This window comes from Arsenophonus endosymbiont of Aphis craccivora (genome assembly GCF_013460135.1).
Taxonomy (GTDB): domain Bacteria; phylum Pseudomonadota; class Gammaproteobacteria; order Enterobacterales; family Enterobacteriaceae; genus Arsenophonus; species Arsenophonus nilaparvatae.
On sequence record NZ_CP038155.1, the window covers coordinates 2186899 to 2302241 of the forward strand.

Sequence of the window (115343 nt, forward strand, 5' to 3'; positions counted from 1 at the left end):
ATCGGCATCCCTACCGGCATTATTGCGGGTGTCTGGAGCAATAAACCAATTGATTACATTATTAAAATTTTTACCCTAATCGGTTTTTCTATGCCAATTTTTGTGTTGGCTTTATTATTTATCCTGCTTTTTTCATTGAAATTAGGCTGGTTACCGGTCTCTGGCCGAATTAATTTACTGTATGATCTTGAACCTGTGACCGGTTTTGCCCTAATCGATGTGTGGTTATCGAATTCAATCTATCGTAGCCAAATGTTTATTAATCTATTAGAGCATTTGATTTTACCCGTTATTACATTAGCTATTGCGCCAATTTCTGAAATGATACGGTTAATGAAAAATAGTACTGAAGCTGTTATGGGTGAAAATTATATTAAAGCAGCAGCAACCAGAGGACTCTCTCGCATTACCATTATCAAACGTCATGTATTACACAATGCGCTGCCTCCTATTATTCCAAAACTTGGTCTGCAGTTTTCTACTATGATAACACTAGCGATGATCACTGAACTTGTATTTAATTGGCCAGGCTTAGGGCGTTGGTTAGTCACAGCCATTCGACAAAATGATTACTCAGCAATTTCTGCCGGCGTAATGATTATTGGTACTTTAGTTATTTTCGTTAATGTCATATCGGATATTTTAGGCGCTATGATGAACCCTGCTAAATATAAGGATGGGTATGTCTTCAGATAATTTTTATCGTGAACAAAAGATGCCATCCCCTATCCGGGTTGTCTGGCGATTTTTCTCTAATGATATTCTAGCAATGACTGGATTTTATGGTATTGCTTTTCTCCTGGTTTTGACTTTATTTGGCAGCTACTTAGCCCCCTATACCATTAACCAACAATTTTTGGGCTACCAGCTACTACCTCCATCCTGGTCGCATTATGGTAATGTGGCATTTTTTTTTGGTACTGATTATCTTGGTCGTGATATTTTAAGTCGATTACTTATCGGTACAGCATCTACCTTTGGCTCTGCACTTATGATCACCATTAGCACAACGCTGGTCGGATTAATATTAGGTTGTTTAGCCGGCATTACCCATGGGTTAAAATCAGCTATTTTAAATCATGTGTTAGATACGCTGTTATCAATTCCCTCGCTACTCCTGGCGATTATTATTGTCGCTTTTGCCGGTTCAAGCCTTGAAAATGCGATGATAGCAATTTGGTTAGCCTTATTACCAAGAATTGTTAGAACAATTTACAGCGCCGTTCGCGATGAATTAGATACAGAATATGTTCTTGCCGCTCGACTTGACGGTGCTTCAAACTTTTATATCCTTTGGTATACAGTATTACCCAATATCACACCTATCCTGGTAACAGAAATTACTCGCACTCTCTCTATGGCCATTCTGGATATGGCTGCGTTAGGCTTTCTTGATTTAGGCGCCAGATTACCGACTGCTGAATGGGGCACTATGCTCGGTGATAGTTTAGAATTGATTTATGTAGCACCATGGACAGTTTTTCTTCCTGGTGCAGCCATTATGATCAGCGTTTTATTTGTTAACTTACTTAGTGATGGCTTACATCGCGCCATTAATGCTGGGGTGGAATAATGCCATTATTAGATATCCGTAACCTCACTATTGAATTTATGACCGCCAAAGGGCTAGTGAAAGCCGTCGATAATGTTTCTTTACAGCTAAATGAAGGAGAAATTCGTGGCTTAGCTGGCGAGTCCGGGTCAGGTAAAAGTTTGATTGCTAAGGCTATTTGTGGCGTTACTAAAGATAACTTAAAAGTGACTGCCGATCGTTTTTATTTTCTTGATATTGATCTGTTAAAGCTCACCGCACGCCAACGACGTAGAGTAATAGGGCATAATATTTCGATGATTTTTCAAGAACCCCAGTCTTGCTTAGATCCAGCTGAAAATATTGGTAAACAACTTATCCAATCAATACCGCAATGGACTTTTAAAGGTCGTTGGTGGCACCGATTTAGTTGGCGTAGGCGACGCGCAATTGAATTACTCCATCGAGTCGGAATTAAAGATCACGATGATATAATGTACAGCTATCCTTATGAACTTACTGAAGGTGAATGTCAGAAAGTGATGATAGCCATTGCGCTAGCAAATCAACCACGCTTACTTATTGCCGATGAACCCACCAATACAATGGAATCGACAACTCAAGCACAAATATTTCGCCTGCTTGATAGATTAAACCAAAACAATAACATGACAATTTTACTAATTAGTCATGATATGCAAATGATGAGCAAACTCGTTGATCGGATTAGCGTACTCTATTGTGGCCAAACCGTTGAAAGTACAACACCTGAAGAGTTATTGGTCCGCCCCCATCATCCTTATACACAAGCATTAATCCGTGCTGTACCGGATTTTAGCAGCCCACTTCCGCATAAAAGTCGGCTAAATACCCTAACTGGGGCGATCCCTTCTTTAAAGCATCTACCAATCGGTTGCCGTCTTGGCCCTCGTTGTCCCTATGCACAAAAAACGTGCATTATCACGCCGCCGCTACGCAGCATAAAAAATCGGGCTTTTGCATGTCATTTTCCTCTTAATATGGAGGAAACATCATGACAACACCGTTACTGGCAATCAAAAATCTAACTAAAACCTTTCGTTATCGCACCGGGTTATTTCAAACTCAATTATTAGAAGCAGTAAAACCGTTAAGTTTTACCTTAAGAGCTGGTGAAACCTTGGCTATTATTGGTGCTAACGGTTCAGGTAAATCAACTCTGGCACGCATGTTATCGGGTGTTATTGAACCTAGTAGTGGTGAAATCTTTATTAATGGTCATCAACTTAACTTTGGCGATTATAGTTATCGCAGTCAACGCATCCGCATGATATTTCAGGATCCAAGTACTTCGTTAACCCCCAGGCAGCGTATTGGGAAAATTCTTGAGATCCCTTTAATTCTAAATACTTCACTTTCCGTTCATGAACGGGAAGAACGTATAGAACAGACTCTTCGCCAAGTTGGGCTATTACCGGATCACGCAGGCTATTATCCGCATATGCTAGCAGCGGGCCAAAAACAGCGAGTAGCGCTGGCAAGAGCGTTGATCCTGCAACCAGAGATTATTATTGCCGATGAAGCACTGGCGTCATTAGATATGACTATGCGTTCTCACATCATCAATTTAATGCTTGAATTACAAGAAAAACAAGGTATTTCCTATATTTATGTTACTCAACATCTAGGTATAATGAAACATATCAGCGATAAAGTGTTGGTAATGGATAATGGTGTTGTCGTCGAAAGAGGTAATACCGCCGAAGTACTTGCTTCACCTTTACATGAAGTGACCAGACGCTTAATTGCCAGCCATTTTGGTGAACTTTTATCTGCCGATGCCTGGCGGCAAGATGTTAGCTAATATATAAAGGCAGCAAAAACTGCTCTGATCAGCGAGGTAATACAACATATTTTATTCTATCATGATAAACTCTCTGCCGGTTATCAAAAAAATAATGCATAAATACCATCTACAATAGATAATTTATGCTGTGTATATTATTGTTATTATTTAAAAATTTACAAGGATACGGCTTATGGGCTTTATGAGCGGCAAGCGCATTCTGATCACTGGTTTAGCTAGTAAACTATCTATTGCTCACGGTATTGCACAAGCAATGCACCAACAAGGGGCTGAACTGGCCTTCAGTTATCAAGGTGATAAACTGAAATCTCGCGTAGAAGAGATGGCAAACAGCTTTGGCTCTAGTATTGTTTTGCCATGTGATGTTGCTTCGGATGAAAGTATCACTACCTTATTTGCCGAGCTGGCGAAAGTATGGCGCAAATTTGATGGTTTTGTCCATTCAATTGCCTATGTACCATCCGATCAACTTGATGGTGATTATGTCGATGCAGTGACACGCGAGGGCTTCCGGATTGCCCACGATATTAGTTCCTATAGCTTTGTTGCGTTAGCAAAAGCTTGTCGAAGTATGTTAAATCCTCATTCTGCCCTGGTTACCCTAAGTTATTTGGGCGCTAAGCGTGCGATCCCTAACTATAATATTATGGGATTAGCAAAAGCTTCCCTTGAAGCAAATGTTCGTTATATGGCTAACGCAATGGGGCCTGAAGCTATTCGCGTTAATGGCATTTCAGCCGGTCCAATCCGCACATTAGCAGCATCGGGCATAAAAGATTTTCGTAAAATGTTATCACATTGTGAATCAGTAACCCCCATTCGCCGTACGGTAACAACGGAAGATGTTGGCAATTGTGCTGCTTTCCTTTGTTCTAATTTATCAGCCGGCGTGACAGGTGAAATTTTACCCGTTGACGGTGGTTTCAGTATTGCTGCTATGAACGAACTAGAGTTAAAAGCTTAGTACAATAATCAGCCCGCCAAATCTATTGATTAATAATGATACAATTTAACTGCGGGCTTACTGTTATAAGCAAGACAAATTAATGATACTGAATAAGATAATTTGCCATCAAATCGGTAATTATCCCTCTTTGATCGTTATAACTAATAAAATTTTCAAGCGTTATATCGATGATCCTAGGTAACATTGATGTCACAATACTCGATTTTGTTAAGCCTTGAATACCCTGATTACTGTCAACCAAACGCAACGCTTCTGCCATTGAAGCAAAACAAGCTTGCAGATTATTTTGTGTTTGTTCTGATCCGCTAGCATTAATTTTTTCCTTGATTAAACTATCAAAGTCCTCTTGCGCCAGGACCTTGTCTAATTGTTGCAATGCTTCTGGATTACTGTTATCGATTGACAAAATATTTTTTAATTCATTCATATCAACGTTGGGGAAAAATTCACCTAAAAAGGTTTTTAACATCCATGATAAAGAAATGGGTTCAGATTGAAGTGCTTCGTTGCTAAATGCCTTAATCAATTTGCTATTATCATCTTTATTGTATATTGCTTTATTCGGCTCTCCTCTAAAAATACCCTCAACATTTTTGTCCGCTATAAATTGATTTAACTTGTCACAAATTCCTTCGATATTAGCATGCATTGCTTGTTCTACTGCTATACGCTCTTTAGCAACTTGACCTGCTTCTATTTTGTTCTGCTCGACATTATCGCTGACTGAGGACATTTTTCTCTGCCAAAAACTGGGATTACTCAATTTGAGTAAACCATCGTACAACATATTAAAGCCAGTTTTCTGCGGTTTTTCATTTAAAATAGCACTTTCTGATTTTACTGTAGTTGATTGCGCGGACTCAGGCGATTTTTTGCCAGTTAACGTCATGCCTTATGATGATATTGAACTCACTCTACGCAATTCAACGGGAAATTTTTGCGGTTGAGATGAATAACTGAATGAATCATTTGATTTCCAGTAAAATTCGCTGGAACTATTTTTTACGCCAATCAAACTATTCACCAAACTAATTGTTAAATCTTTAAAATTATTAAAGCTGTTTTGAATGCTTGATAACAGCGAAGTGGTCGCTGCTTCAGCCTTATTGGTGTTGGAAAAACTATCTAAACGCATGTTAACTCCATTATTTATTTTATATATTTGCCCCAACAAGTGTAAATATACTTAAATAACACCAATACCAAATTTAGCTTTTCTATTATTTACAAAATAAACATCTGACTTTTTATAAACAGTAAATATATTATCTGCAGATAAATAACTATTTATACAATAAATTTATTTAATTATGTAAATACTCAATATAATTAAGATAACCTTATAAATTGTATTATATTAAATATGTTGTTTAATACAAATTATAATGTTAATGCTTGGTTAATGTTCTTGTGCTGTAGAGGAGCAAAGAAATTATACTTTGAAAGGAATAGCAATAATGTGATGATTAATAAGAAAACTGAATTTTAGTATAGATACTTATATTAAACCACTACTAAACATCGTTTGCTAAATAATAATTTTTATTAACAATATTATTTTTAGTAGCGGTCTACTAATTATAAATATCTTATCTATTAATTAAAAAATTTGCTACTAGATTAGAAATTTCTTCTTTATTTTCTTCAATATAACGTGCATAATCCAGTAGTTCATTGTTGTGATTTTCTTTAGCCGCATTTAGTTTATTAGCGGCTTTGTTGAATAAATCAGAATTAGCCGACAGGATGGCTCCCTCTGCTACAGCTGTTATCCGATCCTGACGCTGTGTGGCATACCCAACAACGTCATACGGTTCAGCGCTTTGACCATCGCCATTGCTTCACCTACCTGAGCCTCATAGTCACGCAGGCTCAGATGGCCACCCAACAAAGTTTTTATGCGGAACATCGCTGTTTCTGCCACTGAACGCCGGTGATAACCCACTTTCTTTTTCCACATATCATTACTCCTGCTCAGACGCTGATTCGCCACCGCATGGTTACGTTCATGGTACTTGTCCGGCCAGTATTTCGCTCCGCTTCGCGGCGGGATAAGGGGCCTGATTTTCTTTCTTAGCAACGCATCGTGGCAGTAACAGGCGTCATAAGCACCGTCTGCTGACACTTCCCTGATTTTCCGGTGGGTTTGGTTAATCAGGCCCGGCAGTGCCTGCGCATCTGTCGTTCCGCTGAGCGATAAGTCGGCACAGATAATCTCATGAGTCACACTGTCTGCTGCCAGATGAAGCTTGCGCCACACTCTTCGTCTGTCAGCCCCATGCTGCCTGACTTTCCATTCACCTTCGCCAAAGACCTTCAGACCGGTACTGTCGATGACCAGATGCGAGATTTCACCACGCGTTGGCGTTTTTATGCTGATGTTGACGCTCTTTGCTCGTCTGCTGACCAGCGAGTAGTCCGGACAGCACAGCGGCTAAGACATGAGTTTAAAAATCGAATCAACGAAGCCCTGTAATGCCCGGAGCGACAGGTTAAACACACGCTTCATCATCAGGACAGTGGTAACAGCCATATCGCTGTAGTAAAGCGGCCGGCCACGACCTTCAGGCGAAGAACTGTCAGTCCATCCAGCGATGGCCGACTCATCAAGCCAGACCGTCAGGGAACCGCGTTGTCTGAGTGCCTTGTTGTACGCGGGCCAGTTGGTAATTTTAAACTTTTGCTTTGCCATGGGGACCTGATGTTGAAACGAATTTAGCGATCAGCTCCGCCAATCACCTAAAAGTTCGATTTATTCAACAAAGCCACTAATGACGTGACATAAGATTACATTATCGTCACATATCAAGCAAATTTATAAAATAATTTGCTTCATTTAACAGAATTTTTCTTATAAAGTAGCTATATTATATTTTCATCTTCATTTTACTATTCAGAATTATAGATGGTTTACAGCGGGAAAGTTGCTAACCTAAAGAGATAAATATAATGCATAATGAATGGCAAGAAGTTTTAGATTTCTGGTTTAAGGAATATACCAATAAACAATGGTTCGAAAAAAAACCACAATTTGACGCTATCATCCGGGATAGATTTAAACTTACTACTGAAAAAGCGAGTCGTGGTGAACTTGCTCATTGGCGTTGCTCAATAAAAGGGATATTAGCTGAAATTATCGTGCTTGATTAGTTTTCTCGTAATATTTGGCGTGATACAGCAAAAGCTTTTTCACAAGATAATATGGCGCTTATGTTAGCTCAAGACGCAATTAAACAACCAGATTATACACACTTACCAATAAAAGAACGTAAATGCATTTTAATGCCATTTATGCATTCAGAATCACCTTTCATTCATCAACAATCTGTTCCTCTTTTTGGCTTTGTTGAATAAATCGAACTTTTAGGTGATTGGCGGAGCTGATCGCTAAATTCGTTTCAACATCAGGTCCCCATGGCAAAGCAAAAGTTTAAAATTACCAACTGGCCCGCGTACAACAAGGCACTCAGACAACGCGGTTCCCTGACGGTCTGGCTTGATGAGTCGGCCATCGCTGGATGGACTGACAGTTCTTCGCCTGAAGGTCGTGGCCGGCCGCTTTACTACAGCGATATGGCTGTTACCACTGTCCTGATGATGAAGCGTGTGTTTAACCTGTCGCTCCGGGCATTACAGGGCTTCGTTGATTCGATTTTTAAACTCATGTCTTTGCCGCTGTGCTGTCCGGACTACTCGCTGGTCAGCAGACGAGCAAAGAGCGTCAACATCAGCATAAAAACGCCAACGCGTGGTGAAATCTCGCATCTGGTCATCGACAGTACCGGTCTGAAGGTCTTTGGCGAAGGTGAATGGAAAGTCAGGCAGCATGGGGCTGACAGACGAAGAGTGTGGCGCAAGCTTCATCTGGCAGCAGACAGTGTGAATCATGAGATTATCTGTGCCGACTTATCGCTCAGCTGAACGACAGATGCGCAGGCACTGCCGGGCCTGATTAACCAAACCCACCGGAAAATCACGGAAGTGTCAGCAGACGGTGCTTATGACGCCTGTTACTGCCACGACGCGTTGCTAAGAAAGAAAATCAGGCCCCTTATCCCGCCGCGAAGCGGAGTGAAATACTGGCCGTACAAGTACCATGAACGTAACCATGCGGTGGCGAATCAGCATCTGAGCAGGAGTAATGATATGTGGAAAAAGAAAGTGGGTTATCACCGGCGTTCAGTGGCAGAAACAGCGATGTTCCGCATAAAAACTTTGCTGGGTGGCCATCTGAGGCTGCGTGACTATGAGGCTCAGGTAGGTGAAGCAATGGCGATGGTCAAAGCGCTGAACCGTATGACGTTGTTGGGTATGCCACACAGCGTCAGGATCGGATAACAGCTGTAGCAGAGGGAGCCATCCTGGCGGCTAATTCTGATTTATTCAACAAAGCCCCTCTTTTTACTACATTAAATGATAAAATAACACTTGAATTTGAAATGCGGCATAAAGAAATTATTGATCATTTTGGCCGCTATCCACACAGAAATGGAATTCTTAATAGAGTTTCTACTCCTGAAGAAATATTATTTTTAAAAAAATCTGGGTCAAGTTTTTAGCTTATAAGAATAGCAGTAGAGTATATATTTGCAATATGTACTCTATTTTGTGAATTAACAAAACAATGATCTTTTTGCAACTTTTAAATTAAGTTATTGTTCAATTATTTTTTAAATATTACACTGAAATAACCGCAATATTTCGATAAAAAACGCGTCATAACGACCATTAAAGCTATTTTATTAATGAAATAGTATTTCTTTAAAATAGATAAGATTGGCAGATATTATTTTAACCAAGAACTTGATGAGATTAGCAGACGATGCCAAACAAAATATTAATAACCAGCTACAACATTAGTGGTTTTGGTGGTATGGAAACCGTTTGTCGTGAATTTATTTTGTTATTAAAACAGCGGCGACCAGATATAACTGTCAGTTTTGTCTTTTTTAATACTAAACAAACGCAACCGAATGATGATTGGTTAGATAACATAAAATATAGTCGATTATATTCCAATATTAAAAACGGCAAGCTGCGACGTATTCATTATGCTTTGCAGCTACGAAAACTACTTAGCGAGCAAAAAATTAACGCAATTATCGCCTTAGATTCTATTGCCTGTCATAACTCAAACATCAGTAGAAAATTTATCTTAGGCAGACAAATACCACTAATTTCCTGGCCACACTTTGCCATTAATGGAAGTTATAAAAAAGAATATCTTTTAAAAGCAGATTACTATTACGCGATAAGCTCAGGTATAGCGAGGCAATTAGTTGCCCTTGGCGTCGATGAAAATAATATTTTTACTTTATTTAATCCAATAAAAAAACAAGACATTGTTATCCCGCGACCTAAGGACAAAACTGTTTTTCTCTATTTAGGGCGAATATTTTTTGCGGGACAAAAACAACTGGCTTTTCTATTTACTAGCTTGGCAAATATCAGCGGTGACTGGCAACTCAATATTGTCGGTAGTGGCGAAGAGCACGAAATCAATCAATTAAAACAGCTAGCTAAAAAACTAAATATTGAAAAAAAAATTAACTGGCATGGCTGGCAGCCAGATCCATGGTTTTATATACGCAATAATATAAAAACAGTTTCGGCCCTATTACTAACTTCAAGCATTGAAGGCCTTGGCATGGTTCTTCTTGAAGCCATATCCTATGGCATTTATGCAATAAGTTCAAATTGCCCAGCTGGGCCGGAAGATATCATTAAAAACGATATTAATGGAGAATTATTTCCTGTTAATGATCTACCCTGTTTCGTTAATATATTGCAGAGTATTGTTGATAATAAAACCTTACCCTCACAGGTTAGCATAAAAAATTCTATCTCAGATTTTTATGAAGATAGCTATTTTGACAAAGTCAATTCATCCCTTAAGAAAATTCTAGCGTGATAGCATTTAGCGGATTAATCATAATGATTAATCCGTGCAAAAACAATATTAGATGGCAAACTCTCACAACGACATAAACCCTATTTTTGCCAAAAAATTAAACTACGTAAAACACGCCTTATTTGTAGCAAAATATAAGCTAAAACAGACTCAAGATTGCCTCGCGTTCTTCTTTTTTCTTTAATAACATACTTTCTTCTATCAGCCTCCAAATTGCTATTTTCAACGGAAACAATCGGATGCTTAATAATTTCGGCTAAATAATATCCTTTAATTGCCTGTTTTTTATATAACAGGCCCCATGAATCAGCAACAAAAAATTGTCTTTCAAATTCAGTGATTATTCTTTTACAGGTGTTACGATGAATTAAGTAACAACAGGCACGAAAAATTTTATCCGGACTATAAGTTAATAGACGAAAGGTCACATTAGCGATGGTTATTTTATTAAAAAAACTTAACGAAATTCGCTTTCTTGAACTCAGCCCTTCTTGCCCACCTAGCAAATAAACATAATCTTTTTTTAATAAATTACTTTTACCCTGTTCCAGCGCTTTGATTAGATGGGATAATTTTTTATCAATGATAACATCGTCCTCTAGAATCAATGCCCATTCGATATCATTTTTTACAATATGTTGATAAATTGATTGATGGCTCAAGCTACAAGCAATTTCATTCATTCCGCTTCTTGCTTTCACATCAAACTTACCTGAATTAGCGGATTCAAACCAAGGCATGTCAACCTGAGTTAACTTAGCACCTTCGATGGCATCAACTATCGTGAAAGGTAAAGCTTGTGACGACAAAGCTTTACTAATTTGTCTTCTTCTATCTGTATCCTTTTTTAATGAAACAATAAAAATAGGGCAAGATTTACTCATTAACGCCACCAAAACTTTATATTTAATAATATGTTAACTAAATTATAACTAATCAATTTTATTTTACTACCTATTTTATCAGCAGAATAATATCATTTATTTTAGTATTTATTGTAATATAAGCATAATAATTGACAAAAAAACAAAAAATAATTTTTTATGTTGAAATTTAATATAAATTGTTATTTACTTTTTGTAAAAAATAATTAATTAATTTAAGCACTTAAATATATTACATAAACATAAAAATAATATTAATTTAATTACTATATTTATCCATTATGGGGCTTTGTTGAATAAATCGAACTTTTAGGTGATTGGCGGAGCTGATCGCTAAATTCGTTTCAACATCAGGTCCCCATGGCAAAGCAAAAGTTTAAAATTACCAACTGGCCCGCGTACAACAAGGCACTCAGACAACGCGGTTCCCTGACGGTCTGGCTTGATGAGTCGGCCATCGCTGGATGGACTGACAGTTCTTCGCCTGAAGGTCGTGGCCGGCCGCTTTACTACAGCGATATGGCTGTTACCACTGTCCTGATGATGAAGCGTGTGTTTAACCTGTCGCTCCGGGCATTACAGGGCTTCGTTGATTCGATTTTTAAACTCATGTCTTTGCCGCTGTGCTGTCCGGACTACTCGCTGGTCAGCAGACGAGCAAAGAGCGTAAACATCAGCATAAAAACGCCAACGCGTGGTGAAATCTCGCATCTGGTCATCGACAGTACCGGTCTGAAGGTCTTTGGCGAAGGTGAATGGAAAGTCAGGCAGCATGGGGCTGACAGACGAAGAGTGTGGCGCAAGCTTCATCTGGCAGCAGACAGTGTGACTCATGAGATTATCTGTGCCGACTTATCGCTCAGCGGAACGACAGATGCGCAGGCACTGCCGGGCCTGATTAACCAAACCCACCGGAAAATCAGGGAAGTGTTAGCAGACGGTGCTTATGACGCCTGTTACTGCCACGACGCGTTGCTAAGAAAGAAAATCAGGCCCCTTATCCCGCCGCGAAGCGGAGCGAAATACTGGCCGGACAAGTACCATGAACGTAACCATGCGGTGGCGAATCAGCGTCTGAGCAGGAGTAATGATATGTGGAAAAAGAAAGTGGGTTATCACCGGCGTTCAGTGGCAGAAACAGCGATGTTCCGCATAAAAACTTTGCTGGGTGGCCATCTGAGGCTGCGTGACTATGAGGCTCAGGTAGGTGAAGCAATGGCGATGGTCAAAGCGCTGAACCGTATGACGTTGTTGGGTATGCCACACAGCGTCAGGATCGGATAACAGCTGTAGCAGAGGGAGCCATCCTGGCGGCTAATTCTGATTTATTCAACAAAGCCTAAATATGATTAATCATTCAGTTAATAAGCGCAATTTTTGATAAAAATATTTTTATAATGTATATAAATAAACGGGCAATTTACTGATAATCTTTGCCGCTTTCACTTAGTTATAATCATTGATTGATTGATTGATTGATTGATTGATTGATTGATTGATTGATTGATTGATTGATTGATTGATTGATTGATTGATTGATTGATTGATTGATTGATTGATTGATTGATTGATTGATTGATTGATTGATTGATTTGATTGATTGATTAGTTGGTTATTGGCTGTTTCCATTTTAAACATCATATTATTGTTTTTTTACTTTTTTACGGCTTTGTTGAATAAATCGAACTTTTAGGTGATTGGCGGAGCTGATCGCTAAATTCGTTTCAACATCAGGTCCCCATGGCAAAGCAAAAGTTTAAAATTACCAACTGGCCCGCGTACAACAAGGCACTCAGACAACGCGGTTCCCTGACGGTCTGGCTTGATGAGTCGGCCATCGCTGGATGGACTGACAGTTCTTCGCCTGAAGGTCGTGGCCGGCCGCTTTACTACAGCGATATGGCTGTTACCACTGTCCTGATGATGAAGCGTGTGTTTAACCTGTCGCTCCGGGCATTACAGGGCTTCGTTGATTCGATTTTTAAACTCATGTCTTTGCCGCTGTGCTGTCCGGACTACTCGCTGGTCAGCAGACGAGCAAAGAGCGTCAACATCAGCATAAAAACGCCAACGCGTGGTGAAATCTCGCATCTGGTCATCGACAGTACCGGTCTGAAGGTCTTTGGCGAAGGTGAATGGAAAGTCAGGCAGCATGGGGCTGACAGACGAAGAGTGTGGCGCAAGCTTCATCTGGCAGCAGACAGTGTGACTCATGAGATTATCTGTGCCGACTTATCGCTCAGCGGAACGACAGATGCGCAGGCACTGCCGGGCCTGATTAACCAAACCCACCGGAAAATCAGGGAAGTGTCAGCAGACGGTGCTTATGACGCCTGTTACTGCCACGATGCGTTGCTAAGAAAGAAAATCAGGCCCCTTATCCCGCCGCGAAGCGGAGCGAAATACTGGCCGGACAAGTACCATGAACGTAACCATGCGGTGGCGAATCAGCGTCTGAGCAGGAGTAATGATATGTGGAAAAAGAAAGTGAGTTATCACCGGCGTTCAGTGGCAGAAACAGCGATGTTCCGCATAAAAACTTTGCTGGGTGGCCATCTGAGGCTGCGTGACTATGAGGCTCAGGTAGGTGAAGCAATGGCGATGGTCAAAGCGCTGAACCGTATGACGTTGTTGGGTATGCCACACAGCGTCAGGATCGGATAACAGCTGTAGCAGAGGGAGCCATCCTGGCGGCTAATTCTGATTTATTCAACAAAGCCCTTTTTTACGAAAAATAGTTTATTTTTATTAACTTGCCATTTAGATTTCATAGTGAAATGATTTCATTCTAAGATATAACCGTTATAAATTAATAGCCTAAATTTAAATGATAAATGGCATAAATATTAAATCTAGCAATGTTTAATTCTATTTTAGTAAAATCAGATAATGTTATTTTATTTAGGTAACGCTTATCATAAATAATTATCTGCTTATTTAACTTATTACAAATGTTGAGTGATAAAATAGCCTCGTTAAAATTGATAACTTATTGAATTAACAGAGGCTACTTATGTATAGATTTAAATTATCTCAGTATTCAACCGGCTTTGTTGAATAAATCAGAATTAGCCGCCAGGATGGCTCCCTCTGCTACAGCTGTTATCCGATCCTGACGCTGTGTGGCATACCCAACAACGTCATACGGTTCAGCGCTTTGACCATCGCCATTGCTTCACCTACCTGAGCCTCATAGTCACGCAGCCTCAGATGGCCACCCAGCAAAGTTTTTATGCGGAACATCGCTGTTTCTGCCACTGAACGCCGGTGATAACCCACTTTCTTTTTCCACATATCATTACTCCTGCTCAGACGCTGATTCGCCACCGCATGGTTACGTTCATGGTACTTGTCCGGCCAGTATTTCGCTCCGCTTCGCGGCGGGATAAGGGGCCTGATTTTCTTTCTTAGCAACGCATCGTGGCAGTAACAGGCGTCATAAGCACCGTCTGCTGACACTTCCCTGATTTTCCGGTGGGTTTGGTTAATCAGGCCCGGCAGTGCCTGCGCATCTGTCGTTCCGCTGAGCGATAAGTCGGTACAGATAATCTCATGATTCACACTGTCTGCTGCCAGATGAAGCTTGCGCCACACTCTTCGTCTGTCAGCCCCATGCTGCCTGACTTTCCATTCACCTTCGCCAAAGACCTTCAGACCGGTACTGTCGATGACCAGATGCGAGATTTCACCACGCGTTGGCGTTTTTATGCTGATGTTGACGCTCTTTGCTCGTCTGCTGACCAGCGAGTAGTCCGGACAGCACAGCGGCAAAGACATGAGTTTAAAAATCGAATCAACGAAGCCCTGTAATGCCCGTAGCGACAGGTTAAACACACGCTTCATCATAAGGACAGTGGTAACAGCCATATCGCTGTAGTAAAGCGGCCGGCCACGACCTTCAGGCGAAGAACAGTCAGTCCATCCAGCGATGGCCGACTCATCAAGCCAGACCGTCAGGGAACCGCGTTGTCTGAGTGCCTTGTTGTACGCGGGCCAGTTGGTAATTTTAAACTTTTGCTTTGACATGGGGACCTGATGTTGAAACGAATTTAGCGATCAGATCCGCTAATCACCTAAAAGTTCGATTTATTCAACAAAGCCCTCTTGAAGCAAAACAATGTTAAGTAGTGAATGGCGGTTAAATATACAATTATAGTTTTAGCTTTGCTAAAAAGGTGTCACAATAGATAATATTAATACTGACTAAATAAAACGCAGATGATAAAAGTAACTCCTTTTAAAATTTCATATTTACATCCTCAATATTGGCTAACATGGTTAGGAATTGGGCTCCTTTATTTACTGGTTTTACTGCCTTATCCTGTTATCTATTGGCTAGGAACTCGCCTTGGACGGTTAGCCAAATATTTTCTAAAAAAACGCCTACAGATTGCAGAGCGTAATTTAGAACTTTGCTTTCCGGCTATGAGTGCGCAGCAACGCCAACAAATGATCGATAAAAATTTTGAGTCGGTAGGTATGGGATTATTTGAGACAGGTATGGCCTGGTTCTGGTCTGATAAACGAATACAACACTGGTTTACGATTAAAGGGCAGAATAATATTGAAAAAATTCAGCAGACAGGGCAAGGGATCATCGTAGTGGGAATTCATTTTCTAACGCTCGAATTAGGCGCTCGTATCTTTGGTATCTTAAATCCTGGTATTGGTGTTTATCGTCCAAACGACAATCCAGTAATGGATTGGTTGCAAACCCGAGGACGGTTGCGCTCTAATAAATTTATGCTTGATCGCAAAGATATAAAGGGCATGATACGCAGCCTAAAGCACGGAGAAATTTTGTGGTATGCGCCAGATCACGATTATGGCCCAAGAAAAAGTGTTTTTGTGCCTTTTTTCGCTGTCAAACATACCGCTACCACTATTGGTACCCATATTCTGGCAAAACTTGCCGATCCAGCCATAATACCTTTTACCCCCAGGCGATTAGCTAACGCAAAAGGTTATGAATTGCTTATCCAACCGGCAATAACCCACTTGACACAGCAGGATGAAATTTCTACTGCAGCTTTTATGAATAAATTGATTGAGAAACAGATTATGCAAGCGCCCGAGCAATATATGTGGCTACATCGTCGATTTAAAACTAGACCCAAAGATATGCCATCGCTTTATGGTGAGCTTGATAACATACACGATTAATAAAGCTACCAGTGACTGTGTTATCTGACCAGTCACTAGGCTTATCCAGACAATTTTTTGCTAATCCACTATCATTAAATTAACTATTGATTAAATGCTAAAATATCACCCTAATATGGGCTTTGTTGAATAAATCGAACTTTTAGGTGATTGGCGGAGCTGATCGCTAAATTCGTTTCAACATCAGGTCCCCATGGCAAAGCAAAAGTTTAAAATTACCAACTGGCCCGCGTACAACAAGGCACTCAGACAACGCGGTTCCCTGACGGTCTGGCTTGATGAGTCGGCCATCGCTGGATGGACTGACAGTTCTTCGCCTGAAGGTCGTGGCCGGCCGCTTTACTACAGCGATATGGCTGTTACCACTGTCCTTATGATGAAGCTTGTGTTTAACCTGTCGCTCCGGGCATTACAGGGCTTCGTTGATTCGATTTTTAAACTCATGTCTTAGCCGCTGTGCTGTCCGGACTACTCGCTGGTCAGCAGACGAGCAAAGAGCGTCAACATCAGCATAAAAACGCCAACGCGTGGTGAAATCTCGCATCTGGTCATCGACAGTACCGGTCTGAAGGTCTTTGGCGAAGGTGAATGGAAAGTCAGGCAGCATGGGGCTGACAGACGAAGAGTGTGGCGCAAGCTTCATCTGGCAGCAGACAGTGTGACTCATGAGATTATCTGTGCCGACTTATCGCTCAGCGGAACGACAGATGCGCAGGCACTGCCGGGCCTGATTAACCAAACCCACCGGAAAATCAGGGAAGTGTCAGCAGACGGTGCTTATGACGCCTGTTACTGCCACGATGCGTTGCTAAGAAAGAAAATCAGGCCCCTTATCCCGCCGCGAAGCGGAGCGAAATACTGGCCGGACAAGTACCATGAACGTAACCATGCGGTGGCGAATCAGCGTCTGAGCAGGAGTAATGATATGTGGAAAAAGAAAGTGGGTTATCACCGGCGTTCAGTGGCAGAAACAGCGATGTTCCGCATAAAAACTTTGCTGGGTGGCCATCTGAGGCTGCGTGACTATGAGGTTCAGGTAGGTGAAGCAATGGCGATGGTCAAAGCGCTGAACCGTATGACGTTGTTGGGTATGCCACCCAGCGTCAGGATCGGATAACAGCTGTAGCAGAGGGAGCCATCCTGGCGGCTAATTCTGATTTATTCAACAAAGCCTAAATATGATTAATCATTCAGTTAATAAGCGCAATTTTTGATAAAAATATTTTTATAATGTATATAAATAAACGGGCAATTTACTGATAATCTTTGCCGCTTTCACTTAGTTATAATCATTGATTGATTGATTGATTGATTGATTGATTGATTGATTGATTGATTGATTGATTGATTGATTGATTGATTGATTGATTGATTGATTGATTGATTGATTGATTGATTGATTGTTGGTTATTGATTGATTGATTGATTGATTGATTGATTGATTATTTGGTTATTGGCTGTTTCCATTTTAAACATCATATTATTGTTTTTTTACTTTTTTACGAAAAATAGTTTATTTTTATTAACTTGCCATTTAGATTTCATAGTGAAATGATTTCATTCTAAGATATAACCGTTATAAATTAATAGCCTAAATTTAAATGATAAATGGCATAAATATTAAATCTAGCAATGTTTAATTCTATTTTAGTAAAATCAGATAATGTTATTTTATTTAGGTAACGCTTATCATAAATAATTATCTGCTTATTTAACTTATTACAAATGTTGAGTGATAAAATAGCCTCGTTAAAATTGATAACTTATTGAATTAACAGAGGCTACTTATGTATAGATTTAAATTATCTCAGTATTCAACCGGCTTTGTTGAATAAATCAGAATTAGCCGCCAGGATGGCTCCCTCTGCTACAGCTGTTATCCGATCCTGACGCTGTGTGGCATACCCAACAACGTCATACGGTTCAGCGCTTTGACCATCGCCATTGCTTCACCTACCTGAGCCTCATAGTCACGCAGCCTCAGATGGCCACCCAGCAAAGTTTTTATGCGGAACATCGCTGTTTCTGCCACTGAACGCCGGTGATAACCCACTTTCTTTTTCCACATATCATTACTCCTGCTCAGACGCTGATTCGCCACCGCATGGTTACGTTCATGGTACTTGTCCGGCCAGTATTTCGCTCCGCTTCGCGGCGGGATAAGGGGCCTGATTTTCTTTCTTAGCAACGCATCGTGGCAGTAACAGGCGTGATAAGCACCGTCTGCTGACACTTCCCTGATTTTCCGGTAGGTTTGGTTAATAAGGCCCGGCAGTGCCTGCGCATCTGTCGTTCCGCTGAGCGATAAGTCGGCACAGATAATCTCATGAGTCACACTGTCTGCTGCCAGATGAAGCTTGCGCCACACTCTTCGTCTGTCAGCCCCATGCTGCCTGACTTTCCATTCACCTTCGCCAAAGACCTTCAGACCGGTACTGTCGATGACCAGATGCGAGATTTCACCACGCGTTGGCGTTTTTATGCTGATGTTGACGCTCTTTGCTCGTCTGCTGACCAGCGAGTAGTCCGGACAGCACAGCGGCAAAGACATGAGTTTAAAAATCGAATAAACGAAGCCCTGTAATGCCCGGAGCGACAGGTTAAACACACGCTTCATCATCAGGACAGTGGTAACAGCCATATCGCTGTAGTAAAGCGGCCGGCCACGACCTTCAGGCGAAGAACTGTCAGTCCATCCAGCGATGGCCGACTCATCAAGCCAGACCGTCAGGGAACCGCGTTGTCTGAGTGCCTTGTTGTACGCGGGCCAGTTGGTAATTTTAAACTTTTGCTTTGCCATGGGGACCTGATGTTGAAACGAATTTAGCGATCAGCTCCGCCAATCACCTAAAAGTTCGATTTATTCAACAAAGCCTATATTTCAACTAATTAGCATACTAAAATAATCAAATAAAATTTAACCGAATACTAATTATTCTAAAATATAAAAGTAAATAATAAAAAATTTCTTAAAACCGACTAAATGTCATAAAAATTATTTAATACAATAAATAATTAATATTACTGGATTCAATATGGATTTTTATAAGCATTAATTAAAATTAATCATTTAAAACAATTAGTTATAGCGATGAATTTAAATATGTAATAGCATTACAATCATTAAAATCACTTTTAGTTTTAGCTAGATTTCCATTTAAATAATGGCTAAATCTGTGACTAATTCAGCCATTAATATAATATGACTCTCAGAGGCATTAAGCGCAGGTATATAATGATATTTTTCACCACCAGCAGCATAAAATAATTTCTTATTCTGCTCAGCAATCTCTTCTAGAGTTTCCAAACAGTCCACCGAGAAACCTGGGCACAACAGCTGAACATGTTTTATTCCATGCTTTGCCAACCTTTTTAAGGTAATGTCTGTATAAGGTGTAAGCCAAGGCTCAAGGCCAAAGCGTGACTGATAAGTCATGATGATTTTATCAGCAGGGAAATTAATTAATTCACTGAGTAAACGGGTTGTCAGTTCGCATTCCTGCGGATAAATATCACCTGTTTCTGCGTACCGTTTAGGAATACCATGATAAGAAAGCAATAATCTCTCTGGTGTACCATAGCGTTCAAAACTTAACTCCACCGACCTTTTTAATGCATCAATATAAGAAGGGTGAGCAGCATAACTACGAATAAAGTTAAGACCGGGTATCGTTCGATATTTTTTTAACGCTCGGCTAATCGCATCAAAAACTGCCGCTGTGGTTGAACAAGAATATTGTGGATAAAGCGGTAACACAATAATATTTTCAACCTGCTGAATTAATAGTTTATCAATTGCTTCGGCAATAGCAGGCGAACCATAACTCATACCTAATTCCACAGGAATATCGGGCAGTTGTTTTGCCAGCGCAGCCCGCTGTTGCAAACTATAATTTAGCAATGGGGAACCAGCTTCGGTCCAAATTGACCGATATAATTTAGCTACTCTTGGCGAGCGTATTGGTAAAATAAACAAATGTAATAGCGGCTTCCAAATTATCCTCGAAATATCAATAACTCTTACATCACTAAGAAATGCTGCCAAAAAACGTTTCACTGCTTTATGCGTTGGTGCATCAGGCGTCCCTAAATTAACTAATAAAACACCATACTTCTTAATGCTCATGCCACTTGGCTCCATTTTATTTATCTCTAATTATTTATAACTTTATCATAACTTATTAAATATGTTTATTTCCACTAATTAGCCATAAATAAAAAATAGGCACCCAAATTGGATGCCTATTTTATCAACTAACAACTAACCTAAAATGTTAGCCAGCTCTTCACTGACTTCAGTAACCTTACGGGTACCATCCAATTTAAAGTACTTAGTATGATCAGCAGCAGCTTCTTGACGATAATAAGCAATTAAAGGCTCAGTTAACTGATGATATTCCACTAATCGCTTGCGGACCGTTTCTTCTTGATCATCTTTGCGAATGCTTAATTCTTCACCGGTAATATCATCTCTGTTTGCTATTTTCGGTGGGTTAAATTTAATATGATAAACACGCCCCGAAGGCGTATGAACTCGACGACCAACAATGCGTTCAACAATAATTTCATCGGGTACATCAAACTCCAACACATAATCCACCGCAATACCAGCATTTTTCATTGCGTCTGCTTGTGGGATAGTGCGAGGAAATCCATCTAGTAAGAAACCGTTTCGGCAATCATCCAGGGCTATACGCTGTTTAACTAAAGCAATAACTAATTCATCAGTAACAAGCTTACCATTATCCATTAATTCTTTCGCTTGTAGACCCAACTCTGAACCAGCCTTTACGGCAGCACTTAGCATATCACCGGTAGAAATTTGTGGAATACCATACTTTTCCATGATGAATTGTGCCTGAGTCCCCTTACCTGCGCCTGGCGCGCCGAGCAAAATAATACGCATTGCGTAAACCCCTTGCTATTTCATTTTTATAATTTGAAAGAAAAGTTACCTTATCATTAGGCATACCTATAACTCAAGAAAACAGATAACCATTGAATAATCAAATTATTTTTGTTAAAAAAACAAACCACGTCTTAAAATAACTAAAACGTGGTTTTATGAACAACTTGGTTAATTAAATAAATTTTAGCCCAAAAGTAACTTATTCATACGGCGAATAAATTGATTAGGATCTTCTAGGCTACCTTGTTCAACAAACAACGCCTGATCTAATAATACCTCTATCCACTCAGAAAATAAGCCATCATCAGTTAGCTTTGTCGCTTTTTTAACTAATGGATGTTCAGGATTAAGTTCAAAATTATATTTTACTTCCGGCGCTGATTGACCCACCGCAGCAAAAAGTTTTGCCATCTGAGTACTCATATCATTCGCATCGGTCGTCACGATTGCCGGCGTGTCTGTTAAACGGTGTGTTAACTTCACTTCCTTCACCCGTTCTCCTAATAATTTTTTTACCCGCTCAACGAAAGGTTCCAGTTTTTTATCTGTCTCTTCTTGCTCTTTCTTATCTTCATCAGCCAGTTTTTCTAGTGACTCATCTGTCTTACTAACAGATTGAAAGGATTTGCCTTCAAACTCTGGCAAATAGTTCATCATCCACTCATCAATCCGATCAGATAATAATAAAACTTCAATCCCTTTTTTACGGAATAATTCTAAATGCGGGCTATTTTTCGCAGCGGCATAACTATCTGCAGTAATGTAATAGATCTTTTCCTGCCCTTCAATCATACGACTAACATAATCTTCTAAAGAAACATTCTGTAAATTACTCTCATTATGCGTTGATGCAAAGTGTAATAATTTAGTAATCGCTTCTTTATTAGTTGTATCTTCCGCAGGCCCCTCTTTCAGCACTAGTCCAAATTCCTGCCAGAATTGTTGATACTGTTCAGGTTCACTTTTGGCTAATTTTTCCAACATTTGCAATGCACGTTTGGTTAATGCACTGCGCAAACTACGGGTGATATCACTATCTTGTAAAATTTCGCGCGAAACATTTAATGGTAAGTCATTTGAGTCAACTAACCCACGGACAAAACGTAAGTAATTTGGCATAAATTGCTCTGCTTCATCCATAATAAAAACACGATGAGCATAAAGCTTTAAACCATGTTTATTATCACGATTCCATAAATCAAAAGGCGCTTTAGTCGGTATATAAAGTAGGCTGGTATATTCTTGTTTACCCTCTACCCGATTATGACTCCATATTAAAGGATCTGCATAATCATGGGAAACATGCTTATAAAACTCTTTATATTCTTCAGCCGTAATATCGTTTTTGTTACGTGTCCATAGCGCCTGGGCTTTATTAATTTTTTCCCAAATAACAGTATCATCTTCTTCGTTCTTAGCTTCAATTTCCACTGGCAGGGCAATATGATCTGAATATTGGCTGATCACTGAACGCAAACGCCAGTTATCTAAGAATTCCGTTTGGTCTTCACGTAAATGTAAGGTAATTTCAGTCCCACGCTCTGCTTTTTCAATATCAGCAACAGTATATTCACCCTCACCCTGAGATTGCCAGAAAACCCCTTTATCGGCGGCTACGCCCGCTGCCCGAGTACGCACTGTTACTTTATCTGCAACAATAAAAGCTGAATAGAAACCAACACCAAACTGACCGATTAATGGGCTATCTTTCGCTTGTTCGTTACCTAAAGACTGTAAAAAAGCCTTGGTGCCAGATTTAGCAATCGTCCCTAAATTATCAATAACCTCTTCGCGCGTCATGCCAATGCCGTTATCACTAATTGTTAAAGTTTTTTTGTCTTTATCAATAGCAATTCTAACTCTTAAATCACCGTCATTTTCATAAAGATCAGATTGTGATAGTGCTTTAAAACGTAATTTATCCGCTGCATCAGATGCGTTTGAAATCAGCTCGCGTAGAAAGATTTCTTTATTGGAATAAAGAGAATGGATCATCAATTGCAATAACTGTTTTACTTCTGATTGAAATCCAAGAGTTTCTTGTCCTTTCATACTCATTAAATAGCCTCAATTTTAGAATAATTTTATTAGGTTGAATGGTTATGAAACTCAGATGGGGATATAACTTGAAAATTTCAAGTTCACGGTCGTGAAAAGCGTGCTTTATAGCCGATATGATTAACTTTTTCACAAAAAAATAAGCAGAGTATTTAACCTCTGCATATGTTTATTTTATATTACGCTTATACTATCAATAATTAATTTTCTGACGGCAAATAATTGAATGTGATAGCGTGGTTCCGTCAACCATTTCAAGCTCACCGCCAACAGGAATGCCATGAGCAATACGACTGGCCATCAACCCATATTGAGCACATATGCCAGCAATATAATTAGCGGTTGCTTCCCCTTCAATTGTTGGATTGGTCGCCAGGATCACTTCTGATACCGTCTCAGTCGCGATTTTATCGGCTAAGCTTTCCAGGCCGATATACTTAGGTCCAACACCATCTAATGGCGACAAATGCCCCATTAAAACAAAATAACGCCCGGCAAAATGCCCTGTTTGTTCAATTGCATAAATATCAGCCGGACTTTCAACTACACATATTTGGCCAATTTGTTGACGCCTCGGATTAGTACAAATAGAACAGTGATCTTTTTCAGTAAATGTTCGACAACCCTGACAATGGCCAATTTCCGACATTGCACGTGTTAATGCCTGAGCCAATTACATGCCACCACTACGATTGCGTTGCAGAAGATGGAAAGCCATACGTTGCGCTGATTTTGGTCCTACACCAGGTAAACAGCGTAGCGCTTCCATTAAAGATTCAAGAAGAGGGCTAGTTTGCATCAAAATGGCATCTTAAAGCCTGGAGGTAATTGCATGCCATTAGATACATTGGCCATTTTTTCTTTTTGGGCTTCTTCTATACGACGCGCAGCATCATTAAATGCAGCAGCAATAAGATCCTCTAACATATCTTTATCATCTGCCATTAAACTAGGATCAATTTCAATCCGACGACAATTATGCGCGCCATTAATGGTTACTTTAACAAGACCAGCACCCGATTCGCCGGTAACCTCCATGTTAGCAATCTCTTCTTGAACTTTTTGCATCTTTTCTTGCATTTGCTGAGCCTGTTTCATCAGGTTACCCAGCCCACCTTTACCAAACATAATATTCTCTCTTTCTGATCTGTTACAAAAATAGATTTTAACATTGCAACATTATACTTAAAGGTATTCATTCGGCTACACCGGCCGAATACTTTCTTCATCTAACTGCGCATCAAACAGCGTGCGCAAAGTCTGAATCGTTTTATCCACTATAATAGATTGACGGGCCTGTGCTAGCTTCTCTTCATAAATTACCTGCCGCCATTCCAAAGGTGTCTTGACGGCTGAATTATCATCTTCAATGATAACCAGTTTTATCGGCTTACCATATAACTCACTCAAGGCTTTTGTTAATGTTTTATGCGCCGGTTCAGTATTCAAATACCGTTGCGTTGAGCGTAAATGTAAACAAATTTCCGTTTCACTTAACGCTTCCTTATAAGCATTTAACGCAAGTTGTTCTATCAATTTTGGCATTTTTAACTGATAAATTTCTGCCGACCAGTGGTCACGTTCTCGAGCTTCAAGCGCAATTTTATTGGCAAGTTCCGGCGTCCTTTCATATTCCAAAGCTTGTTTAATATTGCCAGGCGTGGTTACTCGCTCTACTTTTTGTTCAGAAACATTTTGCGGGCGCCATTGATAAGATTTACCCTTTTGATTTTTTTCATTTTTATTAGCTGTTTTAGTCTGATTTAAAACAGAGAGCTGATGCTGTGCCGAAACAGTAGCTAACCTTTCTAACGCCGACATCGCTAGTGGCGTTTTTGTCTTTGGTGATGCGGTTTCAGACTTTTTTAACGGCGTTTTCTCTTGCGCTTTATTTAGCGATGCTTTTGCTTGCAATAATTGCAATGTAGGTGTACTAATTAATTTTTCATCCGATGAGCTTGTGGCTTTATTGATGATTTTTTTTTTATCTTTTAAGTTAACAGAAATATCGACATGATTATCAATATCATTGGCTATAGTAGTTGTTTCAGAGAGACTTGGTGATGACACCAATGGAATTTCAATATCATTAACAGACTTAGGATGAAATGCTAATGCACGTAACAATGTCATCTCAACTCCCATCCGCCTTTCTGGCGCATAGGGAAGCTCTTTACGTCCGACTAACAAGGTTTGATAATAGAGCTGTAAATCCGTTGGCGTAATCAAGCGCGCAAGTAAACGTAGACGCTCGTCTATGGGTGATGCAGTATCTTGCATCTCCACAGGTAAAAGCTGGATCATCGCAATACGATGAATTAATGATAACATTTCAATCAATACGCTTTCCCAGTCACCGCCTCGCAAAGCAATATCTTCTACTAAAGTCATCATTTTTTGACCATCAGCATGCACAATCGCTTCAATGATCGCTAGCGGCTGTTCATCATCTAATATGCCTAGCATTTGGCTAACTGAATCTGCCGATACTTGCCCTTGCCCCATAGCAATAGCTTGATCGGTTAAACTTAATGCATCACGTAAACTACCTTCGGCAGCTCTAGCGATTAATTGGCGGGCACGTTTATCACTCGATATTTGCTCAGCCACTAAAATACGTTCAAGTTGACTGCTTATTTGGTCAATATCAAGTGATCTTAAATGAAATTGCAGGCAACGTGATAAAACCGTTATCGGTAATTTCTGTGGATCTGTCGTTGCTAATAGAAATTTCACATGTTCTGGAGGTTCTTCCAGCGTCTTGAGTAAAGCATTAAAGCTATGACGAGATAGCATATGAACTTCGTCGATTAAGTACACTTTAAATCGACCGCGTGCCGGTGCATACTGGACATTATCTAGTAGCTCGCGGGTATCCTCAACTTTTGTGCGCGAAGCGGCATCAATTTCAATCAAATCAACAAATCGCCCATCCGCTATCTCTAGGCAGTTAGCACATTTACCACAAGGGTTTTGGCTTATCCCTACCTCACAGTTAAACCCTTTCGCAAACAGCCGCGCAATGGTCGTTTTGCCAACTCCACGTGTACCAGAAAATAAGTAGGCATGATGGAGCCGCTGCTGATGCAAACCATTTGCTAACGCGGTCAAAACATGTTGTTGCCCAACAACATCGGTAAATGTTTGTGGGCGCCATTTACGGGCAAGTACCTGGTATCTCATGATTCCTATTAGACATGAAGTATATAGATTCGCCAACCTATCGCTGTTCGCTAGTCAGCACATTTTGCTAGAAAATTTTGCGCATTAACTGCCTTGGGAATTCAACCAAATTAAAACAATTGACCCCTTGCTTTTTTAAACGTTCGATACCACCCAAATCAGGCAAACAGATAATAAATGCCGCTTCATTAACTTTACCACCAAGCTGCCTGATCAAGCTTACTGTCGCTTCAATCGTTCCACCTGTAGCGAGTAAATCATCAACAACTAAAACATTGTCTTTGGATGAAATACTATCTTTATGGATCTCTAGTGCATCGGTACCATATTCTAGCTCATAATTTTGTCGTAATGTGGCGCGCGGTAATTTTCCTTCTTTACGTACTGGTACAAATCCTACACCTAAACGCAAAGCAAGCGGCGCCCCAAATAAAAATCCTCTCGCTTCAGTGCCAACAATTTTAGTAATACCTGTATTTTTATAATGCTCAACGAGTAGATCAATTGTGGCCTGATAAGCGTCCGGATTATCCAATAAGGTTGTAATATCACGAAACAATACACCTGGTATTGGATAATCAGGAATTGTTTCAATACTATCTTTTATAAATTGTATTTTTTTTTCATTAACCATCATAATTATCATCATAGATAAAATAATCAAACGGTACAATCTATGAAAACTATTATAAAAATGCAATAACTAGCTTACCAATATGCGCGTTTTTACTGTAATAAGTCAAATCGCAATTATATATTTTATTATTATGGCTTAATATATGAAAACACAAAAGTTGCTAAACACGCTTGAAGAGCAAATTGAAGCATTGGCAGAAAAAATAAAACCAATTGCACACTCTTCTTTTATAACATTACGTTTTGATCAAAAATTATTTCATCGAAAAAGCCATCAATTAAGCGAATGTTTATTTGAAATTAAGCAACATTTTAATCAATTAAAACATGCGGTTATTACGTCACGTTCAGAACAAGTTACTTTTTTGACAGAAAAAATCATTGCCCAAATTGGTGCTATAACACGAGAATCTGCAACCCAAACTTTAAGAGAACAAGAAAGTCAACATAGCCAAAAAGAAAAAACCATATATCTTTACGAACGTTTAGTTCAACATCAAGATTATGAACGCCGCCTAATCGCAATGATAAATGATCGAGAGCAAACATTAGATAAACAGCAGTCATACGTTGCTTGCCAGAAGCTGCAACAAGAAATAGCTGCATTAACTGGAAGATTAGTGAGATGCCGTCAGGCTCTTTCACGCATAGAAAGGGCAATTGAACGCTATGAAAATCAAAGTATTGAATAAAAAATAATATAGGTGATATTTAATGAATCTAGAGAATGCTTCAATAGAAATCCAAGTTGCCATTGATTTAATTTATATTCTAGAAATTAATCAAATAGAACCCACTACCGCACTCAAAGCACTTGATATTGTAAAAAAAGATTATGAGAATAAAGAAGCCATTTTATTACTTGCCAATGCAACTAAAAAGCGTTGATAAAAATAATTCAATGATTATTCCGCAACATTATCTCGATTATTTTTATCCTGCTGTTTCGATCGCTTTTCGCCACCTAGCGTACGCGCAACTTCTTGCACAGAATCACCTTTGCTATTATGAAGGTGAACTTCTAACTGGCTTTGTTGAATAAATCGAACTTTTAGGTGATTGGCGGAGCTGATCGCTAAATTCGTTTCAACATCAGGTCCCCATGGCAAAGCAAAAGTTTAAAATTACCAACTGGCCCGCGTACAACAAGGCACTCAGACAACGCGGTTCCCTGACGGTCTGGCTTGATGGAGTCGGCCATCGCTGGATGGACTGACAGTTCTTCGCCTGAAGGTCGTGGCCGGCCGCTTTACTACAGCGATATGGCTGTTACCACTGTCCTGATGATGAAGCGTGTGTTTAACCTGTCGCTCCGGGCATTACAGGGCTTCGTTTATTCGATTTTTAAACTCATGTCTTTGCCGCTGTGCTGTCCGGACTACTCGCTGGTCAGCAGACGAGCAAAGAGCGTCAACATCAGCATAAAAACGCCAACGCGTGGTGAAATCTCGCATCTGGTCATCGACAGTACCGGTCTGAAGGTCTTTGGCGAAGGTGAATGGAAAGTCAGGCAGCATGGGGCTGACAGACGAAGAGTGTGGCGCAAGCTTCATCTGGCAGCAGACAGTGTGAATCATGAGATTATCTGTGCCGACTTATCGCTCAGCGGAACGACAGATGCGCAGGCACTGCCGGGCCTGATTAACCAAACCCACCGGAAAATCAGGGAAGTGTCAGCAGACGGTGCTTATGACGCCTGTTACTGCCACGATGCGTTGCTAAGAAAGAAAATCAGGCCCCTTATCCCGCCGCGAAGCGGAGCGAAATACTGGCCGGACAAGTACCATGAACGTAACCATGCGGTGGCGAATCAGCGTCTGAGCAGGAGTAATGATATGTGGAAAAAGAAAGTGGGTTATCACCGGCGTTCAGTGGCAGAAACAGCGATGTTCCGCATAAAAACTTTGCTGGGTGGCCATCTGAGGCTGCATGACTATGAGGCTCAGGTAGGTGAAGCAATGGCGATGGTCAAAGCGCTGAACCGTATGACGTTGTTGGGTATGCCACACAGCGTCAGGATCGGATAACAGCTGTAGCAGAGGGAGCCATCCTGGCGGCTAATTCTGATTTATTCAACAAAGCCAATCTACTGTTTTATCTGCTTGAAAAAAAATAGTGGTTTCTTTATTTGTACCGGTTATTAGATCCAATGCTGATGCCAATTGTTCTTGAGAGACATTTTGCTCTCCAACATACATTTGACCATTCGCTTTCACTGTCAAAAATAACGGTTTTGCCGGTCTAGGTTGGGGTTTAGCTGCAGAAGCCGGTAAATCAACTTTAATATCTACTGTCGCTAAAGGTGCAGCAACCATGAAGATAATCAGTAAAACCAACATTACATCAATAAATGGTGTAACATTAATTTCATGCATTTCACCACTATCATTTAAATCATCGTTTAAACGGATCGCCATAAGCACTTACCTTTCTTTTTTACTATCAGCTAAATCCAAACCTCTACCTAATAATACCGTCGCTTGAGCAGCTACATCACCCAGTTGACCACGGTAAGTATTGATCATCCGTGCGAATAAATTATAAATAACCACCACCGGTATCGCAGCTACCAGCCCTATTGCTGTAGCTAACAAAGCTTCTGCTATACCAGGCGCAACAACTGCTAAATTTGTCGTCTGAGAATGGGCTATACCAATAAAGCTATTCATAATTCCCCAAACCGTACCGAATAAACCGATAAAGGGATAAATTGCCCCTATAGTTGCTAAATAACCATTATTACCTCGTCCCATGTAACGACTAATTGAAGCAACCACTCTTTCAAGGCGAAAACTGGCGCGATCTTGGGTTCCATTTAAATCATGAATGCCAGCTGATAATGTTTTTTCTGCCACGACTTCATCATATAATTTTCTAGTAACACTAGTTTTTTTAAATGTTGCAGCAATTTCTACCGCATCATCGAGTGATTTTACTTTAGATAGTTTTTACTGTTCTTTTCGTAGCTGTCGGTATGCTCCAATCAATTCGATGCCTTTTGAGAAAAACAGTGCCCAGGTAATGATTGAAGCAACAATTAATCCTAGCATTACTACCTTTACAACCATGTCAGCATGCTGATACATACTCCAAATCGAAAGATCTTGATCAAATCCTCCTTGTGCGGTTAATAAATTAGGCTCCTACTGTAGACTCACTAAATTTTTTTCCGCAGAAAGCTGTTTCTCGCTCGATTGCTCTTCATTAGCTGAAGTCGTTTGGATGTGATTTGTAGTGGATATATTTTGCTGGTTAGGTGTATTAACAGGCTGAAACGGCTCAGACAGACCTGCCGGATTTGTCTCGGCGAATGTTATATTTATCAAACTCATTGCCAATAAAATAGAAGCTATCAATTTACGCATCAGTTGGCTATCACTCTTCGGTTATTTAATGTGATCCTTTTAGCTGATCATAACTTATGCCAGCTAGTCTATTAGTAGTAAATTTTGATTTACCACGCTTACATTATGAAAAACTGAGTGATCATACCAGACATTAAATCATTTGATAGTAATTATCATTACTATTTGATGAATTTTTTATTTATTTAACTGCTATCAATAAGTTTTGCTGCAATTTGACTTGTTCTAATAACTGATAATCGCAACAGATATTTGCCATTTTTAATACTTCATTATCTCAAATAAACATTTTTTATCTAACTGGCTTTTATACTTAACGTTTGAATAAATCCAACATAATTCAGTTTTTTAAGGTAAACTGGCAACTATATCAATTTTTCATTTGGCTGTTCCTAACAGGGTAAGCTATGCAAGTTCTCAATGAGATCGTGATGGCAATTTGGCATCATGATTTTGCTAAACTAAATAATCCCGATATTTTATGGATTATTTATGCTGTACTTTTTACCATTATTATATTAGAAAACGGTATTCTTCCTGCCGCATTTCTGCCAGGAGATACGTTGCTTATTCTTTCAGGTGCTTTGATTGCAAAAGGTGTTCTTTCTTTTCTTCCCACAATTATTATTTTAACTATTGCTGCTAGCTTAGGTTGCTGGTTAGGTTTTTTACAAGGACGCTGGCTTAGTGATACCCATTTAGTAAAACAATGGTTAAAACAGATCCCACAAGAGTATCACGATCGTGCAAACCGATTATTTAACAACCAATGCTTGTATGCGCTTTTAATCGGTCGTTTTTTAGCTTTTGTGCGAACACTATTGCCAGTTTTAGCAGGACTTTCGACTTTAAGCCACCGGCGCTTTCAATTATTCAATTGGCTTAGCGGCCTATTATGGATTGGGATCATTGTTTCTCTGGGTTACGCAATAAATCAAATTCCTTTTATAAAATGCCATGAGAATATCGTTATGAATATTTTAATATTTTTACCGATACTGCTACTCATTAGCGGATTTATCGGCTCACTTGTCGTATATTGGAAACATAAAAAAAGCAGTTAAATATTATGGATTTTATTTGCCCAGAATAAGAAAATGGCCCGGTTAAACAGGCCATTTCAAATAGTCAGTAATAGTTAATGCTGGATCATTTTATGCATCTCTTGGACAGATATAACCTGCTCTGTAGGATCAGCATTGAGAGAGATCGCGGTCGCAAAACCGCCATTGATAGTGGTATCATAATTTACTTTATATTGTAATGCACTGCGACGAATCAGCTCCGAATCTTCTATTGCACGACGGCCCGCGGTAGTATTGACAATATAACTGTATTCACCATTTTTTATTCTATCCTTAATATGAGGCCGTCCCTCATGCACTTTATTAACTAAACGCGGGTTAATTCCGCCCTCACCCAGCACAATTGCGGTACCATGAGTTGCATCTAACTCAAAACCATGCGCAATTAATTTAGCCGCTAAATCAACAACCTTGGCTTTATCATTCTCTCTTACTGAAAGTAATGCGCGGCCAGATTTTTTCATAGTAGAAGAACAACCAAACATAGCTTTAGCAAATGCTTCGGCAAAAGTGCGACCAATACCCATAACTTCACCGGTGGAACGCATTTCTGGCCCTAAAATAGGATCAACACCAGGGAATTTATTAAATGGTAATACGACTTCTTTTACCGAATAATAAGGTGGAATAATTTCTTTCGTTACACCCTGTTTAGTTAAGGATTGCCCGACCATGACACGAGCGGCTACTTTTGCCAGTGGTATTCCTGTTGCTTTTGATACAAAAGGCACTGTACGAGCAGCACGGGGATTCACCTCGATTAAATAGACGTCATTATCTTTAACCGCAAATTGAACATTCACTAATCCTCGAACGCGTAGTTCAAAGGCCAGCTCTTTTACCTGTTCACGCATGACATTTTGTATATTCTGACTCAAGGTATAAGGTGGCAAGGAACAGGCCGAATCACCAGAATGAACGCCCGCCTGTTCAATATGCTCCATAATACCACCAATTAATACGGTTTCCCCATCACAAATGGCATCTACATCAACCTCAATGGCATCATCCAGGAAATGATCGAGCAATACTGGTGCATCATTGGAAACACTTACCGCGGTCTGAAAGTACCGACGTAAATCAGTTTCATCATAAACAATTTCCATTGCTCGCCCGCCTAAAACATAGGAAGGACGTACAACTAATGGATAACCAATACTGTGAGCCTTTTCTATAGCCTGTTCAATTGTTGTAACCGTGGAGTTTTCTGGTTGCTTAAGTCCTAAACGGGCCACTGCTTGTTGAAAACGTTCTCGATCTTCAGCGCGATCAATCGCATCCGGGCTAGTGCCAATAATTGGAACCCCCGCTTCTTCTAAGGCAAGCGCCAATTTTAAAGGTGTCTGGCCACCATACTGCACAATTACACCTTCAGGTTGTTCGACCCTGACTATTTCTAATACATCTTCTAAAGTGACTGGTTCAACATAAAGACGATCAGATGTATCATAATCAGTAGAAACCGTTTCAGGATTACAGTTTACCATAATTGTCTGATAGCCATCTTCACGTAACGCCAACGCAGCATGAACACAGCAATAATCAAACTCTATTCCTTGACCAATACGGTTTGGTCCACCACCGAGTACCATAATCTTAGATTTGCTATTGTCAGGGTTGGCTTCACATTCATCTTCATAAGTGGAATAGAGATAAGCGGTATCTGTAGCAAACTCTGCTGCACAAGTATCAACTCGCTTAAAAACAGGATGCAGTTTATAATTTTGGCGTAATTTACGGATTTCAGCTTCAGAAACACCGACTAATTTAGCCAAACGAATATCAGCAAACCCTTTTCGTTTCAATAGCCGCAAGAATTCTGCTGATAAGCCATTAATGCCAAACTCAGTAACTTTCTCTTCTAAACGAACAAGCTCTTCAATTTGTACCAAGAACCAACGATCAATATTGGTTATATTAAATACACCATCCACAGACATACCTGCGCGGAAAGCATCGGCTATATACCAGATACGTTCAGCACCAGCATCTTTCAATTCACGGCGAATTTTTGTTAACGAGTCGAATTCATCCAAATCTACTTTAGGATCAAAACCCGTTGCGGCAACTTCTAATCCACGCAATGCTTTTTGCATTGATTCTTGAAAAGTTCGCCCAATAGCCATGACTTCACCAACAGATTTCATCTGTGTTGTCAGACGATCATTACTACCCGGAAATTTTTCAAAGTTAAAGCGTGGGATCTTAGTCACGACATAATCAATAGAAGGTTCAAAAGAAGCAGGTGTCCGTCCTCCGATAATATCATTCATTAATTCATCAAGTGTATAACCTACGGCAAGTTTTGCTGCAACCTTAGCAATAGGAAAACCAGTTGCTTTAGATGCCAAGGCCGAAGAACGTGATACTCGTGGATTCATTTCAATAACAATTAAGCGGCCAGTTTTAGGATTAACGGCAAATTGAACATTTGAACCACCAGTTTCTACACCAATTTCTCGCAACACTGCCATCGATGCATTGCGCATGATTTGATATTCTTTATCAGTTAATGTTTGAGCGGGTGCGACAGTGATAGAATCTCCCGTATGGATCCCCATTGCATCGACATTTTCAATAGAACAGATAATGATGCAATTATCATTTTTGTCACGCACTACTTCCATTTCATACTCTTTCCAACCAATCAGCGATTCATCTATCAATAATTCGTTGGTCGGTGAAAGATCTAAACCTGTCAGACAAATATCTTCAAACTCTTCACGGTTGTATGCAATACCACCACCCGAACCGCCCATGGTAAATGAAGGGCGAATAATACATGGGAAACCTACTTGTGCTACTACGTCTAACGCTTCTTCCAGGGAATGAGCAATTCCTGAACGTGCTGTTTCAAGGCCGATTTTCTTCATTGCTTTATCAAATCGCTGACGATCTTCTGCCTTATCAATTGCATCAGCCGTTGCGCCAATCATGGTAACAGCAAATTCTTTTAATACGCCTTTACGCTCTAATTCTAAAGCACAGTTTAAAGCAGTTTGCCCTCCCATCGTAGGCAAAATCGCATCAGGACGTTCTTTTTCAATAATTTTGCGTACCACTTCCCACTGAATTGGCTCAATATAAGTCGCATCAGCTAGATCCGGATCCGTCATGATTGTCGCAGGATTGGAATTAACTAAAATAACTCGATAACCCTCACCCTCTTCTCGTAGTGCTTTACACGCTTGTGCACCTGAATAATCAAATTCACAAGCTTGGCCAATAACAATTGGACCTGCACCTAAAATCAGGATGCTTTTGATATCTGTCCGCTTAGCCATTTTTCGCTCCTGATCAATCAACTTGAGTATCTAAATTTGTTTGACGATATTTTTTAATCAATTCAATAAAATAATCAAATAGGGGTTCTGCATCTTTAGGGCCCGGACTTGCTTCGGGATGCCCTTGAAATCCAAATACAGGCTTCTCGGTATGATGTATGCCTTGTAAACTTCCATCAAACAGTGATTTATGGGTCACGCGCAATTTGTCAGATAAGGTTGCTTCATCGACTGCAAAACCGTGATTTTGTGCAGTGATCATAACGCGATTATTAACTAAATCTTTTACTGGATGGTTACCACCATGGTGGCCAAATTTCATTTTAACAGTATCAACCCCACTGGCTAATACCAGTAATTGATGGCCTAAGCAAATACCAAAAATAGGTATTTCTGTTGTTAAAAACTGTTTAATTGCTTTAATTGCATAATCACAGGCTGCTGGATCACCAGGACCATTAGAAAGAAAAATGCCATCAGGTGCCATTTTTAATACTTCATCAGCCTCTGTTGTTGCTGGCACAACCGTCAAATAGCAGCCACGATCAACGAGTAAACGTAAAATATTTCGTTTAACACCAAAATCATAAGCAACGACATGATAAGGCAGTTGCTCGCATGCCTTAGTAGCCGATAATCCATCGGCACCAAGATGCCAACTCTGTTGCTGCCAAGTATAAATGTCTTTAGTAGTAACTTCTTTAGCTAAATCCAGCCCTTTTATTCCACCAAATAATTTAATTTTTTCTAATGCTAAATTGATGTCTAAATTTTCACCAGTAATAATGCAACCATTTTGCGCGCCTTTTTCCCTTAATAGCCGCGTAAGCTTACGGGTATCAATATCAGCAATGGCGACTGTTTTATGGCGTTTTAAATAATCAGATAAACTCTCTTTTCCACGAAAGTTACTATAAATTAACGGCAAATCACGTATAACAAGCCCTTGAGCATGAATGATTGCTGACTCTTCATCATCTGGGTTAATTCCTGTGTTTCCAATATGGGGATAAGTGAGTGTAACAATTTGGCGGGAGTAGGAAGGATCAGTGAGGATTTCTTGATATCCAGTTATTGATGTATTAAAAACTACTTCTCCAACAACAATTCCTTCAGCCCCAATGGAATGACCATGAAACTGGGTTCCGTCTTCCAGAACCAATATAGCTGGCTTAATCAAAATACCCTCCAGGAGAATAAAAAAACATTTATTGAGCATATTTATTTATGTGTAAGCCAATAAATTCGTGCCAAAATGGAATTTAATCAAATTTTTGGCAAATTCCTCGCATTCTAATGATGAGAAGAGTGATTGTCTAGTAAAAAATAATTTTTTATTACTTTTTTAGTTAATTTATAATGAAAAATCAATGTAACTAGTAAAATGATAAATTATCTTAGCAAAATAATCGATTGCATAGCATGATAATTGTAAAAGTATGGTTTAGATAAATTTCATTATAGTAAATGTGCAAAAAATCATCTTAAGTCAATAAAATTTTTATTTTAAATAATAGAAATAAAAGTTATTAAATAAAAAACTTAATAACCGCCAAAAAAATTATGATATTAAAATTAACCTTTATTAATCAAACAGATAGATATATAAAAAATTAAATATTTTCTAAATTTAATACATCTTTCATGCTATATAAACCATTTTTTTTCCCTTTTAACCACAAACAGGCCTTCACAGCCCCATTTGCAAAGGTCATCCGACTTGATGCTTTATGAGTTATCTCTATTCTTTCACCTATATCAGCAAAAATCGCCGTATGCTCGCCAACAATATCGCCAGCTCTAATCGTTGCAAAGCCAATGCTGTTATTTTTTCTTTCACCAGTAATACCTTGGCGACCATACACTGCACAATCTTTTAAATCACGGCCAATTGACTTGGCAATAACATCGCCCATTGCTAAGGCTGTTCCTGAGGGAGCATCGACTTTATACCTGTGATGAGCTTCAATAATTTCAATATCACTATATTCGCCCATCACTTTTGCGGCTTTTTCTAATAACTTCAACATCAAATTAACGCCAACACTAAAATTGGCTGCTAATACAATAGGGATCGTTTTCGCCGTTTCTTCAATCGACTTCTGTTCAGTTTCATTAAAACCTGTAGTGCCAATAATCATCGCTTTGGCATATTTTTTACAAACTGACAGGTAATTTTGCGTACCTTCGGGACGGGTAAAATCGATCAAAATATCAAATTTATCTAAAACATTAATTAGATCATCACTAATTATAACATTTAAACCGCCAATGCCTACTAATTCACCAGCATCAGTACCTACTATACCTATACTTGAACCTTTTCTTTCTAAAACAGCTCCTAAAACAACGCCATTCTGTTGTGAAACTGCTTTAATTAGTTCACTTCCCATGCGCCCACCCGCACCAACGATGGCAACACGAATATCTGAATAAGTCATGTTTATCTCTCTTGATTAAAAGCAGATTAAGTATCCTGAGTTCGATAAGGTTAACAATCATCCTAGCTTAACGCGTACAGCAACCGTCAGTGACAAAAAAAGCCATTAGAGTTGGCTTAATTAATAGATAAATTGCTGCGCTAAAAAATTCATTTAATAAAATGCCCAAATCGCTATTATTATATTTGCTTGATTTCAACACGTAGCTCTTTTGGTACTTCAAAAACAATATTTTCTTCATGACCCGCAAGTTCGATCATTTCACTGGCACCTAAAACCATTAAGCGTTCAATAACCTGACGAACAAGCATATCTGGTGCAGATGCGCCAGCAGTAAGACCAATAATCTGCATATTTTCCAGCCAATGTTCTTGAATATCATCAGCAGAGTCAATCAGGTAGCCCGGCTTGCCTGCTCTTTGAGCCAATTCAGCAAGACGATTGGAATTAGAAGAATTTTTAGAGCCGACAACTAGTAGAATATCAGCCTTATTAGCTAATTCACGCGCTGCTTCCTGACGATTGGTTGTCGCATAACAGATATCATCTTTGCGTGGCCCGATAATATTTGGAAAACGAGTATTTAGCGCGTCAATAACATTAGCAGTCTCATCAACAGATAAGGTAGTCTGGGTCATAAAACAGAGGTTATTTTCATCTTTTACTTGTAATTTCCAGACATCCGCCGGCGATTCAACCAGATACATACCTCCAGCCGGATTATTATATTGCCCCATTGTGCCTTCTACTTCAGGATGCCCAACATGACCAATTAAAATCGCTTCTTTACCTTTACGACTGGCACGCGCAACTTCCATGTGCACTTTAGTCACCAATGGACAAGTTGCATCAAATAACATGGTCAGATGACGTTGCTTAGCTTCCTGTCGAATTGCTTGAGAGACACCATGAGCCGAAAAGATCAAAATAGCACCATCAGGGACTTCAGAGATTTGCTCAATAAAAATCGCACCACGTTGCCATAAATTGTCAACCACATAACGGTTATGGACAACTTCATGACGAACATAAATCGGCGCACCATAAAGCGCCAGTGCTCTATCAACAATACTAATTGCTCGATCAACACCTGCACAGAAACCCCTAGGGTTAGCCAGCAATATTTGCATTTGATTCCTCCCATTTCGGGTCAATTTCCAACACTTCAATGTTAAAAATGATATTCTGAGCCGCTAACGGGTGATTAAAATCAACAGTGATAGACTCTTCCGTCACTGCTGTTACGATCCCTGGCATTTCACTGCCATTTATCGTGGTAAATAATATGATGGCACCTACTTCAGGTATACCGACCTGAATAAAATCTTTTGGCATAAAGTATTGGATCATATCTGGGTTTGGTTTACCAAAAACGTCCTCTCCGCCTAAAATAAATGTCTTTTTTTCACCAACACTTAAACCAATTAATTGTTTTTCAAGTGCTCGCGATAGGCTTTTATCGCCAAGGCGAAAAAGTGCCGGTTTATCCTGATTATAGGTTGAATCAGCAATTGAACCATCCTCAAGTTTGATCGTGAAATGCAGCAACACGGCACTATTTGCTTGTACTAAGGTTAACATGACAATAAAAACCCACTGTTAAAAATAAATCAACCTGTTATCAACGTAAACGAACGATAATCTAAGACCCACTCGCTTTTTTAGCTGTATTGATGAAACTGCCAAGAATGATTAGTACCGCACCAAGACAAATCGCCATATCCGCAATGTTAAATGTTGGCCAATGCCAGTCACCAACATAAAAATCAATAAAGTCAACTACGAAGCCATGGACTAAGCGGTCGCACAAATTCCCTAGTGCTCCACCAATAACTAATGCATAAGCAATATTACTCAATTTTTTATTCACGCTTTGGCGATACATCATTACGAGAAGCACCACACAAATGACAATCGTAACCAAGGCAAAGAACCAACGCTGCCATCCCCCTTTATCAGCTAAAAAACTAAATGCTGCACCAGGGTTTTGAGCATAAGCCAAATTGAAATAAGGCATTAATGGTATCGCCTCATATAATTGAAAATTATTCAAAATTAGTTGCTTACTACCAAGATCAACAATTAATATCACAGCCGTTAACCATAACCAGCGTAAGCCAGTAGAGCAAATAGGATTTTTCATTAGGCAAACTTACGTATTTCACCGTTACCGGCTACATTAGTCACACAGCGGCCGCATAATTCTGCATACTCCGCCTCCCGACCAATATCCGTTGCATAATGCCAACAACGAGGACATTTATCACCTTCCGCCTGCTGGAAAGCTATTTTCAATCCACTCAGTTCACTATTCTGTGCCTGAACTGGGGCTTGGCTAATATCAATTACTTTAGCCTGTGAAGTTAACAATACAAAACGTAACTCATCACCTAAACGATTAAGTATTTCAGCCAGTTCTCTATCAGTATATAAAATCACTGCAGCCTCCAACGAGCTACGGATAAGTTTGTCTGCACGCGCTTGTTCGAGAACTTTATTAACCTCACTACGGATAATTAATAACTTATTCCAAAATTCATCATTAAGCGTTTCATTAACATCCAAGCCAAACAAGTCAGCATAATATTCATCAGTAAAGACATATTTGCTCTGTCTAGTAGGCAATTGCTGCCAAATTTCATCGGCCGTGAAAGAAAGGATCGGCGCAATCCAGCGTACCAAGGCCTCTATGATATGAAATAAGGCTGTCTGACAACTACGACGTGCCAAGCTATCACTTTTTGCCGTATATTGACGATCTTTTATAATCTCTAAATAGAAAGAACCCATTTCAACTGAACAAAACTGCATCAAACGCTGAACGACTGCATGAAAATCATAATTAGCATAATGCATAGCGATTTCCGCTTGAGCGGCTTTCGCCCGCCCTACTGCCCAGCGATCTAATATCACCATATCTTCTGGTTTAACTTGATGTGAAGTAGGATCAAAACCGTTCAAATTGGCTAATAAAAAGCGTGCTGTATTACGAATACGCCGATAGCTGTCGGCAGAACGTTTTAAAATCTCATTTGACACAGCAATCTCACTAGTATAATCGGTTGAAGCAACCCATAGCCGCAGAATATCAGCTCCTAAATCATTCATGACGTCTTGTGGGCTAATGGTAGTATTACCCAAAGATTTTGACATTTTACGGCCTTGTCCATCAACCGTAAAACCGTGGGTTAATACTTCTCGATAAGGCGCTTTTCCTTTCATCGCAGTTGATAGCATTAGAGACGACATAAACCAACCACGATGTTGATCAGCGCCTTCCAAATATAAATCAGCAGAATGTCCTTTAAATTCAGGGCGAACATCTACAACCGCATAGTGTGTAGAACCAGAATCAAACCAGACATCAAGCGTATCCGGGACTTTAACATAATCAGCTGCATCACTTCCTAATAGGGTAACGGGGTCAAGATCCCACCATGCCTGGATACCTGCTTTTTCAACATGTTTAGCGACTTCTTCAATCAATTCTAACGTCCGTGGATGTAATTGTTCTGTCTGCTTATGCACAAATAATGCCATCGGCATACCACCGGTGCGCTGACGAGAAATACACCAATCTGGACGATTTGCAACCATAGATTCAATCCGGCTTTGTCCCCAATCTGGGATCCATTTAACCCCGTTAATCTCTTTTAGCGATTGTTCACGTAAACCATTTTTTTCCATACTAACAAACCACTGAGGTGTAGCACGAAAAATAACCGGTGTCTTATGCCGCCAGCAACAAGGATAACTATGCTGTAATATTTCTTTATGTAGCAATGCCCCTTTTGCCGCTAAAAGTTCGATAATTAATTCATTTGCTTTAAATACAAAAACACCGTCCAAACCAGGATAAGTATTAGGTAAATAACACCCATTTGGACCGACGGGATTTGCTATTTCAAGTTTATATTTCTGCCCAACAATATAATCATCCGGCCCATGGCCTGGTGCCATATGTACAATCCCGGTACCCGCGTCTAAAGTAACGTGATCACCTAAAATAACAGGCACATCGAAATTCATAAATGGGTGATGAAAGCGCAGTACTTCCAATTCAGAGCCATTACATTGTGCTAAAATTTGCCACTCTGTTGCTGCAATACGCTGCATTACTGTTTCAACCAGTGATTTTGCCAAAATTAAACATTCATTATTATTGACGTTCACTAATTGATATTCAAAATCAGCGTTAAACGCAATCGCACGGTTGGCGGGTAACGTCCAAGGTGTGGTCGTCCAGATCACGGCTGAAACCGGCAAAGCCGACGATTTTACGCCAAATTTACTATAAACAGCGTTAGCATCCACCGAGCTAAAGCGTACATCAATGGAAGGTGATGATTTATCATAATATTCAACTTCCGCTTCCGCTAAGGAAGAACCGCAAGCAGTACACCAATGAACCGGTTTAACACCTTTCACTAAGTGGCCATTTTCAATCACTTTACCTAATGCACGAATAATATTGGCTGCAGTACTAAAATCCATGGTTAAATAAGGCTGTTCCCAATCACCAAGTGCGCCCATTCTGATAAAATCAGCTTTCTGGCCCTCAATTTGTTCTTTGGCATATTTGCGACATTCTTCACGAAAAACAGCTGCAGAAACCTTGTCACCTGGTTTACCGATAATTTGTTCAACTTTATGTTCAATTGGCAAACCGTGGCAATCCCAACCAGGAATATATGGCGAATCAAATCCGGCCAGTCCTTTAGATTTAATGATAATATCTTTGAGAATTTTATTAACTGAGTGACCAATATGAAGACTACCGTTTGCATAAGGAGGACCATCATGCAATATAAATATCTGTTTGCCTGTTTTGGCCTGGCGAATAGCTTGGTACAAACCTTCTTTATACCAACGGGCTAACATTTGTGGTTCTCGTTTAGCGAGATCACCGCGCATAGGGAACCCTGTTTCCGGTAAATTCAGGGTATTTTTATAGTCACTCATCTAAATTCTCAGTTCCAATTTTCTGCTAAATATCTAAATTATGACGACTGGAAGAATTGTCTCGCAGCCATTATATCCTTACCGATTTGCTGTCTTAATTCATCAATAGAAGCAAATCTCTGCTCGTTACGCAATTTTTTACGCAATACAACATCAATATGACGTCCATATAAATCCATATGCACATCTATTAAATGAACTTCAATTTGCTGATCAACCCCATTCACGGTTGGGCTTGTGCCAATATTTGCCACTGCCTGCAAATGGTGATCGGCTAATCCATATACTTCTACCACATAAACGCCTTTAACAGGCATAACTAAACATTTAAATGGTATATTCGCTGTCGGGAAACCGATCGCACTACCAAGCTGGCGACCATGTACCACTCGACCACTCAATCGGTAGGGGTGTCCCATAAGATTCTCAGCAAGGGTAAGATTATCACTTAATAGTGCTTGCCTGACAGCCGTACTACTAACTCGCTGGCCGGCGTCACAAAAACTTTCAGTATTGGCCACTTCAAAACCATATTGTTCCCCTGCTTCACTAAGATATTTCAAATCACCCTGTCTATCTTTGCCAAAACGAAAATCATCACCTATCGCCAAAAATTTAACCCCCAATTTTTCCACCAGCAATTGTGAAACAAAAGCCTGCGGTGTCAATGAAGCAAATGTTGGATTAAATTTAACACACAGTAAATAATCAACGCCATATTCGGTAAAGTATTTTATCTTATCAAGTAAACGCGTTAAACGTGCTGGCGCATTTGCGCCCAAAAAAAACTCCAATGGTTGAGGTTCAAAAATTATGACCATCGTTGGCAGCCCAAGACGCTGACTCTGTTGTTTTAAATGTTTCAATAATGCCTGATGCCCTCGATGAACAGCATCAAAATTGCCAATAGTCAACACACAACCATGATGATATGCGCGAATATTATGTATACCACGTACTAACTTCATAATCGGCTCAATATAATAAAAATTGCTGGATTATACCGCTTACTACCTTGAAGGGTAAGTCACCATTTGATTAATATTTATAACAAAGATAATAAATTGTTGTTTGTCATTAAAAAAATACTTAATCTAACCACTTTCCTACAATTTCATCCGGTTTTTCACATTTAAAACTGTATTCTTAATCAGTAAACTGGTAAAATACCGGTTAATCACAACAGATTCGCATTGCTGTACACGATGCTTATTTACACAAATTCATTAACAAATGAAGGCTAAAAAGGCATATTCCTCCGCCTTTAGATTGTCCTCGATAGAATAAATATTTGGGAGTTGGGCCTTGGCTAATATCAAATCAGCTAAGAAACGTGCCATACAATCAGAGAAACGTCGTCAGCATAATGCTAGCCGTCGTTCTATGGTGCGTACTTTTATCAAAAAAGTTTATGCCGCTATCGCTACTGGCGATAAAGAAGCAGCACAAAAAGCATTTAACGACATGCAACCTATTGTTGATAGCTATGCTAGCAAAAGCTTGATCCACAAAAATAAAGCTGCACGTCATAAAGCAAATTTAGTAGCGCAAATCAAATCAATGTAATTTATTTTGATTTTGCTAAAAAACCGGCTTCAGTCGGTTTTTTTATTATTATTAAAAAATGGCTCTTATTGTTTATAAAATCTTTAATCAAATAGACCAGAAAAATCCTTATTACAAACACGTTGCACTGCTGGATGCTGGATCATACGTTCAGCAAAAATAACATAATATTCTTCTTTTACTTTATCCATATTACCAATTTCAACTACTTCATTATCTAAAAAAATCTCACTAGCATAGAGCGATGGCGTAACAAATATTGCGTTATGATACATGCCAAATGCTTTCATCAATGCAGCATCATCAAACTCGCCCAGGATTTCTACCTGCAAATTATTATTTTGGATCCAAGAAAGCAGGTTAAGACCTAACATAGAACGCCGACCTGGGATCAATAATCGCCGCTCTTCTAGACACAGTGGAAAAGGTTTCTCCGGTATTGGTTTGCGACAGAAAAAACTAACGCCACATTCTCCAAGCTTGACGGAACATAACCCCTCTTGTTGGGACGAATCAACCGGGCAATCAGATAAGATCATGTCTAACTTATGTTGACTTAATTGCTCCAATAAAAGCTCGTGTGTCGATTCAAAACAGCGTAAATGGATCCGCTCATGCTCAACAATAGCTGTTTCAAGGACACGGCTTACCAGCCGTTTCGATAAAACGTCAGCAACACCAACATCAAATAACAAATTCGTTTCACGACTATAATTAACAATATCTAGCAGTTCCTGGCTTAGCACAAACATTTTATCAGCATAACGAAAAACTAGTTGCCCTAGTTCTGAAGGAACCAGCCCTCTACCTTGCCTTTTAAATAATTTACCATTCAAACGTTCTTCTCATGCCTTAATCTGACCCGTTATTGTCTGAGGCGTTAAATAAAGTTCTTCAGCGGCGCCAACAACCGATCCCTCTTTACAAACATGCCAGAAGTAATAGAGATGGGCTTTGTTGAATAAATCAGAATTAGCCGACAGGATGGCTCCCTCTGCTACAGCTGTTATCCGATCCTGACGCTGTGTGGCATACCCAACAACGTCATACGGTTCAGCGCTTTGACCATCGCCATTGCTTCACCTACCTGAGCCTCATAGTCACGCAGCCTCAGATGGCCACCCAGCAAAGTTTTTATGCGGAACATCGCTGTTTCTGCCACTGAACGCCGGTGATAACCCACTTTCTTTTTCCACATATCATTACTCCTGCTCAGACGCTGATTCGCCACCGCATGGTTACGTTCATGGTACTTATCCGGCCAGTATTTCGCTCCGCTTCGCGGCGGGATAAGGGGCCTGATTTTCTTTCTTAGCAACGCGTCGTGGCAGTAACAGGCGTCATAAGCACCGTCTGCTAACACTTCCCTGATTTTCCGGTGGGTTTGGTTAATCAGGCCCGGCAGTGCCTGCGCATCTGTCGTTCCGCTGAGCGATAAGTCGGCACAGATAATCTCATGAGTCACACTGTCTGCTGCCAGATGAAGCTTGCGCCACACTCTTCGTCTGTCAGCCCCATGCTGCCTGACTTTCCATTCACCTTCGCCAAAGACCTTCAGACCGGTACTGTCGATGACCAGATGCGAGATTTCACCACGCGTTGGCGTTTTTATGCTGATGTTGACGCTCTTTGCTCGTCTGCTGACCAGCGAGTAGTCCGGACAGCACAGCGGCAAAGACATGAGTTTAAAAATCGAATAAACGAAGCCCTGTAATGCCCGGAGCGACAGGTTAAACACACGCTTCATCATCAGGACAGTGGTAACAGCCATATCGCTGTAGTAAAGCGGCCGGCCACGACCTTCAGGCGAAGAACTGTCAGTCCATCCAGCGATGGCCGACTCATCAAGCCAGACCGTCAGGGAACCGCGTTGTCTGAGTGCCTTGTTGTACGCTGGCCAGTTGGTAATTTTAAACTTTTGCTTTGACATGGGGACCTGATGTTGAAACGAATTTAGCGATCAGCTCCGCCAATCACCTAAAAGTTCGATTTATTCAACAAAGCCATAGAGATGATTAAAATTGAGATGCGACACTCTCATATCGATTCCTTTTTGTACCACCGATAACTGTTTATATTCGTTATTTTCTGAACATTAGAAGATAAACGATTAATTTCATTTTACCTAAATAAGATACTCTCGCTACAAAAATAAAATATTGTATTGCGAACACAAAAATACTATTTATTTCACGCAAATATAACTTAAAATTAACGTTATACTGCATGATTAGCTGCTTTAGTGCTAATTGGCTTTTTAGGTAATACACTATTCAATAATAATAATCCTAAGATAGCCGCTAGCGTCGAACCGATTAGGATCCCCAACCGTGCATAAGTACTAAAATTATCTAAACCTTCAAATGCTAAACTGGCAATAAAAATTGACATGGTAACGCCAATACCACAGAGTACTGAAACAGCAAATATCTGCTTAAGGTTAATTTTGGCGGGTAATTTTGCAACGCCTAATTTTAACGCTAGCCAACTAAACAGAAAAATACCTGTTGGTTTACCAATTAATAAACCTAACGCGACACTGATCGGTAAAGCACTGGCAAGATTAGTTAGGGTAACACCATCAAGTTGTATGCCTGCATTAGCAAAGGCAAATAATGGCAAAATTAAATCAGCAACCCAAGGATGTAAAAGATGTTCTAACTGTTCAGAGGGTGAATTATTTTGTCCCCCTTTAAGAGGTATCAAAAAGCCCACAATGACACCAGCTAACGTTGCATGGATACCTGATTTTAAAATACAAACCCATAAGATGACACCAACAACCAAATAAGCAGAAGTATTTTCAACTTTACGCCAATTCATCCATATTAATACCAATAGAGAAAGAATAGCTAACCCTAAGGCCATGATAGAAACAGATTTAGTATAAAAGAGAGCAATAATGATAATTACGCCAAGATCATCAATAATCGCCAACGACAGTAGAAATACTTTTAACTCTGTTGGTACACGTTTACCTAATAGTGCCATGATACCCAATGCAAATGCAATATCTGTCGCCGCTGGGATCGCCCAACCCTGCCGGGCAATTTCATCATTCAAATTAAAAAATAGATATACCAAAGCGGGTAATAACATACCGCCTACCGCAGCAACAGCGGGAAATATCGCTTTATCACGACCAGCAAACGAGCCATCTATCAGTTCTCGTTTAACTTCCAGGCCAACCACCAAAAAGAAAATGGCCATTAAACCATCGTTGATCCACAATAAAAAAGGTTTATCAATATCTAATACGCTGATTTTAACCGCAATGGGAATATTAAGAAATTGCTGGTAAATACCTTGCAATGGAATATTAGCCATAATCAAAGCTAAGATGGCAGCAATAATTAACAGCACCCCACTTGCTGCTTCTAATTTTAAAAACTGTCGTATAATTGCTGTCATTACTATAACCTCAGTGTTAAGTAGCTTAATTAATTTTACGCTAATCCATACAATTCGGAAAAACATGTTTTTTAACTTAAATAATTCGTTTATACCGAGCAGTTACTAACTATTTTGACGCTATTTAGCCGATTAGCTGTTTAAAATTAGGCTAGCATTGAAAAACAATTAGTTAATCTTGGTACTAAAAAAAGCAGGTAATAAAAATCCGATAAGTTTAGTTTTGATAAAACTCCATGATGTTGCAAATAATTGGCTGGTTTTTTGGCTTAATTTTTGCCATAAAGTTGAACCTACGGCTTCTTTTGTCCTATCTTATTATTTTGCTTTAATTCCACACTCGCTATATTTTGTCCTATTTCTTTATCTACTACCAATTCCATTTTTAACTCTGTCGTTCCGCTTTGCAATGGCTGGCCGGTTTGATTAGTAACAATTAATTGTTCATTTTTCTTATCCCTATTTTCTTTTATTTCTTGATAAACCCTAATAAAATATTCTGATTCTTTACCCTTTAATTCTGCGAGTGATCGATTTTGTTCAAGATAACATTCTATTCGATTGAATTCAGCTGGGCTTTGTTGAATAAATCAGAATTAGCCGCCAGGATGGCTCCCTCTGCTACAGCTGTTATCCGATCCTGACGCTGTGTGGCATACCCAACAACGTCATACGGTTCAGCGCTTTGACCATCGCCATTGCTTCACCTACCTGAGCCTCATAGTCACGCAGCCTCAGATGGCCACCCAGCAAAGTTTTTATGCGGAACATCGCTGTTTCTGCCACTGAACGCCGGTGATAACCCACTTTCTTTTTCCACATATCATTACTCCTGCTCAGACGCTGATTCGCCACCGCATGGTTACGTTCATGGTACTTGTCCGGCCAGTATTTCGCTCCGCTTCGCGGCGGGATAAGGGGCCTGATTTTCTTTCTTAGCAACGCGTCGTGGCAGTAACAGGCGTCATAAGCACCGTCTGCTGACACTTCCCTGATTTTCCGGTGGGTTTGGTTAATCAGGCCCGGCAGTGCCTGCGCATCTGTCGTTCCGCTGAGCGATAAGTCGGCACAGATAATCTCATGAGTCACACTGTCTGCTGCCAGATGAAGCTTGCGCCACACTCTTCGTCTGTCAGCCCCATGCTGCCTGACTTTCCATTCACCTTCGCCAAAGACCTTCAGACCGGTACTGTCGATGACCAGATGCGAGATTTCACCACGCGTTGGCGTTTTTATGCTGATGTTGACGCTCTTTGCTCGTCTGCTGACCAGCGAGTAGTCCGGACAGCACAGCGGCAAAGACATGAGTTTAAAAATCGAATCAACGAAGCCCTGTAATGCCCGGAGCGACAGGTTAAACACACGCTTCATCATCAGGACAGTGGTAACAGCCATATCGCTGTAGTAAAGCGGCCGGCCACGACCTTCAGGCGAAGAACTGTCAGTCCATCCAGCGATGGCCGACTCATCAAGCCAGACCGTCAGGGAACCGCGTTGTCTGAGTGCCTTGTTGTACGCGGGCCAGTTGGTAATTTTAAACTTTTGCTTTGACATGGGGACCTGATGTTGAAACGAATTTAGCGATCAGCTCCGCCAATCACCTAAAAGTTCGATTTATTCAACAAAGCCCTTTTTCGGCTAAACCTGTAGCTAACGATTTAGCGCCAGCCAAAAAGTTAGGAATATCATTAATACCCACCACATGGCTTTGTTGAATAAATCAGAATTAGCCGCCAGGATGGCTCCCTCTGCTACAGCTGTTATCCGATCCTGACGCTGTGTGGCATACCCAACAACGTCATACGGTTCAGCGCTTTGACCATCGCCATTGCTTCACCTACCTGAGCCTCATAGTCACGCAGCCTCAGATGGCCACCCAGCAAAGTTTTTATGCGGAACATCGCTGTTTCTGCCACTGAACGCCGGTGATAACCCACTTTCTTTTTCCACATATCATTACTCCTGCTCAGACGCTGATTCGCCACCGCATGGTTACGTTCATGGTACTTGTCCGGCCAGTATTTCGCTCCGCTTCGCGGCGGGATAAGGGGCCTGATTTTCTTTCTTAGCAACGCGTCGTGGCAGTAACAGGCGTCATAAGCACCGTCTGCTAACACTTCCCTGATTTTCCGGTGGGTTTGGTTAATCAGGCCCGGCAGTGCCTGCGCATCTGTCGTTCCGCTGAGCGATAAGTCGGCACAGATAATCTCATGAGTCACACTGTCTGCTGCCAGATGAAGCTTGCGCCACACTCTTCGTCTGTCAGCCCCATGCTGCCTGACTTTCCATTCACCTTCGCCAAAGACCTTCAGACCGGTACTGTCGATGACCAGATGCGAGATTTCACCACGCGTTGGCGTTTTTATGCTGATGTTGACGCTCTTTGCTCGTCTGCTGACCAGCGAGTAGTCCGGACAGCACAGCGGCAAAGACATGAGTTTAAAAATCGAATCAACGAAGCCCTGTAATGCCCGGAGCGACAGGTTAAACACAAGCTTCATCATCAGGACAGTGGTAACAGCCATATCGCTGTAGTAAAGCGGCCGGCCACGACCTTCAGGCGAAGAACTGTCAGTCCATCCAGCGATGGCCGACTCATCAAGCCAGACCGTCAGGGAACCGCGTTGTCTGAGTGCCTTGTTGTACGCGGGCCAGTTGGTAATTTTAAACTTTTGCTTTGCCATGGGGACCCTGATGTTGAAACGAATTTAGCGATCAGCTCCGCCAATCACCTAAAAGTTCGATTTATTCAACAAAGCCACGATGATCATAACCTTGATGAACTCGATATGAGATAGCCAGGTCGTTAAATAGTGAAGCAAAAACATGTTTAATAGCAAACATTACCGCGTCAATACCTTGTACATTCAAAAAAGTTTCTTGCTGACCTGCAAAAGAAGCATCTGGCATATCTTCGGCAGTAGCAGAAGAACGTACGGCAAACAAAATATCAGACTCATCGGCGGATAATTGCAAAAAAGCCTGCCGAATATCTTGTTCTAATTTATCGCCAAAAGGGTTATCTATGATCCATTGCCGGATTTGGCTACCTGCTTTGGCTAATTGAGTTACATCGTCAATATCAATTTCATCCAATAATTGGTATATACGCTGATTAACCCCACCTTGTTCTAAAAAATCATTGAAAGCTCGGGCGGTAGTGGCAAAACCATTCGGCACCATAACATTCAGATTAGCTAAATGTGTGATCATTTCACCTAAAGAAGCGTTCTTTCCACCAACTAAATCAACATCATTCATAGTAAGCTGGTTATACCAAAGTATATTGCATGAAGTACGGCCATTATCGGACATTGAAAAAGATACCTTATTAAAATTCATAGGAAGTGTAAATATTTTAGTTAGTTGGCAAAAATTATCTCATTATTAATGACTAACATAGTGTTGAACCAAAAATGGAATGGTGAATCGATCAAGCTCATAATAATATTTTTTAACACCAGATAATCTATCATTCGGCTAACAAATTTTTACATTTGATCTTTATTATTTTACTTTCTAAAAATAGAATTAAAGAAAAGGAAAATTCACCAATGGAAAATCATTACGCCAAAAATTTAGAACGCAGTGTATTTTTTATCTCTGACGGAACCGCTATTACTGCAGAGACACTCGGGAATGCAGTTTTATCACAATTTCCGCTAAATTTTTCTTCTTACACACTACCGTTTGTCACCAGCGAAAAACGCGCCGAAGAAATAAAACAAAAAATTGATCAAATCTATTCAAAAACCCATCTCCGGCCGTTGGTTTTCTACTCGATTATCTCCCCAACAGTAAAAAAAATTATTACCAATAGTGCCGGCTGTTGTCATGATATTGTCCAATCTTTAATTGATCCGATCCAGCAAGAGATCGGCTGAAAACCCGAACCAAAGCTCAACCGTACGCATGGACTATCTAATCTAAATCAATATGATGCTAGAATTGCAGCGATTGAATATACATTAGCGCACGATGATGGTATATCACTAAAAAACCTCGATCAGGCTCAAGTTATTTTACTTGGGGTTTCGCGCTGTGGTAAAACACCCACCAGCCTCTATTTAGCGGTGCAATTGGCCATCCAGGCTGCCAATTACCCTTTCACCGAAGATGATATGGATAATTTACAATTACCACTTGCATTAAAACCTTATATAAATAAACTTTTTGGTCTAACAATTAGTCCTGAGCGTCTAGCTGCTATTCGTGAAGAGCGCTATGAAAAAAGTCGTTATGCTTCTTTACATCAATGTCGGATAGAATTAACTGAGGTTGAGGCTTTATTTAGAAGACATAATATTAACTATTTAAATACAACTAATTACTCTGTCGAAGAGATTTCAGCCAAAATTAGGCTTTGTTGAATAAATCGAACTTTTAGGTGATTGGCGGAGCTGATCGCTAAATTCGTTTCAACATCAGGTCCCCATGGCAAAGCAAAAGTTTAAAATTACCAACTGGCCAGCGTACAACAAGGCACTCAGACAACGCGGTTCCCTGACGGTCTGGCTTGATGAGTCGGCCATCGCTGGATGGACTGACAGTTCTTCGCCTGAAGGTCGTGGCCGGCCGCTTTACTACAGCGATATGGCTGTTACCACTGTCCTGATGATGAAGCGTGTGTTTAACCTGTCGCTCCGGGCATTACAGGGCTTCGTTGATTCGATTTTTAAACTCATGTCTTTGCCGCTGTGCTGTCCGGACTACTCGCTGGTCAGCAGACGAGCAAAGAGCGTCAACATCAGCATAAAAACGCCAACGCGTGGTGAAATCTCGCATCTGGTCATCGACAGTACCGGTCTGAAGGTCTTTGGCGAAGGTGAATGGACAGTCAGGCAGCATGGGGCTGACAGACGAAGAGTGTGGCGCAAGCTTCATCTGGCAGCAGACAGTGTGACTCATGAGATTATCTGTGCCGACTTATCGCTCAGCGGAACGACAGATGCGCAGGCACTGCCGGGCCTGATTAACCAAACCCACCGGAAAATCAGGGAAGTGTCAGCAGACGGTGCTTATGACGCCTGTTACTGCCACGACGCGTTGCTAAGAAAGAAAATCAGGCCCCTTATCCCGCCGCGAAGCGGAGCGAAATACTGGCCGGACAAGTACCATGAACGTAACCATGCGGTGGCGAATCAGCGTCTGAGCAGGAGTAATGATATGTGGAAAAAGAAAGTGGGTTATCACTGGCGTTCAGTGGCAGAAACAGCGATGTTCCGCATAAAAACTTTGCTGGGTGGCCATCTGAGGCTGCGTGACTATGAGGCTCAGGTAGGTGAAGCAATGGCAATGGTCAAAGCGCTGAACCGTATGACGTTGTTGGGTATGCCACACAGCGTCAGGATCGGATAACAGCTGTAGCAGAGGGAGCCATCCTGGCGGCTAATTCTGATTTATTCAACAAAGCCCCCAAAATTATTGAAATATTTGGGCTAAGTCGTCGTATATTTTAACAATTTAAAATTAGCTGAGAAACGCTCATTACTTTAACGATATCTTAAACAACCATTAGATCCAGTTTATTTTCGGTTATGGTAATGCTAGTTTATTTGCCAGAAAATCGACTATATTGAATTATATATGAGATAAATATGTATAAAACCGATGAGTTAAGAACTCAACCTATTGATAGACTTATTACGCCTCAAGCGCTGCTGGATGAATTTCCGCTATCCAAAGAAATTATCAAAAATGTTACAACGTCACGGAAATCGATTGAGTCAATTTTAATTGGCCAAGATCAACGCCTATTGGTGGTCATTGGCCCCTGCTCTGTACATGATACCCAAGCGGCACTTGAATATGCCAAAATGTTGGCTAAATTGCGCGGCGAATATAAAGATTATCTTGAAATCGTGATGCGTACCTATTTTGAAAAACCACGTACAGTGATTGGCTGGAAAGGTTTAATTCCCGATCCTGACCTAAACAATTCCTACCAAGTTAACAAAGGCTTGCGTTTAGCCCGTGAGCTACTAACTAATATTAATCAACTTGGACTACCAACAGCAACTGAATTTTTAGATATGATAACCGGTCAGTATGTAGCCGATCTTATTAGCTGGGGAGCTGTCGGCGCCAGAACAACAGAAAGCCAAATCCATCGACAAATGGCATCAGCTCTGTCATGTCCGGTTGGTTTCAAAAACGGTACCGACGGCAATATTAATATTGCTATCGATGCTATTCGTGCCGCACGTGCCAGCCATGTATTTTTATCGCCTGATAAGAATGGCCAAATGACTATTTATCAAACGAAAGGTAACCCTTATGGCCATATGATTATGCGGGGAGGAAAACGGCCTAATTATAGCGCTGAAGATATTGCCATAGCCTGTAGTCAGTTACGCAAATTGGGATTACCGGAACGATTGGTTATCGACTTTAGCCATGGTAATTGCCAAAAAATTCATCACCGCCAAATCGATGTAGCTAAAAACATTGCTCAACAATTGCAAAAAGGCTCAAGGGCTATCGCCGGCATTATGGCAGAAAGTTTTCTAATAGAAGGTACCCAGCAAGTCACTGCAGGCAAGCCACTGACCTATGGTCAGTCTATTACCGACCCTTGCCTAGGCTGGCAAGACACTGAACAATTACTAACTATACTTGCTGAAGCGGTAAAACATCGATTTTAGTCATCATAAAGGATAATTTTTAAGTCACAATTAAATTAATTGTCAAACAAAATTCTTCCTTACCAATAAGTTATTTTATCTAACCGGATTTACTGAATTTTTTATTATTCAAATACCAAATGCCCCACCATCAGCTATCTTTACCCTATATACTTGTATAATTTTTTAGGCTTTGTTGAATAAATCGAACTTTTAGGTGATTGGCGGAGCTGATCGCTAAATTCGTTTCAACATCAGGTCCCCATGTCAAAGCAAAAGTTTAAAATTACCAACTGGCCCGCGTACAACAAGGCACTCAGACAACGCGGTTCCCTGACGGTCTGGCTTGATGAGTCGGCCATCGCTGGATGGACTGACAGTTCTTCGCCTGAAGGTCGTGGCCGGCCGCTTTACTACAGCGATATGGCTGTTACCACTGTCCTGATGATGAAGCGTGTGTTTAACCTGTCGCTCCGGGCATTACAGGGCTTCGTTGATTCGATTTTTAAACTCATGTCTTTGCCGCTGTGCTGTCCGGACTACTCGCTGGTCAGCAGACGAGCAAAGAGCGTCAACATCAGCATAAAAACGCCAACGCGTGGTGAAATCTCGCATCTGGTCATCGACAGTACCGGTCTGAAGGTCTTTGGCGAAGGTGAAAGGAAAGTCAGGCAGCATGGGGCTGACAGACGAAGAGTGTGGCGCAAGCTTCATCTGGCAGCAGACAGTGTGACTCATGAGATTATCTGTGCCGACTTATCGCTCAGCGGAACGACAGATGCGCAGGCACTGCCGGGCCTGATTAACCAAACCCACCGGAAAATCAGGGAAGTGTTAGCAGACGGTGCTTATGACGCCTGTTACTGCCACGACGCGTTGCTAAGAAAGAAACAAGTACCATGAACGTAACCATGCGGTGGCGAATCAGCGTCTGAGCAGGAGTAATGATATGTGGAAAAAGAAAGTGGGTTATCACCGGCGTTCAGTGGCAGAAACAGCGATGTTCCGCATAAAAACTTTGCTGGGTGGCCATCTGAGGCTGCGTGACTATGAGGCTCAGGTAGGTGAAGCAATGGCGATGGTCAAAGCGCTGAACCGTATGACGTTGTTGGGTATGCCACACAGCGTCAGGATCGGATAACAGCTGTAGCAGAGGGAGCCATCCTGGCGGCTAATTCTGATTTATTCAACAAAGCCGATGTGATAATGAAATCAGCACTAGCTATATTCTTGGCAACAGGAATGTTCCATACAGTAGCGAGTCGAAGTAGCGCTTTTACATCCGGATCATGTGGAACTGCATTTAATGGATCCCAAAAGAAGATTAAAATATCGATTTTTTGTTCGTCAATCATCGCGCCAAGTTGTTGATCTCCTCCCATTGGGCCACTGAGCATATTAATAATCTTTAATCCAGTATGTTGATGAATTAAGTTACCCGTTGTACCAGTGGCAAATAATTTGTGTGTTTTTAGCACAGAAATATGTTTTTGCACCCATGTTAGTAGTGATAATTTACGGTGATCATGGGCAACCAAAGCAATATTTTTACTTTTTTCCAATCTGCGAATAACGGATTCCATAAATTTCCTTACATTGATAGATATTTACTAGTTTAGCAACTAACGCACTATGCCAATATTCAATATTGATTGAGTTAACTCAACAAATTCGACAAGTGTAGTAGCACTTTATTGCGATTTATATCATAGTTTAGTAATTATTTTTAAATTATGGAGTTGTTGTAAATGGATGATTCGAAACTGACAGATATTTTAACTAAAGTGAAATTTATAGCATTAGTTGGCGCTAGTGATAAAGTTGACCGCCCAAGTTATAAGGTAATGAAATACCTTATAAATCAAGGATATAATGTGACCCTTGTCAGTCCAAAACTAGTAGGCAAAGAATTACTCGGTCAAAAAGTTTATGCCCATTTAGTTGATATTCCATATCCAATTGATATGGTTGATGTTTTTAGAAATTAAGCCGATGCCTTTGAAGTTGCCGAACAGGCAATAGCAATTAATGCAAAAGTAATTTGGCTACAATTAGGTGTTATTAATCAAGAGGTTAAAAAGATGGCTGAGCGAGCAGGATTAGCGGTGGTGATGAAAGCTTGCCCTAAAATAGAGATACCTCGCTTAGGCTTAGAGAAATAGATCAAGGAAGATGATAGACTAACCATCTCCATTGATTATATTTAAAATTAGTTAATTACGTAATTGTGGGGCTCTAAGTTGAGTTTTAATTGATTCCGACAGCTCATCTAACGATGACTGTTCTGGGTGTTCATCAGACGTTTCATAAGTAATCTGGGCTTCAGCCAGATAAGTGTGAATAGGTTCACCATTATCATCTTCCATAACGACATGGTACCAGGGAGCTGAGCGTAGAGCTGTATTAGCTGCAATATCGTCATCCTGTGGTTTATCCAGGGAGTATTCGGCGTCAACATCTACGATTACTCCAAGATAACCCAGGAGTTTGTGCCTTACTTGTTGCCCAATACTAAATTTACTGGTAGTCATCATAGCTACCTCCTAGAAGCCTTGCATATTCTATAGGTAAGGATATGTGGGTAATAATATAAATTTCAAGCAGGTCACTCTGTTACGCTAGTTTCTTAATAACTCTAATCCATGCAGATTAAAAACTCTATACTATGAGAGTATCTGTTGTTTACACAAAAAACAATATGTTGAAGTTATTATTTATTATAAGAGAGCACTAAAATGCGAAAGATAGGTAGAAATTACTATATATATGGGCGAGTTCAGGGTGTAGGGTTTCGTTATCATACCTTGCATTGGGGCAAAGAACATGGACTATATGGTTATGTTTATAATCGTTATGATGGTAGTGTCAACATAAAAGCTTTTGGTACATTACAGCAAATTCAGCAGCTAGAGGATTGGCTAAAAGCTGGTGGGCCAGTGGGTGCTAAAATTGAATATTATCAAAGTGAAGAGTGCCATGTTGAAAAAGAGGTAGTAGATTTTCATATTCGACACTCGCTGTGATAACTCAAATACATTTTACTGGCTTAGGTAAACCTGCAAGTTTTGTTGCTTGTTTCGCTGGTCCTTTTGGAAAAAGGCGATAAAGATAGCGGCTATTACCAATATCCTCACCATATTTTTTAGCAATTGCCTTTACTAACATACGAATAGACGGCGAGGTATTGAATTCGAGATAAAATTCACGAATGAAGCGAATAATTTCCCAGTGTTGCTCAGTTAATGTAATATTCTCTTGTTTGGCTAGTAGATATACCATGGATTCACACCATTCTTGGCTATTTTTAAGGTAACCATCGCCATCAGTGTTAATTTCACGACCTTCAAATATAAACATATGATATTTCTAAGCTTAAAAAAATGGATGGTTAATTTAACAAAATTGAACTCTTTACCCAAGTATATTAGTAAAATGCCGATAAATTAAGCGAATAATCACTTAATAGCATAAATATATAGCGATTAAATTATATAAGGCTTTACAACCATTCAAGCTGTGTTTATAGTTCTTGGCATTGTGGAGGGGTGGCCGAGCGGCTGAAGGCAGCGGTCTTGAAAACCGCCGATGGGAAACCATCCGAGAGTTCGAATCTCTCCTCCTCCGCCATTTTCGTTTTAGTCGCGTCTTTTAAACACAGACGAATCTTTATCAATCCAACAAATTAGTAAATTCCATTGTGTACAATGGGTTATTGCAATCTTGCTACAATTTATTATATCGAATTGTTCACTGTCATTTTTATCCCATCGATCTATAAAGCTATTTGATATGTTTAGTAAGCTCATTTAGTCAAATTGATATTTACAGAAACCAGAATTAAATAGATAACGCTAAACCAATAAGTCATTAATGAAGATTCAATGAGTCTCATTTTATGTAAAAGAATGTTTTATTATTCTTTTGAGAAAAAGTTTTGCATTAAATTTAACCTGAAAGATATCATATAAATAATGGACAACTGTCAGTTTGTTTGAATTTGGTTAATAATTTTAACTTGTTTATATCGTAATTAAAATATTAACGATTTGACTTCGAGCCAAGAAAGCCAGTTGTAGGAATAAGATCAAGATTAAAATGAGAATCTTTTATTTCTGTTAATTTTAGAGCAATACCTTCTTCATTTTCTGGTTTAAATTCTAAAACCTTTAACTTTTTAGTGATATCATTGTACTTAATCTTTTGTATAGCCTTTAGAGATTAAAATAGCATTATCATTACGTTGAATAATATAATCTAAAATTATTGATTCCTGCTGAATCATCAATTTCTATTGTTGCATATTTATCATCGGGATCAGCAGGACTCACTGAATCAATTTTTATGGTTTTACCGGCTTTGTTGAATAAATCAGAATTAGCCGCCAGGATGGCTCCCTCTGCTACAGCTGTTATCCGATCCTGACGCTGTGTGGCATACCCAACAACGTCATACGGTTCAGCGCTTTGACCATCGCCATTGCTTCACCTACCTGAGCCTCATAGTCACGCAGCCTCAGATGGCCACCCAGCAAAGTTTTTATGCGGAACATCGCTGTTTCTGCCACTGAACGCCGGTGATAACCCACTTTCTTTTTCCACATATCATTACTCCTGCTCAGACGCTGATTCGCCACCGCATGGTTACGTTCATGGTACTTGTCCGGCCAGTATTTCGCTCCGCTTCGCGGCGGGATAAGGGGCCTGATTTTCTTTCTTAGCAACGCATCGTGGCAGTAACAGGCGTCATAAGCACCGTCTGCTGACACTTCCCTGATTTTCCGGTGGGTTTGGTTAATCAGGCCCGGCAGTGCCTGCGCATCTGTCGTTCCGCTGAGCGATAAGTCGGCACAGATAATCTCATGATTCACACTGTCTGCTGCCTGACTTTCCATTCACCTTCGCCAAAGACCTTCAGACCGGTACTGTCGATGACCAGATGCGAGATTTCACCACGCGTTGGCGTTTTTATGCTGATGTTGACGCTCTTTGCTCGTCTGCTGACCAGCGAGTAGTCCGGACAGCACAGCGGCTAAGACATGAGTTTAAAAATCGAATCAACGAAGCCCTGTAATGCCCGGAGCGACAGGTTAAACACACGCTTCATCATCAGGACAGTGGTAACAGCCATATCGCTGTAGTAAAGCGGCCGGCCACGACCTTCAGGCGAAGAACTGTCAGTCCATCCAGCGATGGCCGACTCATCAAGCCAGACCGTCAGGGAACCGCGTTGTCTGAGTGCCTTGTTGTACGCGGGCCAGTTGGTAATTTTAAACTTTTGCTTTGCCATGGGGACCTGATGTTGAAACGAATTTAGCGATCAGCTCTGCCAATCACCTAAAAGTTCGATTTATTCAACAAAGCCTTACTATTGCACACCGCTTATCAACGGTTAGTCATCACCATTATATTATTGTCTTGGATCGAGGCAAAATTATTGAGCAAGGAAGCCATACACAATTATTGCAACTTAAAAAACATTACCACTATCTGTGGTCATTACAACAATCGTTAAAGCAGCAGTAGGACACTTCATGACAAATCGTATTACACGGAAGTTAAAGCAGTTTTTCCCGCCATATAATTATGACTTCTTGCCCCCACATCTGGCGTTGATGAATAGCCCGCCATCACCTTTTGCACGTTTAACCGCACTGACCTTAAGTATCGGTGTTGTTATTACTATTGGTTGGGCCTACTGGGGACAATTAGATGTTCAAGCCACCTCAACCGGACGACTTATTGTGTCGGGGCACTCACAAGTTATTCAAGCTTATGAGCAGAGCCGATTAACTGAATTACATGTGAAAAACGGCCAACATGTGAAAAAAGGGGAACCGTTGCTCACCCTTGACGCATTGGGTGTTAGTCAGGATATCATCGGTATTTCATATCAAATCGAGTATCATACAATTGAAAAATTGCTTTATCAATCGATACTGGAAAACAAAATTCCGCACCAACAACTCACCTTTCATCAATTAACAAAACGACAACAATAAAAAATCAGCCAAAACTATCATCATGAAAAAGCCCAATTTGATGCGCAAATCGCTAGTTTAACCTCTGAGATTGAAGTTAATCATTCATCACAAACAGCAAAAAACAATGATCTTAATGTGCTTTTTTTATTAAAAAAGAATATCGAACAGCGTTTAGAAGCACGTCAAACCTTAAGTCAAAAACAGATGATCAGTAAATCAGAATATTTAGAGCAGGAAAAAGAATTATTAGAAACTAAGCGCTTAATTGCCCAACAAACATCTGAGTTGAATATCTTAGTTTCACAAGAAAAAAACCTAAAAGAGCGACTCACTGCATTTCAATCGCAAAAACACCATGAATGGAATGATAAAAAAAAGCAGTCAGAGATCCAGCTGTCAATACTAGAACAAGAATACGCAAAATTTGATGAACGAGAGCAGTTAGAAATTGTACGCTCACCGGTTACTGGCACCTTTCAACAGTTAACCATTTATACTTTAGGCGCAGTATTACAACCAGCACAAAACTTGATGGTCATTGTACCAGATAACGATGTGCAAATTGCTGAAGTTAAGATCTTAAATAAAGACATTGGTTTTATTCGCCCTGGGCAAAACGTCACCGTTAAAGTTTATGCCTTCACTTATACCCGTTATGGTACTATCGAGGGTGAAGTATTATCAATTTCCCGTGATTCAGCCCAAGATGAGCAATTAGGACTTATCTTTCCCGCGCAAATCATCCTGAAACAAAATAATCTGATGGTTGATGGTCATTCAATTGATATCACACCAGGCATGTCCATTGTGGCAGAAATCAAAACCGATAACCGGCGTGTGATTGATTATCTCTTAAGCCCAATTAGTGAATATCTGTCCGAATCAATGCGGGAGAAATAAGCGATGGAAACTTTTTCTAGCGTAGCAATAGCTAATAACGCCACTAACCAAGCCCTAGATGCAATAATCTGGCTGAGTAAACAACTGAGTAAATCCATCACAATTGAACAGTTAACCCACTCCTTAGGATTAGAATCTGAACATCTAACTGACTAGCAGTTACGAGAGTGTGCGGATTATATGCAATTAAAAAGCAAAGTAAGCTTTTTTACACCAGCTGAACTGGAACATATTCCGTTACCCGCTTTAATTGAAATAGAAGGCGTATGGTGGATATTGACCAATATAACGCAACAAATTATTGAAGTAATAAATCCGTGTTCAGAGAAAACATTAACTTTTCCTCATTATAATAAGCCCAAAAAACCAATCAAATTTAAAGTACTGCTCGTGGCGGAAAAAAAATTAACTGCTAAAAAAATCAAGTTTGGATTAGATTGGTTTTCCCCTTCAGTTCTTAGGCAAAATAAACAACTAAGAGATATTTTTATACTCGCCAGCGTTGTACAAATATTTGCTCTTATTCACCCAATTCTTTTTCAACATCTGATTGATAAAGTCTTGGTAGGACGCAGCCTAAATAGCTTACATGTTTTAGCATTTGCCTTTGTCTCATTAGCAATAGCCGAACCTATTTATAGTTTTATTCGTAATAAAATTTTTAATCATACCTCTGGCCAAATTAATGCTGAGTTATCCGGCCGCTTATATCGTCATTTATTAGGAACTGCCGCTTGACTATTTTAAACAGCGACAAACAGGGCAAATTATTGCCAGAGTTCGTGAGATGTCGCAAATTAGGCAATTTCTCACTGGCTCAACATTAATGCTGTTTATCGATCTATTTTTTGTCACATTATTTATTGTCGTGTTATTCAACTACAGTGCCCAACTTGCTGGCATCGTCGTTGGTTCATTGGTTATCTATTTTATCTTTTGGCTATTAATTGGCCCGATTATTCGTAAACGGGTAGAAAAAGAGTATGAAGCTCAAGCCGATAATACCACTTTTCTTACTGAAACAATCACGGATATTGAAACCGTTAAAACAACAGCCACCGAGAATAGGTTTTTACAACGCTGGCAAAAAATCTTAAGTCACCAATTACAAAAAAGCTTTCAGGTACAAAAAAGCAGTATCATTGCCAGTCAAATTATTACACTGGTCAATAAAATAACTACTGCTATTCTATTATGGTTTGGTGTTAAAGCCGTTATGCAAGGCCAACTTAGTCCTGGAGAATTAATTGCTTTTAATATGCTTAGCGCACATGTTACTCAACCGATCCTTCGTCTGGCGCAAGTATGGCAAGATTTTCAGCATACTCTTATCGCCCTTAAACTTGTTGGTGATATTCTTGATGAACCTACTGAATTTGGCCAAAAGGGGTTAGCCAATACAGCATCTATTAATGGTAATATTGAATTTAATCATATCAGATTTCGTTATGCTAACGACATGCCAGAAGTATTGCAGAACCTATCCTTGTCAATTAAGGCCGGACAATTTATCGGTATCACAGGCCCTTCAGGATCAGGAAAAAGTACCTTAACAAAGTTATTACAACGACTTTATGTTCCTCAGCAGGGTCAAATTACTATTGATGGTATGGATCTGGCTGTCGCCGATCCCGTTGCTTTACGTCTTAATATGAGTGTAGTACTTCAAGAAAGTATTTTGTTTGCAGGCTCGATAGCAGATAATATCCGCTTAAGCCAACCGGCAGCTTCTGACGAAGCCATGACCCAGGCAGCACAAATAGCAGGCGCACTGGATTTTATTCAACAACTTCCTCAAGGTTTCAATACGCAGTTAGCAGAGAGAGGTATGAATTTATCAGGAGAACAACGGCAACGTATAGCACTTGCCCGAGCTCTGTTAACACAACCACGGATTTTAATTCTTGATGAGGCCACTTCTGCACTAGATTCTGATTCAGAAGCCGCTATCATGAAAAATATGCATTATTTGTCTACTGGTCGAACTGTTATTAGTATTGCCCATCGCCTCAATACCATTCGTCATGCTGATAAAATTTGTGTGATTAATGAAGGTCAAGTGATTGAATTCGATAGCCATGATAATCTACTCAAGTTAAATGGGTTTTATGCTCAACTCTGGCATCAACAAATAGGAACAATAACAAAAATTAACGCTTAAAAATAACGCCAGTCGCCAGTAAGATCACTTTTTATACGTTTTACTGGCTATTGCTAACTTCAGTTACTCACTAATAGGCTGCTTTATCAATTGAGTATATTTTATCTGTTAGTAGCGATAGTTATCATGCTAGGGTATGATTGGTTTAAGTAACTAGCAAATTTCCATCAACATTTAAATTTATGGCAAAAGAGCAGACTGATCGCACAACCCGGGATTTATTCGCCGATGAACCTAGACCAGGGCGTCCAAAAACCAATACTTTATCTCGACATGAACAATTAAAAATTAATAAACGTAATCAGTTAAAACGTGATAAAAGCAACGGTTTACGCCGTGTCGAACTAAAAATCAATGAGCGTGCTGTTGCGGCATTAAATATGCTAGCTCAAGAACAAAAAATAAGCCGTAGTGAATTAATAGAACAAATATTGCTGACACAATTAGCAAAGAAAAACCGATGAATTGCAATTTTACTGATTTATTTTGCCTAAAACACACAAAATTGACAGAATTATGCCGTTATTTTCGTCAAAATAACGGTTATTAAATTATTTATTAATCAATCGTTATTATATTTGCTATTACTACTGTTAATAACGATAAGATAAGATAACAAAACAACTCAAAGTAAAATTAAGAGGTTTATTTACTTTATGGCAATCATAGGTATCTTCTTCGGCAGTGATACTGGCAATACAGAAAATATTGCCAAAATGATCCAAGAAACCCTTGGCGGCTCTGATATTGCTGACATTCATGATATTGCTAAAAGCAGTAAAGAGGATATTGAAGCATTTGATATTTTACTATTCGGTATTCCTACCTGGTATTATGGTGAAGCACAGTGTGATTGGGATGACTTCTTTCCGACATTAGAAGAAATTGATTTTACCAATAAGCTAGTAGCTATTTTTGGTTGTGGCAATCAAGAAGATTATGCGGAATATTTCTGTGATGCTATGGGTACTGTGAAAGAGATTATTGAACCTAATGGTGCTATCATTGTTGGCCATTGGCCAACAGAAGGTTACCACTTCGAAGCATCAAAAGGGCTCGCTGATGACTCTAACTTTATTGGCCTTGCCATTGATGAAGACAGGCAGCCGGAACTAACCGCTGAGCGAGTGGAAAGCTGGGTAAAACAAATATCTGAAGAGCTAAATTTACAAGCTATTATCGATTGATAGCTTTCAATATTTTTTGTATATGATAATTCCTGCAAATTGTGTAATGATATTATGACATATATAATTGTAAAATTAGTTTGAAATAAACAGTATACTACTGTTAACGATGTTTTGATATTATTGAATTCACTGCTAATGCAACAAGGTAGGATCCGCATGACCGACAACAATAAAGCATTGAAGAATGCAGGGCTTAAAGTAACACTTCCACGTTTAAAAATTTTAGAGGTATTACAAGAGCCTGAATGCCATCATGTCAGTGCGGAAGATCTCTATAAAAAACTCATTGATATGGGGGAAGATATTGGCCTCGCAACGGTTTATCGTGTTCTAAATCAATTTGATGACGCAGGTATTGTTACTCGTCATAATTTTGAAGGCGGTAAATCGGTTTTTGAGTTGACACAACAACATCACCATGATCACTTAATTTGCTTGGATTGTGGTAAAGTCATTGAATTCAGCGATGAATCCATTGAGACACGACAAAAAAATATTGCGGAACGTCATGGCATCAAGCTCTCTAATCACAGTCTCTATCTATATGGACATTGCTCCAAAAAAGATCATTGTGATGAAAACGATTTGGGCCACCCTGCCAGCAATAGTAAAGAAGAAAAATAACCCAGCCTATTATTATTTTTGTTATTAATCAGTTAAAAATAAAAGGAGAATTGCAGTCCAATTTCTCCTTTTATTTTCAAGTTTGTAGCGCATAAATAAGACTATGCTTGACATAATTTGAATGTGCCGCTAAAAAGTTGTCTTTTTTGTTCGTTGCTTGGGGAATAATATTAATTTTACCAATATGATCAACCGCAAAAAATTTATCCATCTTCGGAATAACATCACCTTCGACATAATGATGATTGACATTATGCATAGCCTTCTCTAAATCTAAACTACCATGTTGCTTTAACAAATCGCGCTGTAAACCTCGGCCAAATTGAGCACTGCTAAAACATTCCGCCAAAATAATATTTTCTTTGCTAGATACCTTCAGGGCTGCATAAGCAGCTAAACCACCACCTAATGAATGACCACTGGTTGAAAGCCTGTATCCATTCCATTCCCCATCCATTTGAACCAATTGTTCCAGATTATGCATTAATTGCGCAGCCTGCTTATAGCAAGCTGGAACACCACCAAATACATTATGAACATTCGCCTCGCATTGCTTAATAAAATTATTAATATTTTTTATATAACGCGGAGCTCCAACGCTCACTCCATGACCGCTGGTTGTACCACCAAATACCAATCGAATTTCCCGCTCAACCTTATTGCGAAAGATATAAGCCACCAATCCAGTATGACTATCTTCTAATAGACCATCTTGTGGATAAAGTTTTATATTAGTCATTTTAGACACAAACCTTGCCAATTCACGATCAATTCCCCACAGGGTTGCTTCTAAAATTGTAAAGTCACGATTGTAAACAAAATCAGCCAATAGAGCATTATGATAACGTTGCTCACTGCTGGCTTTATCTATTGGAAAACTTAATTTTTGACAAGTATGCAAACCCTTTAATGGTCTTTTTTGTACCGATATAAAAGCATCACGGTTATAAATACTTTTTAATGGACAGGGCTTTGTTGAATAAATCAGAATTAGCCGACAGGATGGCTCCCTCTGCTACAGCTGTTATCCGATCCTGACGCTGTGTGGCATACCCAACAACGTCATACGGTTCAGCGCTTTGACCATCGCCATTGCTTCACCTACCTGAGCCTCATAGTCACGCAGCCTCAGATGGCCACCCAGCAAAGTTTTTATGCGGAACATCGCTGTTTCTGCCACTGAACGCCGGTGATAACCCACTTTCTTTTTCCACATATCATTACTCCTGCTCAGACGCTGATTCGCCACCGCATGGTTACGTTCATGGTACTTGTCCGGCCAGTATTTCGCTCCGCTTCGCGGCGGGATAAGGGGCCTGATTTTCTTTCTTAGCAACGCGTCGTGGCAGTAACAGGCGTCATAAGCACCGTCTGCTGACACTTCCCTGATTTTCCGGTGGGTTTGGTTAATCAGGCCCGGCAGTGCCTGCGCATCTGTCGTTCCGCTGAGCGATAAGTCGGCACAGATAATCTCATGAGTCACACTGTCTGCTGCCAGATGAAGCTTGCGCCACACTCTTCGTCTGTCAGCCCCATGCTGCCTGACTTTCCATTCACCTTCGCCAAAGACCTTCAGACCGGTACTGTCGATGACCAGATGCGAGATTTCACCACGCGTTGGCGTTTTTATGCTGATGTTGACGCTCTTTGCTCGTCTGCTGACCAGCGAGTAGTCCGGACAGCACAGCGGCAAAGACATGAGTTTAAAAATCGAATCAACGAAGCCCTGTAATGCCCGGAGCGACAGGTTAAACACACGCTTCATCATCAGGACAGTGGTAACAGCCATATCGCTGTAGTAAAGCGGCCGGCCACGACCTTCAGGCGAAGAACTGTCAGTCCATCCAGCGATGGCCGACTCATCAAGCCAGACCGTCAGGGAACCGCGTTGTCTGAGTGCCTTGTTGTACGCGGGCCAGTTGGTAATTTTAAACTTTTGCTTTGCCATGGGGACCTGATGTTGAAACGAATTTAGCGATCAGCTCCGCCAATCACCTAAAAGTTCGATTTATTCAACAAAGCCCATTAAAAATCTTTCTTTATATAATGAAGAGTATATAGGGAGATTTTACTTATTTTTATCATTTCAAATGATAGTTAATAACTTAATACACCATATAATTTACTTAAATAATTAGCATTTGATAAGCTAGCGAAGTTAAGCTATAACTGGGATCCCCGGTGTTTTTAACGGCAATTACAACTATCAAAAAACGATAGCAAAATAGGTTAATATGATTAAATGAGAGCAAATTAGCTGAAAAAGATTAAAAAACATTCATTAAGAATATTGTTATTTTAAAAAATAATAAAAACAACGACACCCATTTTAAGAAAAAATAATGTAATTTAAATTTAACAATATAAAAACATTGAGTATTTTCGGTATGCAATTTAACCAGTAAGTATTATATGTATACAAAAGGAAATACTAATGTCTATGATAAATAACAACAATGTTATCTTAATGGTTGCATTAATTAGTGACTTGCATGCTGAGTGGCTTTGTTGAATAAATCGAACTTTTAGGTGATTGGCGGAGCTGATCGCTAAATTCGTTTCAACATCAGGTCCCCATGGCAAAGCAAAAGTTTAAAATTACCAACTGGCCCGCGTACAACAAGGCACTCAGACAACGCGGTTCCCTGACGGTCTGGCTTGATGAGTCGGCCATCGCTGGATGGACTGACAGTTCTTCGCCTGAAGGTCGTGGCCGGCCGCTTTACTACAGCGATATGGCTGTTACCACTGTCCTGATGATGAAGCGTGTGTTTAACCTGTCGCTCCGGGCATTACAGGGCTTCGTTGATTCGATTTTTAAACTCATGTCTTTGCCGCTGTGCTGTCCGGACTACTCGCTGGTCAGCAGACGAGCAAAGAGCGTCAACATCAGCATAAAAACGCCAACGCGTGGTGAAATCTCGCATCTGGTCATCGACAGTACCGGTCTGAAGGTCTTTGGCGAAGGTGAATGGAAAGTCAGGCAGCATGGGGCTGACAGACGAAGAGTGTGGCGCAAGCTTCATCTGGCAGCAGACAGTGTGACTCATGAGATTATCTGTGCCGACTTATCGCTCAGCGGAACGACAGATGCGCAGGCACTGCCGGGCCTGATTAACCAAACCCACCGGAAAATCAGGCCCCTTATCCCGCCGCGAAGCGGAGCGAAATACTGGCCGGACAAGTACCATGAACGTAACCATGCGGTGGCGAATCAGCGTCTGAGCAGGAGTAATGATATGTGGAAAAAGAAAGTGGGTTATCACCGGCGTTCAGTGGCAGAAACAGCGATGTTCCGCATAAAAACTTTGCTGGGTGGCCATCTGAGGCTGCGTGACTATGAGGCTCAGGTAGGTGAAGCAATGGCGATGGTCAAAGCGCTGAACCGTATGACGTTGTTGGGTATGCCACACAGCGTCAGGATCGGATAACAGGTGTAGCAGAGGGAGCCATCCTGGCGGCTAATTCTGATTTATTCAACAAAGCCATCAGTAACCTGTATTAAACAACTATTTTTGACCATAATGTATTTAATAAAATTCGATAGATATCAAATAATCTGTCAAAAAACGTAGTGGTGAACTTTAAGCTTAACATGGTAATCTTAGAGATCTAAAAACATCCCAAATCTTATGAGATTTAACCAGAGATCGGCTGTCTAAGCCCTGAGGTGGTACTTTCCGTTAAAAATAAATGTGGCATTTGACGGTTAAATCCAACAATGAACAACAAGAGGTTTGCATGCAGGGCATAAAAATTCGGTATTTTATTGGTGGCGCACTAATGGCTTTGTCCAGCCAACTGCCGGCAGAAACTTTGCAACCTGATCCTGCCTGGCATCAGGGTAAATTAGATAATGGTTTTTCCTGGCAACTATTGCAAACTCCACAGCGGCCGAATGATAGGATCCAATTGCGGTTAATTGTCAAAACGGGTTCAATGGTAGAAACTGCAAGTCAGAGAGGCTTTACCTATTTGATCCCCAAAATGGCACTGTTTCACAGCAAAACTTTAAGTAGTTCGCAATTACAACAGTTATGGCACAATGCGATTGATCCAGCAGCCCCGATCCCTCCGGCGATTGTCTCTTATGACGTAACTCTTTATAACCTAAGCTTACCTAACAATCGACCTGAGTTACTGAAAGAGGCACTGCAATGGTTGGCAGGCTCGGCAGCGGGTAGCCAATTTGATAAAAAATCATTAATGATGGTAACGTCGTTACCAAAGCGTATGGTAGTAACACATCCAGCTAATGTAAAAGATCCTTTATGGCGAGCGAGAATAAAAGGATCAACCTTAATTGGTCATGAACCGGGAGCGATGCCAGTTACACCGGTTAAGTTAGAAGAAATTAACAAATTTGTTCAACAATGGTATACACCTGACATAATGACGCTTTATGTCGCTGGCCATGTTGATAACCGTTCATTGACCGAAAATATTAATCAGATTTTTTCAGCACTTAGTGGAAAACGTTCTATGCCGGTTACTGTGGCGGCGCTACCCGTTCTTCCACCACAAATAATTAATTTAACCAGCTTGGATCCAGCAAAAGATTCTTTATCGTTGACTTGGGATTTTGGTTGGCGAACGATTAACGATTCTGAAATGTTAAAGCGTTATTGGCTTGATGATTTAGCCAGAAAGGCTATTTTTCGTTCAATTAAACAATCTTTTGACAAAAAATATGGCAAACTTGTTGGATTGAATATGGATTGCCGTATTCAATATCAGCGAGCGAGCTGTGCATTATTAGTATCGGCTGCGCCTGAAAAAATGAAGAGTGTATCCGAAAGCTTGTTAGCAGAGTTATCTGCTATTAACAATAAAGGTATTTCTCAGGCCATATTTGAGCAAATAGTACAAGAAAAACAGCAGCAATTAGATCAGCTGTTTGCGGCTTATGCCAGAGTAAGTACTGACATATTAATTAATCAGCGGCTGATTTCACAACAAAATAGTGTCATAGATATTGCCCCGGAACAGTTTCAACGTTTAAGGCAAGCTTTCCTGGCAGAATTAACATTAGCTGTAATGACTGAAGATGCTAAACGGTTGGTTGCGCACGAGCCTACCTTTATTTTATCTCAACCAGTGGATAAAAGGCGATTAGATATTGAACAGCTTAGAAATAAGTTTAAACAGGTTCTTTGGGCGGCAGTGGCTGCATCCGCAACGGAACAGGAAGTAAATGACAGCTCACCTGTTACCAGCTTTAATTAATCATGATAAAAAAGCATAACTCAATGGTAATAAAGATATTTGGATATCATGAACAGGTAGCTATCATCTTAAATAAATAGGGTTATGCAGCAAATAGTTACTGATGATTATTTTTTCAGCAATATTTATATAGCAGAATTGTTGGATTTCATTGCTAACTTTTTATTACTAATAAGTTAACAAGTAATAGTTTTATTATTACGCTGGTTTATCTGTGGCTATCCAGGCAGCACAGAAAAGGGTCAAACGGGCAAAAAAGTAGAAAAAAGCAATAAGACTAATAACTGAACCAAATGCTGCACCTGATGGTGAGCTCGCTAGGTTAGGCAATACCCAAGTCATAATAGATTTGAGTATTTCAAAGCCAATAGCGGCAATTAATGTTCCTTTCAGTAACGAAATACGGCGAAATTGTTTATGAGGTAAGATCCAAAAAATCCACAGGAACAATAGATAATTTGCCATAATTGAGATGGTTAAGCCGACTATTGTCCAAATTGGACGTAACCATTCAATAGCATCAAGATGCAATAGACTAACCAGTGTTGCTTGTGCCGAGCCGGCAATAGAAGTTAATGTAATGGTGATAACTAAGGCAATTAATAAGCCGATAAGAAAAAGAAAATCACGAAAATAGCGAAAAAAAATGGATTCTTTCTCATCTTCGTTTCTTTCCCAAATATCATGAGATTGCGCCAAAATAGCTTGACGAAGGTTATTAACCCAATTAACACCAGAATAAAGTGCAATCGCTAAACCGGTCAAACCGACGGCTGTACGTTGGCGAATAGCAGTATCGATACTTCTTTCCAGCGTTTGGGCTAATGTTGGATCACTAATGCTTTTTGATATACCACGGATCAATTTTTCCAGCAAATCGGGATTGGAGGCTAATATAAAGCCAGTTGCAGCAAAGGAAAACATAAGGACAGGGATCAAAGAGAGAAAAGAAAAATAGGTAATAGCGGCACCAAATTGGTTGCCCATACGGTCATTAAAACGTTCTGCCGCGCGGATTAAATGGGCAATAAATGGAATATTACAGATAACATCAACCCACTTCTTTGAATAGGTTAATGCTTTTTTACCACTAACAACACTTTTGCTCAATGTGTTTTTCACCTTTTTGCTCTCCTTAGGCTGCATGGCTATCATTTGCTGAAAATTATTTTTAAGCATGACCTACTTTTATTTAAATCCGTTTAATTTGTTGATGATTTATTTACTTGCTTTTAATATTTCCTCTGCTTTATGCAGTTCAATTTTAGCTTGTTGCAGTTTTTGTTGCTGCTTACTAATTTTATTCTTATCTCCTTTTGCTTGTGCCTCTTTCAAGTCAACTTCACGTTCTCTAACTTTTAAGCGTTTTTTCTCAACTTCATTTTTATTTTTTTGATATATAAACTCAGAGCTACAATTATTCTCTAAATTTTTTAAAGCCGTTTTTAACCCATCAATTTTATCTTGATTATTATCTTTTTTAGCATATTCGATTTGGGACTGTAATGTTTGTTTTTTTATTTCACACAACTTTATTTGTTGGTTAGCAAATACCAGGTTACTACCAAGCATAAATGCAATACAATATATGGATAATGATATTTTTCTCATCGTCTATTCACCTTTTATTGGGCTTTGTTGAATAAATCGAACTTTTAGGTGATTGGCGGATCTGAAGCATAAAAACGCCAACGCGTGGTGAAATCTCGCATCTGGTCATCGACAGTACCGGTCTGAAGGTCTTTGGCGAAGGTGAATGGAAAGTCAGGCAGCATGGGGCTGACAGACGAAGAGTGTGGCGCAAGCTTCATCTGGCAGCAGACAGTGTGAATCATGAGATTATCTGTGCCGACTTATCGCTCAGCGGAACGACAGATGCGCAGGCACTGCCGGGCCTGATTAACCAAACCCACCGGAAAATCAGGCCCCTTATCCCGCCGCGAAGCGGAGCGAAATACTGGCCGTACAAGTACCATGAACGTAACCATGCGGTGGCGAATCAGCGTCTGAGCAGGAGTAATGATATGTGGAAAAAGAAAGTGGGTTATCACCGGCGTTCAGTGGCAGAAACAGCGATGTTCCGCATAAAAACTTTGCTGGGTGGCCATCTGAGGCTGCGTGACTATGAGGCTCAGGTAGGTGAAGCAATGGCGATGGTCAAAGCGCTAAACCGTATGACGTTGTTGGGTATGCCACACAGCGTCAGGATCGGATAACAGGTGTAGCAGAGGGAGCCATCCTGTCGGCTAATTCTGATTTATTCAACAAAGCCTCTCTCCTTATTAAGGTAGTTTAATATTAAAAATAGATTCTAATACTTTATAAAAATAATTAATTACAAAATAGGATTATCACATTAGACAATTTATGCTTATAAAAGGTAAGCTAAATAATATTATATAACAAGCAACTTAAACTCACTGGTATAAAAATTTAAATTAATATTTGATAAGTTAATATTATTTATGAAAGTGAATAATATAAAGGATGACTGATGTTTTCAATAGCAAAAGCAGAGACTAAATCAGTTTGTTCTAAATTCGAAATTATTTTCATGCTGGCATATTTGCGCCCACAAAGCGCGTTTTGACTGAGGATCAGAATAAATTTCTGGCAATGGTAAAGTATGAATAACCCATGTTTTTGAACTAACAGGTAATTGTTTGCCTATGATCCAGCAAGGCCAAAGAATTTCTTTTGGTAACAGCGATACCTCTTTAGTTAATAAACAGCATACCTGACGACTGTCTATCATCATCGCTCGTAAAATATCTTTGACAAAAAGGTTACCTAAATCAATGCGTTCATCAGCGATGATAATTAATTGGGTAGCGTCAGGAATACACACTGCATGTTCACCACACAGTAGCGCAGGATCGCGTAATGTCCATTGCACAATTCCCATCTGCTTTAGTAATTGATCTCTAATCGTCATCAAACTACTCCACCACAATATATACCAAGCCACCATATCAAACCGAGTCATATAAATCAAAATAATAACATTGCAAAACCTAGCAATATAAACACAATTACTCTTTCTCTCTAACTATATTTATTTGTTGAATCTAAACTGGGCTTTGTTGAATAAATCGAACTTTTAGGTGATTGGCGGAGCTGATCGCTAAATTCGTTTCAACATCAGGTCCCCATGGCAAAGCAAAAGTTTAAAATTACCAACTGGCCCGCGTACAACAAGGCACTCAGACAACGCGGTTCCCTGACGGTCTGGCTTGATGAGTCGGCCATCGCTGGATGGACTGACTGTTCTTCGCCTGAAGGTCGTGGCCGGCCGCTTTACTACAGCGATATGGCTGTTACCACTGTCCTGATGATGAAGCGTGTGTTTAACCTGTCGCTACGGGCATTACAGGGCTTCGTTGATTCGATTTTTAAACTCATGTCTTTGCCGCTGTGCTGTCCGGACTACTCGCTGGTCAGCAGACGAGCAAAGAGCGTCAACATCAGCATAAAAACGCCAACGCGTGGTGAAATCTCGCATCTGGTCATCGACAGTACCGGTCTGAAGGTCTTTGGCGAAGGTGAATGGAAAGTCAGGCAGCATGGGGCTGACAGACGAAGAGTGTGGCGCAAGCTTCATCTGGCAGCAGACAGTGTGACTCATGAGATTATCTGTGCCGACTTATCGCTCAGCGGAACGACAGATGCGCAGGCACTGCCGGGCCTGATTAACCAAACCCACCGGAAAATCAGGGAAGTGTCAGCAGACGGTGCTTATGACGCCTGTTACTGCCACGATGCGTTGCTAAGAAAGAAAATCAGGCCCCTTATCCCGCCGCGAAGCGGAGCGAAATACTGGCCGGACAAGTACCATGAACGTAACCATGCGGTGGCGAATCAGCGTCTGAGCAGGAGTAATGATATGTGGAAAAAGAAAGTGGGTTATCACCGGCGTTCAGTGGCAGAAACAGCGATGTTCCGCATAAAAACTTTGCTGGGTGGCCATCTGAGCCTGCGTGACTATGAGGCTCAGGTAGGTGAAGCAATGGCGATGGTCAAAGCGCTGAACCGTATGACGTTGTTGGGTATGCCACACAGCGTCAGGATCGGATAACAGCTGTAGCAGAGGGAGCCATCCTGGCGGCTAATTCTGATTTATTCAACAAAGCCGAAGAGATGCGAAAAATTATTGCTAATTATGAACCTGATGAACTTTTATATAAAAATATCAGCCAAAATCTTGCGCTTGTTCATCAACATAAAAAAGTTATCTTACGCATTTCACCTAAGCAAGTTAATTTTTTGCAAAGTAAATTAACCGAACTACATAAAATACAACCAGAAATTGAGTATTGAGTATATCGACATTGTTGAAGATCCGAGATTAGAAGAGAAAGATTGTATTTTAGAAACTGAAGTCGGTATGTTAAATGCCACTATTGAGAGTCAATTAAATGCAATAAAGCAAGCCTTACTAGGAAAATAAACATTGTTTTAATTAATACCAGTAGATAAAAAATTAAATAATAGTATTTTCCTGCCCTAATTCATTTTCCTCACCCGGCAATGATAACTAGCTTTCAGATTTATAGTGAATCTTTTATAAGAAAATTCCTATTTTTTTGATTTTTTAAATAATTGAAATAAATCGATCACTAAATAGTGAATTAATTTTTTATTATAGATTTTAATAAATTAAATTACCATTTAGGCTTCAAATTGATCAATAAAATACTGATTAAAATATATTTCAGTATTTATCCAGTTAATTTAATAAAATGACAATAATCAAACATTGCTGGCATAAAAGCACAATTTTATATATATTGGAGGATTATAAAACTACATTATTCGTTTAATGTAGATAACATGCAAGTAATAATAGGAGCACGCATGATCACCTTTGATAAAAAATTTTTATGGATGACATTTTTTATTAGTCCTCTTGCGATAGCTAATGATAGCCTATTTACCGTAATGGATGACCCTGCAACGGCAAAAAAAGATATTGAAATGTCAATCTCAGGTGGTTATCAAGTACAAACAGAAAACTCAAAGAGTTCAAACTTAACAGCAAAATCAGCACTAACACTCTATTCTTCAAACTTAGCTTATAGCTTTTGGGGAAATGCTACCAACAACTCATCCAATGATAAAAGATCATCGGAAACCTATCAGTTAGGCGCCAGGACTCGATACAATTTAACTAAATATGATTATCTATTCGGCCAAGCTAGCTGGTTAACTGATAGATATAATGGCTTTGATTCTAAAGACGTATTTGCCGTGGGCTATGGCCGACAAATATTTGATGGCCCCATTCATTCACTAAAAGTTGAAGCTGGCCCAAGTGTCAGATATGAACATTTTACCAGTGGTGGCCATGAAATAACAGGATTAGGCTACATTGGTGCAAACTATGAATGGAAAATTACTGATAATACGTCATTTAAACAAGGTATATCATTTTTTACCCGACGCAGCAATGACTCTTCCGCTATCTCAGAAACTGCCTTACAAGTTGCCATGAGTGAACGGCTGTCACTCAATTTGATCTACAACGTTAACTGGAATGATAATCCTCCGCTCTCGACACCAAAAAGGATCAGCACCAAAACATCCATCCAATTAGGTTATGCTTTCTGATAAATCGATTATTAATATTAATTACTAAAATCGATAGACCTATCTAATTAGGTATATTGAAAATATTATTAAAACTCTTGCCGGGTTGGACGAAACAGAATTTCATTAATATCAACATTTTCTGGTTGTTTTATAGCAAAAATTACCGCTCGAGCATAGGAATCTGCCGGAATGGCATAATCGTTATAAAAAGATCGCATTCTGGCAGCGATATCTGGATCACTAATACTATCAAGCAACTCACTAGTGATTGCCCCTGGCGAAATCACTGTTGTTCTAATATGATAAGGTATCATTTCTTGCCGTAAACCTTCTGAGATCACTCGTACTGCCGTTTTGGTCGCTGAATAAACTGCACTGCCTGGCTTTACCTTATGTCCTGCGACTGACGATGTATTAATAATATGGCCACTCATCTGTTTTTTCATATAGGGAAGCGCTGCTGCTATCCCATAAAGCACGCCCTTTAAGTTCATGTCGATATCTCATTCCATTCATCAATATGACAATCTTCTAACAGTGATTGCGGCATAATACCGGCATTATTAACTATCACATCAATTCGGTTATACAATGCAATTGCTCTGTCAACTAATGCCTGTAGTTGCTCAGGTTTTGTGATATCGGTGGCGACAACGGCTTCTTTATCAAAATTTAATTCTTCGGCTAATGATTGCAATCTATCAATACGACGCGCCCCAAAAACCAGTTTGGCACCATCTTTAACTAAATGACGAGCTAGTTCTTCACCTAATCCACTACTTGCACCGACAACGACAATAACTTTATTTGCAATTCCTAGTGACATAATCATTATCCTTTTGGTTATATACTATTCATCAGCATATTTGTCTAAGTAATTGACCTTTTTTAATTTGACCTGCTGAAAAAATCTTACTGCAAGCCATCTAACCTTTCGATATCTTCAGGTCGCTTTTCCAACTGAGATAAATAGCGCAGATAAAAATAATCAATGTCCTGAATGAGTTAAGCTGTTTACTGTTCAATAACCATTTTTCCCTCTACTCACAGCGAAGAAAATTTTGTCATCAAAGCTAATCTTACTAGCTAGATAAAAGATAGCCGCTAATGAACAATAGATAATTTTAACTATAGTCAATAATAGGCCAAGGATCTTTGATAAATAGAATAAAAACACTAACTCATTATTGCAACGATTTGAGCTATTTTTAGCCTAAAAAAGTATTCCACCGAATGCATAAAATAAGATTAATATTTTATTTTTTACAAAAACAAAAATCTTATTATCTATTTATTCTTATTATTTTTAATTATATAAAAACAGTTAATTAAAAAAATTGATATTGTTTTCACAGTAATAACAGATAAATTTTTAATATTAAGATAAGTTATTTTGTTAAACACAATGGCTTTGTTGAATAAATCGAACTTTTAGGTGATTGGCGGAGCTGATCGCTAAATTCGTTTCAACATCAGGTCCCCATGGCAAAGCAAAAGTTTAAAATTACCAACTGGCCCGCGTACAACAAGGCACTCAGACAACGCGGTTCCCTGACGGTCTGGCTTGATGAGTCGGCCATCGCTGGATGGACTGACAGTTCTTCGCCTGAAGGTCGTGGCCGGCCGCTTTACTACAGCGATATGGCTGTTACCACTGTCCTTATGATGAAGCGTGTGTTTAACCTGTCGCTACGGGCATTACAGGGCTTCGTTGATTCGATTTTTAAACTCATGTCTTAGCCGCTGTGCTGTCCGGACTACTAGCTGGTCAGCAGACGAGCAAAGAGCGTCAACATCAGCATAAAAACGCCAACGCGTGGTGAAATCTCGCATCTGGTCATCGACAGTACCGGTCTGAAGGTCTTTGGCGAAGGTGAATGGAAAGTCAGGCAGCATGGGGCTGACAGACGAAGAGTGTGGCGCAAGCTTCATCTGGCAGCAGACAGTGTGAATCATGAGATTATCTGTGCCGACTTATCGCTCAGCGGAACGACAGATGCGCAGGCACTGCCGGGCCTGATTAACCAAACCCACCGGAAAATCAGGGAAGTGTCAGCAGACGGTGCTTATGACGCCTGTTACTGCCACGATGCGTTGCTAAGAAAGAAAATCAGGCCCCTTATCCCGCCGCGAAGCGGAGCGAAATACTGGCCGGACAAGTACCATGAACGTAACCATGCGGTGGCGAATCAGCGTCTGAGCAGGAGTAATGATATGTGGAAAAAGAAAGTGGGTTATCACCGGCGTTCAGTGGCAGAAACAGCGATGTTCCGCATAAAAACTTTGCTGGGTGGCCATCTGAGGCTGCGTGACTATGAGGCTCAGGTAGGTGAAGCAATGGCGATGGTCAAAGCGCTGAACCGTATGACGTTGTTGGGTATGCCACACAGCTTCAGGATCGGATAACAGCTGTAGCAGAGGGAGCCATCCTGTCGGCTAATTCTGATTTATTCAACAAAGCCTAAAAACATATAAAAAAGCGTTTTATAGTATTGGCATATTTATCGCTATCATTAATATACTGATGCTAGCCCCCTCCATTTATATATTTATATGTTACAAGTTTATGATCGTGTCTTGGCGTAAAATAATAAAATGACGTTATTAATGTTGACACTACTTGTTATTTGCATTTATTTATTGGCGTACTCGAATGGGTGCGTAATCTGATTGTTATACGTATTAGCACAGGCTAGACCTATCAGTTAATCAATCGGTATTCAATGCAGCTTATCAGCAAAGCTTAAAATATAATGATTCACAAGCCAGCCAAGCGTTAAGTGATCTCACAACACTACGCCAATTCGTAACAGGGAACGCTCTATTTGCTTTATTTGATGCGCCTTGGTTTCTCTTTTGCCTCTGTGTGGTGTTTTTACGCCATCCATGGTTAGGCTATCTAGCCTTAGGTGGCGCAACTTTTATTTCCCTACTTGCCTGGCTGAATAACCGTTATACTCATAAACCACTAGCGCAAGCCAATCTAATTGCTCGCTAAGCTATTAATCAGTATTAATCAGGCCTCTACCCACTTGCGTAATACAGATGTAATCGAGGCAATGGGCATGTTAGGTAATATACGTCGCGGCTGGTTAAGCTACCATCACGCTTTTTTATCCCAACAGAATTTAGCCAGCGAAAGAACTTCAGCCACCAGCGCATGGTCAAAAACCTCACGTTTGATGCTGCAATCTCTGGTATTAGGCATGGGGGCCTGGTTAGTCACTAATAATGAATTGACCACAGGTATGATGATTGCCAGTTCTATTCTGGTGGGACGTGTACTCAGCCCGATCGACCAACTTATTGCTGTTAGCAAACAATATAATAATGCCAAACAGGCTTATCTACGCTTAGATCAGTTATTCAAACAGCATCCTCCTCGTAAACAAGTGATGACTTTACCTGCGCCAACTGGCGAATTAAGCTTTGAAAATGTTCTCTACCGCCCTGATCCTGAATATCCACCGCTGTTATTTGATATCCAATTTTCACTCTCTGCCGGCCAAAAATTGGCTATTATTGGTGCATCTGGTGCTGGGACATCGACATTAGCTCGGATACTTGTCGGCGCGCTTCCTCCTACTTTAGGATACATCCGGTTGGATGGTGCAAATATTCACCAAATGGATAGAGAAATTTTAGGGCCTCACATTGGTTATCTACCGCAAGATATACAATTATTCGATGGTACAATCGCAGAAAATATTGCTCGTTTTGCTGAAATTGACGTAGACAAAGTAATTACTGCCGCCAAAATTGCCCGAGTGCATGACTTAATTCTCACTTTACCTAATGGATATGACCCTCAATTAGGCTAGTACGGCCGTGGCTTATCTGGCGGACAAAAACAGCGATTAGCTTTGGCGCGAGCTATTTATGTCCTTTCCCGTTTAATTATTCTCGATGAACCTAACTCTAATCTTGATAGCGAAGGAGATAAAGCCCTGTGCCTTGCGATTGAAGAACTTAAAAAACAACATTGCACCCTTATTATAATTACCCATCGCCCTTTTTTGCTCAGATATGTAGAGCATGTGCTAATTTTACAAGCCGGAATGTCACCACGTTTTGGAACACCACAAACATTATTAAATGAACATAAAACGTCACAACTAACAACGTGATCCTTCAATATTTCAGTCTGTAAAAATAATAGCAATTAATGGAAAAAAATATGTCAGCACAAGGTAAATATCACAAATCATCTCCTATCTTAACAGACAAATTAATCAGTAATGAAAAACGAGCTGTATACTTAGGCTGGTCATTAGTGACTATTGGATTTGGTGGTTTTTTATTATGGTCTGCACTGGCTCCTTTAGATAAAGTGGTTCCTGTATCAGGTAATGTGATTGTGGCAGGCAATCATAAAACTATTCAACATCAATACGGAGGGATCATTGAACAACTATCCGTTAATAATGGTGAAAAAGTACAAGCAGGACAAATTCTTTTAACACTCAACACCGTTGAAGTACATGCAGAATACAATATAAAACTAAAACAATACCACGCGAACTGTTAGTAAGAGAAGCCTGCTTATTAGCTGAACAGCAGGGCAAAAAACGGTTGATTTTCTCACCCGCTTTACAAGGTGAAATGAAGAAACATGATATAAGCGAACTTATTCAATTAAACCAACAATTGCTGGAAAACCAATATCAAGTTTTACAATTAAAGTTGGCCAGTATTAAAGAAAAAATAACCGGATTGAACGCTACTTTATATGCCCAACAACAAAAAGCAAAGAGCCAAAAAACGCAACTTACTATGTTATTGCAACAATTAGAAGGATTAAGGGAATTAGAAAAAAACGGCTATATTGCTCGCAATACATTATTAGAAACTGAAAATAAATATACTGAAGTCGATGGTAATTTAGCGCAAACACTTGGTGATATTAGTCGCATCCAACATCAAATATTAGAACAAAAACTGCTTAGCGAAAAACTCCAACAAGAATATCAAAAATATGTTCATGCCCAACTAGCAAACACACAAACAAAGATTAATCATACCAACAGTCAGCTCGTTAAAGCAAAGTTCATGCTGAATAATTCTCAAATACGTGCCACGGTTGCTGGCACCATAATTGGTATGTCAATTTTTACTGAAGGCGGCGTAATCGCTGCCGGACAAAAAATGATGGAGATTGTTCCCGATGATCAACCAATAGTGGTTGATCATCGGGTTCCGGTACATTTGATTGATCAAGTGAAATTAGGTTTACCGGTAGAGTTACAATTTACTGCATTTAATCAAAGTACGACTCCTAAAGTGGAAGGCAACGTGACGATGATTTCTGCTGATAGGCTACTTAATGAACAGACTGGCGAGCCCTATTATTTATTACAGGTCCAAGTAAATGATGAAAATCGTCAACGTCTAAATCAGTTAACCATCAAACCAGGAATGCCAGTAGAAGTTTTTATTCGTACTGGCGAACGGTCGCTACTAAATTACTTGTTTAAACTTTTAATTGATCGCCTGCATATGAGTCTAAATGAAGATTAATATAACTATAGGTCAGCTGATAGGATAAATAATAATCGACAAATTTTTGCTAACAACATCGCCTGAAAAGGATAGTTGCAGGCGATGTTCAATAAGCAAAATAATATTCAGAATTTTACTAGCATTAAGCAATATAATTAGTTTTTAATTTGCCCTATCGCTATTGATTTATTACAAGATACCTTGTGCTAACATCGCATTGGCGACTTTAACAAAACCGGCAATATTAGCGCCTTTAACATAATTAGTCTGCTTATCTTCTCCACCATATTTCACACAATTCCGGTGAATATCTAACAGAATATGCTTCAAGCGGCTATTCACTTTTTCTGCTGTCCAACTCAAATGCGCCGCATTTTGTGCCATTTCCAAACCTGATGTTGCAACTCCTCCGGCATTGGTCGCTTTTCCCGGTCCAAACAGAACACCAGCCTCAATAAACGCTTAAGTAGCTTCAATTGTTGTCGGCATATTTGCACCTTCAGCAACCGCTTGAACACCATTTTTAATTAAAATTTTCGCATCTTCTATATCAAGTTCATTTTGAGTGGCGCAAGGTAAGGCAATATCTACTGGAACCGACCAGGGGTTTTTTCCTTTAAGATAAGTCAAACCAAACTCTTCTGCATATGACTCAACACGACCATATTCATTTTTAATTGCTTCCAATCGTTTAAGTTTTTCGGCTGTAAAGCCTGCTTCATCAACAACGGTTCCATTTGAATCGGAAGCGGCAACAACCTTAGCACCTAAAGACATACATTTCTCAATAGCATACTGAGCAACATTTCCTGAGCCAGAAACGGATACGCGTTTTGCTTCAAACGCTAAACCATGATGTTTTAACATCGCATCAGTAAAATAGACCAAACCATAACCGGTCGCTTCAGGTAGAATTAAGCTACCACCAAAAGACAAGCCTTTACCGGTAAAACACAAGAAGTGTTGTTAGACAGCTTCTTCATCATACCTGCCATAAAACCGACTTCACGCCAACCCACGCCAATATCTCCAGCAGGAACATCGGTATAAGGACCTAAATGTCGGAAAAGCTCTGTTATCAATGCTGACAAAAACGCATAACTTCTGCCTGGCTTTTTCCTTTAGGATCAAAATATGAGCCACCCTTACCGCCACCCAGAGGTAAAGTGGTTAACGCATTTTTAAAAGTTTGTTCAAAGCCGAGAAATTTTAAAATTGATAAATTAACTGAAGGATGAAAACGCATTCCACCTTTAAAAGGGCCAATTGCCGAATTAAATTGTACCAGCCAGGCTCAATTAACTTGAACATTTCCCTTATCATCTACCCAACAAACACGAAACTGAATCACCCTTTCAGGCTCTACTCTTCTTTGCAAGTAATGCCTGTTCACAATATTGAGGATTATCGCGTAAAAACGGCGCCAGGGAAGTAAACACTTCACGCACAGCTTGTAAGAATTCAAGTTGATGAGCATAACGTGATTGGATTGGTGTTAGGAATGTCTCTAAAGATAAACCATCTTTCATACAAAATTCCTTAGATTAAAAGATAAATTAAGATATTTTCATACTTATTAACATTTATTTTTGCAGAATGACCTGCTAGGTGTGAATTTACTTATTGAATATATCACTAATTTATCTCTATTTTTAATGAGATTTTTTGTGTCTTAATCACATTTTCTGGCAAAATATAAGTCGATTTAATTTATCGAAAAGTAATAAAAAAACACTTGAATAATCAAGTGTTTTTATTGAAAAATTTGATTTACCAATAAATATTATCAATCACTATCTTTTAATGGCACAATTAACATATCAACATGAACAGTATTAATCAGCTGGGGAGCCGAGGACATTAACTTACTCCAGAAATCTTGATGATGACCACAAACAACTAAATCTACCTTGTATTCCTTGATTGCATCAACCAAAACCTGCCCCAGATCACCTCGGCCACTCAATTCTTTTTCAATCTTATAATCAGCTTCTTTGGCTAATTTAGTCAAAGCATGGTGAGTTTCCTTAGTTATACGCTGCTCCATATCACCAAGATTTACATCAATCAAGCCGGTATAAAGATCAGAATAATTTACATCAACATGAATTAAAGAAACTTTTGCATTATAAGGTTTTGCCATGGAGACAGCTTTATCGACTAAAACTTTACTTTCTGGGGATAAATCAACTGTAACAAGAATATGTTTGTAAGCCATATCTAGCTCCTTTCAAACGTAGCTCTTAAAAAAGAACACCTGTTTTTATGATACATACTTAGCGGTCAACCATGATAGTTTAATATCATCTTGAACATAGTTTAATAAAAATTTTACCCATAAATTATGAAAAATATATACCTTAAGAATAATTAGCATAGACCAAATTAGTTAAATTTTCCATAATTTAGCATAAAAATCATAGTGTTGAAGATATCAATTATTTGTTAAAAAATATACATCATAAAAATTAAACTGATAAAAATAATCCCAATGGGTCATTTTGTGAAGTTGTTAGATTATTCTACAATTAACATAAACCGGCAACTGATAAGCAAATATCTTCTTTTTCACTTGCTAAAAACAATCTCAGTGGCTAAATCTGTATTTTTTGAGGTCATTATCTTAATATGCATGTATGGTTTTGGGCGGCTTTGTTGAATAAATCAGAATTAGCCGACAGGATGGCTCCCTCTGCTACAGCTGTTATCCGATCCTGACGCTGTGTGGCATACCCAACAACGTCATACGGTTCAGCGCTTTGACCATCGCCATTGCTTCACCTACCTGAGCCTCATAGTCACGCAGCCTCAGATGGCCACCCAGCAAAGTTTTTATGCGGAACATCGCTGTTTCTGCCACTGAACGCCGGTGATAACCCACTTTCTTTTTCCACATATCATTACTCCTGCTCAGACGCTGATTCGCCACCGCATGGTTACGTTCATGGTACTTGTCAGGCCAGTATTTCGCTCCGCTTCGCGGCGGGATAAGGGGCCTGATTTTCTTTCTTAGCAACGCATCGTGGCAGTAACAGGCGTCATAAGCACCGTCTGCTGACACTTCCCTGATTTTCCGGTGGGTTTGGTTAATCAGGCCCGGCAGTGCCTGCGCATCTGTCGTTCCGCTGAGCGATAAGTCGGCACAGATAATCTCATGATTCACACTGTCTGCTGCCAGATGAAGCTTGCGCCACACTCTTCGTCTGTCAGCCCCATGCTGCATGACTTTCCATTCACCTTCGCCAAAGACCTTCAGACCGGTACTGTCGATGACCAGATGCGAGATTTCACCACGCGTTGGCGTTTTTATGCTGATGTTGACGCTCTTTGCTCGTCTGCTGACCAGCGAGTAGTCCGGACAGCACAGCGGCTAAGACATGAGTTTAAAAATCGAATCAACGAAGCCCTGTAATGCCCGGAGCGACAGGTTAAACACACGCTTCATCATCAGGACAGTGGTAACAGCCATATCGCTGTAGTAAAGCGGCCGGCCACGACCTTCAGGCGAAGAACTGTCAGTCCATCCAGCGATGGCCGACTCATCAAGCCAGACCGTCAGGGAACCACGTTGTCTGAGTGCCTTGTTGTACGCGGGCCAGTTGGTAATTTTAAACTTTTGCTTTGCCATGGGGACCTGATGTTGAAACTAATTTAGCGATCAGCTCCGCCAATCACCTAAAAGTTCGATTTATTCAACAAAGCCCTTTACTTGCTGATGCGATAACACCTTGGGAAAATAATATATTGGTATTTTTTTGTTCAGAATAAGATAATGCAGTTTTAGCTAACTGAGTAACAGAATTTTTAATTTTATTCTTATCAACACCAGTAATACTATCATATATATTTACAATCTTATCAATGAGATCATTATAGTTCTCTTCTCGATAACTAAGATCAATGAACTTATCTTCCTCCACCATCATTAGCATATTTTTTTTCATTTCCTCCGCATAAGCCATATATGCCTGAGCATTAGCATTACCTGACATGCTAGGTTTTTGCGGATCATAGCCAATGCCACCCATCGCTATGGTACTTATAATAGCAAGACCATTGGCTGGCGATTCTGCTAATTTTTCAGACGTAATATCCGTCGACTTCCCGTCTCTATTCATTTCATTAAGTTGTGGAGCAACCACTAAATCTTTATCTTGATAAGCGCCAATGATATCTCCTGTGGATAATGTAAGTTGGCTTTGTTGAATAAATCGAACTTTTAGGTAATTGGCGGAGCTGATCGCTAAATTCGTTTCAACATCAGGTCCCCATGGCAAAGCAAAAGTTTAAAATTACCAACTGGCCCGCGTACAACAAGGCACTCAGACAACGCGGTTCCCTGACGGTCTGGCTTGATGAGTCGGCCATCGCTGGATGGACTGACAGTTCTTCGCCTGAAGGTCGTGGCCGGCCGCTTTACTACAGCGATATGGCTGTTACCACTGTCCTGATGATGAAGCGTGTGTTTAACCTGTCGCTCCGGGCATTACAGGGCTTCGTTGATTCGATTTTTAAACTCATGTCTTTGCCGCTGTGCTGTCCGGACTACTCGCTGGTCAGCAGACGAGCAAAGAGCGTCAACATCAGCATAAAAACGCCAACGCGTGGTGAAATCTCGCATCTGGTCATCGACAGTACCGGTCTGAAGGTCTTTGGCGAAGGTGAATGGAAAGTCAGGCAGCATGGGGCTGACAGACGAAGAGTGTGGCGCAAGCTTCATCTGGCAGCAGACAGTGTGAATCATGAGATTATCTGTGCCGACTTATCGCTCAGCGGAACGACAGATGCGCAGGCACTGCCGGGCCTGATTAACCAAACCCACCGGAAAATCAGGGAAGTGTTAGCAGACGGTGCTTATGACGCCTGTTACTGCCACGACGCGTTGCTAAGAAAGAAAATCAGGCCCCTTATCCCGCCGCGAAGCGGAGCGAAATACTGGCCGGACAAGTACCATGAACGTAACCATGCGGTGGCGAATCAGCGTCTGAGCAGGAGTAATGATATGTGGAAAAAGAAAGTGGGTTATCACCGGCGTTCAGTGGCAGAAACAGCGATGTTCCGCATAAAAACTTTGCTGGGTGGCCATCTGAGGCTGCGTGACTATGAGGCTCAGGTAGGTGAAGCAATGGCGATGGTCAAAGCGCTGAACCGTATGACGTTGTTGGGTATGCCACACAGCGTCAGGATCGGATAACAGCTGTAGCAGAGGGAGCCATCCTGTCGGCTAATTCTGATTTATTCAACAAAGCCATGTAAGTTTTGAATCACTGTCATAAACTTGATTTGATAATGTCGGTGCTGGTCTTAATGATTTAATCCAATCAATTAGTTTTTTATATTGCTCTTCCAGATTTATTTCATTCATAAACACTCCATATTTAATAATGAAAAATTTAATATCAATAATATTTATTTTAAACTTATAAAAAATCTAATAAAAAATTTAAATTTAAATAAATAAAATAATTACCATATAATTGCTATAAAAACTCGATACGCTGATCACCAACATCATATTTTATTTTGTTGTTTATTTTAATTTGCATTTTATCACAGATAATAACATTGAAATCAATAACAATTGTCATTAATTATATATGGCTTTATTGAATAAAAATAAGGCTTTGTTGAATAAATCGAACTTTTAGGTGATTGGCGGAGCTGATCGCTAAATTCGTTTCAACATCAGGTCCCCATGGCAAAGCAAAAGTTTAAAATTACCAACTGGCCCGCGTACAACAAGGCACTCAGACAACGCGGTTCCCTGACGGTCTGGCTTGATGAGTCGGCCATCGCTGGATGGACTGACAGTTCTTCGCCTGAAGGTCGTGGCCGGCCGCTTTACTACAGCGATATGGCTGTTACCACTGTCCTGATGATGAAGCGTGTGTTTAACCTGTCGCTCCGGGCATTACAGGGCTTCGTTGATTCGATTTTTAAACTCATGTCTTTGCCGCTGTGCTGTCCGGACTACTCGCTGGTCAGCAGACGAGCAAAGAGCGTCAACATCAGCATAAAAACGCCAACGCGTGGTGAAATCTCGCATCTGGTCATCGACAGTACCGGTCTGAAGGTCTTTGGCGAAGGTGAATGGAAAGTCAGGCAGCATGGGGCTGACAGACGAAGAGTGTGGCGCAAGCTTCATCTGGCAGCAGACAGTGTGACTCATGAGATTATCTGTGCCGACTTATCGCTCAGCGGAACGACAGATGCGCAGGCACTGCCGGGCCTTATTAACCAAACCCACCGGAAAATCAGGGAAGTGTCAGCAGACGGTGCTTATGACGCCTGTTACTGCCACGATGCGTTGCTAAGAAAGAAAATCAGGCCCCTTATCCCGCCGCGAAGCGGAGCGAAATACTAGCCGGACAAGTACCATGAACGTAACCATGCGGTGGCGAATCAGCGTCTGAGCAGGAGTAATGATATGTGGAAAAAGAAAGTGGGTTATCACCGGCGTTCAGTGGCAGAAACAGCGATGTTCCGCATAAAAACTTTGCTGGGTGGCCATCTGAGCCTGCGTGACTATGAGGCTCAGGTAGGTGAAACAATGGCGATGGTCAAAGCGCTGAACCGTATGACGTTGTTGGGTATGCCACACAGCGTCAGGATCGGATAACAGCTGTAGCAGAGGGAGCCATCCTATCGGCTAATTCTGATTTATTCAACAAAGCCTAAAAATAACTGATTAAAATAGTATTTAGTCAATTACGGTGGTTGCTATTTTATTATTTTTAATCAGCCAATTTTTAATAAAACAAACGTAAAAATACAACTAAATAACTTTAGTTAATTAATGTTTTGCCATAACGCACAAAGCTGGGTTTTACAACCTGAACTGGCATTTCATGTTTTTTTATTTGTACAACCGCCTGCATGCCAATATTCAATGGTACTCGTGCTAAAGCTATACTTAACCCCAACGTAGGCGAAAATGTGCCACTGGTAATGATCCCTTCACATAACTTACCTGCTGTATCAGTAAAACGAACCGGCAAATCAGCTTGCAATATTCCCCTATCACGCATCACTAAACCAACTAATTTTTCTGTGCCTACCTGCCGTTGTCTCTCTAGCGCATCTCGTCCGATAAAATAGCGCTCTTCCGGCTGCCAGGCTATTGTCCATTCCATATTAGCCGCTAATGGTGACACCAGTTCACTCATTTCTTGTCCATACAAATTCATTCCTGCTTCCAGACGAAGGGTATCACGTGCCGCCAATCCCGCCGGCTTAATATCTAAATCAATTAATTTTTGCCAAAGTTTGACAGCCTGCTCTTTCGGCAGTGCTATCTCATAACCTAATTCGCCGGTATAACCTACAGTAGTAATAAACCAGTCATCAATTTGTTTACCATAGAAGAGTGGCATATCCATAACCGCAGTTTTCTGCTGTTCATTAAGCAGAGATTGTACTTTGAGTTGTGCATCTGGGCCCTGTATAGCAATGAATGCCAGATCATCTCGTACCTGCACATCAATTAGGTAATTTTCTATATGTTGATTGATCCAAGCTAAATATTTCTGCCGAGTGGCAGAATTAGCAATTAAGCGATAGTAATCATCATCAAAATAGTAGACAACCAAATCATCGATCACGCCTACCGATGCATTTAACATACCCGTATAGAGCGCTTCACCAGGCTCCTTCAGTTTTGCTACATCATTGGGCTAATAAATAACGTAAAAAATCTCGGCACAGTTCACCATGCAGATCAATAATTGTTAAATAAGAAATATCAAACACGCCAGCTGCTGTCCGAACAGCATGGTGTTCATCAATTTGAGAACCGTAATGCAATGGCATCAGCCAGCCATGAAAATCGATCATGGTTGCATTACATGCTAAATGCTGCTGATATAATGAAGTCTGTTTTATCGTCATTGTTCTATTTTCCTCATTAATAGGTATAGACAAATTAAATTGTTAAATCAAAGTACCTATTAGTAGAGTAAAACATTAAGCTGAAAAACAGAGAACTACAGTAGTAAAAATAATAACCCAAATTGCTAAATTAAATTAATTAAAACAACTATTTCAAACCAGCAGTGTTATTCCCTGTAAAACGATAGATTAAAAGTAATGCACCGATAAGTTACACTATTTCTGATGAATTTGTCGTGACTTTTGCTAACCATTCAGGCATATCATGTGCTCCTAACGCATAGCTTAACAATTTTGGTTTTATGCCTGGTAGTGTATGAGCCAACAGTAATCCAACATCACGAACCATTTTTTTGACTGGATTATTGCCATCAAATAATTGCCGGAGCCCTTGCATACTAGCCAACATCAGTACAGCACTATGTTTACGTTTACGTTCATAACTTTGTAAGTAAAAATACTGCCCAATATCTTTACCTGCGCTATTCAAACGCCGTAATTGTCCCATCAACTCTGCAACATCCATAAAACCTAAATTTACTCCTTGACCTGCTAAAGGATGTATCGTGTGAGCAGCATCACCTAATAAAGCAATACGTTGACCGGCAAAATTTCGCGCATACTGGCCAATAAGTGGAAAAATCTGACGTTCACTAATTAACTGACAAAAACCTAGGCGCATATCTAAAGCTACACTTAACTCTTTTTCAAATGCAGAAACCTCTAAATTCAAGCGTCTATTCGCTTGCATTGCCGGTAATGACCAAACAATTGAGCAAAGATGAGGATCCTGTAGCGGTAAAAAAGCTAAAATGCTATCGTTATGAAAAGATTGACGAGCAGTTAGCATATGGGGCATCTCAGTTCGAATGGTGGCTACCAATGCCGTATGTTCATAATCCCAGAAGCTAAGCGGAATATCCGCTTTTTCCCTTAACCATGATTTAGCACCATCAGCACCAACTACCAACCTTGCCGTCAACATTTGCTCATTATCACAAGTCATAAATACTTCATTATCGCCCCAAACAACTTTTTGCAACCTATTGTCTGTTAATAAAGTAATATCTTTGCTTGATTGAGCCTGTTGCCATAATGATCCACGAATAATCGAATTTTCAATGATATATCCGAGACCAGGTAAATAATGCTGCTGGGCATCAAATTGTATATGACCAAAACTATCTTGCTGCCAAACCTCCATTTGCTTATAACTACCAACTCGTTTCTGCACGATAGTTTGCCAAACACCTAAATAATCGAGTAATTTTTGGCTTGCTGCATTGATGGCAGACACTCTGAGTGAAGGCGCTTGTTGCGGATCAAATTGATGTTGCACAGGAGAATTTTCAATAACAGCAATCCTCATCCCACAACCCCGTAATCCACAAGCCAGAGCAAGGCCAACCATACCACCACCCACAATAACCACATCAAACGATTGCATAGTGAAAATATTCCTTCTTAAATAGCTAGAGATGAAACGATCGTCCCATTGCTTGGTGGGCTAAAATGTCACGCATAAGTGGTAGTGTTTCCATTGCCATTAATCCAACATTACGGCCGATAGCACAAATTAGATGATTATTGGAAAATAAATGAACCAGGTTATCGGTTAACTTTATGGTGCTTTGACGATCATCATGACGCTGCATTTGATACTGCATAAGAACCGAGTAAGCTCCCATATCACCACCATGATTGGCTACTTCACTAATTATATTGGCAAGGATCATGACATCACGCATACCAAGATTAAACCCCTGACCAGCAATAGGATGTAAAGTTTGTGCTGCATTGCCAACTAAAACCAATCGATGGCTAATCAATCTTTTCGCTTGCGAAAGTAACAATGGAAAAAAGTAACGCTCACTAACGGCCTTAATTTCACCTAACCGCCAGCCAAACCATTTTTGTAATTCTGTCATAAATTGGTCATCACTCCACTGCATAATAGACTGCTGGTTTTCCAATGGGTGACACCAAACCAACGAACTACGCCCTTTAGACATAGGTAACATTGCCAACGGACCATGTTGGGTAAAACGCTCAAAGGCTTGACCCTGTGGTACTTGGCTAGTTAAAATATTAGCAATAATTGCACATTGTTGGTATGACGCGCGCTGCCATTCAATTTGACTGATTTTACCTATCATGGAATCGCTGCCATCAGCAGCAATTAATAATTTCCCGGTTAATACTTTACCACTCGTTAATTTGACTGATACATGCTCAATTGTGCGCTCAACAGCAATAACTTCATCTGGACAATATAATTCAACACTCGGCGCTTTTTTAAACTGCTCAAATAAGTAATTTCCTGCATCCTGCAATTCGACAACATAACCAAGTGCAGGAAGGGAATAATCTTTGGCATACATATTTACCGCGCCAGCATGGCCATAGTCAGAAACATGAATATTAGTAATTGGCGTCACATACTTTTTTAATCCGTGCCAGACACCAATTTGATTAAACTGTTGGCAAGTGCCATAAGCCAGTGCAATTATTCTGGCATCAAAACCAGGATGTGCCTTATTAGGTAACCTTGCTTCAATTAATGAAACTTGAACCTTTCCCTGACTGAAGGCCGAAATAGCAAGTGCTAATGACGCACCTGTCATACCACCGCCAACAATAATTACTTTCATCTTTTCTAATCCCCTGCCTACTTTTCTGCTGCCATCAGTGCTTCTATCTCATCAGGATCTTTAATAGCAGCTTCTGTCAGGTTTTCATTACCTTCTTCAGTGATCACAATATCATCTTCAATACGGATACCAATTCCTCGATAAGCTTCAGGCACATTAGCATCCGGTGCAATATAAAGCCCCGGTTCAACGGTCAATACCATACCCGGCTCTAACGGACGATCGCGATTGTTTCCATAGTCACCAACATCATGGACATCAAGCCCTAACCAGTGACTTAAACCATGCATAAAAAAAGGCAAATGAGCTTTACTTTCGATCAGTTTGTCTAGCTCGCCTTGCAAAAGACCCAACTTAATTAAACCTTCGATCTTAATCTTTATCACCGCCGCCATCACTTGATGAATAGTGACCCCAGGTCGATATAAAGTTAAAGCGCTATTTAGTGCCATAAATACAATGTCATAAATTTCACGTTGCGGTGGGCTGAATTTACCATTGACTGGAAAGGTACGTGTAATATCACTGGCATAACCTTGATATTCTGCACCGGCATCAACCAAAACTAAATCCCCTGCCTTCATCACGGCATCATTTTCGGTGTAATGCAAAATACATGCATTTTGCCCACTGCCGACAATGGTAGTATAAGCAGGCGATTTTGCGCCTTGACTGGCAAACTGATGTTCAATTTCTGCAGCCAGCTGATATTCATACATATCAGGCTGGCAGGTTTGCATTGCTCTAAGGTGTGCATCAGCAGAAATTTTGCTAGCTTCACGCATTAGAGTGAGTTCTTCAGGTGATTTAAATAATCGCATTTCGTGCAGCATTGGCCGCCAATCAATTTGAGTAGATGGAGCTTTTAATTTTTGCCGACTACCTTGCCTTAACCGATTAAGTGCTGCACCAACAATCTGAGCGGCATAAGCAAATTCACCTTGCGCATGATAAATAGCGGCTAAACCATTCAATAATTGATAAAGTTGTTGACCAATTTCGGCAAACGGTAATGCCCGATCCACGCCCAGCTTTGCAATCGCGGCTTGCTGGCCTAAACGACGACCAAACCAGGTTTCCATAGCTTGATCACGCACACGATTAAATAGTATGCTCTCACTAGAGGTTTCATTATATTTAATAATAACTAACGCTGCTTCAGGTTCACTAAAACCAGTTAAATAGAGAAAATCACTGTGTTGCCGATAGGGATATTCACAATCTGCATTTCGCAAAGCAGATGGAGCGGCAAAAAAAATAGCCGCGCTGGCAGGTGCCATTTTTTTTAATAACTTATGGCGACGAGATATAAATGGTTGTTGAGTCATGCCTTCTCCCGCGAGCGATTAACAACAAAATAGGTGAGAATATTATGCCTATCAATGTAATGTTAGTTTATCGTTTTTTGCTTTCATTCGCCTATCTTTTACCTCCATAAAGGCAATAAAACAGAGCTGAACTGCGACCTTAACATACTCAATGATCTCTTACAAAGCCTGTTCTAACTCATTTTGATCGTCATTTTTGTCATAACCCAACATACCAATATTGCGTAAATCCGTAACAATTTCTTTTAATTCTTTTTTTTCCATCAACTTAGGTTGAGTAACCCCCAAGCCTAATAAAAAATGGTTAACCCAACCGGCTAAGGCATCAGCTCGCTCAGACACCTTATCATTTTCAGGTAACAACAAATTAAAAATGAAATCATTATTATCTAAAGATGCAAATGTAAAGTCATAAAGCTCACTGAGTGGATTAGTTAATATCTGTGAAAAAGCTAATCCATCATTGGTTAGTTCATTAATTGACTTTTTCCAGTTATAATCGTGATTACCGCCACAAATTAGGCCCGTAATTAAGCCGTGCATTTCTGCGGCTGTTAAAGCAACTTTCTGTTGTTGCAATAGTAGCTCAAGAGTTTGATAATTAGGTAAAGATTTCTGTATTGGCATGTCTGCTCAGTTAAGTTAATAATATTGATATGTAATATGCTACCATCAAGGACGGTCGCTATACTAGATAAGTGCACAAATTGCACATATATTACTCATAATTATTCTGATAGCATCAATAGAATTATGGGCAGCGAAATATTACTTGTCTATTTCGTCTCCCCACATAATCAGGAAGGTATAATGTCTACACAACCTGTTGATATTCAAATTTTGGGACGAACATTAAGGGTTAATTGCCCCAAAGAACAACAACATGCCTTAAAATCGTCTGCGGCTGAGCTAGAGCAACGGCTAAAAGATCTAAAAAATCGAACTGGTGTCACAAATACCGAGCAACTTCTTTTTATCGTCGCTTTAAACATTTGTCATGAACTGGCGCAAGAAAAAATCAAAACTCAGGACTACACTGATAATATGGAACAAAAAATCCGTGTATTGCAACATACGATCGAACAGGCATTGCAAGAGCAAGCGCGCATTACTGGACGAACAATTACTCCGTTAGAATAAAACCGATGAATAAAACAACATTGGTACCAAAATAGAGTAAGAATAGGTTGCTTTCTGTATTTACTTTCATACAATAGATACTAAGATATAGTTTAGAATTCTCTGAGATGCTCGTCAGCGGGTCAGTCCCCTGAGCCGATATTTCAAATCACTTAGAATGTGGATATCTGTTTATGGTGTGCATGCCTGGTCAGCTAGGGAAAGCCTAGCCACTAGGAAGCCTAAAGTTAACGATACTACGTTCACCTTGAACCAAGGGTTCAAGGGTTACAGCCCGCAACGGCATCTTGGAGGTCCTCAATGAGCTTACTTTTATACTCACAGTGTTACCATTTAAATATACTATGCTTCAGTCAATAAAAGTTGAATGATACAATTATAAAAAACCGTCTTATTTTATTGCTGCCAAATTAATAATTCCCAATTTTATGTCTAATAATCTAGTCGAACGACAGAAAATTATCCGGCAAACAGTTCGCCAATATCGTCGACAATTAACATGCGAACAACAAAATAGCGCAGCAGATAAAATAACTCACCTGGTGTTAGAACACGAGCTTATCCGATCTGCCTCCCATTTGGCGTTATTTGTTTCATTTGATGGTGAAATCAATACTCATCTATTAATTAAAAAACTTTGGACACAAAAAAAAAGTTTATCTACCTGTTTTGCATCCCTTCAATCGCCATCAACTACTGTTTTTACACTATCGCCCTGACACTCAACTGATAAAAAATCGCTTTCATATCGATGAACCAGCACTTAATGTTATGGATGTGATGCCAATAGCACAGTTAGATATTCTGTGTTAGATATTCTGTTCGTGCCATTAGTCGCATTTGATAAACAAGGACAACGATTAGGTATGGGCGGCGGATTTTATGATAGGTTGCTTGCCAATTGGCGTAAAAAACACTTTTATCCGATTGGATTGGAGCATGACTGCCAATTGGTTGATAAAATTCCTACCGCACCATGGGATATCCCATTACCAGAAATAATTACACCTTCAAGAAGATGGCGTTGGTAAACAATTTAACCGGGATTAACCAGAGTTATATTAAAATCAGCAATTGGTCTTATGGTCAAATAGTTGTTATTAACTGTTTTTTCCCCTAACAATATTTTGTTGCAACATAGCAATATTCTGCTGATAAGAATTACGATAAACATCATAATGGCCGTTGCGTTTATTTAAATATATTCGTTTACCCTGATATTTATCTAAATCTTGTTTATGTTGTTAGATAAAATGCTTTATTTCATCCGCAGATAGGCTATCGATAGTTAATTTAATTTTTTTATTAAATTTTTTTTATGGTTGATAATTTCTAACTGAGTTGTTCGTGTTTTTTCATCCACGGTAATAAATTTTAATGATATTTTTTCATCAATTTTTATTTTTTGTTGACTATTAGTCAGTTTAGTTAATGCAATAATCGAAATTTCATTATCATTAACAAAAAAACGATTTAACTGTTTTTCTTTCTGCTCATTTTGATGATGAATAATGTGACTCTTTTTAATAAAACTTCCCATAACAAAAGTAAAGTTTCCATCTACCTGTTTTTTCACCGCATAGATAGCAGCAAGTTGATTAAAAAACTCCATTAATTTTTGTTTATCGGTAAAATGATAAACTCCTATATTTGAATCAAATACAGGCTTTGTTGATATTGCAAAACCACTAGAAAATGGCATTTCATACAATACATTTTCTGAACTTCCTTTCACTCAAAGTGGCATTAGCTTTAATAATGATATCCAATCAAATCCAATACTAGACAATACAGCGGCTAAGATTATTATCGCAGAAATTACTAGCGATAAGCACTCTAATCTACAAGGCACTATCGGCATTAAAGGAACTATTGCAGATTTGATTATTACCAATCCTAATGGGATCAGTTGGAAAAATGGTAAAACAGATAATGTCAAAAGTCTGTCGCTTATCGCAGGTAAACTGGAAATCCCAGCGAAAAAAACGTTACAACAGCTGAAAAGTCTAAAATTCATTACCACAATAGGTAGCAGCATTAATTTAACTGATGATAGAGAAAATTCCTTGTCCATCAACAATCTGGCGAATATTGAGGCTAAAATTAATATTGCTAAAGTTAATCTTTTTGCTGATAAAATTATCATCAACAATAATATAACCCTGGAGGCTGCACAACAACACTACCTTGCCGCAACTGGCGCAATATCTTATAGCCTGCGCCAAGCTAACATTAAACTTAAGCACCTAATCAAACCGGATACTAATCTAACTTATTTACACCATAGTCAGCTTAAACTTAGCCAGCAGACTACTGTCAAAGGGCAAAATATTATTCTGGAAAGCCACCCTTATCAATGTAGTAATAGTTATTCATGCAAAAATAATAATATCCAATTACACGGCTCGCTGATCGCACAAAATTTTTCCCTACGCGGTGATAGTCTATTTGAAAATTCAGGATCGCTAATTCTTGGCCGGCAACCATGATCGATAAATTGATAATATTAATAAACAGTTGCCTTATTAAGCCATAATAAAAGCATAAAAGAAATCCAAGGACTATTAATAAAAAAGGCGAGATAACAATAAGTCTCTCGCCTTTAATATATGATTAATCAATAACAGTAAATTTAAGCCTGGCCTTTAACTTCTTTTAGACCATTAAAAGGCGCTTTTTCACCTAACACTTCTTCAATACGGATTAATTGATTATATTTAGCAACTCGATCAGAACGGCTCATTGAACCTGTTTTGATCTGGCCCGCTGCTGTTCCTACTGCCAAATCTGCAATTGTAGCGTCTTCAGTTTCACCTGAACGATGTGAGATAACCACAGTGTAGCCGGCATCTTTTGCCATCTTAATTGCTGCTAAAGTTTCGGTTAAGCTACCAATCTGATTGAATTTAATTAAAATAGAATTAGCAATTCCTTTTTCAATGCCTTCTTGCAAAATCTTGGTATTAGTAACGAATAAATCATCACCAACTAACTGAATTTTTTCTCCTAACACTTTAGTCTGGTAGGCGAAACCATCCCAATCTGACTCATTAAGACCATCTTCAATAGAAACGATAGGATATTGTTTGGTCAATTCTTCTAGATAGTGGGTAAATTCTTGTGAAGTAAAAGTTTTACCTTCACCTTTCAGCTCATAATTACCCGTTTCCTGGTTGTAAAATTCTGAGGCGGCACAATCCATTGCTAAAGTAATATCTTTACCTAACTCATAGCCTGCTGCTTCAACGGCGTCTTTAATTGCGGCTAAAGCTGCGGCATTAGATTCTAAATTTGGCGCATAGCCACCTTCATCGCCGACCGCTGTATTCATCCCTTTGGCTTTTAACACTTTTGCCAAGTGGTGAAAAACCTCTGATCCCATCCGAACTGCTTCTTTCAAGATTTTTGCGCCCACTGGCTGGATCATAAACTCTTGAATATCAACATTGTTATCTGCATGTTCACCACCATTGATAATATTCATCATTGGTAAAGGCATAGAGAATTTACCCGGAGTGCCATTCAATTCAGAAATATGCTCATACAAAGGCATACCTTTCGCTGCCGCAGCCGCTTTTGCATTAGCCAGTGAAACAGCCAAAATCGCATTAGCACCGAATTTAGATTTATTTTCTGTACCGTCTAATTCGATCATGATTTTATCGATATTAGCCTGATTTTTGGCATCCTGGTCGATCAATGCATCAGCAATTGGGCCATTTACTGCTGCAACTGCCTTCAAAACACCTTTACCTAAAAAGCGATCTTTATCACCATCACGTAGCTCTAATGCTTCTCGTGAACCGGTCGATGCACCAGATGGTGCCGCTGCTAAACCAACAAATCCGCCTTCTAAATGAACCTCTGATTCAACAGTCGGATTACCACGGGAGTCGATGATTTCACGCCCGATTACTTTAACGATTTTGGACATTAAATTTTCCTCAGTACAAGTTAAATTTCAGCCAATGGTAACAAATTAATACCATTAGCCCATATCTTTTTTCAGCTGGCCTTGCTGATATTCCTTTGCGGCTTTAATAAAACCAGCAAATAACGGATGGCCATCCCTTGGTGTCGAAGTAAATTCAGGATGAAACTGACAAGCGACAAACCAAGGATGGTTAGGATCCTCGATAATTTCCACCAGCTTATTGTCCGCTGAGCGTCCTGCAATACGTAAACCCGCTTCTTCAATACGCGCCAAAAGCTTACCATTGACTTCATAACGGTGGCGATGCCGCTCCATAATTGTGTCGCTCTTGTACAACTCACGGACTTTACTACCTTTCTCTAAACGGCATAATTGGCTACCTACTCGCATCGTACCGCCAAGATCGCTCTTCTCATTACGAACTTTAATACTACCACTGTCATCAGACCATTCCGTAATTAAGGCAACAACCGGATATGGACAATCTGGCGCAAATTCTGTTGAGTTTGCCCCTTTCATAACAGCAACATGACGGACATATTCAATCAGAGCAACTTGCATTCCCAGGCAAATACCCAAATAAGGAATATTATTTTCACGTGCATAACGAGCTGCCATAATTTTCCCTTCGACACCACGTTCACCAAAACCACCTGGAACCAAGATAGCATCAAGTTCTTTTAATAGTTCGGTACCACGAGCTTCAATATCTTCAGAATCAATCAGCTTGATGTTCACTGTTAAACGATTTTTTAAACCGCCATGTTTTAACGCTTCAATAACCGATTTATAAGCATCAGGTAACTCTATATATTTACCTACCATGCCAATAGTTACCTTACCTACCGGATTGGATTGCGCATCAATAACCTGTTCCCATTCAGACAAATCAGCTGCTGGGCAGGTAAGTTCAAATTTCTTACAAATATAATCATCTAGCTGCTGGGATTTCAATAACGCAGGAATTTTATAAATTGAATCAACATCTTCTAATGAAATAACTGCTTCTTTCGGTACATTGCAGAAAAGCGCAATTTTTGACCGTTCATTAACTGGAATAACCCGATCTGAACGGCAAATTAGCACGTCTGGCTGAATACCAATAGAAAGAAGTTCTTTTACTGAATGTTGAGTTGGTTTGGTTTTAACTTCACCTGCAGCAGGTAAATAAGGCACTAAAGTAAGATGCAGGAAAAGAGTGTGTTTACGACCAACATCAACCGCTAATTGACGAATTGCTTCCAAAAAAGGTAAAGATTCAATATCGCCCACTGTGCCACCAACTTCAACCAACACGATATCGTGGCCTTCTCCGCCACGAATAATCCGGTTTTTGATCTCATCAGTAATATGAGGAATAACTTGAATAGTTTCGCCCAAATAATCACCACGACGCTCTTTACGCAATACTTCAGAGTATACGCGACCGGTTGTGAAATTATTACGGCGTGTCATTTTAGTACGAATAAAACGTTCATAATGGCCCAGATCAAGATCAGTTTCTGCACCATCTTCGGTGACATAAACTTCTCCATGTTGGATTGGGCTCATCGTGCCTGGATCAACATTAATATAAGGATCCAGTTTCATAATAGTAACATTCAGTCCACGCGCTTCAAGTATAGCAGCCAAAGAAGCTGCGGCAATGCCTTTGCCAAGAGAGGATACTACCCCGCCGGTTACAAAAATATAATTTGTTTTCATGCTAAACCTGAAAATTTAGGTGTAAAAGACGATGAATATAACAGGACGGGAAAGCAGTATACCCTAACCTTAAATCTGCTACAAATGTTCTAAACCTATTAAGGTTAACTTTCATCAATAATCTTTCAATATCAAGAATTAGCTTATGCAAATTCCTGTCAATAAATAGCTGCTCGATTATAACATCCTAACTAATACTTAATCCATTCAGCTAAAAATAATAATCACTCTTTTTTAATTTGTTGCCAAAGTTTTTCCATTTCATCTAGTGTAGCATTTTCTAATGAACCGCCTTTGTTTAAGATCAGTTTTTCTACTCGGCGAAAACGGTGTTCAAATTTACGACACGCTTTTTGTAATGCTAATTCAGGTTCATGGCCAAGATGGCGCGATAAATTAACCACCGCAAAAAGTAAATCACCAATTTCTTCTTCAATATGTGATTGGCTCGGTTCAGACTTATTTATTTCTGCCAAAACCTCTTCAATTTCTTCATGAACTTTGGCTAATACCGGGGCAAATTTGTCCCAATCAAAACCGACAGCCGCACAGCGTTTTTGCATTTTGTTGACTTGCATTAATGCCGGCAGTACTTGTGGAATATCATATAAAACTGAATGCTGATTTTTTGCGGCCCGTTCTTTAACTTTATTTTTTTCCCAATCATATATTGCTTTATCGATATTAATAATCGATTGTCCAGCAAAAATATGAGGATGACGTGATATTAATTTTTGACTGACGATTTGGCAGATTTCATTAAAATCGAATAATTTTTGTTCTTTTGCAATCTGGGCATAAAAGACACTATGAAACAGTAAATCACCCAATTCTTCTTTTAAAGCAGCAAAATCTTGTCGTTCAATAGCATCAACAACTTCATAAGTTTCCTCCAGCGTATAAGGCGCTATTGTTGCAAAAGATTTCACTTTATCCCATGTACAACCATGTTCAGGATCACGTAACTGAGTCATAATAAATAACAATTGTTCTATTGCAGCTGAGTCCGTTTGCATATTATTTCCATCCGAAGTTAATAAAGTTCAAAAACCTATCAATGCGCCGCTTGCTAAAACATGATGTTATAGTTACGACTTAATATAACGTTTAGCCTCAAATACATCAGGGAGTTGATTTAATTTCGCTAAAATACGACCTAAAAAAGGTAACTGATTGATTTCAATATTTAAATCGATAGTCGCCAATTGTTGTTTAACATCACTACGACTACTAACACTTAAAACATTTACTTTTTTATTAGCAAGAATAGTCGTAATATCTCTTAATAACTTACTACGATCATTAGCAATAATTCTCAATCCTAATGAATAACCACTAGCTTAGTTTTCACCCCAAATAGCATCGACCATTCTTTCTGGTGCATGCAATTGTAGCTCGATCAGTTGCTCACAATCGATACAATGGATCGAAATCCCTCGACCTTTAGTAATAAAACCAACAATATCATCACCAGGAATTGGCTGACAGCAACGAGCAATGTGGTGCATCAAGTTGCCAACCCCTTCTACCACAATTCTACCGCTATCTTTCACTGACAAGCGGATAGAGGATATTTTAGACTCCAGTGTTTTTAACGCGGCACGGTCTGCTTCTTCGGCAGTGGTTTGGCTAAACTTATTCTGTAAAAAATTTACTAGTTGATTAATACGAATATCACCAACACCAATACCTGCCAGCACTTCATCCAATGAGTTAACGTTGTAGCGGGTTAATAACAACTTTTCCGCCTCTTTTATACTTATCGCCAGTTGATTAAGTTCGTTATCTAATATTTGTCGCACTGCCTGGATATTCTTATCACGATCCTGCTTACGAAACCAATTGTGGATCTTAGCGCGACCGCGGTTTGTCGTAACATAGCCTAAATTTGGATTGAGCCAGTCACGGCTAGGATTGGGATATTTTTGCGTAATAATTTCAATTTGATCTCCCATCTGTAAGTGATAACTAAAAGGAACAATCCGGCCGCTGATCTTAGTGCCAATACAGCGATGACCGACATCACTATAAATATGGTAGGCAAAATCAAGTGTGGTTGAGCCAGCAGTCACATCAATGACATCACCTTTAGGTGTAAAAACATACACGCGATCATCAAAAACTTGGCTACGAACCTCATCAAGCATTTCCCCTGAATCAGCTATCTCTTCCTGCCAGGCTATCAATTTTCTTAACCAAACAATACGATTTTCATAGCTACTGCCTTTGCCTGTTATTACCGCACCTTCTTTATATTTCCAATGGGCGGCAATACCTAATTCAGCATTTTCGTGCATTTGGCTGGTCCGGATTTGTACTTCAATCGCTTTACCATTTGGCCCTAACACCACAGTATGAATGGATTGATAGCCATTCGGTTTAGGGTTAGCAACATAATCATCAAATTCATCAGGTAAATGGCGAAAATGAGTGTGCACAATACCTAATGCAGCGTAACAATCCTGTAAACGTTCAACGATAATACGCACAGCGCGCACATCAAACAGTTCATCAAAGGCCAGGTATTTTTTTTGCATCTTCCGCCAGATGCTATATATATGTTTCGGGCGGCCATAAATTTCTGCGGTAATACTTTCCTGTAGCATAAAATGTCGCAGTGACGAAACAAAATCATCAATATAGCGTTCACGATCGATACGACGTTCATAGAGTAATTCAGCAATCTTTTTATATTCATCCGGGTGTAAATAATGAAAACAGAAATCTTCTAGCTCCCATTTCAATTGCCCAATGCCTAAACGGTTGGCCAAAGGCGCATATATATTTAAGCACTCTTTTGCTGCTAAGACTCTTTCTTCTTCAGAGCGTTCCCTTACCTCGCGTAAATGGGCAATACGTTCTGCGATCTTAGTCACCACGCAACGAAAATCTTCCACCATAGCGAGCAACATCCGACGAATATTATCCACCTGAGTAGAACTTTTTTCGCCTAATTTGCTAGCATTCAATTGGCGAATGGCGTCCATCTCCATCACACCTTTAACCAATCCGTGAATCGATTTACCAAATTCAATATTAATAATTTCCTCAGTGACAATTTTGGCATCAACTAAAGGAAACAGCATTGCCGCACGCAGACTATCGATATCCATGCTTAATGTTGACAGGATTTCTCCCATCTCGATGCCACGCCATAGCAGTAATTGACGATGTTCATGTTGCTGAACTTTGCTATAGCAGTAATGCCAAAGTTCAATTAACTTTTGTTCTGAGTCATTGTTGGTAAGTTTGAGACTGGCAACCCACTTATCAACGGCAAATTCTCCTGCAGATGTCAAATGAGCGCTTCTAATTGCAACCATAATCTTTCCTTGCCTATTTGCTTAAATCGCGACAAAAAAGTGCCATAGACTCTAGATGACTAGTATGCGGGAACATATCTAACATCCTGACACTCATAAGTTGATAACCGGCTGTAAGTAATTGTTGACTATCTTTTACTAATGTCGTTGGGTTACAGGAGATATAGACCACCCGTTCTGGTTTAAATTTGATAATATGTGGCATTACGCCCATAGCACCGGCGCGTGCAGGATCTAATAAGATTTTGTTAAAGACCATTTTTGCCCAAGGTTGACAGTCTATGTCAAACTCGAGATCAGCTTGATAAAACTCAACGTTGGTTAATTGATTTAAACTAGCGTTAAACCGTCCTTGCGCCACCAATTCAGCGACGCCTTCAACACCAACAACAGCATTAACATGACGTGCAATAGGTAAGGTAAAATTACCCATGCCACAAAATAGATCAAAAACCCTATCTTGCGGCTCAAGCGCTAACCAATCCAACGCTTGAGCAACCATTTTTTTATTAATTTCAGGATTTACTTGAATAAAATTCTGTGGATCAAATGTCAATTTCACATTCTCAATAGAATAATAAGGCTCACTATCATTACTTGCCAAACTAACAAGTTTAAGCCGATTGGCACTATTATCAACCAAATAAACATTGAGATTATAGCGCCTGGCAAAAGCAGTTAATAATATTTTATCATTAGTAGTTAACGGCTTAAGATGACGCAAAATAACACTCACGCCGTTATCTGCATTAAAAAGCTCAACATGACCTAAATGTTTAACTGCTGCCAATTTGTTTAAACAGTCAGCAACAGGAAGTAATAATTTTTCTAGTTCTGGCTGTAACACAGGACACATTTTCAGTTCCACTAACACATTTGATTGGCTCTGACGAAAACCCATGCGTAAACGACGCTCTGCATGCTGGTATTGAAGACCAAACCGCGCTCTACGGCGATATACATACTCACTACCGGTAATAACTGGCAATGATTTTACCGCACTGCCCGTTTCACGTTGAAATAAATATTCTAACCTACTGATTTTTGCAGCACGTTGAAGAGCCGGCGTCACATGTTGTTGTTGACAACCACCACAGATGCCAAAATGACGACAAAAAGGCGCCACCCGATCAAGACTATCAGTCAATCGTTTGCTCACTTTTGCCGTGGCAAATTGCCTTTTCTCTTCTGTAAATTGAATCTGTGCTTGCTCACCAGGAAGTAAATCAGTAATAAAAATTATTTTTCCTTGATAATGCGCAACACCTTGACCCTTAACATCAAGACTTTCAGCTATTACTGTCAAATTATCGGATTTAACTTTACGCTGCTTTGAAGAATAAAATTGTACCATATAATTAAAGGGGCTTTGTTGAATAAATCAGAATTAGCCGACAGGATGGCTCCCTCTGCTACACCTGTTATCCGATCCTGACGCTGTGTGGCATACCCAACAACGTCATACGGTTCAGCGCTTTGACCATCGCCATTGCTTCACCTACCTGAGCCTCATAGTCACGCAGCCTCAGATGGCCACCCAGCAAAGTTTTTATGCGGAACATCGCTGTTTCTGCCACTGAACGCCGGTGATAATCCACTTTCTTTTTCCACATATCATTACTCCTGCTCAGACGCTGATTCGCCACCGCATGGTTACGTTCATGGTACTTGTCCGGCCAGTATTTCGCTCCGCTTCGCGGCGGGATAAGGGGCCTGATTTTCTTTCTTAGCAACGCGTCGTGGCAGTAACAGGCGTCATAAGCACCGTCTGCTGACCAGCGAGTAGTCCGGACAGCACAGCGGCTAAGACATGAGTTTAAAAATCGAATCAACGAAGCCCTGTAATGCCCGGAGCGACAGGTTAAACACACGCTTCATCATCAGGACAGTGGTAACAGCCATATCGCTGTAGTAAAGCGGCCGGCCACGACCTTCAGGCGAAGAACTGTCAGTCCATCCAGCGATGGCCGACTCATCAAGCCAGACCGTCAGGGAACCGCGTTGTCTGAGTGCCTTGTTGTACGCGGGCCAGTTGGTAATTTTAAACTTTTGCTTTGCCATGGGGAACTGATGTTGAAACGAATTTAGCGATCAGATCCGCCAATCACCTAAAAGTTCGATTTATTCAACAAAGCCCATTAAAGGTATAAAATTTTGTTATTCTATTAATAAAGAAACTGTCATCTCATATATTATCGGAAAATTAAGTTCACTTTATTCATTTTATCAATGAGGATGAAGAATAGTATCACATATCGAAGCAATTGATGTAGATTATCCACCATTAAATTATTAATTATTTGTAATTTAAATAAATAAAGCAATAGATTTATTTATTTTTGTAAAAATAATAAAAATAAAAAACAATGACATAAATTCTCAAAATAAAATAAACCAATATAATATTGCTCAATAATGTTATAACTAAATTGTTATCTAATTTCTAATAATAAATGTTATCAAAATCACTTTAATTATATAAATAGAATAATTTAGATTACAATGGTTTTTAAGTTCAAAACATTTTTCACTTATCAGACCTTAACTCGATATTTAATTAATATGTTTATTCTAAAGCATTACTTAAAATATTTTCCAATCTATATATTTAAGTAATGCTTATTTTCGTTATTTAATTTAATAACATAACATTTTTTAATTTTTCACAGTAAATTTTCGATATTCCTGATAAGCATAATGATCTGTCATACCACTAATATAGTCTTGTATAAGACGAGCGCGGTAATAAAATTCTAATATATCTTTTTCTGTCTCATCAGTAGTGCAAATTCCTTCAATAGCTTCACCATAAGCTAAACAATGTTTAGTAGATAATTTATGCAATAGACGTGTTTCAATGAAATACTTCTTGTGATACTTATCTTGATAAAGCTGGGTAAAATCAGCACGTGGCATTAATAATAATGGGCGATAAAAGTTTAACAAACCGCTAATTATTCGATAACCTTGTAATTCTAATTGTTCAACTTCCGGGTGCGTAAATACATATTTATAGGCAACTCCTTTCAATACCTCCAAGAGATGATGTTCATCACTTTTATCTTCTAATAAGGCACTATTAAAACGTCCGGCATAAATTTCAGCTAAATGTTTAATAAAACGATGAGCACTATACGACGCCAATTTACTAATAATATTAACTCTAAGATACATAAAAAATTGATCTTGCTTGCTACGTCTTGTTTCATTGTGATTAATACTTTTGTAAGCTTTTTCTACTGTCTGTTCAAATAAATCACCTTTTGCTTTTTTAACTGTTGCCAACCAACCTTGCCGTAAATATTCCAACAGCTTATCAACACTGAAAATACCTTTTTCTACCGCATCATCCAAATCGGCAATGCAATAAGAGATATCATCTGCCGCTTCCATAATGTAGGAAAGCGGGAAACGACAATATGGCTTCATATCCAATCGACGATACAACTCTTTGATAAAACTATCTTCTGACCAATAATAGCCCGGTTTTTTAGTTAAATAATCAAAATCTTTAGGGATTGTATCCAGTTGATAAGCACCTTTAGTATATTTTAAGATTGAGCCAATTTGAGCATAAGTCAGGTTCAATTTTAATAATTGATGGATCATTCTGAGTCCCTGAGCATTACCTTCAAATTGACAAAGATCTATACGTAATTGGCGACGAAGCAAATCCTTGTTAGATTCATTTGTTAGTTGTAGAAAATTAATTTGGCATTGATCTATAGCCTTTGATTTAGTAGAAACAAATTCAGCGTCAAGTAATGTTGAAAACCAGCTCTTAATGGCGGCTTCACCAAAATGACCAAAAGGTGGGTTGCCAATATCATGCATTAAACATGCCATTTCAATCAAACTTTCAAACGCATCAAGGCGCTCAAAGAGACCATAAGTTGCCAGCAATTTCTTTTTTTTCAATTGGCTTATCACAGTCTTTGCAATAAAACGGCCAATTTGCTGCACTTCTAACGAATGCGTCAAACGACTTCGAACCGCCGCATTTTGTTCTAAAGGAAAGACTTGAGTCTTCTGTTGTAATCGGCGTATTGCGGCAGAATTAATAATGCGCCCTCGATCACTTTCAAATTGACGATTAACTTGTTCCTCATTCTTTGCATCAACATTGTAATCACTATATTTACGAAGAAAATTGAGCTTTTGCCTAAAATCAATCTTGGACATTTCCCCTCCCGATGATGAAATATCCCCAGCTAATGGATCACAGTTAACTTTTTTTCTCTTTTCAATGTTACAATTGCACGGATCTGACAACATGTCTAATTAATCAACTATGAGTATGACACAATGAAAGTTGCAATAATAGGTGCAATGGAGCAAGAGGTGGCATTATTGTGCGAGCAAATCAATGCTCAGTTGACATTATCACAGGCTGGCTGCGAAATTTACTGCGGAAAATTTGATGATCTTGATATCGCATTATTAAAATCAGGCATTGGTAAAGTTTCTGCGGCAATGGGGACAACATTACTAATAGAACATTTTGCCCCTGAATTTATTATTAACACTGGCTCCGCCGGTGGGTTAGTACCTGTTTTGCAGGTTGGTGATATCGTGGTTTCAACTGAAGTTTGCTATCATGATGTCAATATCACCGCCTTTGGTTACCAACCAGGCCAAATGGCACAATGTCCAGCCACATTTAAAGCGGATAAAAAATTACAAGAACTGGCCGAAAAGTGTATTGAAAAATTAGATTTACATGCTGTTCGCGGTTTGATTTGTAGTGGTGATAGCTTTATTAATGGCGCGAAAGAGCTAACCTATATTCGCCAAACTTTTCCTACTGCCATCGCTGTTGAAATGGAAAGCGCCGCAATTGGTCATGTATGTTATCAATTTGATATCCCATTCGTTGTTGTGCGTGCAATTTCTGATGTCGCTGATAAAGAGTCCCATCTCTCGTTTGAGGAATTTTTGCCTGTCGCGGCTCGTCAGTCAAGCCTATTGGTGCAAACTATGCTGGCTAATTTAGCTAACTCAAGCCAAAGCCGTAAATGAGCTATTCACAACCACTTAGGCTAGATCCCTATACTAAGGGTTATTAATTACCCTTAGTAAGTTAAGCGATTAAATACTAAATGAAGAACCGCAACCACAAGTTGTTTTCGCATTTGGATTGGTTACCACAAACCGTGACCCTTCTAATCCTTCAATATAATCAACACAACCGCCAACCAGATACTGTAAACTCATAGGATCAACGATTAGTTCGACGCCTTGCTTTTCAATCGTTAAATCACTTTCATTCATTTTATCATCAAAGGTGAAACCATATTGAAAACCACTACAGCCTCCACCAGTAATATAGACGCGCAAACGCAAATTGGGATTTTCTTCATCCGCAATCAACGCTTTAACTTTATTCGCTGCAGCATCAGTAAACTGTATAGGCAGTGCAGTATCATTACTCATTTCTAACTCCAGGCCGACATGCCAATCAATAGACGCAGGAAGCAGCAATACTTCACTTGACAAGGGATGATTATCTAACAGCCAGCCAATTGATTCAAGATCCAGCCGAAATTAACTGATTTAAAAAAATTCTCGCTACATTTGCTATTTGGTTTACTGCCAATACTGCTTTAAGATATGCGCAAAATTTCTGCTGGACCAATGCTTGGAGTTATTTAATGAGTCAATCTGAAACACTTTACTAAAAGCCAAAAATTTTATTCCTGGCGGTGTCAATTCACCGGTTCGGGCGTTTAATGGTGTTGGCGGCTATCCATTATTTATTCAGCGAGCTGACGGTGCTTATATTTATGATGTTGATGGCAAAGCTTATATCGATTACGTTGGTTCTTGGGGGCCGATGATTTTAGGTCATAATCACCCCACAATTAAACAAGCGGTCGTCCAAGCGGCAGAAAATGGCCTGAGTTTTGGTGCCCCAACCGCCATTGAAGTAACAATGGCAGAAATAATTAGTCAACTGATTCCATCCATCGAAATGGTTCGTATGGTAAATTCAGGCACAGAAGCCACAATGAGTGCCATACGGCTTGCACGCGGTTATACAGGGCGTGACAAGATTATTAAATTTGAAGGCTGTTATCATGGACATGCCGACTGCCTATTAGTTAAAGCAGGCTCAGGCGCTTTAACCTTTGGTCAACCTAATTCTCCTGGCGTTCCAGCTGATGTTGCCAAACATACTCTTACCTGTACATTTAATGATTTAGATTCAGTTCGGCATACTTTTGCCCAATATCCGCAAGAAATCGCTGCTATCATTGTAGAGCCAGTAGCGGGCAATATGAATTGTATTCTACCCGAGGCTGAATTCCTGCCTGGACTACGTACATTATGCGATCAATTTGGCGCGTTATTAATTATCGACGAAGTGATGACCGGCTTTCTGGTTGCCTTAGGTGGAGCACAAGCACATTATCAAGTTAAACCTGATTTGACCTGTTTAGGTAAAATAATCGGCGGTGGTATGCCTGTTGGCGCATTCGGTGGCCGCCGCGAATTGATGGAAAAACTCTCTCCAATAGGGCCAATTTATCAAGCCGGTACCTTATCAGGCAACCCATTAGCGATGGCAGCAGGCCTTGCTTGCCTAACAGAAGTTGCTAAACCCAATACCCATAAACGCTTAGCAGAACTGACGAAAAAACTTGTTACAGGCTTACAAGAAAAAGCGCAACAAGCTGCTATTCCGTTGGTTGTTAATCATGTTGGCGGCATGTTTGGTCTATTTTTTACAGTGGCACCACAAGTTAACTGCTATCAAGCTGTCATGCAATGTGATATTGAGAAATTTAAGCAATTCTTCCATTTCATGTTAGACGAAGGCGTTTATTTAGCACCTTCTGCCTTTGAAGCGGGTTTCATGTCCATTGCGCATAGTGATGAAGATATTGATCGCACAATTAAAGCAGCAGAAAATGCTTTTAATAAGATGAACTGATCATTTATTAAGCCATAAAAAAACCGGCGCTAATTTTTTACCATAGAGCTGGTTTACTAGATTTTTATTACTGTCCAAACATCTCTTTCATCCAAGCAGCTGCATCATTACTTTTGCTCTGCTGTTCATTTAAGTTCAGGTTTGGCTTCAATACTTGTACCCCTTGCTGACATAATGCTTGGGGATCCTCTGTCCATACTGGCAAAATACGATCTCCACCACCTGCACAGTTAAAACTGCCATCGATATTCACTCGCATCTCCATAATTCCATCGGGAGAGCGATTATCCAATGCCAATGGAGTCTGATTTTCTAAATAACGACGATATAGATGTAATGCACCACTTGCACCAGTAAGATTTGTCGGACCATTATTATCACGACCAGCCCAAGCAATTGCCACTTCCTTACCATCGATACCAGCAAACCAACTATCGCGTAGATCATTTGTTGTTCCGGTCTTACCGGCTAAGTGATATTGAGCAAATTTATTCATTAATGAACGAGATGTTCCGCGCTCAACCACTTGTTGCATACCATAAAGTGTTAGATAAGCTGCCTGCGGAGATACTGCCCGCTCTGCAGATGGATAACTTTGATAAAGTTCATTGCCATCACCATCAATCACGGAGCGTAATGCCGATAATGCCGCTCGATTGCCGCCGCCACTAATGGTTTGAAACATTTGCGCCGTTTCCATTGGCGTTAAGTTCAAGGCACCTAATAACATTGCCGGCACTTTTTCTATCGCATCACTTGGCACGCCAAGACTTACTAATACTTTACTAACCTGATCCAAGCCAACACTCAAGCCAACATGCACCGTCGGAATATTCAGCGAGCTGGCCAAAGCATCAATCAACATGACCTGTCCCCGAAAACGGCGATCATAATTTCTCGGTTCCCATATTTGATTATCAAATTTGACGCTAATCGGCTCGTCAGGTACCCAAGTATTTAAACGAAAACGGTCTGGTTCACTTAATGCGGTAAGATAAGTTGACGGCTTAGCCAGTGAACCAATTGAGCGGCGAGCATTTAACGCTCGGTTAAAACCAGAATATTGTGGTTGTGAGCCACCTACCATAGCGCGCACTTCACCATTAATACTGTCAACAACTACCATCGCGCCTTCCAAATCAGGCAACTTACGTGTTTTACGTAAATCAGCTATCCCCTGTTCGACGGCATTTTCAGCCGCTTGCTGCGAGACTGGATCTAAAGTAGTAAAGATTTTAGCTCCAGACAGGTTATTTACTCTATCGCCCAATTTTTCAACTAATTCTTGCCGAACGAGCTGCATAAAGGCGGGTTGAGGTGTCAAAACACCGCTTCTTGGTTTAACGCCTAAAGGACGAGCACTCAATATATTATACATTTCATGATCGATAATTTCGCGCGTTTCCAATAGCTTTAACACTAAATTACGACGTTCTAGAGCCAATGTAGGATTACGCCATGGGTTATATAGTGATGCTCCCTTCACCATACCAACTAATAACGCTTGTTGATCAATACTCAGCTCATCGATTGGACGACCAAAATAGTAGAGGCTAGCAAGGGGAAAACCCCGAATTTGGTCATCGCCGCTTTGTCCTAAATAAACTTCATTTAAGTAAAGTTCAAGAATACGTTCTTTGCTATAGCGAGAATCCATTAAAATCGCCATATAAGCTTCATTAGCTTTACGTATTAACGTTCTTTCATTACTTAAAAATAAGTTTTTAACTAATTGTTGAGTTAGCGTACTGCCACCCTGAACCGTCTTACCAGCCATTAAATTAGCAATAACCGCACGCCCAATAGAATAAATACTTACCCCATCATGCTCATAAAAATGTCGGTCTTCAGTTTCAAGTAATATTTTGACTAAAGAATCAGGAAAATCTTTTCTCGGCAAGACTAAGCGTTGCTCATTGTTCGCCGATTGCATCATAGTGATAAGTTTAGGATCTAGTCGAAAAAAACCAAACGAACGCCCATTTTCCATATGAGTAATATTGGTGAGCCGAGCATGATCAAAACTTAATTTAGCTAAAATCTGTTCTTCTCTTTGATCAGGAAAGGAAAATGGCCGGCGTAACATTTCTATCGTGTTATCTTTAACAATATACTCACCGGGTAAAGTAATTTTATTTACCTGGCGATATTGCATGCCATCTAATAATCGAATCATCTCTTCTTTACTGTAATTTATCCCCGGTTCAAGATTAACCATTCGGCCATAAACTGCAGCCGGTAGATCCCAAACTTTACCATCAAGACGATCACTGATTTTCTGATATAAATAGATACCATAGACACCAACTAACAATGCCAAGACTATGGCAATTTTGACAAACAACCAAAACCAACGCCATCTATCTTTAGGTGGCCGAGACTTATTGTCTTTACTTGCCATTAGTTCTTCTTCCTCGTTGTCATCAATATCTTCATACTCATAATAATAGTTATCTAACCGATTATTTTGATGAGATTTTGATTTTTTACCAGTGGGCTTTTTCTTAGATCTGCGCCCAATGGGTTCATAATTATCTTTGTCATGCATGGTATAAAATCAATCTTTATTTACTATTAGTTTATTTTTAGCACAAGAGTTTAATCATAACTTACAGATATTTATTTCATATATCTAATTAAAATAGCATTTTTATCATAATTAAATAATAAACATCCGCCAAATAGCGGTTTTATACTCTGATAATAACATTATTACCACTATCTTACTAAATGAACACTATCTATCCATTAATTTATATGAAAAAGCAACAATTATTAACTTTTAGTGCCAAATATTGTAGCATTGCTTTGCCTTTAGCCGTGTCTATCACAACCGGAGTAGCTAGCAATGTCTTGGTTCCCGCCACTAGAATCAGCCCAATTAGTAAAGCGTTATAAACGTTTTCTTGCTGATGTTATTACACCAGCAGGTAAATTACTAACCATTCATTGCGCCAATACAGGTGCCATGACAGGCTGTGCAACCCCCGGAGATACCATTTGGTACTCAACATCTAATAATATTAAGAGAAAATATCCACATAGCTGGGAACTGAAACAAACACAAACTGGCGATTGGATTTGTGTTAATACTCATCGAGCAAATGATTTAATTAGTCAATTTATAACTGAAAATAAAATTCCGGAATTATCCGATTATGATAACATTAGCCGGGAAGTAAAATATGGCGGCGAAAATAGTAGAATCGATCTCCTTCTAAAGAAAAAACAGCAAGTTAATTGCTATATTGAAGTAAAATCAGTCACCTTACTAGAAAACAATATCGGTTATTTTCCTGATGCTGTTACAATAAGAGGGCAAAAACATTTACGTGAACTATCCTTGATAGCCGAACGAGGCGAAAGAGCAGTTTTGTTCTTTGCCGTACTTCATACTGGTATAAAGAAAATGTCCGTTGCAAGCCATATTGATTGTCAATATGCTGCGCTCTTACAGCAAGCAACAAATGTTGGTATTGAAATACTCTGCTATCAGATTAAAATATCAGAAAAAGGGCTAGCAATGGATAAAAAAATACCATTTATTCAATAAACCAAGATATTATATTCTTTTAGGCAAAATTCGTTTTACATACAAATTAAGGCAGATAACACGCGCATCACCCTGGTACAGTAAAACGAATTGTAAGAACCATTGCCAAGTTTAGAGTGTTCTGTTATTTATAGCGGCCTTAGTTTTTCACCCTTGAGGGGTTCTTTTGAATATTGCGTGTGTAGGAGAAGCATTATGCAAGAAGGGCAAAAACCTAAAACCTCGTCCTTAAGCATTCTCGCCATCGCTGGGGTAGATCCTTACCAAGAAAAGCCTGGCGAAGAGTACATGAACGATGCCCAATTGGCACATTTTAAGCGCATTCTCGAAACATGGCACAATCAACTCAGAGATGAAGTCGACCGCACTGTAACTCATATGCAGGATGAAGCGGCAAATTTCCCTGATCCCGTTGATAGAGCGGTACAGGAAGAGGAATTTAGCCTTGAGTTACGTAATCGCGATCGCGAACGTAAGTTGATTAAAAAAATCGAGAAGACGCTAAAAAAAGTTGATGATGAAGATTTTGGTTATTGTGAAAGCTGTGGGATTGAAATTGGTATCCGCCGCTTAGAAGCTCGTCCAACAGCTGATTTATGCATTGATTGCAAAACATTAGCTGAAATGCGTGAAAAACAGATGGCGGGTTAGCCAAGAATCTTACACCATAAAAATACGGTACACAAAAGTGTACCGTATCCTTTTGAAATAAATGAGTAATTCAATAATTACTAACATTCCACCTTATATTGGACGCTTTGCTCCGTCACCCACAGGTGATCTCCATTTTGGCTCGTTAGTTACTGCGCTTGGTAGCTACCTACAAGCTAAAAAAAAGCAAGGAAAGTGGTATGTTAGGATCGATGACATCGATACCACTAGAGAAGTGCCGGGTGCAGCTTCTCGCATATTAAAAACTTTAGACCATTATGGCTTACATTGGGATGGTAAAATAATCTATCAATCACAACGCCATGATATTTACTGTGACATTTTAACTCAGCTAAAGTAGTGCCATGGCTGCTATTACTGTCGCTGTACCCGCCAACGTATTAATACTATTGGTGGTTATTACGCCGCTCATTGTAGCAATCTTGGTTTATCTTGTTCTGCCGCAGCTTTGAGGATAATACAGTCAAAACCGGTGTATAGTTTTTATGATCAATTACAAAGTGATTATGTGGCGACTTGCTCTCTGGCAGAAGAATATTTCATTATTGTTCGAAAAGATAATTTATTTGCTTATAATCTGGTTGTCGTTATTGAAGATCACGACCAAGGTATTACCGAAGTTGTTCGTGGTGCGGATCTAATTGCGCCAACCGTTAGACAAATTTCTCTCTATCGCTATCTGGCTTTTCCGCAACCCGATTATGTGCATTTACCACTAGTATTAAATCGTTCTCATAATAAACTTTCTAAACAAAATCATACCCCGCCGCTGCCGATGAACGATCCGAGGCCTATTTTAGTTGATGCACTAAATTTTTTATCACAAACAACTATTATTAATTGGCAAGACCTTAGTACTGAACAATTACTTAGCCAGGCTGTACAAAATTGGCAATTAGATAGCATCCAACCAGGCGTGAGAATTGTTACCTATTATGATTAATTAGTAATTTTTATCCTACTTAGGCATTCTCAAAAAAAATCCTATAAGATATGATTAATTATTAGTATTTATTTTTTTAACTAAAATCGCATTAGATATCGAGGTGTATTATTTTTACCCGGGTAGCCAATTTCTGTCGTAATTTATTGATACGAGAAGAAAAGAATAATCGAAGTAAACAAAAATCTTATGATAGTTCTGCGACTGACACTAGGTCCAAAACTAAGGTAAAAGCTTTACTAACAAAAAGATATCGGAGTACAAAAATCATTAAAAGTGC

At 39.8% G+C, this 115343-nt stretch carries 92 protein-coding genes, 1 tRNA gene, 1 other RNA gene and 28 pseudogenes (1 of these 122 running past the window's edge); 58 read left to right on the plus strand and 64 right to left on the minus strand.

Annotated features, from left to right (window positions below):
• The 5 genes from sapB to fabI all read left to right on the plus strand — a co-directional run.
• Window positions 1-696, plus strand: the 3' portion of a protein-coding gene (sapB, locus tag E3U36_RS11080) for a putrescine export ABC transporter permease SapB (RefSeq protein WP_180816556.1). 270 nt of this gene lie to the left of the window's left edge; 696 of the gene's 966 nt are visible here — the last part of the coding sequence; the start codon falls outside the window, past its left edge; the stop codon is at window positions 694-696.
• Window positions 683-1573, plus strand: a complete 891-nt coding sequence (sapC, locus tag E3U36_RS11085; RefSeq protein ID WP_180816557.1) for a putrescine export ABC transporter permease SapC — start codon at window positions 683-685, stop codon at window positions 1571-1573. The genes sapB and sapC overlap by 14 nt, the downstream gene beginning before the upstream one ends.
• Window positions 1573-2568 carry a putrescine export ABC transporter ATP-binding protein SapD gene (gene sapD / locus E3U36_RS11090; RefSeq protein ID WP_180816558.1) on the plus strand — a complete coding sequence of 332 codons (996 nt, stop codon included), beginning with the start codon at window positions 1573-1575 and terminating at the stop codon, window positions 2566-2568. Before sapC ends, sapD begins: the two co-directional genes overlap by 1 nt.
• The gene (sapF, locus tag E3U36_RS11095) at window positions 2565-3374 is read left to right on the plus strand and encodes a putrescine export ABC transporter ATP-binding protein SapF (RefSeq protein ID WP_180816559.1); all 810 of its coding nucleotides are present in this window, start codon (window positions 2565-2567) and stop codon (window positions 3372-3374) included. Before sapD ends, sapF begins: the two co-directional genes overlap by 4 nt.
• 175 nt (window positions 3375-3549) lie before the next feature.
• Window positions 3550-4341 (plus strand): enoyl-ACP reductase FabI, encoded by a 792-nt coding sequence (gene fabI, locus E3U36_RS11100; protein WP_180816560.1) that lies wholly within the window; start codon window positions 3550-3552, stop codon window positions 4339-4341.
• A gap of 79 nt (window positions 4342-4420) precedes the next feature.
• Here fabI and E3U36_RS11105 read toward each other — a convergent pair whose 3' ends face one another.
• The 3 genes and pseudogenes from E3U36_RS11105 to E3U36_RS11115 all read right to left on the minus strand — a co-directional run bounded on the left by E3U36_RS11105 (window position 4421) and on the right by E3U36_RS11115 (window position 7036).
• Window positions 4421-5233: a hypothetical protein gene (locus tag E3U36_RS11105; RefSeq protein WP_180816561.1), complete on the minus strand. Its 813-nt coding sequence runs from the start codon at window positions 5231-5233 to the stop codon at window positions 4421-4423.
• A 3-nt stretch (window positions 5234-5236) separates the two neighbouring features.
• The gene (locus tag E3U36_RS11110) at window positions 5237-5479 is read right to left on the minus strand and encodes a hypothetical protein (RefSeq protein ID WP_180816562.1); all 243 of its coding nucleotides are present in this window, start codon (window positions 5477-5479) and stop codon (window positions 5237-5239) included.
• Between the two features lie 633 nt (window positions 5480-6112).
• Window positions 6113-7036, minus strand: a pseudogene (locus E3U36_RS11115) (IS5 family transposase).
• 257 nt (window positions 7037-7293) lie between these two features.
• On the opposite strand from E3U36_RS11115, the pseudogene E3U36_RS11120 reads away from it, so the two are divergent.
• From E3U36_RS11120 to E3U36_RS11135, 4 genes and pseudogenes are all read left to right on the plus strand, one after another.
• Window positions 7294-7698, plus strand: a pseudogene (locus E3U36_RS11120) (DUF924 family protein).
• 60 nt (window positions 7699-7758) lie between these two features.
• Window positions 7759-8682 (plus strand): annotated as a pseudogene (locus tag E3U36_RS11125) (IS5 family transposase).
• Window positions 8683-8705: 23 nt separating this feature from the next.
• Window positions 8706-8903 carry a DUF924 family protein gene (locus E3U36_RS13570; protein WP_500784364.1) on the plus strand — a complete coding sequence of 66 codons (198 nt, stop codon included), beginning with the start codon at window positions 8706-8708 and terminating at the stop codon, window positions 8901-8903.
• 263 nt (window positions 8904-9166) lie between these two features.
• Entirely contained in the window at window positions 9167-10255 is a 1089-nt protein-coding gene (locus E3U36_RS11135) for a glycosyltransferase (protein WP_180816563.1), read from the plus strand.
• A gap of 80 nt (window positions 10256-10335) precedes the next feature.
• Here E3U36_RS11135 and E3U36_RS11140 read toward each other — a convergent pair whose 3' ends face one another.
• On the minus strand, window positions 10336-11139 hold the full coding sequence (locus E3U36_RS11140) for a glycosyltransferase family 25 protein (protein WP_180816564.1): 804 nt from the start codon (window positions 11137-11139) through the stop codon (window positions 10336-10338).
• A 360-nt stretch (window positions 11140-11499) separates the two neighbouring features.
• Between E3U36_RS11140 and E3U36_RS11145 the strand changes: the two genes are divergently transcribed.
• Complete coding sequence (locus E3U36_RS11145; RefSeq protein ID WP_180816509.1) at window positions 11500-12423, plus strand: IS5 family transposase; 924 nt, start codon at window positions 11500-11502, stop codon at window positions 12421-12423.
• A gap of 162 nt (window positions 12424-12585) precedes the next feature.
• On the opposite strand, the gene E3U36_RS11150 is transcribed toward E3U36_RS11145, so the two are convergent.
• On the minus strand, window positions 12586-12780 hold the full coding sequence (locus E3U36_RS11150) for a hypothetical protein (protein WP_238337456.1): 195 nt from the start codon (window positions 12778-12780) through the stop codon (window positions 12586-12588).
• A 99-nt stretch (window positions 12781-12879) separates the two neighbouring features.
• Here E3U36_RS11150 and E3U36_RS11155 point away from each other — a divergent pair, with 99 nt between their 5' ends.
• On the plus strand, window positions 12880-13803 hold the full coding sequence (locus tag E3U36_RS11155; RefSeq protein ID WP_180816265.1) for an IS5 family transposase: 924 nt from the start codon (window positions 12880-12882) through the stop codon (window positions 13801-13803).
• 438 nt (window positions 13804-14241) lie between these two features.
• Here the strand turns inward: E3U36_RS11155 and E3U36_RS11160 are convergent, their stop codons facing one another.
• Window positions 14242-15165 carry an IS5 family transposase gene (locus tag E3U36_RS11160; RefSeq protein ID WP_180816566.1) on the minus strand — a complete coding sequence of 308 codons (924 nt, stop codon included), beginning with the start codon at window positions 15163-15165 and terminating at the stop codon, window positions 14242-14244.
• A 192-nt stretch (window positions 15166-15357) separates the two neighbouring features.
• Between E3U36_RS11160 and E3U36_RS11165 the strand changes: the two genes are divergently transcribed.
• Entirely contained in the window at window positions 15358-16302 is a 945-nt protein-coding gene (locus E3U36_RS11165; RefSeq protein ID WP_180816567.1) for a Kdo(2)-lipid IV(A) acyltransferase, read from the plus strand.
• A gap of 193 nt (window positions 16303-16495) precedes the next feature.
• Window positions 16496-17419: pseudogene (locus tag E3U36_RS11170) on the plus strand (IS5 family transposase).
• A 759-nt stretch (window positions 17420-18178) separates the two neighbouring features.
• Here the strand turns inward: E3U36_RS11170 and E3U36_RS11175 are convergent.
• From E3U36_RS11175 to apt, 8 genes and pseudogenes are all read right to left on the minus strand, one after another.
• On the minus strand, window positions 18179-19102 hold the full coding sequence (locus E3U36_RS11175) for an IS5 family transposase (RefSeq protein WP_180816568.1): 924 nt from the start codon (window positions 19100-19102) through the stop codon (window positions 18179-18181).
• 357 nt (window positions 19103-19459) lie between these two features.
• The gene (gene hemH / locus E3U36_RS11180) at window positions 19460-20428 is read right to left on the minus strand and encodes a ferrochelatase (protein WP_180816569.1); all 969 of its coding nucleotides are present in this window, start codon (window positions 20426-20428) and stop codon (window positions 19460-19462) included.
• A 135-nt stretch (window positions 20429-20563) separates the two neighbouring features.
• The gene (adk, locus tag E3U36_RS11185; protein ID WP_180816570.1) at window positions 20564-21208 is read right to left on the minus strand and encodes an adenylate kinase; all 645 of its coding nucleotides are present in this window, start codon (window positions 21206-21208) and stop codon (window positions 20564-20566) included.
• A 186-nt stretch (window positions 21209-21394) separates the two neighbouring features.
• Window positions 21395-23269 carry a molecular chaperone HtpG gene (gene htpG / locus E3U36_RS11190; RefSeq protein ID WP_180816571.1) on the minus strand — a complete coding sequence of 625 codons (1875 nt, stop codon included), beginning with the start codon at window positions 23267-23269 and terminating at the stop codon, window positions 21395-21397.
• A 193-nt stretch (window positions 23270-23462) separates the two neighbouring features.
• Window positions 23463-24068: pseudogene (gene recR, locus E3U36_RS11195) on the minus strand (recombination mediator RecR).
• Window positions 24068-24397: a YbaB/EbfC family nucleoid-associated protein gene (locus E3U36_RS11200; protein WP_032115143.1), complete on the minus strand. Its 330-nt coding sequence runs from the start codon at window positions 24395-24397 to the stop codon at window positions 24068-24070. Before E3U36_RS11200 ends, recR begins: the two are co-directional and overlap by 1 nt.
• 75 nt (window positions 24398-24472) lie before the next feature.
• On the minus strand, window positions 24473-26452 hold the full coding sequence (gene dnaX / locus E3U36_RS11205; RefSeq protein ID WP_180816572.1) for a DNA polymerase III subunit gamma/tau: 1980 nt from the start codon (window positions 26450-26452) through the stop codon (window positions 24473-24475).
• Between the two features lie 67 nt (window positions 26453-26519).
• Complete coding sequence (gene apt / locus E3U36_RS11210) at window positions 26520-27089, minus strand: adenine phosphoribosyltransferase (RefSeq protein WP_180816573.1); 570 nt, start codon at window positions 27087-27089, stop codon at window positions 26520-26522.
• Between the two features lie 142 nt (window positions 27090-27231).
• On the opposite strand from apt, the gene priC reads away from it, so the two are divergent.
• Together priC and E3U36_RS11220 are read left to right on the plus strand one after the other, a co-directional pair.
• A complete protein-coding gene (gene priC / locus E3U36_RS11215) occupies window positions 27232-27780 on the plus strand; it encodes a primosomal replication protein PriC (RefSeq protein WP_180816574.1) in 549 nt (182 codons plus the stop codon).
• Between the two features lie 22 nt (window positions 27781-27802).
• Window positions 27803-27976, plus strand: coding sequence for a DUF2496 domain-containing protein (locus E3U36_RS11220; RefSeq protein WP_069187508.1), 174 nt, complete (start codon window positions 27803-27805; stop codon window positions 27974-27976).
• Between the two features lie 17 nt (window positions 27977-27993).
• Here the strand turns inward: E3U36_RS11220 and E3U36_RS11225 are convergent, their stop codons facing one another.
• Complete coding sequence (locus E3U36_RS11225) at window positions 27994-28197, minus strand: hypothetical protein (protein ID WP_180816575.1); 204 nt, start codon at window positions 28195-28197, stop codon at window positions 27994-27996.
• Here E3U36_RS11225 and E3U36_RS11230 point away from each other — a divergent pair.
• Window positions 28191-29115: pseudogene (locus tag E3U36_RS11230) on the plus strand (IS5 family transposase). The gene E3U36_RS11225 and the pseudogene E3U36_RS11230 sit on opposite strands and share 7 nt — an antisense overlap.
• Window positions 29116-29169: 54 nt before the next feature.
• On the opposite strand, the pseudogene exbD reads toward E3U36_RS11230, so the two are convergent.
• The 3 genes and pseudogenes from exbD to E3U36_RS11245 all read right to left on the minus strand — a co-directional run.
• A pseudogene (gene exbD / locus E3U36_RS11235) lies at window positions 29170-29505 on the minus strand (TonB system transport protein ExbD); the annotation flags it as partial.
• Window positions 29506-29511: 6 nt separating this feature from the next.
• A pseudogene (gene exbB / locus E3U36_RS11240) lies at window positions 29512-30174 on the minus strand (tonB-system energizer ExbB).
• Window positions 30175-30231: 57 nt separating this feature from the next.
• On the minus strand, window positions 30232-30453 hold the full coding sequence (locus tag E3U36_RS11245) for a hypothetical protein (protein ID WP_180816577.1): 222 nt from the start codon (window positions 30451-30453) through the stop codon (window positions 30232-30234).
• A gap of 407 nt (window positions 30454-30860) precedes the next feature.
• Here E3U36_RS11245 and E3U36_RS11250 point away from each other — a divergent pair, with 407 nt between their 5' ends.
• Window positions 30861-31517 carry a DedA family protein gene (locus E3U36_RS11250; RefSeq protein WP_180816578.1) on the plus strand — a complete coding sequence of 219 codons (657 nt, stop codon included), beginning with the start codon at window positions 30861-30863 and terminating at the stop codon, window positions 31515-31517.
• A 74-nt stretch (window positions 31518-31591) separates the two neighbouring features.
• Here the strand turns inward: E3U36_RS11250 and carB are convergent, their stop codons facing one another.
• The 8 genes from carB to ribF all read right to left on the minus strand — a co-directional run bounded on the left by carB (window position 31592) and on the right by ribF (window position 43193).
• Window positions 31592-34822 (minus strand): carbamoyl-phosphate synthase large subunit, encoded by a 3231-nt coding sequence (gene carB / locus E3U36_RS11255; protein WP_180816579.1) that lies wholly within the window; start codon window positions 34820-34822, stop codon window positions 31592-31594.
• A 13-nt stretch (window positions 34823-34835) separates the two neighbouring features.
• Window positions 34836-36002 carry a glutamine-hydrolyzing carbamoyl-phosphate synthase small subunit gene (gene carA, locus E3U36_RS11260; RefSeq protein WP_180816580.1) on the minus strand — a complete coding sequence of 389 codons (1167 nt, stop codon included), beginning with the start codon at window positions 36000-36002 and terminating at the stop codon, window positions 34836-34838.
• Between the two features lie 433 nt (window positions 36003-36435).
• On the minus strand, window positions 36436-37263 hold the full coding sequence (gene dapB, locus E3U36_RS11265) for a 4-hydroxy-tetrahydrodipicolinate reductase (protein ID WP_180816581.1): 828 nt from the start codon (window positions 37261-37263) through the stop codon (window positions 36436-36438).
• Window positions 37264-37442: 179 nt separating this feature from the next.
• Window positions 37443-38393: a 4-hydroxy-3-methylbut-2-enyl diphosphate reductase gene (ispH, locus tag E3U36_RS11270; RefSeq protein WP_180816582.1), complete on the minus strand. Its 951-nt coding sequence runs from the start codon at window positions 38391-38393 to the stop codon at window positions 37443-37445.
• On the minus strand, window positions 38374-38844 hold the full coding sequence (gene fkpB, locus E3U36_RS11275) for an FKBP-type peptidyl-prolyl cis-trans isomerase (RefSeq protein WP_180816583.1): 471 nt from the start codon (window positions 38842-38844) through the stop codon (window positions 38374-38376). Before fkpB ends, ispH begins: the two co-directional genes overlap by 20 nt.
• Window positions 38845-38905: 61 nt before the next feature.
• Entirely contained in the window at window positions 38906-39406 is a 501-nt protein-coding gene (lspA, locus tag E3U36_RS11280) for a signal peptidase II (protein WP_180816584.1), read from the minus strand.
• A complete protein-coding gene (gene ileS, locus E3U36_RS11285) occupies window positions 39406-42225 on the minus strand; it encodes an isoleucine--tRNA ligase (RefSeq protein WP_180816585.1) in 2820 nt (939 codons plus the stop codon). The genes lspA and ileS overlap by 1 nt, the downstream gene beginning before the upstream one ends.
• Window positions 42226-42263: 38 nt before the next feature.
• Window positions 42264-43193 (minus strand): bifunctional riboflavin kinase/FAD synthetase, encoded by a 930-nt coding sequence (ribF, locus tag E3U36_RS11290; protein ID WP_180816586.1) that lies wholly within the window; start codon window positions 43191-43193, stop codon window positions 42264-42266.
• 337 nt (window positions 43194-43530) lie between these two features.
• Here ribF and rpsT point away from each other — a divergent pair, with 337 nt between their 5' ends.
• Window positions 43531-43791 carry a 30S ribosomal protein S20 gene (gene rpsT, locus E3U36_RS11295; protein WP_180816587.1) on the plus strand — a complete coding sequence of 87 codons (261 nt, stop codon included), beginning with the start codon at window positions 43531-43533 and terminating at the stop codon, window positions 43789-43791.
• Window positions 43792-43874: 83 nt separating this feature from the next.
• Here the strand turns inward: rpsT and nhaR are convergent.
• The 4 genes and pseudogenes from nhaR to E3U36_RS11315 form a co-directional block, all read right to left on the minus strand.
• Window positions 43875-44774, minus strand: a pseudogene (nhaR, locus tag E3U36_RS11300) (transcriptional activator NhaR).
• A gap of 23 nt (window positions 44775-44797) precedes the next feature.
• Entirely contained in the window at window positions 44798-45721 is a 924-nt protein-coding gene (locus tag E3U36_RS11305) for an IS5 family transposase (RefSeq protein WP_180816588.1), read from the minus strand.
• Between the two features lie 287 nt (window positions 45722-46008).
• Window positions 46009-47202: a Na+/H+ antiporter NhaA gene (gene nhaA, locus E3U36_RS11310; protein WP_180816589.1), complete on the minus strand. Its 1194-nt coding sequence runs from the start codon at window positions 47200-47202 to the stop codon at window positions 46009-46011.
• Window positions 47203-47832: 630 nt separating this feature from the next.
• Window positions 47833-48756: an IS5 family transposase gene (locus E3U36_RS11315; RefSeq protein ID WP_180815895.1), complete on the minus strand. Its 924-nt coding sequence runs from the start codon at window positions 48754-48756 to the stop codon at window positions 47833-47835.
• Here E3U36_RS11315 and E3U36_RS11320 point away from each other — a divergent pair.
• Window positions 48750-48917, plus strand: a complete 168-nt coding sequence (locus E3U36_RS11320) for a hypothetical protein (RefSeq protein ID WP_180816590.1) — start codon at window positions 48750-48752, stop codon at window positions 48915-48917. The two genes, E3U36_RS11315 and E3U36_RS11320, sit on opposite strands and share 7 nt — an antisense overlap.
• Before the next feature lie 45 nt (window positions 48918-48962).
• Here the strand turns inward: E3U36_RS11320 and E3U36_RS11325 are convergent, their stop codons facing one another.
• The gene (locus E3U36_RS11325) at window positions 48963-49886 is read right to left on the minus strand and encodes an IS5 family transposase (protein ID WP_180816591.1); all 924 of its coding nucleotides are present in this window, start codon (window positions 49884-49886) and stop codon (window positions 48963-48965) included.
• On the opposite strand from E3U36_RS11325, the gene E3U36_RS13055 reads away from it, so the two are divergent.
• Window positions 49875-50000 (plus strand): hypothetical protein, encoded by a 126-nt coding sequence (locus E3U36_RS13055; RefSeq protein ID WP_255479081.1) that lies wholly within the window; start codon window positions 49875-49877, stop codon window positions 49998-50000. The two genes, E3U36_RS11325 and E3U36_RS13055, sit on opposite strands and share 12 nt — an antisense overlap.
• Here E3U36_RS13055 and E3U36_RS11330 read toward each other — a convergent pair.
• Window positions 49960-50517 (minus strand): annotated as a pseudogene (locus E3U36_RS11330) (PEP/pyruvate-binding domain-containing protein); the annotation flags it as partial. The gene E3U36_RS13055 and the pseudogene E3U36_RS11330 overlap by 41 nt on opposite strands.
• A 239-nt stretch (window positions 50518-50756) precedes the next feature.
• Between E3U36_RS11330 and ppsR the strand changes: the two are divergent.
• The 4 genes and pseudogenes from ppsR (at window position 50757) to E3U36_RS11350 (ending at window position 54966) form a co-directional block, all read left to right on the plus strand.
• Window positions 50757-51572 (plus strand): annotated as a pseudogene (ppsR, locus tag E3U36_RS11335) (posphoenolpyruvate synthetase regulatory kinase/phosphorylase PpsR).
• A gap of 64 nt (window positions 51573-51636) precedes the next feature.
• The gene (locus E3U36_RS11340; RefSeq protein WP_180816592.1) at window positions 51637-52560 is read left to right on the plus strand and encodes an IS5 family transposase; all 924 of its coding nucleotides are present in this window, start codon (window positions 51637-51639) and stop codon (window positions 52558-52560) included.
• Between the two features lie 239 nt (window positions 52561-52799).
• Window positions 52800-53846 carry a 3-deoxy-7-phosphoheptulonate synthase gene (locus tag E3U36_RS11345; protein WP_180816593.1) on the plus strand — a complete coding sequence of 349 codons (1047 nt, stop codon included), beginning with the start codon at window positions 52800-52802 and terminating at the stop codon, window positions 53844-53846.
• Between the two features lie 243 nt (window positions 53847-54089).
• Window positions 54090-54966, plus strand: a pseudogene (locus E3U36_RS11350) (IS5 family transposase).
• Here E3U36_RS11350 and E3U36_RS11355 read toward each other — a convergent pair.
• Window positions 54953-55408, minus strand: a complete 456-nt coding sequence (locus tag E3U36_RS11355) for a methylglyoxal synthase (RefSeq protein WP_180816594.1) — start codon at window positions 55406-55408, stop codon at window positions 54953-54955. The pseudogene E3U36_RS11350 and the gene E3U36_RS11355 overlap by 14 nt on opposite strands.
• A gap of 165 nt (window positions 55409-55573) precedes the next feature.
• Between E3U36_RS11355 and E3U36_RS11360 the strand changes: the two are divergent.
• A pseudogene (locus E3U36_RS11360) lies at window positions 55574-55987 on the plus strand (CoA-binding protein).
• 51 nt (window positions 55988-56038) lie between these two features.
• On the opposite strand, the gene hspQ reads toward E3U36_RS11360, so the two are convergent.
• The gene (hspQ, locus tag E3U36_RS11365) at window positions 56039-56359 is read right to left on the minus strand and encodes a heat shock protein HspQ (RefSeq protein WP_180816595.1); all 321 of its coding nucleotides are present in this window, start codon (window positions 56357-56359) and stop codon (window positions 56039-56041) included.
• Window positions 56360-56560: 201 nt separating this feature from the next.
• Here hspQ and yccX point away from each other — a divergent pair, with 201 nt between their 5' ends.
• The gene (gene yccX / locus E3U36_RS11370; protein ID WP_180816596.1) at window positions 56561-56848 is read left to right on the plus strand and encodes an acylphosphatase; all 288 of its coding nucleotides are present in this window, start codon (window positions 56561-56563) and stop codon (window positions 56846-56848) included.
• A 4-nt stretch (window positions 56849-56852) separates the two neighbouring features.
• Here the strand turns inward: yccX and tusE are convergent, their stop codons facing one another.
• Window positions 56853-57182: a sulfurtransferase TusE gene (tusE, locus tag E3U36_RS11375; protein ID WP_180816597.1), complete on the minus strand. Its 330-nt coding sequence runs from the start codon at window positions 57180-57182 to the stop codon at window positions 56853-56855.
• A 182-nt stretch (window positions 57183-57364) separates the two neighbouring features.
• Here tusE and E3U36_RS11380 point away from each other — a divergent pair.
• Window positions 57365-57452 (plus strand) — tRNA-Ser (locus tag E3U36_RS11380).
• A 781-nt stretch (window positions 57453-58233) separates the two neighbouring features.
• Here the strand turns inward: E3U36_RS11380 and E3U36_RS11385 are convergent.
• A pseudogene (locus E3U36_RS11385) lies at window positions 58234-59111 on the minus strand (IS5 family transposase).
• Here E3U36_RS11385 and E3U36_RS11390 point away from each other — a divergent pair.
• From E3U36_RS11390 to fur, 8 genes are all read left to right on the plus strand, one after another.
• On the plus strand, window positions 59105-59347 hold the full coding sequence (locus tag E3U36_RS11390; RefSeq protein ID WP_202881823.1) for a hypothetical protein: 243 nt from the start codon (window positions 59105-59107) through the stop codon (window positions 59345-59347). The pseudogene E3U36_RS11385 and the gene E3U36_RS11390 sit on opposite strands and share 7 nt — an antisense overlap.
• Before the next feature lie 8 nt (window positions 59348-59355).
• Window positions 59356-59823 (plus strand): biotin/lipoyl-binding protein, encoded by a 468-nt coding sequence (locus E3U36_RS13295; RefSeq protein ID WP_369412942.1) that lies wholly within the window; start codon window positions 59356-59358, stop codon window positions 59821-59823.
• A gap of 3 nt (window positions 59824-59826) precedes the next feature.
• Window positions 59827-60705: an HlyD family type I secretion periplasmic adaptor subunit gene (locus tag E3U36_RS11395; RefSeq protein ID WP_369412971.1), complete on the plus strand. Its 879-nt coding sequence runs from the start codon at window positions 59827-59829 to the stop codon at window positions 60703-60705.
• Between the two features lie 180 nt (window positions 60706-60885).
• On the plus strand, window positions 60886-61443 hold the full coding sequence (locus E3U36_RS13300; protein ID WP_369412943.1) for an ABC transporter transmembrane domain-containing protein: 558 nt from the start codon (window positions 60886-60888) through the stop codon (window positions 61441-61443).
• 49 nt (window positions 61444-61492) lie between these two features.
• Window positions 61493-62866, plus strand: a complete 1374-nt coding sequence (locus E3U36_RS13305) for an ATP-binding cassette domain-containing protein (protein WP_369412944.1) — start codon at window positions 61493-61495, stop codon at window positions 62864-62866.
• A gap of 182 nt (window positions 62867-63048) precedes the next feature.
• Complete coding sequence (ybfE, locus tag E3U36_RS11405) at window positions 63049-63330, plus strand: LexA regulated protein (RefSeq protein WP_180816598.1); 282 nt, start codon at window positions 63049-63051, stop codon at window positions 63328-63330.
• 192 nt (window positions 63331-63522) lie between these two features.
• Window positions 63523-64053 (plus strand): flavodoxin FldA, encoded by a 531-nt coding sequence (gene fldA, locus E3U36_RS11410; RefSeq protein ID WP_180816599.1) that lies wholly within the window; start codon window positions 63523-63525, stop codon window positions 64051-64053.
• Between the two features lie 159 nt (window positions 64054-64212).
• Complete coding sequence (gene fur / locus E3U36_RS11415; protein ID WP_180816600.1) at window positions 64213-64680, plus strand: ferric iron uptake transcriptional regulator; 468 nt, start codon at window positions 64213-64215, stop codon at window positions 64678-64680.
• A 76-nt stretch (window positions 64681-64756) separates the two neighbouring features.
• Here the strand turns inward: fur and E3U36_RS11420 are convergent, their stop codons facing one another.
• The 3 genes from E3U36_RS11420 to E3U36_RS11430 form a co-directional block, all read right to left on the minus strand.
• Window positions 64757-65581: a Tle-like phospholipase domain-containing protein gene (locus tag E3U36_RS11420; protein WP_180816601.1), complete on the minus strand. Its 825-nt coding sequence runs from the start codon at window positions 65579-65581 to the stop codon at window positions 64757-64759.
• Window positions 65582-65704: 123 nt separating this feature from the next.
• On the minus strand, window positions 65705-66628 hold the full coding sequence (locus E3U36_RS11425; RefSeq protein ID WP_180816040.1) for an IS5 family transposase: 924 nt from the start codon (window positions 66626-66628) through the stop codon (window positions 65705-65707).
• A gap of 446 nt (window positions 66629-67074) precedes the next feature.
• Entirely contained in the window at window positions 67075-67263 is a 189-nt protein-coding gene (locus tag E3U36_RS11430) for a hypothetical protein (protein ID WP_180816602.1), read from the minus strand.
• Here E3U36_RS11430 and E3U36_RS11435 point away from each other — a divergent pair.
• Together E3U36_RS11435 and E3U36_RS11440 are read left to right on the plus strand one after the other, a co-directional pair.
• Window positions 67257-68111 (plus strand): IS5 family transposase, encoded by an 855-nt coding sequence (locus E3U36_RS11435; RefSeq protein WP_180816603.1) that lies wholly within the window; start codon window positions 67257-67259, stop codon window positions 68109-68111. The genes E3U36_RS11430 and E3U36_RS11435 overlap by 7 nt on opposite strands.
• Window positions 68112-68496: 385 nt before the next feature.
• A complete protein-coding gene (locus E3U36_RS11440) occupies window positions 68497-69906 on the plus strand; it encodes an insulinase family protein (RefSeq protein WP_238337457.1) in 1410 nt (469 codons plus the stop codon).
• A gap of 198 nt (window positions 69907-70104) precedes the next feature.
• On the opposite strand, the gene yhjD is transcribed toward E3U36_RS11440, so the two are convergent.
• The gene (gene yhjD, locus E3U36_RS11445; RefSeq protein WP_439647296.1) at window positions 70105-71052 is read right to left on the minus strand and encodes an inner membrane protein YhjD; all 948 of its coding nucleotides are present in this window, start codon (window positions 71050-71052) and stop codon (window positions 70105-70107) included.
• Window positions 71053-71124: 72 nt separating this feature from the next.
• Complete coding sequence (locus E3U36_RS11450; protein ID WP_180816604.1) at window positions 71125-71517, minus strand: DUF1090 domain-containing protein; 393 nt, start codon at window positions 71515-71517, stop codon at window positions 71125-71127.
• A gap of 65 nt (window positions 71518-71582) precedes the next feature.
• On the opposite strand from E3U36_RS11450, the pseudogene E3U36_RS11455 reads away from it, so the two are divergent.
• Window positions 71583-72122, plus strand: a pseudogene (locus tag E3U36_RS11455) (transposase); the annotation flags it as partial.
• A 308-nt stretch (window positions 72123-72430) separates the two neighbouring features.
• Here E3U36_RS11455 and E3U36_RS11460 read toward each other — a convergent pair.
• The gene (locus tag E3U36_RS11460; RefSeq protein ID WP_238337561.1) at window positions 72431-72892 is read right to left on the minus strand and encodes a DNA polymerase III subunit psi; all 462 of its coding nucleotides are present in this window, start codon (window positions 72890-72892) and stop codon (window positions 72431-72433) included.
• A gap of 165 nt (window positions 72893-73057) precedes the next feature.
• Between E3U36_RS11460 and E3U36_RS11465 the strand changes: the two genes are divergently transcribed.
• The 4 genes from E3U36_RS11465 to E3U36_RS11480 all read left to right on the plus strand — a co-directional run bounded on the left by E3U36_RS11465 (window position 73058) and on the right by E3U36_RS11480 (window position 75513).
• Complete coding sequence (locus E3U36_RS11465; protein ID WP_180816606.1) at window positions 73058-73981, plus strand: IS5 family transposase; 924 nt, start codon at window positions 73058-73060, stop codon at window positions 73979-73981.
• Between the two features lie 62 nt (window positions 73982-74043).
• Complete coding sequence (locus E3U36_RS11470) at window positions 74044-74223, plus strand: hypothetical protein (RefSeq protein WP_180816607.1); 180 nt, start codon at window positions 74044-74046, stop codon at window positions 74221-74223.
• Window positions 74213-74353: a FliH/SctL family protein gene (locus E3U36_RS11475; RefSeq protein ID WP_180816608.1), complete on the plus strand. Its 141-nt coding sequence runs from the start codon at window positions 74213-74215 to the stop codon at window positions 74351-74353. Before E3U36_RS11470 ends, E3U36_RS11475 begins: the two co-directional genes overlap by 11 nt.
• Window positions 74354-74760: 407 nt before the next feature.
• Window positions 74761-75513 carry a DUF481 domain-containing protein gene (locus E3U36_RS11480; RefSeq protein ID WP_238337459.1) on the plus strand — a complete coding sequence of 251 codons (753 nt, stop codon included), beginning with the start codon at window positions 74761-74763 and terminating at the stop codon, window positions 75511-75513.
• A gap of 68 nt (window positions 75514-75581) precedes the next feature.
• Here the strand turns inward: E3U36_RS11480 and E3U36_RS11485 are convergent.
• Window positions 75582-76321, minus strand: a pseudogene (locus E3U36_RS11485) (SDR family oxidoreductase).
• A 656-nt stretch (window positions 76322-76977) separates the two neighbouring features.
• Between E3U36_RS11485 and E3U36_RS11490 the strand changes: the two are divergent.
• The 5 genes and pseudogenes from E3U36_RS11490 to E3U36_RS11505 all read left to right on the plus strand — a co-directional run bounded on the left by E3U36_RS11490 (window position 76978) and on the right by E3U36_RS11505 (window position 81012).
• Window positions 76978-77901, plus strand: a pseudogene (locus tag E3U36_RS11490) (IS5 family transposase).
• Between the two features lie 845 nt (window positions 77902-78746).
• Window positions 78747-79352: pseudogene (locus E3U36_RS12825) on the plus strand (ATP-binding cassette domain-containing protein); the annotation flags it as partial.
• A gap of 6 nt (window positions 79353-79358) precedes the next feature.
• Window positions 79359-79622, plus strand: a complete 264-nt coding sequence (locus E3U36_RS11500) for a hypothetical protein (protein WP_238337567.1) — start codon at window positions 79359-79361, stop codon at window positions 79620-79622.
• A gap of 38 nt (window positions 79623-79660) precedes the next feature.
• A complete protein-coding gene (locus E3U36_RS12830; RefSeq protein ID WP_238337460.1) occupies window positions 79661-80023 on the plus strand; it encodes an HlyD family secretion protein in 363 nt (120 codons plus the stop codon).
• Between the two features lie 44 nt (window positions 80024-80067).
• Complete coding sequence (locus E3U36_RS11505; protein WP_238337461.1) at window positions 80068-81012, plus strand: HlyD family type I secretion periplasmic adaptor subunit; 945 nt, start codon at window positions 80068-80070, stop codon at window positions 81010-81012.
• 171 nt (window positions 81013-81183) lie between these two features.
• Here E3U36_RS11505 and gdhA read toward each other — a convergent pair.
• The 4 genes and pseudogenes from gdhA to E3U36_RS11525 form a co-directional block, all read right to left on the minus strand.
• Window positions 81184-82523, minus strand: a pseudogene (gene gdhA / locus E3U36_RS11510) (NADP-specific glutamate dehydrogenase).
• 257 nt (window positions 82524-82780) lie between these two features.
• On the minus strand, window positions 82781-83212 hold the full coding sequence (uspA, locus tag E3U36_RS11515; RefSeq protein WP_180816611.1) for a universal stress protein UspA: 432 nt from the start codon (window positions 83210-83212) through the stop codon (window positions 82781-82783).
• A gap of 486 nt (window positions 83213-83698) precedes the next feature.
• Window positions 83699-84622: pseudogene (locus E3U36_RS11520) on the minus strand (IS5 family transposase).
• Between the two features lie 64 nt (window positions 84623-84686).
• On the minus strand, window positions 84687-85271 hold the full coding sequence (locus tag E3U36_RS11525; protein WP_180816612.1) for a hypothetical protein: 585 nt from the start codon (window positions 85269-85271) through the stop codon (window positions 84687-84689).
• Here E3U36_RS11525 and E3U36_RS11530 point away from each other — a divergent pair.
• A complete protein-coding gene (locus tag E3U36_RS11530; RefSeq protein ID WP_180816613.1) occupies window positions 85265-86188 on the plus strand; it encodes an IS5 family transposase in 924 nt (307 codons plus the stop codon). The two genes, E3U36_RS11525 and E3U36_RS11530, sit on opposite strands and share 7 nt — an antisense overlap.
• A 45-nt stretch (window positions 86189-86233) precedes the next feature.
• Here E3U36_RS11530 and E3U36_RS13060 read toward each other — a convergent pair whose 3' ends face one another.
• Window positions 86234-86359 (minus strand): hypothetical protein, encoded by a 126-nt coding sequence (locus tag E3U36_RS13060; RefSeq protein WP_255479082.1) that lies wholly within the window; start codon window positions 86357-86359, stop codon window positions 86234-86236.
• A 330-nt stretch (window positions 86360-86689) separates the two neighbouring features.
• Between E3U36_RS13060 and E3U36_RS11535 the strand changes: the two are divergent.
• Window positions 86690-87613: pseudogene (locus tag E3U36_RS11535) on the plus strand (IS5 family transposase).
• Between the two features lie 166 nt (window positions 87614-87779).
• Here E3U36_RS11535 and gcvT read toward each other — a convergent pair.
• The 5 genes and pseudogenes from gcvT to E3U36_RS11560 form a co-directional block, all read right to left on the minus strand.
• A pseudogene (gene gcvT, locus E3U36_RS11540) lies at window positions 87780-88881 on the minus strand (glycine cleavage system aminomethyltransferase GcvT).
• A 211-nt stretch (window positions 88882-89092) separates the two neighbouring features.
• A complete protein-coding gene (ubiI, locus tag E3U36_RS11545) occupies window positions 89093-90328 on the minus strand; it encodes an FAD-dependent 2-octaprenylphenol hydroxylase (RefSeq protein WP_180816614.1) in 1236 nt (411 codons plus the stop codon).
• Window positions 90329-90353: 25 nt separating this feature from the next.
• A complete protein-coding gene (gene ubiH, locus E3U36_RS11550) occupies window positions 90354-91532 on the minus strand; it encodes a 2-octaprenyl-6-methoxyphenyl hydroxylase (protein ID WP_180816615.1) in 1179 nt (392 codons plus the stop codon).
• A gap of 17 nt (window positions 91533-91549) precedes the next feature.
• Complete coding sequence (gene pepP / locus E3U36_RS11555) at window positions 91550-92860, minus strand: Xaa-Pro aminopeptidase (RefSeq protein ID WP_180816616.1); 1311 nt, start codon at window positions 92858-92860, stop codon at window positions 91550-91552.
• A gap of 51 nt (window positions 92861-92911) precedes the next feature.
• A pseudogene (locus E3U36_RS11560) lies at window positions 92912-93487 on the minus strand (YecA/YgfB family protein).
• Window positions 93488-93670: 183 nt separating this feature from the next.
• Here E3U36_RS11560 and zapA point away from each other — a divergent pair.
• The 3 genes and pseudogenes from zapA (at window position 93671) to E3U36_RS11575 (ending at window position 95031) form a co-directional block, all read left to right on the plus strand.
• On the plus strand, window positions 93671-94000 hold the full coding sequence (zapA, locus tag E3U36_RS11565) for a cell division protein ZapA (RefSeq protein WP_180816618.1): 330 nt from the start codon (window positions 93671-93673) through the stop codon (window positions 93998-94000).
• A 96-nt stretch (window positions 94001-94096) separates the two neighbouring features.
• Window positions 94097-94298, plus strand: a non-coding RNA gene (ssrS, locus tag E3U36_RS11570) — 6S RNA.
• A 130-nt stretch (window positions 94299-94428) separates the two neighbouring features.
• A pseudogene (locus E3U36_RS11575) lies at window positions 94429-95031 on the plus strand (5-formyltetrahydrofolate cyclo-ligase).
• A gap of 257 nt (window positions 95032-95288) precedes the next feature.
• Here the strand turns inward: E3U36_RS11575 and E3U36_RS11580 are convergent.
• Window positions 95289-95735 carry a hypothetical protein gene (locus E3U36_RS11580; RefSeq protein ID WP_180816619.1) on the minus strand — a complete coding sequence of 149 codons (447 nt, stop codon included), beginning with the start codon at window positions 95733-95735 and terminating at the stop codon, window positions 95289-95291.
• Here E3U36_RS11580 and E3U36_RS11585 point away from each other — a divergent pair.
• Window positions 95701-96489, plus strand: coding sequence for a two-partner secretion domain-containing protein (locus E3U36_RS11585; protein WP_238337562.1), 789 nt, complete (start codon window positions 95701-95703; stop codon window positions 96487-96489). The two genes, E3U36_RS11580 and E3U36_RS11585, sit on opposite strands and share 35 nt — an antisense overlap.
• Before the next feature lie 143 nt (window positions 96490-96632).
• On the opposite strand, the gene eno is transcribed toward E3U36_RS11585, so the two are convergent.
• The 8 genes and pseudogenes from eno to dgt all read right to left on the minus strand — a co-directional run bounded on the left by eno (window position 96633) and on the right by dgt (window position 107143).
• Window positions 96633-97934, minus strand: coding sequence for a phosphopyruvate hydratase (eno, locus tag E3U36_RS11590; RefSeq protein WP_180816620.1), 1302 nt, complete (start codon window positions 97932-97934; stop codon window positions 96633-96635).
• Window positions 97935-97988: 54 nt separating this feature from the next.
• Window positions 97989-99638 carry a glutamine hydrolyzing CTP synthase gene (pyrG, locus tag E3U36_RS11595; protein ID WP_180816621.1) on the minus strand — a complete coding sequence of 550 codons (1650 nt, stop codon included), beginning with the start codon at window positions 99636-99638 and terminating at the stop codon, window positions 97989-97991.
• A gap of 224 nt (window positions 99639-99862) precedes the next feature.
• Entirely contained in the window at window positions 99863-100654 is a 792-nt protein-coding gene (mazG, locus tag E3U36_RS11600) for a nucleoside triphosphate pyrophosphohydrolase (RefSeq protein ID WP_180816622.1), read from the minus strand.
• Window positions 100655-100726: 72 nt separating this feature from the next.
• Window positions 100727-102961, minus strand: a pseudogene (relA, locus tag E3U36_RS11605) (GTP diphosphokinase).
• A 13-nt stretch (window positions 102962-102974) separates the two neighbouring features.
• Entirely contained in the window at window positions 102975-104315 is a 1341-nt protein-coding gene (gene rlmD, locus E3U36_RS11610) for a 23S rRNA (uracil(1939)-C(5))-methyltransferase RlmD (RefSeq protein ID WP_180816623.1), read from the minus strand.
• A gap of 67 nt (window positions 104316-104382) precedes the next feature.
• The gene (locus E3U36_RS12835; RefSeq protein WP_238337462.1) at window positions 104383-104793 is read right to left on the minus strand and encodes a transposase; all 411 of its coding nucleotides are present in this window, start codon (window positions 104791-104793) and stop codon (window positions 104383-104385) included.
• Window positions 104768-105022: pseudogene (locus tag E3U36_RS12840) on the minus strand (transposase); the annotation flags it as partial. The pseudogene E3U36_RS12840 and the gene E3U36_RS12835, both read right to left, overlap by 26 nt.
• A gap of 594 nt (window positions 105023-105616) precedes the next feature.
• Entirely contained in the window at window positions 105617-107143 is a 1527-nt protein-coding gene (dgt, locus tag E3U36_RS11620) for a dGTPase (RefSeq protein WP_180816624.1), read from the minus strand.
• A 123-nt stretch (window positions 107144-107266) separates the two neighbouring features.
• Here dgt and mtnN point away from each other — a divergent pair, with 123 nt between their 5' ends.
• Window positions 107267-107980, plus strand: a complete 714-nt coding sequence (gene mtnN / locus E3U36_RS11625; RefSeq protein ID WP_180816625.1) for a 5'-methylthioadenosine/S-adenosylhomocysteine nucleosidase — start codon at window positions 107267-107269, stop codon at window positions 107978-107980.
• Between the two features lie 69 nt (window positions 107981-108049).
• Here the strand turns inward: mtnN and erpA are convergent, their stop codons facing one another.
• Entirely contained in the window at window positions 108050-108394 is a 345-nt protein-coding gene (gene erpA / locus E3U36_RS11630; RefSeq protein WP_180817649.1) for an iron-sulfur cluster insertion protein ErpA, read from the minus strand.
• Between the two features lie 218 nt (window positions 108395-108612).
• Here erpA and hemL point away from each other — a divergent pair.
• Window positions 108613-109895, plus strand: a pseudogene (gene hemL, locus E3U36_RS11635) (glutamate-1-semialdehyde 2,1-aminomutase).
• A 67-nt stretch (window positions 109896-109962) separates the two neighbouring features.
• Here hemL and mrcB read toward each other — a convergent pair.
• A complete protein-coding gene (mrcB, locus tag E3U36_RS11640; RefSeq protein ID WP_180816626.1) occupies window positions 109963-112443 on the minus strand; it encodes a bifunctional glycosyl transferase/transpeptidase in 2481 nt (826 codons plus the stop codon).
• A gap of 300 nt (window positions 112444-112743) precedes the next feature.
• Here mrcB and sfsA point away from each other — a divergent pair, with 300 nt between their 5' ends.
• From sfsA to gluQRS, 3 genes and pseudogenes are all read left to right on the plus strand, one after another.
• The gene (sfsA, locus tag E3U36_RS11645; protein WP_180816627.1) at window positions 112744-113448 is read left to right on the plus strand and encodes a DNA/RNA nuclease SfsA; all 705 of its coding nucleotides are present in this window, start codon (window positions 112744-112746) and stop codon (window positions 113446-113448) included.
• A 195-nt stretch (window positions 113449-113643) separates the two neighbouring features.
• On the plus strand, window positions 113644-114099 hold the full coding sequence (dksA, locus tag E3U36_RS11650; protein WP_180816628.1) for an RNA polymerase-binding protein DksA: 456 nt from the start codon (window positions 113644-113646) through the stop codon (window positions 114097-114099).
• 61 nt (window positions 114100-114160) lie between these two features.
• Window positions 114161-115063 (plus strand): annotated as a pseudogene (gene gluQRS, locus E3U36_RS11655) (tRNA glutamyl-Q(34) synthetase GluQRS).
• The last annotated feature ends 280 nt before the right edge of the window (window positions 115064-115343 follow it).

Excerpts from the sequence above, each read along its gene's own strand:
- sapC (WP_180816557.1), top strand. The coding sequence starts at position 683 with ATGTCTTCAGATAATTTTTATCGTGAACAAAAGATGCCATCCCCTATC.
- sapD (WP_180816558.1), top strand. The coding sequence starts at position 1,573 with ATGCCATTATTAGATATCCGTAACCTCACTATTGAATTTATGACCGCC.
- sapF (WP_180816559.1), top strand. The coding sequence starts at position 2,565 with ATGACAACACCGTTACTGGCAATCAAAAATCTAACTAAAACCTTTCGT.
- fabI (WP_180816560.1), top strand. The coding sequence starts at position 3,550 with ATGGGCTTTATGAGCGGCAAGCGCATTCTGATCACTGGTTTAGCTAGT.
- E3U36_RS11105 (WP_180816561.1), bottom strand. The coding sequence starts at position 5,233 with ATGACGTTAACTGGCAAAAAATCGCCTGAGTCCGCGCAATCAACTACA.
- E3U36_RS11110 (WP_180816562.1), bottom strand. The coding sequence starts at position 5,479 with ATGCGTTTAGATAGTTTTTCCAACACCAATAAGGCTGAAGCAGCGACC.
- E3U36_RS11135 (WP_180816563.1), top strand. The coding sequence starts at position 9,167 with ATGCCAAACAAAATATTAATAACCAGCTACAACATTAGTGGTTTTGGT.
- E3U36_RS11140 (WP_180816564.1), bottom strand. The coding sequence starts at position 11,139 with ATGAGTAAATCTTGCCCTATTTTTATTGTTTCATTAAAAAAGGATACA.
- E3U36_RS11145 (WP_180816509.1), top strand. The coding sequence starts at position 11,500 with ATGGCAAAGCAAAAGTTTAAAATTACCAACTGGCCCGCGTACAACAAG.
- E3U36_RS11150 (WP_238337456.1), bottom strand. The coding sequence starts at position 12,780 with ATGATGTTTAAAATGGAAACAGCCAATAACCAACTAATCAATCAATCA.
- E3U36_RS11155 (WP_180816265.1), top strand. The coding sequence starts at position 12,880 with ATGGCAAAGCAAAAGTTTAAAATTACCAACTGGCCCGCGTACAACAAG.
- E3U36_RS11160 (WP_180816566.1), bottom strand. The coding sequence starts at position 15,165 with ATGTCAAAGCAAAAGTTTAAAATTACCAACTGGCCCGCGTACAACAAG.
- E3U36_RS11165 (WP_180816567.1), top strand. The coding sequence starts at position 15,358 with ATGATAAAAGTAACTCCTTTTAAAATTTCATATTTACATCCTCAATAT.
- E3U36_RS11175 (WP_180816568.1), bottom strand. The coding sequence starts at position 19,102 with ATGGCAAAGCAAAAGTTTAAAATTACCAACTGGCCCGCGTACAACAAG.
- hemH (WP_180816569.1), bottom strand. The coding sequence starts at position 20,428 with ATGAGCATTAAGAAGTATGGTGTTTTATTAGTTAATTTAGGGACGCCT.
- adk (WP_180816570.1), bottom strand. The coding sequence starts at position 21,208 with ATGCGTATTATTTTGCTCGGCGCGCCAGGCGCAGGTAAGGGGACTCAG.
- htpG (WP_180816571.1), bottom strand. The coding sequence starts at position 23,269 with ATGAGTATGAAAGGACAAGAAACTCTTGGATTTCAATCAGAAGTAAAA.
- E3U36_RS11200 (WP_032115143.1), bottom strand. The coding sequence starts at position 24,397 with ATGTTTGGTAAAGGTGGGCTGGGTAACCTGATGAAACAGGCTCAGCAA.
- dnaX (WP_180816572.1), bottom strand. The coding sequence starts at position 26,452 with ATGAGATACCAGGTACTTGCCCGTAAATGGCGCCCACAAACATTTACC.
- apt (WP_180816573.1), bottom strand. The coding sequence starts at position 27,089 with ATGATGGTTAATGAAAAAAAAATACAATTTATAAAAGATAGTATTGAA.
- priC (WP_180816574.1), top strand. The coding sequence starts at position 27,232 with ATGAAAACACAAAAGTTGCTAAACACGCTTGAAGAGCAAATTGAAGCA.
- E3U36_RS11220 (WP_069187508.1), top strand. The coding sequence starts at position 27,803 with ATGAATCTAGAGAATGCTTCAATAGAAATCCAAGTTGCCATTGATTTA.
- E3U36_RS11245 (WP_180816577.1), bottom strand. The coding sequence starts at position 30,453 with ATGCGTAAATTGATAGCTTCTATTTTATTGGCAATGAGTTTGATAAAT.
- E3U36_RS11250 (WP_180816578.1), top strand. The coding sequence starts at position 30,861 with ATGCAAGTTCTCAATGAGATCGTGATGGCAATTTGGCATCATGATTTT.
- carB (WP_180816579.1), bottom strand. The coding sequence starts at position 34,822 with ATGGCTAAGCGGACAGATATCAAAAGCATCCTGATTTTAGGTGCAGGT.
- dapB (WP_180816581.1), bottom strand. The coding sequence starts at position 37,263 with ATGACTTATTCAGATATTCGTGTTGCCATCGTTGGTGCGGGTGGGCGC.
- ispH (WP_180816582.1), bottom strand. The coding sequence starts at position 38,393 with ATGCAAATATTGCTGGCTAACCCTAGGGGTTTCTGTGCAGGTGTTGAT.
- fkpB (WP_180816583.1), bottom strand. The coding sequence starts at position 38,844 with ATGTTAACCTTAGTACAAGCAAATAGTGCCGTGTTGCTGCATTTCACG.
- lspA (WP_180816584.1), bottom strand. The coding sequence starts at position 39,406 with ATGAAAAATCCTATTTGCTCTACTGGCTTACGCTGGTTATGGTTAACG.
- ileS (WP_180816585.1), bottom strand. The coding sequence starts at position 42,225 with ATGAGTGACTATAAAAATACCCTGAATTTACCGGAAACAGGGTTCCCT.
- ribF (WP_180816586.1), bottom strand. The coding sequence starts at position 43,193 with ATGAAGTTAGTACGTGGTATACATAATATTCGCGCATATCATCATGGT.
- E3U36_RS11305 (WP_180816588.1), bottom strand. The coding sequence starts at position 45,721 with ATGTCAAAGCAAAAGTTTAAAATTACCAACTGGCCAGCGTACAACAAG.
- nhaA (WP_180816589.1), bottom strand. The coding sequence starts at position 47,202 with ATGACAGCAATTATACGACAGTTTTTAAAATTAGAAGCAGCAAGTGGG.
- E3U36_RS11315 (WP_180815895.1), bottom strand. The coding sequence starts at position 48,756 with ATGTCAAAGCAAAAGTTTAAAATTACCAACTGGCCCGCGTACAACAAG.
- E3U36_RS11325 (WP_180816591.1), bottom strand. The coding sequence starts at position 49,886 with ATGGCAAAGCAAAAGTTTAAAATTACCAACTGGCCCGCGTACAACAAG.
- E3U36_RS11340 (WP_180816592.1), top strand. The coding sequence starts at position 51,637 with ATGGCAAAGCAAAAGTTTAAAATTACCAACTGGCCAGCGTACAACAAG.
- E3U36_RS11345 (WP_180816593.1), top strand. The coding sequence starts at position 52,800 with ATGTATAAAACCGATGAGTTAAGAACTCAACCTATTGATAGACTTATT.
- E3U36_RS11355 (WP_180816594.1), bottom strand. The coding sequence starts at position 55,408 with ATGGAATCCGTTATTCGCAGATTGGAAAAAAGTAAAAATATTGCTTTG.
- hspQ (WP_180816595.1), bottom strand. The coding sequence starts at position 56,359 with ATGATGACTACCAGTAAATTTAGTATTGGGCAACAAGTAAGGCACAAA.
- yccX (WP_180816596.1), top strand. The coding sequence starts at position 56,561 with ATGCGAAAGATAGGTAGAAATTACTATATATATGGGCGAGTTCAGGGT.
- tusE (WP_180816597.1), bottom strand. The coding sequence starts at position 57,182 with ATGTTTATATTTGAAGGTCGTGAAATTAACACTGATGGCGATGGTTAC.
- E3U36_RS13295 (WP_369412942.1), top strand. The coding sequence starts at position 59,356 with ATGACAAATCGTATTACACGGAAGTTAAAGCAGTTTTTCCCGCCATAT.
- E3U36_RS13300 (WP_369412943.1), top strand. The coding sequence starts at position 60,886 with ATGCAATTAAAAAGCAAAGTAAGCTTTTTTACACCAGCTGAACTGGAA.
- E3U36_RS13305 (WP_369412944.1), top strand. The coding sequence starts at position 61,493 with ATGTCGCAAATTAGGCAATTTCTCACTGGCTCAACATTAATGCTGTTT.
- ybfE (WP_180816598.1), top strand. The coding sequence starts at position 63,049 with ATGGCAAAAGAGCAGACTGATCGCACAACCCGGGATTTATTCGCCGAT.
- fldA (WP_180816599.1), top strand. The coding sequence starts at position 63,523 with ATGGCAATCATAGGTATCTTCTTCGGCAGTGATACTGGCAATACAGAA.
- fur (WP_180816600.1), top strand. The coding sequence starts at position 64,213 with ATGACCGACAACAATAAAGCATTGAAGAATGCAGGGCTTAAAGTAACA.
- E3U36_RS11425 (WP_180816040.1), bottom strand. The coding sequence starts at position 66,628 with ATGGCAAAGCAAAAGTTTAAAATTACCAACTGGCCCGCGTACAACAAG.
- E3U36_RS11435 (WP_180816603.1), top strand. The coding sequence starts at position 67,257 with ATGGCAAAGCAAAAGTTTAAAATTACCAACTGGCCCGCGTACAACAAG.
- yhjD (WP_439647296.1), bottom strand. The coding sequence starts at position 71,052 with ATGCAGCCTAAGGAGAGCAAAAAGGTGAAAAACACATTGAGCAAAAGT.
- E3U36_RS11450 (WP_180816604.1), bottom strand. The coding sequence starts at position 71,517 with ATGAGAAAAATATCATTATCCATATATTGTATTGCATTTATGCTTGGT.
- E3U36_RS11460 (WP_238337561.1), bottom strand. The coding sequence starts at position 72,892 with ATGACTCGGTTTGATATGGTGGCTTGGTATATATTGTGGTGGAGTAGT.
- E3U36_RS11465 (WP_180816606.1), top strand. The coding sequence starts at position 73,058 with ATGGCAAAGCAAAAGTTTAAAATTACCAACTGGCCCGCGTACAACAAG.
- E3U36_RS11470 (WP_180816607.1), top strand. The coding sequence starts at position 74,044 with ATGCGAAAAATTATTGCTAATTATGAACCTGATGAACTTTTATATAAA.
- E3U36_RS11480 (WP_238337459.1), top strand. The coding sequence starts at position 74,761 with ATGATCACCTTTGATAAAAAATTTTTATGGATGACATTTTTTATTAGT.
- E3U36_RS12830 (WP_238337460.1), top strand. The coding sequence starts at position 79,661 with ATGGAAAAAAATATGTCAGCACAAGGTAAATATCACAAATCATCTCCT.
- uspA (WP_180816611.1), bottom strand. The coding sequence starts at position 83,212 with ATGGCTTACAAACATATTCTTGTTACAGTTGATTTATCCCCAGAAAGT.
- E3U36_RS11530 (WP_180816613.1), top strand. The coding sequence starts at position 85,265 with ATGGCAAAGCAAAAGTTTAAAATTACCAACTGGCCCGCGTACAACAAG.
- E3U36_RS13060 (WP_255479082.1), bottom strand. The coding sequence starts at position 86,359 with ATGAATGAAATAAATCTGGAAGAGCAATATAAAAAACTAATTGATTGG.
- ubiI (WP_180816614.1), bottom strand. The coding sequence starts at position 90,328 with ATGCAATCGTTTGATGTGGTTATTGTGGGTGGTGGTATGGTTGGCCTT.
- ubiH (WP_180816615.1), bottom strand. The coding sequence starts at position 91,532 with ATGAAAGTAATTATTGTTGGCGGTGGTATGACAGGTGCGTCATTAGCA.
- pepP (WP_180816616.1), bottom strand. The coding sequence starts at position 92,860 with ATGACTCAACAACCATTTATATCTCGTCGCCATAAGTTATTAAAAAAA.
- zapA (WP_180816618.1), top strand. The coding sequence starts at position 93,671 with ATGTCTACACAACCTGTTGATATTCAAATTTTGGGACGAACATTAAGG.
- eno (WP_180816620.1), bottom strand. The coding sequence starts at position 97,934 with ATGTCCAAAATCGTTAAAGTAATCGGGCGTGAAATCATCGACTCCCGT.
- pyrG (WP_180816621.1), bottom strand. The coding sequence starts at position 99,638 with ATGAAAACAAATTATATTTTTGTAACCGGCGGGGTAGTATCCTCTCTT.
- mazG (WP_180816622.1), bottom strand. The coding sequence starts at position 100,654 with ATGCAAACGGACTCAGCTGCAATAGAACAATTGTTATTTATTATGACT.
- rlmD (WP_180816623.1), bottom strand. The coding sequence starts at position 104,315 with ATGGTACAATTTTATTCTTCAAAGCAGCGTAAAGTTAAATCCGATAAT.
- dgt (WP_180816624.1), bottom strand. The coding sequence starts at position 107,143 with ATGTCCAAGATTGATTTTAGGCAAAAGCTCAATTTTCTTCGTAAATAT.
- mtnN (WP_180816625.1), top strand. The coding sequence starts at position 107,267 with ATGAAAGTTGCAATAATAGGTGCAATGGAGCAAGAGGTGGCATTATTG.
- erpA (WP_180817649.1), bottom strand. The coding sequence starts at position 108,394 with ATGAGTAATGATACTGCACTGCCTATACAGTTTACTGATGCTGCAGCG.
- mrcB (WP_180816626.1), bottom strand. The coding sequence starts at position 112,443 with ATGCATGACAAAGATAATTATGAACCCATTGGGCGCAGATCTAAGAAA.
- sfsA (WP_180816627.1), top strand. The coding sequence starts at position 112,744 with ATGTCTTGGTTCCCGCCACTAGAATCAGCCCAATTAGTAAAGCGTTAT.
- dksA (WP_180816628.1), top strand. The coding sequence starts at position 113,644 with ATGCAAGAAGGGCAAAAACCTAAAACCTCGTCCTTAAGCATTCTCGCC.